The sequence below is a fragment of the Streptomyces sp. NPDC097617 genome (assembly GCF_044761485.1).
In the GTDB taxonomy this organism is placed as follows: Bacteria; Actinomycetota; Actinomycetes; order Streptomycetales; family Streptomycetaceae; genus Streptomyces.
The window spans coordinates 1-114,572 of the sequence record NZ_JBIWCL010000013.1; the positions used below are offsets into that span (position 1 = coordinate 1).

Genomic DNA, 114,572 nt, shown 5'->3' on the forward strand with positions numbered 1-114,572 from the left:
TGTCGCACGCGAGGTCTACCACCACCTCACCAGCGCATTCAGCGGAGCACCCCGGCTGTCTCCCACAGCTTGACGATCTATAGAAGCTTCAGAGCCCGTAATTCCCCACCTCGAACGTCACGGAATGTGCCAGGGGGGCGGCGGCGTCGCGACCGTCGTGGCCAAGGGGACGATGGTCAAGCGTCGAGATCCCCACGCCGCCAGGGGTTCCCGGGCCGCCCGATAGCCAGACCGTCGTTCAGGCGGGTCAGGGCTGTCCAGGTGGCCGTAGGCCGGCGCGGAGCGCCGCCGCAGGCGCCCTTGACCGACCGGACCAGCCTCACACTCAGCCGTCGGGCGGCCCGTCACGGCCCCTGCCCAGGTGGGGAATTGCGAGACCCCTGACACCTTTGGGCGTCAGCCGGTAGGACCAGGGGTGGGCCTCCTCGATGAGGTGGAGGCCCTGAGGTCCGAGTTGTCGCGCCGCGGCGCGGCCGATGCTGTACTTGGCAAGCCCGTCGGGTCCAGCTTCAGCGATCTCTTGGAGACTATCGGCGATCCATTGCGGAAGAGTGGTGGGTTCTGTCCGCCGCTCCTCTTCGTTCGTCCGGGCGGCTGCACGCCCAGCTGAGGTGAGGCGGATCTGTGTTTCCGTGGGGTGTCCGGGGAGCGTGTCGACTCGGATCTCGCGGGTGCGGAGCAGGCCCCGTCGGCAGAGCGCGGCGAGCGTGGCTCCGGCCCCCGTGTCGCGCAGGCCTTGGGTGTCCAGGCGCTGTTGGCAGACGGTGGGACCGGCACCCGGGTGCTTCGTGTTATAGGGGATCCAGCGCCAGGTGTCGGCTGGGTCCCGTTGCAGGCTTCGGTGCCACCGGCTGCGCTGCTCGTGTTCGGCCTCTTGGTCGAGCTTGTAGAAGACCGCGAGGTAGCTCCGCTGGCGGTCGTTGAGTTCTGACCAGTGTTGGTGGGCGGCGGGTGTCGTAGGGGCGCGGCCCGTGCGGGGGGCTTGGGGCGGCAAGGTGTCATCCGTCGTACTCGGTGATGGGTTCGACGAGGTAGTGCGGCAGGATGTGCTCGCTCACGGTGTGTGCGAGGTGAAGCACGGCAGGTAGTGCGAGTGGGTCTGAGAAGTGTGCTGCCTCGTATCGCTGCTGGTGCACGAAGGCGGCCCATGCAGATGGGTCGTCGTCCTGGGCATGGCAAGCAACGAGGAGCTCCAGCATCTGGGGGTTCCAGACGTCCGCGAGCGTGTCGTGCTTCACGCCGTAGACCTTGTTCTTCTCCTCGTCTTTGCCCGTGCAGCCCCAATGGGCTTCGATGCGTGAGCCCTTCGGGGAGCCGTTGCCGGCAGTGGCTGGCTTCTTGGACGTGCTGAAGAAGTGCCGGGGCCGGTGCGGGTCCGCCCAGAAATGAGAGCCGACACCTACATCGCCGTCTTTGCCCCCCTCGGTGAAGCTGAAGTGCTGGCTGGTTTCGTCGCGCACGTTGGTGCGCAGCCGGATGTGGCGCAGCCCCTTGCGGCGGTCGGCGGGGACGGGGCTACCGGCGTCGAAGGCGAGGGAATCCGCTGCCAGCTTGCCGTTGGTGAGGCCGGGGCAGCTGGAGCGCAAGTTCTGCGCGAGAGTCAGCAGGGCGATGGGCGTGCCATCGCAGATCTCCTCGGTCACTTCTTGGAAGAATGCCTGAATCCGTTCGTGGGCGAGCCGCCGCTCGATGTCGAAGTCGGTCAGGGTGAGCAGACCTTGATGGAAGGGCATCCAGGCTTCGGCGTGGGGTAGTCGGATCCGGGCGAAGGGCTCGTCAGGCGTGTGGGAGACAGCCAGGGGCAATAGGGCACGGCTCTCCTTGTTGCGGCGTACTACCCACAGGCCCACGGTCGTCACGTCACCGAGGGGACTGGTCTTCGTGCCGGGTTTTGAGGGATGGGTGAGCAGCCCTGTCTGGCGGACGAGTAGGTCCATGACGGACTTGGCGGCGCGCTGGCGACGGGTGGCCGCGGTTTCCTGGCCGGGAAGGGGGCCTGTCGGCTTGGGCGGTGTGATGTTCTGGGCAAGTACACCGATGGAGGCCGCTGCCGCTTTGACCGCCTGCTTGGGGTCATGTTCCGCGCTGTTGTACGCGTCCGCGTCGGGCATTTCGATCAGAGCGAATCGCTGCCGGTTCGAGGGCTCCGGCAAGCGCAGCCGCTCGATGGTGCGGTCACGGCGAGGGGCGGTGGCCTGGCGGACCCGGTCCGTGCGGTTCTTGATGGTGCTGTCGACCTGGAGTGCAGAGGCGATCTCGCCCACAGGCTGCGTCCCGATGATGACAGGGATGTCGCCTGTCGCCAGGGCGTACTCGTACCGAGAGGGTTTGCCCTGGTCCTGCGGTGGGTGGGGCGCAGGCGTGCCGAACGCCGTGTGCAGTGTGGTGAGCAGCTCGTCTCGCATGACTGTGGTGTCCCACAGCACTTCGATGGCGATGCCGTCAGGTACGGCTCGGGCGAGGGCAGGCTGATCGATACGCAGCAGATGATCTGCCGACGGTCGGGGCCGCACCGGGACGGGAACGCGGCGCAGTGGTTCCTCTGGCTTGGCAATGTCAGTGAGGGCGGTTGTGAGCTGTCGGAAGATTTGCCAGCGGTCGCGGGCTGAGGTGCCCTTGCCGACGGAGTGCTTGGCGTACTTGCCCAGCCCGTCACGGAAGGGCACGCCGGCGAGCGGTGGTTTGCCGTCGGCGGCCTTGAAGAAGGCGTAAGGGTCGGCGGCCAGTTCGGGTGCCGCGGGGAGGTAGCGGCGTGATGTATAGCGCGCCAGTGTGTCGGCGAGCACGTCATCCCATTCCATCTTGCCCTCCTTCTTCCCCCTGGGCCCGGGCTGCCAATTCATTCGCGCCCGTCCGAAGGGACTGGTTGCGTTGGCCCAGGGGGATGGGGTGAACAAGTAGGCGGTGATGGCGCGTTTTCCGTCCCAGACGTTGCTGCGTGCCCACCGCCGAATGCCGACACGGGCGTGCAGCAGGTTGTCCGAGCGCAGATCCAGCGCGTGATTCTGTGCGGTCAGGCGCAGGGTGTATGACCACGGATACGCTGTCTTGTTCTCGCTCTCGTACGTGTACGGGGGCCACGAGATCAGTTCGGCGCCCTCATCGCTCACTACGCGCCGCCACTTCGAAATGCCGTACGTCTTAAGTTCTTTTGGAGCGCCGTTACTGTCCCACTCCCAGCCGGAGTGCTCGACCTGCCAGCCGCTGGCGACGAGCTGGGTGGCCACCAGGTTCGGCAGGATGCGGTACTCCACGTCACGGAGAACGTCGTCCTTCGGGACGTGCAGCTCACGGAGCTCGCTGCGAAGGTCGTTTGCCTTGAAACCGTCCAGGACGGAGGCAAGTTCCGTGAGATCTACCGGTTCTGGGCGGCCGCGCAGGCGGGCTTTTTCATTCTTCGCGAGGGCGGCTACCACCAGCCCGCTGCGTACCAGTTCGACGATCAGGTCCGTATCCGGCTGCGGGCTGCCGTCCTGGTGGTTCCAGGCCAGCCACACTCTGCCCTGCCGTCCTGAGCTGTCGCCGACGAGCACGTGGGGAAGCAGCGCGGTGATACCGGTGGTCACGGCCCACAATGGCAGACCGTGCCATTCCTCCTCTTCGTCGTTGCGCCGGTCACGGCGGAAGACCCGCTTGTGCAGTTCCCGCGCCCAGGGCTGGGGGAACTCGTAGGCGCGATAGGTACCGAGAGGTTGGCTCTCGGTGGGCTTCAGGATGAGGGACATGCGCTGGAGGCGGTCATACATCGCCACGGTATTGCTCCAAGAGGTTGTGCAGGCCGTGCTTGAGCGGGAGGTAGAGGGGGGTGGCGATCTCGGCGTGCGGCCCCGACATCGCCTCCTCCAGGGCCCGGTACATGCCGAGGAGGATGCTGTCGTCGCTGCGTGGAGCGAAGGCGCCGTCGCAGAAGTAGATCCGGGCCCGGGCCGCGCCACGGAGCATGCGGCCGGCGATCTGGTTGAGCGGAGGGATGTTCGTCCAGTCCATCGCACGCCGCTCAAGCGCTCCGGTGAGGGCGTAGCGCACCGGTTCTTCCAGCCGGTCCGCCCACCGGCGGTGGGCGATGCGCTGAAACATCTCTGCACGCTCTCCTAGCGGCGCGTCCGGCAAGCCCGCGGACGGCATCCCATTGCGGATCTCCTCCACACCCCACCGGTTCATGGACTCGATGTGGTAGCCGAGGTCCTCGGGATGCAGATGCGGGCGCACCAGATACAGGGCGGCGCCGAGCGCGGCGACGTGATCGTCGTTGAGGATGTTGTGGCCGCGCTCGATGGCAAGCATGGGCGTGATCAGGATCCAGACGTCCTGATGGCTGGCGAGCGTGGACACCCTGCTGCGGGCGAGCGAGCCGTGGTCCCAGTGATGGGTGCCTCGGTCATCGTCCGGAACCATGTGCATGATCTGGCCCGCCCACTCGGGCCGCAGTTCCACCAGCTTGCGGTGCGCCAGCTTCGCTTCCTGGTAGTTCCCTACCAGGAGCAGCAGCCGGTGACGGCCGGGTTCAAGGTCGTCCCTGATTCGTTCGAGCGTGCTGGGCCGCACTCCGCGCGGGCCGGGCTGGGCCGTGCAGAAGTCGACGAGGATGTCGCAGAGAGCGGCGGTGCGTTTGTCGCCGAGCTTTCCTGAGACCTTGCGCTCGTAGGAGCGGCCGTCGGGCCCCTTGCTGATAGAGGGCAGGTAGAAGCACTCGATGCGCTGATCGACGGGGACGGCTTCGGCGGCGTGGGAGGTAAGAATGCCGGCCACCGGCACCTGGACGTCGTAGCGCGGAGAGGTCCCCGCCCAGCTGGTCGCCGACAGCAGCAGCACCCCAGGGCGGGGCTGCCCGTCAGCCGAGCCGCCGAACAGATGGGGAAGGCTGAGCAGCAGCCATCGGCCGATCCCACTGCAGCGGAAGAAACTGAGCGTGCCCAGCTGGTCGGTAGGCGCGTGCTCATCTTCCCGGTACTGGAAGCCCAGCAAGTTCCCCATGGGGCTCTCGGGCACGAGCGGCAGATACTCGGCCGGCGGGCGGTGCACCAGGCTGGAGGACATGCCTTCCGCGCCAGTCTCGCTCTCCACCTCCCAGCTGTACCGGGTCAGGTGGTCAAGCTGCTTGGCCAACAGGGCGACCGTCATGGCGACCTGGAAACGAATGGCCAGACGACGGCGTGGCTCGCCGTCGGCGACGATGACGTCGCAGTCCTCGCGCAGCCAGTCCATCAACTGCTGCGTGATGTGCCCGGTGTCGTCGTACCCACGAGCAGAGATCTCGCTCAGGGCAGCGACCCTCGGGTCGCTGCCCTGGTAGAGCCCGCCAGGGTCGGTCAGCCACTCACGCAGAACCGACCGCCACCGGCTGAAAAGCTCCTCGTCCACCTTCCAGCGCGGCCGCTCTTCGGCGCTTTCCGATTCCTTCGGCGGCCGCCTGGAGATCTCGACGGCAAGCTGCACACCCAATCGCCACTCGTTGAAGTAGCCCTCGCGCAGCCATTCCCGCACGTGCCCATGCTCGCCCAGCAAGGCTCGCAGGCGGGCCACGAGCATGCCAGCGGAGTTGATCGAGATCGACCACTGACGGACCGTCGAACTGGTCGTGAGATGCTTGCAACGATTGGCCCGGTTATGTTGCTCGAACAGCGGACGGACCTCATCGAGGTACGCATCCTTGCCAGGGCCTGCCAGCGTCTGGGACGGGCTGAAGATCTCGTCCAGCTGGATCTGCACGCGATCCGCCTCGTCGAAGGCGAAGACGTCACTGCGTTCGTAGGCCAGCTCAAGGTACCGCTTCGACTCGTCCGTCAACTGCGCGGGTACACGGCAGTGCAACAGGCTCGGTGCCGTGGCCACCCAGATCGGGGCATCGACCAGCGCGCGTGCCGCCTCGTGCCGCCCGCACCCGTGGAACAGCGGGCACGCACACCGCCCCCGAAGGGCCCTCCCCTTTGACGTCTCCTGGTCATCCTGGACAAGCTCCAGCCGCCCGAAGCACGGCGCGTCCCCCAGGGCCAACGGGGCCGTAAGGTCCGGCAGCGTCCCTTGCATCGGGCAGGCCGTCGACACCCAACGAAGCCGCTCGTCCCGCAGCAGCTCCACTCCGACCGTCGTCGGGTCCGGTGGCCGGTGCAGCTGGCGCAGATGCTGACCGCGCGTCGACGCGCCGAGGATCGGGGCCGCCGAGCCCGGTGCATAGCGGTTCAGGTCGCCCACCATGTTCAGCATTGCGATCACGTCGCCCAGCACCAGCGTCATCGTGTACCGGTGCCCGGCCGCCCACACTGCCAGCACAGTCAGCAAGGTGGTCTTGCCGACCGCCGGCATACCCACCAGGTGCAGTACGTCCTCGATGTGCAGCCGTCGCGCCGGCCGAAGGCCACGAGGCCCGCGAAGATGCAGATGAAGGTCCCGGATCCGTCCGTACCAATTGCAGTGGCGTCCCGCTGCCGCATCCACCGCGTCCATCTTCCTGGCGGTCGCCAGCAGGGAGGCCCAGTTGAACTTCATCCGCCGTCGACGGCGCAGACCAGCGTGGCCTGCGCATGGGGAAGGCACGAGCCACCGGGGAAGACGCACGCGGTACCGGGTGCCATCCGCGCTGAACGTGTACGCGGTCTCCGGCTCTGCCAGCCGTACCGGCTCGCGCCTGTGCTCCGGGGCACAGGCCAGCGCCTCGGCGTACGCCTCGAGCCGGTCCCGTCCATCGGAAAGTTCCCGCTGCACCGGCGGACAACCGGAATCCTTGACGATGAAAAGCCGCAGATGCTCCGGAAACTCCCCATACGCTTCGAGGGCCTCGTACCAGTCCTGATCCTTCTTGAGCTCCCCGATCAGCCAGCGCACCGAACTGTTCATCGCCGGGGCGCCGGCACCGACAGGCCGGAAGTCGAACCCCTTCAGCAGAGCCCACACATCCCGAGCGGCAGCCAGCGGAGCCCAGACCGATAGCGCGTAGAGACCGAACTCCACGGTCAGTGCACGGCGCAGCTCTGCCTCGCTTGCACCGGCCTCCTGCGCGGCCTTCCCCAGCCGCTTCACCAGCTTCCGCCGCCACTCGGAACGATCACGGGCCACAGGTGACCACCCCAGGTGCGCCGAGGTCAGGGCACTGCTGGATCAAGTCCTCGATGGTGATTGCCTGAACGTGCGGTTGGGCATGCAGAGCCGTGCTGTGCTTGCGCAGGATACGCAAGTACTCCTGCCTGCCTCGCGTACGATCCTGCGGAACCGCCACGAACCCCTTGTCGTAGGCGTACGGGTGGCTTCCAGACCACTCCGGAAACTTCTTGATCTTCCGGGCGAGGAGGAAGGGATTCCTCCAGTCCTTCACGTCCACACCGATCGCGAAGCCACCCGGCCAGGTCGCCACGGTGTCCAGCGCGTCGTACCCCGGCGAGACCAGGACCCGCGCCCCACGCGCCGCCAGCCCCTCGGCGAGCCGCACCTCTGCCTGGCCAGGCAGAGCGATATAGCCCACGAGGTCGGCCTGCAGACGGAATGCCCCTTCCGCTTCCCTCATGTTGGGGACGGAACCGTAGCGGTGCCCGGCACAGCGCCAGCTCGGACATACCCACCCTTCACCGCCGACCAGCGACATCCACTGGCGGCACCTCCGGCACACCGCGATCCGGCCATCAACCGTGCCTTCGGAAGGGACTGGCTCGTACGACTCGTCGAGCCACACCGCCCAGGACGGCACGTCAAGAAACCGGTTCCGCTGCCGCATCATCTCTAGGGCCGACAAGACCGCCTTCTCGGTCAGCAGCATGCGCCAGTGCGCGTACAACTCAGGCCGACCCAGCGCCCTGGCCACGTCCTTCACGTGATTGACCAGTGCGCTCTCATGAACATCGGCCACCAAGTCACGGGTCGCACGTACCCACTCCCGGCAGAACTCACTCGGGACACCATCGATCAGCAGGAGCTCGCCGTCGGCCTGGGCATCCGGATCGAACACGAGAGGCCAGTCCCGCATCGGCCTCTGAGCGCACCATGACCAGACCAGATCCGCGACCCCTACCGGCACCTTCAGCCCCTGACGGGCGCAAGCCACCGCGAGCCGATCAAGCCCAAGCTGCAGCCGGTCGTCGTAAGGGCGGCGCCGGTCCACCTGACCCGACCAGGCAGCGATGCTGTTCAACCCGGAAGCGACCAGGCTGAGCAGCACCTCCGACTCCCGCTCGGGGCTGTTGCGGCCCGAGTAACCAGGAAGAGATTCCAAAATTGACACAGCGGCACGTTAGAAGGAGGTCGTGGGCCAGGGTGAATGCAGGACCGATACTCTCCAGCGGGATCCACCCATTTGGCCGCCAGCGGCGAACCTCAAACCCGCACCAGGCGCGCGATCCGCTGACCGCCGTGCCCCATGTCGGCGGATGCCGGCGGCTACCGGCGAGCCCGGGGCCCGCGGCTGGTCGGGCTGTTCGCGGGCATGTACTACGCGAGCCTGCGCCAGGAGGAGGCAATCGCGGTGGCGCTGCCGGACTGCCGTCTGCCGAGGACCGGGTGGGGGCGGTTGATCGTGCACCGCACCCTGCCAGAGGCGGGCGAGCGGTGGACCGACACCTGGCATTATCACGACGAACGCCGACAGTTGGGCAGTAGGTGATCAGGATGACCGTACGGCCCACACCCAGCGCCCGGATGCGGGCACCGAGCCGGTCTGGTCCGAAATAGCAGCCGGCCCCAGGCCGACGGGGCATAGCAGGCGATCTGGGGAAAAGGGCCCGTGTCTCCGCGCCAGTGGATTGAAGTCACGGGCCCCATCTGCTGTTTGGGGAACCGTGCCCAAGGCTATCCCTCGTCCTCGTCCTCGGGTTCGGATTCCCTTACGAACCAGAGGTCGAGGGTGTACTGCTCAGGCGTGGAGCACTGTTTCCAGGCTGCTCCGATCTGTTCCGCGCCCCATTGCTCATCGACAGCGCGCTGGAGGCACGTGTCGTAGTAGGCGGCCGTGGCGTCTCGTCCGCTCCATGCCGCGTGCCCGTCGTAGACGCCGGGTCGGGGCAGATCCATCATGCCCGCCGGCCCGAAGGTGAGCTGGTTGACGACGAGTTGGCCCGTCTCGGATTCCAGGGAGACAGGGACCGTGCCCTCAGCGTCTGCCGGGGGCTTCTGGGGGGTGTCCCAGACCCTGATGGTGACCTGTACTTCGATGTCGGGTTGAAGGCTGTGCAGGTAGAGGTGGTATCCGTTTCCGGCGACTACCTGTGTCCTTGATTGCTGCAATGCCGCGTCGTCGCCGAGGTAGGCGTCAGAGTCGTAGACCTCCACAATCCTGCGGTCCGGTCGGGCCGTGGTGCTGTACTCGGTGATGAGGGACACGGGGGCTCCGTCACTGCTCAGGGAGTGATCTTCACGTAGAACGCGTCTCCGTCGAGAATGCGGTTCAGGGTGAACATTTCGTTGAGCTTTCGGCCGCCTGTCTCATTGTCAGTTCCGTCGATGAGCCTGGCCGAGAACCTGTTTCCCGGGGCGGCAGCGCCTTCTTTGGTGGAAGCGAAGGGGTACTCGTCGCACTGGAGCGTCGTCCCTTTGTAATCACCCCACACATCGTTGCATGTCGCGATGGCCTTCTCCCGGTTCTTTTCCTGCTTGTCCTTGTCTATGAGGCGGTGGAGGGGTTCGGTGGCTCCGGGGACGGTCTTGCCGGCCCAGGAGGGGAAGGTGCGTTCGGGAAGCTGCTGGGCATCGAGGATGTGCCGGGCGCTCTGGTCGACGGCGGGGTCTTTCAGGCTCATCACTAGTTCGACGCGGGCTTCGGTGAAGACGGTGCCCTTGTACTTGCCGGCGGTCGGCCCCGCGTAGTCGAAGCGGACGCTGGAGTAGGCCATGACGGGATCCGTCCAGGGCACCGCGGTGGGTGAGGATACCCGCATGTCCAGGGAGATCATCCCGGAGACGATCTGGGTGTTGACGGGATCGAGCTTCCCGGTGTCGGGCGAGGTGTAGTTGAGCTGCCAGAAGGGTTTGGTGGTCCACTGCGCGATGTTCTCGCTGCGGCTGGTGACGGCCGGTTTGGTCATCTGGGGGTTGGGGCCGCTGGCCGAGGCGTTGATCGTGTGGCTGAAGTTCTGCTCGATCTTCCACGTCGCGGGATTCTCACCGGCGATCGCCTTGGTGCGGATGCTCTCGATACTGCTGGTGTAGTCGGCACGACGGGATCCGTCGTAGGAGAAGCCGAGGATCCACAGGTCGAACCAGAGTTCGCCCCGCAGACGCTTCTCTTTGTCGATGAGTTTGAGGTAAACGGGCTGGTGCACGCACGTCTCGAAGCGGCTCTTGACCCAGCCCTTGCGGGTGTTCGCCTCCGGATGGGTGGCGCACTCGGTGCGCAGGTCCTTCTCCTCCTGGCCGACTGCGGCCGTGGCATTCGGACCGGTCTGCCGAATCGATTCTGCGCTGGCTGACCCGGCTGTTCCGAGGCCGGCTGCGAGCATGAGTGCGGTGGACAGCACGACCGTCGCGGTTAGGCGCCAGCGGGCGCGGCCGGGCAGCAGGGGTGGGCGGCCGTCAGGCACGGAAGGCTCCTCGGCTGTGATCGAGGCGATCACGGTGGTGGTGGTCACGAGTGGCACAGTTGCCCCCAGCAGGCGTCCAGAAGCTGTCCGGTGGCGGCCGAGTAGGTGGCCCGGAAGCCCTGGAAAGTCAGACCACGCTGCTCCAGTCCGTGGTTCGGCGCCGAGGACTCCACGGTCACCACGGCGGTTTCACTGGCGGCCGGCGACTGCAAGCTGAGCCCGAAGGTGCCTGCGGCGCTGGGGGCCCGGGTTTCCGTGGTGACGCGCTGGGTGTTCTGGGCAACTCCGAAGGACGCCGCAGCCCGGGCGCCGATGTCAGCAGCTGCCGCCGGGGCGCCGTCCGCGCGTACGGAGGAGCGGGAGGCGCTCCGGAGCGCGGCGGCGTTGCAGACCTTGGCGGTCTGCACGCATTCGGACAGGCCGGGGACCGAGGTCAGGCAGGTGTCGGGGTCGGTGGCCAGGCACCGCGACAGCGCCTTCTGGTCGACTCCGTTGAGTGTGCCCGTCGACCGGGGAGGCAGCGGGCTCGCCTGCGAGGTGGTGGTACCGGGCTTGCTCACGGTCCACTGGGTGAGCTTCGTGGCGTCCGTCAGCTTCGTGTTGAAGCAGTACGGCGCGGTGTAGACGGCCGTCGGGTCGGAGGGAAGTCCCTTGGACTGTCCGCAGATTCCCAGAGTGGCGACCTGGGCGGTGTCCGCGATCGCGGCCCGGGACCAGGCCTTGTTCTCCGCCATGAACTGCACCCGGTTCGCGATCTCCGGAACCGTGACGTGCTGTGGTCCCATGACCTCCAGGCCGATGTCGATCCGGTTGGAGTTCCCGCGTGGGACCTTGAGCTGGTCGGTGGTGCTGCCGACCCAGTTGAAGTCGTACAGCACGTCCCACTGGTCGCCACCGGCCTGGCGGACCGTCATGTAGGTGTGGTTCATGTTGTCCGCCACCGCCGGGTTGATTCCGGCCGTGATCGCCTTCGTCTTGCCCCCGCTGTTGCCCAGCTCGGTCCATCGCGGCCCGTACGTGCTGGTCGTCGTGCCGGTCTTCTCGGCGTAGAGACCGACCTCGATGGAGTTGGCGAACATCCCCCCTTCGGTGTTGGGGACCATCCGCAGGTAGTTCGACGCCTGCGCGGACCCGGCGTCCCCGCCACTGCCGAAGGTGATGGGCACGTTCCGCCAGGTGCCGAACGCACCGATCACCGGCTCACCGGGCTGGGTGCACGCCACCGCCCAGAAGAAGATGCGGGCCTGATGGGTTTCGTTACAGCTCTGCACCGGTGCGCTGGCGCTGGCAGGCGACGCCGCCGCCAGCGGCAGAACCATGGCCGACGCCACCGCAGACAGAGCTGAGCATCCCCTCGTAGCGTAGAGGCCGTGACTACAGGGGAAGTTGGGAGTCATGGCAGAGAAGAGGCGGAAGTTCGATGCGGAGTTCCGTGAGGGGGCTGTGCGGATCGTGACCGAGACCGGCAAGCCGGTCGCGCAGGTCGCGAGGGAGTTGGGGATCAACGACACCACGCTGGCCAGCTGGGTCTCGCGGGCCCGCCGGTCGGGCACGTCTTCCGGTGGGCGGGGCGAGAGCGCCCAGGAGGAACTGGAGCGGCTGCGCAGGCGCAACGCCGAGCTGACCAGGGAGAACAAGGAGCTGGCCATGGAGCGTGATGTCCTCAAACGCTGCATGGTCCTGTGGGTGAAGTAGCTGTGGCGGACCCGGCGGCCCTCGTCGGGGTGATCAGCGACCAGAGGACCGAGCACGGCATACCGCACTCCGTCTCCTGCCGCGCGCTCAGCATCTCCGAGGCGTGGTACTACAAGTGGCGCCGCAGGCCGGCCGCACCGACGAACCGCGAGGTCAGACGCGCGCGACTGGAGGAGAGGATCAAGCACTTCTTCCACCGCTCGGGCGAGACCTACGGCTCGCCCAGGATCACGCTCGACCTGTGGGCCGAGGGCTGGAAGGTCTCGGTGAACACGGTCGCCGAGATCATGGCCGACCTCGGGCTCCAGGGCCGCAAGCCGCCGCGTCGGCGCCGCTCGCTGACCCGGCAGGGCAAGCGCAAAGCGGCCCGCGACCTGGTCGGCCGACACTTCGACGCGGTCGCTCCCGACGTTCTCTGGGTGGGTGATATGACCGAAATCGAGACCGGGGAGGGAAAGTTGTACCTGGCCACGGTCATCGACCTGTTCTCACGCCGCCTGCTCGGCTACGCGATGGGCGCCCACCATGACGCGGGCCTGGTCGGCGCGTCGCTGAAAATGGCCGCCGCGACCCGGGGAGGTCAGGTGGACGGGGTGATCTTTCACAGCGACCGCGGCAGCGAATACACCAGCGAGGCGTACAACAACCTGTGCGACCGGCTGGGCGTGGTGCAGTCCATGGGTCGCGTCGGATCGGCCCTCGACAACGCCGCCGCGGAGAGCTTCAACTCGCTGATCAAGGTCGAGTACATCCACCGCCGCCGGTTCGCCACCCGCGCCGAGGCCCGCCTGAAGATCGCCACCTGGATCACCGACTTCTACAACACCCGCCGGAGGCACAGCTCGGCCGGCGGACTACCGCCGGCGGAGTTCGAACGGATCATCAACGAAGCACGCGCCAGCCGCCATCAGGAGGACCTGGCCGCATAAGGAAGGCCTCTACGAAACCAGGGGATTGACAGAGCCGCGAGTAGCCTTCCCCGTAAGTGCAAGACTCCCCCTATTGGATCATGATCATTTATATGGCCACGTGAACCTATCGAATCGATGCATGCAGCAACGGTTGGGCCGCCGAATTGACCGGAACCGGAGGAAGGCTGGCTCAACCACCGCCCCGGGAACCCCCGGAGACGTCTGCGGGCAGACAGTGGCTACCGGGCGGGAGCTCAGCCGATGCGCGAAACCTCGCGACGTGCTTCTGGCGTGCGGGCCCGGCGATGGCGTCCCGGAGTGGGTGGGTTACTTGGACGCGGCCGAGCACGCTGACGCTGGCGCGTGACCTCGCCGGACTGTGTCGTGGCTGGTGCCGGTCCGCGAGTATCCGCTTCGAGGGCGCGCTGAAGCTGGTTGGGGGGGGGCGAAGTGAGGGTCAGCAGGCGCCGCGTGCGGGTGACGGCAGGGCGGGTGAAGCGCAGCCCGATGTCGAGTCCAACGGCCGTGAACGGCGGTGCGCAATGGTCCGGTGGGGGCGAAGCCGGTCGCGGTGCCGCTGAGGGTGATGGCGGCCTCACCAGCATGGGGCCGAGCAGGCCCGGGCTGGGCGGGTGCACCCACTGGCCGAGGCGCAAACCGGTGAAGGCGATCATGGCCAGCAGCAGGAGTCCGATGTCCTGGTCGGGGCCGCTCACCACGTTCCACACCTCTGGATCGGTTGTTCCGCGGAAGCGGGGGTGGCTGGGGTGAGGAGCCAGTGCTTCACGAAAGGCGGCTGACCAGTGGAATCGTTGGGAGACAAGCCTGGGCGTGGCCCGGTGAGGCAGAGCGCGGCCCGAAAAGAGCAGCGCCGCAGGCCCTTTCGTATGCCCGGCGCGATGTTCGCAGTCGGCCGCACCCCCCTATGCAGCCCCCTCGATCCAGGGGTGTGGTGCCGGTTGCAGGGGAACTGGATGGATCTCGCAAATGTCGCATATTGGGCCCTGGGTGCAACGACCCACCAGACCGTTGACGTTCGCCGCGCATACGGGCAGGTCGGACGGGATTGCCGCAGCGTGGAACGCAGACGTGCCGTACGCCGGTCTGGGAGAGCTGGTGTGTGGGTCGCGCGCTCGGTGCAAGGGGTCTGACCTGCGTGAATCCCAGAACGAAGGGGCCGGGTCCGGCACTTGCGGCGCCGCAAGTCCTGAAAAGGAGCAACGGTCACAAGACCGCTTACGTTTTGGCATGTACGAGAAAGGGTCTGACCCGCGTTTCCACAGGTCAGACCCTCTTTCCGGATGTGCCCCCGGCAGGATTCGAACCTGCGCACACGGCTCCGGAGGCCGTTGCTCTATCCCCTGAGCTACGGGGGCGCGTCGCTCGTGTTGCTGCGACGGGTGGAACACTACCAGCTCTCACCGGGTGATCAGGAACTCGTTTACCGGGGAGTGGGGAGTGCGTCGCCCGCAGGGGGTGGAAGTGGCAAAAACCCGGACGCGGGGGCCCGGCTCGACCTACTCTCGAGTTGTGCCAGGCGTCTCGGGCCGGGTGCTTGTTGTCGACGACAACAAGGTCATCCGGCAGCTGATCAAGGTCAATCTCGAGCTGGAGGGCTTCGAGGTCGTGACCGCGAACGATGGTGCCGAGTGTCTGGACGTCGTGCATCGTGTGGCTCCCGATGTGATCACCCTTGATGTGGTCATGCCGCGGCTGGACGGGTTCGGGGCCGCCGCGCAGTTGAGGGCCGATCCGCGGACCCGGGACGTGCCCGTCGCCATCGTCAGTGCCTGTACGCAGCAGGAGGTCGAGGCCGGGATCGCGGCCGGGGTCGATGCCTTCCTGGCGAAGCCGTTCGAGCCCACCGAGCTGGTGCGGGTGGTGCGCGGGCTGATCGAGCGCAAGGACCGGCGTGACGGCAGGAAAGGGGCGCCCGCCGGGAGGGGGAGGGGGTAGCTCCCCCTAGCACTGTTCACATGGCGAAACCCTTCGCGGGATGCGGGGGCGTCTCCCCTAGGCTGGGACCCGTGAACCCCGCCGACCTCCCCCGTGCCGTCGTACGCGCCGTGCGCTGCGCCGTCGCCGACGGGGAGCTGGCCGCCGGAGCGGTGGTGCCCGAGCGGGTTGTCGTCGAGCGGACCCGGCCCGGTGGGGTGGGGGACTACGCCACCCCCGTCGCCTTCCAGGTCGCCAAGTCCGCCGGGATCGCGCCCCACGCCGTGGCGCAGGTGCTCGCCCGCCGGCTCGCGCACGAGTCCGGGATCGAGCGTGTGGAGGTCACCGGTCCGGGGTTCCTGTGTTTCGTGCTGCCGGCGCCCTCCGCCCCCGAGGTCACCTCGCGGGTGATCATCGACGACATCGTCATCCGCGATGTGCGCGGAGGGGCTGCCTTCCTCCCTCCCGCCGACGCCACCGATGCCTCCCTCGAGCTGCGGGAGCGGGTCGTGCGCGACTGCGTGCTGCGGCTCCTGCGCACCCAGGGCGGAGGGGACACCGACGGTCTCGTGGTGGTCGCACCCGTCGCCAAGCGGGACGCCGATGTCCTCGCCCGGTACGGGGCCGACGCCGCCCGGTGGGCCATGCTCGCCGTGCCGGCCAAGGAGACGCCCGCGTTCGGCGAGGTGCTGCTCCTCCAGGGGGAGGGCAACGAGTTCTTCCGGGTGCGGTACGCCCATGCCCGCGCGCGGGCCCTCGTACGGAGCGCCGAGCAGCTGGGTTTCCGTCCGGAGGCAGGTGATGTCGACGCCCCCGAACTGCTCCGCGCCCTCGCCGACCACCCCCTCGTCCTCGAGGCCGCCGCCCATCACCGCGCGCCCGAGCGGCTCGTGCGGCAGCTCGTCGAGGTGGCCGACGCCTTGCTCGACTTCCAGTACCGCGTCCTGCCCAAGGGCGACGAGAAACCCTCGGCCGCCCACCGCGCCCGGCTGGCTCTTGCCGAAGCCGCCGGGACGGTGCTGGCCGGCGGCCTCGCCCTGCTCGGCATAGACGCACCGACACGCCTGTGACCCGCGAAGAGAGATACCGATGAGCCGTTCCGCGCACCCCGCCGGGCCCCGCCACGCCGACGTTCTGCCCGAGGGGCACTACTCCCCGCCGCCCGCCGACCTGAACGCGCTCGACGAGAAGGTCTGGGCCCGGACCGTCACGCGCGGCGGCGACGGTGTCGTCACCGTCGGCGGCATCGAAGTCACCAAGCTCGCCGAGGAGTTCGGCACCCCCGCCTACTTCCTCGACGAGGAGGACTTCCGGTCCCGGTGCCGGGCCTGGGCGCACGCCTTCGGCCCCGACGCCGATGTCTTCTACGCCGGCAAGGCGTTCCTCTCCAAGGCCGTCGTGAAGTGGCTGAAGGAGGAGGGGCTGAACGTCGACGTGTGCTCCGGTGGGGAGCTGACCACCGCACTCACCGCCGGGATGCCCGCCGCGCGGATCGCGTTCCACGGCAACAACAAGTCCGAGAGCGAGATCCGCCGGGCCGTTGAGGCCGGCGTGGGACGCATCGTGCTCGACTCCTTCCAGGAGATCGCCCGCGTCGCGCACATCGCCCGCGAGCTGGGCGTGCGCCAGCCCGTCCAGATCCGTGTGACGGTCGGCGTGGAGGCGCACACCCACGAGTTCATCGCGACCGCGCACGAGGACCAGAAGTTCGGTATCGCCGTGGCCGACGGCTCCGCCGCCGAAGCCGTGCGGCGCGCGCTCGGGCACGACTCGCTGGATCTGCTCGGCGTCCACTCCCACATCGGTTCGCAGATCTTCGACATGGCCGGCTTCGAGGTCTCCGCCAAGCGCGTCGTGCGGCTGCTGGCCGCCGTACGGGACGAGCACGGCGTGGAGCTCCCCGAGATCGACCTCGGCGGCGGCCTCGGTATCGCCTACACCTCGAACGACGACCCGCGCGAGCCCCACGAGATCGCCAAGGCCCTGCACGAGATCGTGGCCCGGGAGTGCGAGAGCGCCGGGCTGCGCGCCCCGCGGATCTCGGTCGAGCCCGGCCGCGCCATCGTCGGCCCGACCGCCTTCACCCTCTACGAGGTCGGCACGATCAAGCCGCTGGAGGGGCTGCGCACCTACGTCTCCGTCGACGGCGGGATGTCCGACAACATCCGCACCGCCCTCTACGACGCCGAGTACTCCATCGCGCTCGTCTCCCGCACCTCCGACGCGGAGCCCATGCTCGTGCGCGTCGTCGGCAAGCACTGCGAGAGCGGTGACATCGTCGTGAAGGATGCGTTCCTGCCCGCAGACCTCGCCCCCGGCGACCTCCTGGCCGTCCCGGCCACCGGCGCGTACTGCCGCTCCATGGCCAGCAACTACAACCACGTGCTGCGCCCGCCGGTCGTCGCCGTGCGCGACGGCGCGGCCCGAGTGATCGTCCGCCGTGAGACGGAGGAAGATCTCCTGCGTCTCGACCTCGGATGATGAAATAGGTGTCTCACTCAATGGACCGAGGATGGAAACTGCTGTCCATTGCGTGAGACTGGTTCCACCCGGCGGTCAAACCGCCCGCCGGGTATCGATGGAAGACGAAAGGCGTAGGTCGAATGATGCGTACGCGTCCGCTGAAGGTGGCGCTGCTGGGCTGTGGAGTGGTCGGCTCAGAAGTGGCTCGCATCATGACGACGCACGCCGACGACCTCACGCAGAGGATCGGCGCGCCCGTGGAGCTCGCCGGAGTGGCCGTACGCCGCCCCTCCAAGATCCGTGAGGGCATCGATCCCGCGCTGATCACCACCGATGCGACCGCCCTCCTCAAACGCGGTGACATCGACATCGCCATCGAGGTCATCGGCGGCATCGAGCCCGCCCGTACGCTCATCACCACCGCCTTCGAGCAGGGCATCTCCGTGGTGTCCGCGAACAAGGCGCTGCTCGCCCAGGACGGCGCCGCGCTGCATGCCGCAGCCGAGCAGCACGGTCTGGACCTCTACTACGAGGCCGCCGTCGCCGGCGCCATCCCGCTGGTCCGCCCGATGCGCGAGTCCCTCGCCGGCGACAAGATCAACCGGGTGATGGGCATCGTCAACGGCACGACGAACTTCATCCTCGACAAGATGGACTCCACCGGCGCCGGGTACCAGGAAGCGCTCGACGAGGCCACCGCCCTCGGATACGCCGAGGCCGACCCGACCGCCGACGTCGAGGGCTACGACGCCGCCGCCAAGGCCGCGATCCTGGCCGGCATCGCCTTCCACACCCGCGTCCGCCTGGACGACGTGTACCGCGAGGGCATGACCGAGGTCAGCGCCGCCGACTTCGCCTCCGCCAAGCGGATGGGCTGCACCATCAAGCTCCTCGCCATCCTGGAGCGCGCCGCCGACGGCGAGTCCGTCACCGCACGCGTCCACCCGGCGATGATCCCGCTCAGCCACCCGCTCGCCTCCGTCCGCGAGGCGTACAACGCGGTCTTCGTCGAGGCGGAGGCCGCCGGCCGGCTCATGTTCTACGGGCCCGGCGCGGGCGGCGCGCCGACCGCGTCCGCGGTCCTCGGCGACCTCGTCGCCGTCGCCCGCAACATGCTCGCCGAGGCAACGGGGCCCGGCGAGTCGGCGTACACCCAGCTGCCGGTCAGCCCCATGGGGGACGTCGTCACCCGCTACCACATCAGCCTCGATGTGGCGGACAAGCCGGGTGTGCTCGCCCAGGTGGCCACCACCTTCGCGGAGCACGGTGTGTCCATCGATACCGTACGACAGCAAGGACGTCCGGACGGGGTCGGCAACGAGGCCTCCCTCGTCGTCGTCACCCACCGCGCACCCGACGCCGCCCTCTCCGGGACCGTCGAGGCGCTGCGGAAGCTGGACACCGTCCGCGGTGTCGCCAGCATCATGCGTGTTGAAGGGGAGTAAGGGCCCATGAGCAGCAATCGCACCCACCAGTGGCGCGGCATCATCGAGGAGTACCGGGACCGCCTGCCGGTCACGGCCAAGACTCCCGTGGTGACGCTCCGCGAGGGCGGCACTCCCCTCGTCCCCGCCCAGGTGCTCTCCGAGCGCACCGGCTGCGAGGTGCACCTGAAGGTCGAGGGGGCGAACCCCACCGGGTCCTTCAAGGACCGCGGCATGACCATGGCGATCACCAAGGCCAAGGAAGAGGGTGCGCAGGCGGTCATCTGCGCCTCCACCGGCAACACTTCCGCCTCCGCCGCCGCGTACGCGGTGCGCGCCGGGATGGTCTGCGCGGTGCTCGTGCCCCGCGGCAAGATCGCGCTCGGCAAGATGGGCCAGGCCCTGGTGCACGGCGCCAAGATCCTGCAGGTGGACGGCAACTTCGACGACTGCCTGAACCTGGCCCGCGCGCTCTCCGACAACTACCCGGTCGCGCTGGTCAATTCGGTCAACCCGGTGCGTATCGAGGGCCAGAAGACGGCCGCGTTCGAGATCGTCGACGCGCTCGGCGACGCCCCCGACATCCACGTGCTGCCCGTCGGCAACGCCGGCAACATCACCGCGTACTGGAAGGGCTTCAAGGAGTACAAGGCCGACGGCCTGTCCACCCGTACGCCCCGCGTGTGGGGTTTCCAGGCTTCCGGTTCCGCGCCCATCGTGCGCGGCGAGGTCGTCAAGGAGCCGCACACCATCGCCACCGCGATCCGGATCGGCAACCCGGCCTCCTGGGACTACGCACTGGCCGCGCGCGACGAGTCGGGCGGCTTCATCGATGAGGTGACGGACCGCCAGATCCTCGCCGCCTACCGGCTGTTGGCCGCGCAGGAGGGTGTCTTCGTCGAGCCCGCGTCGGCCGCCTCGGTGGCCGGTCTGCTCAAGGCGGCCGAGCTGGGCCTGGTCGACCCGGGCCAGCAGATCGTGTGCACCGTCACCGGCAACGGCCTGAAGGACCCCGACTGGGCGATCGCCGGCGCTCCGCAGCCGATCACCGTTCCGGTGGACGCCGAAGCCGCTGCCGTGCGCCTCGGCCTGGTCTGACCGCAGGACCGGCGCCACCGCGTCGAAGCAGTACCGAAGTACCGAAGTACCGAAGTACCGAAGTACCGAAGTACAGAAGTGCCGAAGCACCGCGGCACCGCAGCACCGTGTGAAACCGGGTTCCGGAGGCTCCCGAGGGCCTTTCGCGGCCTTCCCGGGAGGCCTCCGGAACCCGGCAACTCGCCTCGTACGGCAACAAAAATGCGCCCGAAGCCGGTCGAAGCCGGTCGAAGTCCGCGACACGCATCGTGCGCCTCCTGTGCGCCCTATGTCGCGAGAGAACCTTCCTTCGATACGCTGTACCTACATCCGCCACCGCGCATATGACTGCGGTGCTGCCCCGAGGGCCTTCGGGTGTCGTACGTTCTCCAGTACATTCGCAGCGAGCCAGCGAAGAGCGAAGATCTCGCACAGTCACAAGGAGTGTCATCGGAAGATGGCCGGTCCAGCGTTCCGCGCCGCCGCCGTACGGGTGCGCGTCCCCGCCAGCAGTGCCAATCTCGGCCCGGGCTTCGACGCCCTGGGCCTGGCCCTGGGGCTCTACGACGACGTGGTCGTCCGGGTGGCCGACTCCGGCCTGAACATCGACATCGCGGGCGAGGGCGCCGACACCCTCCCGCGGGACGAGAGCCACCTGCTCGTACGGTCCATGCGCACCGCCTTCGACCTGCTGGGCGGCCAGCCGCGCGGCCTCGAGGTCGTCTGCGCCAACCGCATCCCGCACGGCCGCGGCCTCGGCTCCTCCTCCGCCGCCATCTGCGCCGGCATCGTCGCCGCCCGCGCCGTGACGATAGGTGGCGAGGCCAGGCTCGACGACGCGGCGCTGCTGGAACTCGCCACCGAGATCGAGGGCCACCCCGACAACGTCGCCGCCTGTCTGCTCGGCGGGTTCACCCTCGCCTGGATGGACGGCGGCAGCGCCAAGGCGATCCGTATGGAGCCCGCCGAATCCATCGTTCCGGTGGTCTTCGTACCGTCCAGGCCGGTCCTGACGGAGACCGCGCGCGGCCTGCTGCCGCGCACGGTCCCGCACGTGGACGCGGCCGCCAACGCCGGCCGCGCGGGCCTGCTCGTGGAAGCCCTGACCAGGCGTCCCGAGCTGCTGCTGCCGGCCACCGAAGACCGGCTCCACCAGGAGTACCGGTCCCCGGCGATGCCCGAGAGCGTGGCACTCGTCAACAGGCTGCGGGCGGACGGGATCCCCGCGGTCATCTCCGGCGCGGGACCCACGGTCCTCGCGCTGGTCGACAACGGTGCGGCCGACAAGGTCGCGCAGCTCGCGGGCGAGGGGTGGGCGGCCAACCGGCTCGCTCTCGACGCCGCGGGCGCGAGCGTACTTCCGCTGGGCACCCAGGGCGGCTGAGGCCGCTCTTTCGGAGTGCGCAGCCGGTCAGGGGCGGGCGGCCTGGGCAGGCCGCCCGCGCGGAAGGGCGCGATTGCCGGTGATTGAGAGGGGGAATATCTATTGGATCCGGTAGTGTTAGTCTCAAGTGCGCATCGGAAGCCGCCATGGCTCGGTGCTCAGAGTCCCCATCCGGGACCACATTTCTTCCGGGAGCCTCCCCGACTGCTTTGATTCGTTCCAGCAGTTTCGAGCACGCTCCGGAATCGGCGTGACATTCCCACGCTTTCAGCTCGGGGGCTTCTCGCCGGAAACCAGCCATGCACGTTTCTCTCCGCCGTATTTCTACCGGCGGACCACCGCCCCGGCACGGTCCACACCTAGGACTGTTGTCGGACAGCACAACCGGTCGCCGAGCCAGACAGGCCGACGTCCGCTCCAGGGAAGGACCCTTCGTGAGCGACACCACCGATCTGATGGGCGCTGCCGACACCTCTGTCGACGCCAGTGCCCCCGCCGCGGGCGCCGCACCCAAGCGTCGACGCACCGGCACCGGCCTTGACGGCATGGTCCTGGCCGAGCTGCAGCAGGTCGCGTCGGGCCTCGGGATCAGGGGCACCGCGCGGATGCGCAAGAGCCAGCTGATCGAGGTCATCAAGGAGGCGCAGGCGGGCGGCAGTGCCCCCAAGGCCACTGCCTCCGCCGCCGCAGACACCGCCGAGGCCAAGCCGAAGCGCCGTGCCACCAGCAAGGCCCGCACGAGTGAGGCCGCCGCGGAGGCGCCCGCCGAGAAGCCCGCCACGCAGGCGCAGATCGAGATCCCGGGTCAGCCGGCAGGGGGCCCCTCCCGCGCGAGCGAAGCCGAGCGCGGGGGAGACGACGCGCCGGCCGGCGAGCGCCGCCGCCGTCGGGCCACTGCCCCCTCCGGCAGCCCGGAGGCCTCGGCCCCCGTCGCCGTGCAGGTCGAGCAGAAGACCGAGACCGAGACCGCCCCCTCCGCCCCGTCCGAGGCCAAGGCAGAAGCCGCCACCGCGGTCTCCGCCGGCCAGGGTCAGGACGGCGAGGGCCGCGGCCGTCGCGAGCGCCGTGACCGCGGCGAGCGCGGTGACCGCGGCGACCGTCAGCGCGACCGCCGTGACCGCGGCGCCAAGGCCGACGACCAGGGCCAGGCCGGCCAGGGTCAGGGCCAGGGCGCGCAGAGCGGCCAGAGCCAGGGCGGCCAGAGCCAGGGCGGCCAGAGCCAGGGTGGCCAGGGCGGCGGCCGTCAGGACCGCGCCGACCGCCAGCAGCAGGGCGGCCGAGGCCAGGGCCAGAGCCAGGGCCAGCAGGGCGGCCGTCAGGACCGGGACCGTCAGGACAACGGCCCGCAGGACGACTTCGACGAGGACGGCCGGCGTGGCCGTCGCGGCCGCTACCGCGACCGCCGTGGCCGCCGTGGCCGCGACGAGTTCGCGCCGGCCGAGCCGCAGGTCGCCGACGACGACGTCCTGATCCCCGTCGCGGGCATCCTCGACATCCTCGACAACTACGCGTTCATCCGGACCTCGGGCTACCTGCCCGGCCCGAACGACGTGTACGTCTCCCTCGCCCAGGTCCGCAAGGCCGGCCTGCGCAAGGGCGACCACACCACCGGTGCGGTCCGCCAGCCCAAGGACGGCGAGCGCCGCGAGAAGTTCAACGCGCTCGTGCGTCTGGACTCCGTCAACGGCATGGCGCCCGAATCCGGCCGCGGCCGCCCGGAGTTCCAGAAGCTGACCCCGCTCTACCCGCAGGACCGGCTCCGTCTGGAGACCGACCCGGGCGTGCTGACCACCCGCATCATCGACCTCGTGTCGCCGATCGGTAAGGGCCAGCGAGGCCTGATCGTGGCCCCGCCGAAGACCGGTAAGACCATGATCATGCAGGCGATCGCCAACGCGATCACCATCAACAACCCCGAGTGCCACCTGATGGTCGTCCTGGTCGACGAGCGTCCGGAAGAGGTCACCGACATGCAGCGGTCGGTCAAGGGAGAGGTCATCTCCTCGACCTTCGACCGCCCGGCCGAGGACCACACCACCGTCGCCGAGCTGGCCATCGAGCGCGCCAAGCGTCTCGTCGAGCTGGGTCACGACGTGGTCGTCCTGCTGGACTCCATCACCCGTCTGGGCCGCGCGTACAACCTCTCGGCGCCCGCCTCCGGCCGCATCCTGTCCGGTGGTGTCGACTCGACCGCGCTGTACCCGCCGAAGCGCTTCTTCGGTGCCGCGCGCAACATCGAGGACGGCGGCTCGCTGACCATCCTGGCCACCGCGCTCGTCGACACCGGCTCGCGCATGGACGAGGTGATCTTCGAGGAGTTCAAGGGCACCGGCAATATGGAGCTCAAGCTCGACCGCAAGCTCGCCGACAAGCGCATCTTCCCGGCCGTCGACGTCGACCCGTCGGGCACCCGCAAGGAGGAGATCCTCCTCAACGCGGAGGAGCTCGCCATCGTCTGGAAGCTGCGCCGGGTGCTGCACGCGCTCGACTCGCAGCAGGCGATCGAGCTGCTGCTCGACAAGATGAAGCAGACGAAGTCGAACGCCGAGTTCCTGATGCAGATCGCGAAGACGACCCCGTCGGGCAAGAACGACGACTGACGTCCGGCACGCGCATCGCGCGACAGCCCCCGCCGCACCCGCGGCGGGGGCTGTCGCGCGTCGTGACGGCTTTACGGGGTAGACGCGCCCTGCGGTGCGGTTCGGCCCGGAATGGAACCCCGCGCGCCGTACACCCGTCTGTGTCAGAGGAACCGCGGGGTGGACGGCGGGCCAAAACGATCAGGGGACCGGACCCAGGACTGAGGAGAGCATGACCGAGGAGAGCAAGGACCACGGCGGGCGCGCCGCGGCCAGGCGCCGACGCAAACCCGCGAAGCGCCGCAGGGCCCTCGCCATCGCCGCTTGGAGCGCCGCCGGGGTGGTCCTGCTCGGGGGTGCGGGCCTCGGCTACTTCTACTTCAAGTTCAACGGCAACCTGAAGACCGTCGACATCGACCAGGCGCTCGGTACCGACCGCCCGCAGAACGTCGACAACGGCTCGATGGACATCCTCGTCCTCGGCTCCGACTCCCGCGGCGGCGCCAACGGCGAGTACGGCCAGGACGACGGCGGCTCGGCCCGCTCCGACACGGCGATGATCATCCACCTGTACGAGGGCCACGAGAAGGCCAGCGTCGTCTCCATACCGCGCGACACCATGATCTCCCGCCCCTCCTGCGCGACGGCCGGCGGGAAGACCGACCCGGGCGGACAGCGCACCCAGTTCAACGAGGCGTTCACCGTCGGCGGGGCGGCCTGCGCGGTCAAGACCGTCGAGAAGATGTCGGGGATCCGCATGGATCACTACATCGAGGTCGACTTCACCGGCTTCAAGAAGATCATCGACAACCTCGGCGGCGTCGAGGTGACCACCAGCAAGCCGATCAAGGACGGCGCCAGCCACCTCGACCTGGCGGCCGGCACCAACAAGCTCAACGGCGAGCAGGCCCTCGGCCTCGTACGCACCCGCAAGAGCGTCGGCGACGGCAGCGACCTCGGCCGAATACAGCTGCAGCAGGCCTTCATCAAGGCGCTCATCAAGCAGGTCAAGGGCATCGGGCTCTTCGACAACCCGAAGAAGCTGCTCGACCTCGCCGACTCCGCCACCAAGGCGATCACCACCGACAAGGCGCTCGGTGATGTGAAATCCCTCATGGGCTTCGCCCAGGGCCTCCAGGGCATCGACGCCCAGGACATGCAGATGATCACGCTGCCGGTCACCACGGACGCCCGCGACGCCAACCGCGTGGCCCCCCTGACCAAGGAGACCAAGCTGGTCTGGGACGCCCTGCTGGCCGACCGGCCGATCCCGGCCGAGGCCACCGTGAACTCCTCCGGCGACAAGGGCACGGCCGGCTCGATCGTCCAGTAGGACCCCGTCCGCGACCCGCCGCCGGCGGGTCCGGAATAGATGGCGACCCCCTCCCGTTGAGGAAGGCGTCCTCAGAATTTTGACAGGCAGCCCGGTCCTGGCAGACTGGTCTGTCGGCCCCGGTTCACGCAGTGCGCAATTCGGCTCCTGCGACCCGGTGCCCTCCCGAAACTAGGAGACACCTTGAAGCGCGAAGTTCACCCCGAGTACGTCGAGACCCAGGTCAGCTGCACCTGTGGTGCGTCGTTCACCACCCGTAGCACCCTGACCGAGGGCTCCATCCGAGCCGAGGTCTGCTCCGAGTGCCACCCGTTCTACACGGGCAAGCAGAAGATCCTCGACACCGGTGGCCGCGTGGCCCGCTTCGAGGCGCGCTTCGGCAAGGGTGCGGCCAAGAAGTAGCGCGACCCAGGCGCCGGTCTCCGGCCGCCCCCTGTCCACTCGGGGGCGGCCGGACCGGCGCCTTTGTCGTCGTTCCGGATCGTCCCCCCTGTAGTCCTTCGCACTTTCACCCCAGGAGTCCCCGATGTTCGAAGCGGTCGAGGAATTGGTCGGCGAACACGCCGATCTTGAGAAGAAGCTCGCCGACCCTTCGGTCCACTCGGATCAGGCCAACGCGCGCAAGCTGAACAAGCGCTACGCGGAGCTGACCCCGATCGTCGCGACCTTCCGTGCCTGGAAGCAGTCCGCCGAGGACATCGAGACGGCCAAGGAGTTCGCGGCCGCCGACCCCGACTTCGCCGCCGAGGCCAAGGAACTGACCGCACAGCGCGAGGAGCTCACCGAGAAGCTCCGCCTGCTGCTCGTTCCGCGCGACCCCAGCGACGACAAGGACGTGCTCCTCGAGGTCAAGGCGGGCGCGGGCGGCGACGAGTCGGCCCTGTTCGCCGGCGACCTGCTGCGCATGTACCTGCGCTACGCCGAGCGCGTGGGCTGGAAGACCGAGATCATCGACGCCACCGAGTCCGAGCTCGGCGGCTACAAGGACGTCCAGGTCTCCGTCCGCACCAAGGGCGGCAACGGCGCCACCGAGCCCGGCCAGGGCGTCTGGGCCCGCCTGAAGTACGAGGGCGGCGTGCACCGCGTCCAGCGGGTTCCGGCCACCGAGTCCCAGGGCCGCATCCACACCTCCGCCGCGGGTGTGCTCGTCACCCCGGAGGCCGAGGAGGTCGAGGTCGAGGTCAACATGAACGACCTCCGCATCGACGTGTACCGCTCGTCCGGTCCCGGCGGCCAGTCCGTCAACACCACCGACTCGGCCGTGCGCATCACGCACCTCCCGACCGGCGTGGTCGCCTCCTGCCAGAACGAGAAGAGCCAGCTCCAGAACAAGGAGCAGGCCATGCGTATCCTGCGCTCGCGGCTGCTGGCCGCCGCCCAGGAGGCCGCCGAGCAGGAGGCCTCGGACGTGCGCCGCAGCCAGGTGCGCTCCGTGGACCGTTCCGAGAAGATCCGTACGTACAACTACCCGGAAAACCGGATCTCGGACCACCGGACCGGTTTCAAGGCGTACAACTTGGACCAGGTGCTCGACGGTGACCTCGACGCGGTCATCCAGGCCTGTGCAGACACGGACTCCGCGGCCAAGCTCGCGGCCGCGCACTGACCCGATCCCCGCACCACCCCCCCGTACGACAGCAGCCCGGAGGACCAGCGTGAACTTGCTGCTTGCCGAGGTGGCCCAGGCCACCCAGCGGCTGGCCGCCGCCGGCGTGCCCTCACCGCGCTTCGACGCGGAGGAGCTCGCCGCCTTCGTGCACGGCGTCAAGCGGGGGGAACTGCACCACGTCAAGGACGCGGACTTCGACGCCCGCTACTGGGAGGCCGTCGCCCGCCGCGAGGCGCGCGAGCCGCTCCAGCACATCACCGGCCGCGCCTTCTTCCGGTACCTGGAGCTCCAGGTCGGGCCGGGGGTCTTCGTGCCGCGGCCGGAGACCGAATCGGTCGTCGACTGGGCCATACACGCCGTCCGTGCGATGGACGTCGTCGAGCCGCTGATCGTGGACCTGTGCACCGGCTCCGGCGCGATCGCGCTGGCCATGGCCCAGGAGGTGCCGCGCTCGCGCGTGCACGCGGTCGAGCTGTCCGAGGACGCCCTGCGGTGGACCCGCAAGAACGCCGAGGGCTCCCGGGTCACCGTCCACCAGGGCGACGCCCTGAGCGCGCTGCCCGAGCTCGACGGCCAGGTCGACCTGGTCATCTCCAACCCGCCGTACATCCCGCTCACCGAGTGGGAGTACGTCGCCCCCGAGGCCCGCGACCACGATCCGGAGATGGCGCTCTTCTCCGGCGAGGACGGCCTCGACACCATCCGAGGTATCGAACGCACCGCCCACCGGCTGCTGCGGCCCGGCGGCATCGTCGTCATCGAGCACGCCGACACCCAGGGCGGCCAGGTGCCGTGGATCTTCGCCGACGAGCGGGGCTGGGCCGACGCGGCCGACCACCCGGACCTCAACAACCGTCCCCGCTTCGCGACCGCCCGCAAGGCCCTGCCGTGACCGGCGCGACGATTTCCGCCACCCACCTGCTGCACGAGGAGGCCCGCTGATGGCCCGGCGATACGACTGCAACGACGCGACGGACCGTAAGACGGGTCTGCGTGAAGCCGCGTCCGCCGTGCGCCGCGGCGAGCTCGTCGTGCTGCCCACCGACACCCTGTACGGGATCGGCGCGGACGCCTTCAGCCCGGAGGCCGTCCACGACCTGCTCGCCGCCAAGGGCCGGGGCCGCGGCATGCCCACCCCGGTGCTCATCGGCTCTCCGAACACGCTCCACGGCCTCGTCACCGACTTCTCCGAGCAGGCCTGGGAACTCGTCGACGCCTTCTGGCCGGGCGCGCTGACCCTGGTCGCCAAGCACCAGCCCTCGCTGGCGTGGGACCTGGGCGACACCGGCGGCACCGTGGCCGTGCGCATGCCGCTGCACCCCGTCGCGATCGAGCTGCTGACCGAGGTCGGCCCGATGGCGGTGTCCTCGGCCAATCTGTCCGGGCACCCCGCGCCCGAGGACTGCGACGCCGCGCGCGAGATGCTCGGCGACTCCGTGTCCGTGTACCTGGACGGCGGCCCGACGCCCGGCATCCAGCCGTCGTCGATCGTCGACGTCACCGGGAAGGTTCCCGTCCTGCTGCGCGAGGGGGCGCTCACCGCAGACCAGCTGCGGGAGGTCGTACCCGACCTCGAGGTCGGCCCGTGAGCCCTGAGGGGCGTGGCATAGCAGGGGGGTACCGCCCGCCGGTAGCCGGGGGAAACACTTTCCGCATACTCCACGTCAGCACCGGGAACGTATGCCGCTCGCCCATCACCGAGCGGCTGACTCGGCATGCCCTCTCGCACCGACTGGGCGGCCCCGTCACCGGCGACCTCATCGTGGAGAGCGCCGGCACCTGGGGCCACGAGGGCGCCCCGATGGAGGCGAACGCGGCCGCCGTGCTGGCGGACTTCGGCGCCGACGCGTCCGGGTTCACCGGGCGGGAGCTGCTGGACGAGCACGTCATACGCGCGGACCTGGTGCTGACCGCCACCCGTGACCACCGGGCCCAGGTCATCTCGATGGGCCACTCCGCCGGTCTGCGCACCTTCACGCTGAAGGAGTTCACCCGCCTGGTGCGGGCGATAGACCCGGCCACCCTGCCGCCGCTGGACGACGGCATGGCGGAGCGGGCGCGGTCACTGGTCCGGGCCGCCGCGGCGCTGCGCGGCTGGCTGCTGGCGCCGTCTCCGGACGCGGACGAGGTGTACGACCCGTACGGGGCGCCGATCACCTTCTTCCGCTCGATCGGCGACGAGATCAACACGGCGCTCGACCCGGTGGTCACGGCCCTGACGGGCGTCACCACCCCGCGCTGACACGTCGAGGAGGGGCCGGCCAGGCGCTGGACCCGGGCGGGACGGCCCTGACGGGCGTGACCGCTCCGCGCTGACAGGGCACGGCGGGGTCCGCGGGCCTACAGTGGCTGGTACCCGGTACCTCTGGAGTCGCGCCATGAGCGTCATCACCCAGCCCACGGACCTGCTGCGCATGCAGGACCCGCAGATGGCCGACGTACTGGCCGGGGAGCGGCAGCGGCAGGCCGACACGTTGCAGATGAGCGCCGCGGAGAACTTCACCTCGAGCGCCGTGCTCGCCGCGCTCGGCTCCGCGCTCGCCAACAAGTACGCCGAGGGCTATCCGGGCGCCCGGCACCACGGCGGCTGCGAGTACGCCGATCTGGCCGAGCAGACCGCCGTGGAGCGGGCCAAGGCGCTGTTCGGCGCCGAGCACGCCAACGTGCAGCCGCACTCCGGCTCCTCCGCCGTCCTCGCCGCGTACGCCGCCCTGCTGCGCCCCGGGGACACCGTGCTGGCGATGGGGCTGCCGTACGGGGGCCACCTCACCCACGGGTCGCCCGCCAATATCTCCGGGCGCTGGTTCGACTTCGTCGGGTACGGGGTCGACGCCGAGACCGGGCTCATCGACTACCGGCAGGTCCAGCGCCTCGCCCACGCGCACCGGCCCAGGGCGATCGTCTGCGGCTCGATCTCCTACCCCCGCCACCTTGAGTACTCGGCCTTCCGCGAGATCGCCGACGAGGTCGGCGCCCTCCTCATCGCGGACGCCGCCCATCCGATCGGGCTGGTGGCAGGCGGGGCCGCGCCCAGCCCCGTTCCGTACGCCGACGTCGTCTGCGCGACCACGCACAAGGTGCTGCGCGGTCCGCGCGGCGGGATGCTGCTGTGCGGAGCCGAGTACGCGGAGCGCATCGACCGGGCGGTGTTCCCCTTCACCCAGGGCGGGGCGCAGATGCACACGATCGCCGCCAAGGCCGTGGCCTTCGGCGAGGCGGCCCGGCCGGCCTTCACCACGTACGCCCACCGGGTCGTCGCCAATGCCCGCGTCCTGGCGGCCGAGCTCCAGGAGCACGGATTCGCCGTCACCACCGGCGGTACCGACACCCACCTGATCGCCGCCGATCCGGCAGCGCTCGGCGTGGACGGCCCGACCGCCCGTGGCCGGCTCGCCGCCGCCGGGATCGTGCTGGACACCTGCGCCCTCCCGTACGGGGACCAGCGCGGCATCCGGCTGGGAACGGCCGCCGTGACCACCCAGGGGATGGGGGAGGCGGAGATGGTCCGGATCGCGGCATTGTTCGCCGCGGCGCTGGACGGGGATGGCGTGAAAACACGTACGGAGGTCGGCGAGCTCACGATCGGATTTCCCCCCTACGGGGCGTAAACGGGGCAAGCAGGGCGTAGTGGAACCGCAATGCCAGCACCTCGCGTCCTCGGAGGAGGTGACATCGCAGCTAATGTGTGGGGCTGAGATGGCCGGCGATACATCTGGGGCAGCCCGTGCGTGAATATCTGCTGACGCTTTGCGTCACGGTCGCGGTGACCTACCTGCTGACCGGGCCCGTGCGGAAGTTCGCGATCGCGGCCGGGGCCATGCCGGAGATCCGTGCCCGCGACGTGCACCGCGAGCCCACACCGAGACTGGGCGGCATCGCCATGTTCGGCGGTCTGTGCGCCGGCCTGCTGGTCGCCGACCACCTGCGGAACCTCAACGGTGTCTTCGAGCTGTCGAACGAACCACGGGCGCTGCTCTCCGGCGCCGCTCTGATCTGGCTGATCGGCGTGCTCGACGACAAGTTCGAGATCGACGCCCTCATCAAGCTCGGCGCGCAGATGATCGCCGCCGGCGTGATGGTCATCCAGGGCCTGACCATCCTGTGGATCCCGGTGCCGTTCATCGGCACGGTCGCGCTCACCCAGTGGCAGGGCAACCTGCTCACCGTGGCGCTCGTCGTGATCACCATCAACGCGGTGAACTTCGTCGACGGCCTCGACGGCCTGGCCGCCGGCATGGTCTGCATCGCCGCGGCCGCGTTCTTCCTCTACTCGTACCGGATCTGGTTCGGCTACGGCATCGAGGCGGCCGCGCCCGCCACCCTCTTCGCCGCGATCCTGATGGGCATGTGCCTCGGCTTCCTGCCGCACAACATGCATCCCGCCCGCATCTTCATGGGCGACTCCGGCTCGATGCTCATCGGCCTGGTGCTCGCCGCCTCCGCGATCTCGATCAGCGGCCAGGTGGACCCGGACGCGCTGGCCCTGTTCGCGGGTGGTGAGCGCAACGCGACGCACGCGATGTTCCCCGTCTTCATCCCGCTGATCCTGCCGCTGACGATCATCGCGATTCCGATGGCGGACCTGGTTCTGGCCATCGTCCGGCGTACGTGGAAGGGCCAGTCGCCCTTCGCGGCAGACCGGGGGCACCTCCACCACCGACTGCTGGAGCTCGGGCATTCGCACAGTCGCGCGGTGCTGATCATGTACTTCTGGTCGGGCCTGATCGCCTTCGGCACGGTGGCCTACTCGGTGCATTCCGCCTCGATGTGGATCGTGCTCGCGATCGCCGCGCTGAGTGCGGTGGGCCTGATCCTGCTGCTCCTGCCGCGCTTCACACCGCGTGCTCCGCGCTGGGCGCAGGGTCTGGTCCCGCCGCGCTACCGGCACGCCGAACGGGCGGCCGAGGCCGCCGCACGGGACGCCTCGGGCACGGAACCGGAGCCCGCGAGGCCCATCGCCGCGGGAGTCTCCGGGGTCAACGGGGCGACCGCGGTGGGTCCCCGTTCGCGCTTCCCCGACCGGCGCAAGGCCGGATCCGCCCGCTGACGGCCAACGGGAAGCACCGGTATCAAGAACATTGGGTGCTGATCCGATCGACCGATGATGTGCCGTGGGCCCCGCGAGACGCGGGGCCCACGCTCGCGTGCGCGGTCAAGCCCGCGAGTCCGGCGCCCACGATCGAGCACGTCCGCGCTGGTGCTCATTACGGACGTCGAATGCCAATACCAGACAAGCTGCCCGCCTGTCGCGCACACACGCGCAGGGTCACTCTCATGTGTGACAGTCGGCACACCGAGCAGGTAAAGCTCTCATCAAATAGTTTGTGATACCGTTCACTAAACCCGGCGACAGAGCCGAAGGACCGTAGTGCGACGGTCCCTTGGCCCGAGGTTCCCTCTCGGACCGGGCTTACGCTCGTCCCGTACGAGTCCAGTGCCCCCACCACCACGCGGAGCAAACCGCCATGCGGTCAGATGATGTCCGACTCCTCCTGCAAGCCGCCGTACCCACGGCTGTCGCCGGCGCTATCGCCGCGCTGATCAGCTGGTTGGTCGTCGGCGGCAAGGGCGCAGTCGGGGCCGTCGTCGCGACGCTGGTCGTGATGTTGTTCATGGGCATCGGATTCGTCGTTCTGCAGCGCACGGCGAAATCACTCCCGCATCTCTTCCAGGCCATGGGGCTCATGCTCTACACGGCCCAGATTCTGCTGCTTTTCGTGTTTGTCGCGGCGTTCAAGAACACCACCCTGTTCAACCCCAAGGCGTTCGCGATCACGCTCGTCGCCACCACCCTGGTGTGGATCGGCGCGCAGACCCGTGCTCATATGAAGGCCAAGATTCTTTACGTCGAACCGGACTCGGTGAAGGGCGACAAGCCCGAGAATCCGGGGCCGAAGTCGTGAAGGGTAGGGCCGGGATAAGTGGGCGTTCGAGATCCTGCTATCGTCCGGTGCCAACTGCGGCACTGCGGGCGCGGGCATCTGAGCTGACGCCTGTTCCATCGCGAGGCTCGATGCCTGACTGCCGCCCCACCATCCGTTACACCAGTCCAGTGCCGAACCGCGGCTGCGCGCCGCGCCGACACAACGAGGTTGCCGTACCTATGCGCCACGCTGAAGGAGCCCTGCGGTGAGTGCTGCTGACATGACGCTCGCCTTCGAGATCAATTGTCATTTCGAAGACGGCACTGGCTGCGGCTTCCCGGGCCCGACCCTGTACTCGTTCCTGTTCAAGCCGATCTTCGGTGACGACAGCGGCCTGTACTTCAACAAGACGATGCTGCTGGCCCTGCTGGGCTCGGTCATCATCGTCGGCTTCTTCTGGGCCGCGTTCCGGAAGCCGAAGGTCGTCCCGGGCAAGCTGCAGATGGTCGCCGAGGCCGGCTACGACTTCGTGCGCCGCGGCATCGTCTACGAGACGCTGGGCAAGAAGGAAGGCGAGAAGTACGTCCCCTTCATGGTCGCGACGTTCTTCTTCGTCTGGATGATGAACCTCTGGTCGATCGTCCCGCTCGCCCAGTTCCCGGTGACCGCGGTCATCGCGTACCCGGCCGGTCTCGCCGCGGTCATCTACGTCATGTGGATGTCGGTGACCTTCAAGCGCCACGGCTTCGTCGGCGGCTTCAAGAACATCACCGGCTACGACAAGTCCCTCGGCGGGATCCTGCCGCTGGTCATGGTGATCGAGTTCTTCTCGAACGTGCTGGTCCGCCCCTTCACCCACGCGGTCCGACTGTTCGCGAACATGTTCGCCGGCCACACCCTGCTGCTGCTGTTCACCATCGCCAGCTGGTACCTGCTGAACGGGATCGGCATCGCCTACGCGGGCGTCTCGTTCGTCATGGTCATCGTGATGACCGCGTTCGAGCTCTTCATCCAGGCCGTCCAGGCCTACGTCTTCGTGCTCCTGGCCTGCAGCTTCCTGCAGGGCGCGGTAGCCGAACACCACTGAGCCAAGCCGCTCCGCAACCCCCCCAGTCGTCCGGTGGCCAACCCCCACCGGTCCGTGAAAGAGAAGGAAGAACTGGCATGTCCCAGACCCTTGCTGCCGTCACCGGTTCCCTCAGCTCCGTGGGCTACGGCCTCGCGGCCATCGGCCCCGGCGTCGGCGTCGGCATCATCTTCGGTAACGGCACCCAGGCGCTCGCCCGTCAGCCCGAAGCTGCCGGTCTGATCCGCGCCAACCAGATCCTCGGCTTCGCCTTCTGTGAGGCGCTCGCCCTCATCGGTCTGGTCATGCCGTTCGTCTACAGCTGACGAACCCCACGACTAGTCCGAATCGACGAAAGGCACTGATGTGAACCTCCTGGTTCTCGCGGCCGAGGAGCCGGGTAACCCCCTCGTCCCGCCGATCCCCGAGCTCGTCATCGGTCTGCTCGCCTTCGTCATCGTCTTCGGTTTCCTCGCGAAGAAGCTCCTCCCGAACATCAACAAGGTTCTGGAAGAGCGCCGCGAGGCCATCGAAGGCGGTATCGAGAAGGCGGAATCCGCCCAGACCGAGGCCCAGAGCGTCCTGGAGCAGTACAAGGCCCAGCTCGCCGAAGCCCGGCACGAGGCCGCGCGCCTGCGCCAGGAAGCGCTGGAGCAGGGCACTGCGCTCAAGGAAGAACTGCGCGCAGAGGGCCAGCGGCAGCGTGAGGAGATCATCGCTGCCGGCCACGCCCAGATCGCGGCGGACCGCAAGGCCGCCTCGCATGCGCTGCGTCAGGACGTGGGCAAGCTCGCCACCGACCTGGCCGGAAAGCTTGTCGGCGAGTCCCTCGAGGACCACGCCCGGCAGAGCCGCACCATCGACCGTTTCCTCAGCGAGCTTGAGGAGAAGGCCGAGGCGGCCCGATGAACGGAGCGAGCCGCGAGGCGCTGGCCTCCGCGCGTGAGCGTCTCGACGCGCTGACGGACAACACGTCCGTCGACGCGGCGAAGCTCGCCGGCGAGCTGGCTGCCGTCACCGCGCTGCTCGACCGTGAGGTCTCGCTGCGTCGGGTCCTCACCGACCCGGCGCAGTCCGGCGAGGCCAAGGCCGAGCTGGCCGGTCGGCTGCTCGGCGCCCAGGTCGGCGGGGAAACCCTCGACCTGGTGTCCGGCATGGTCCGGTCCCGCTGGTCGCAGTCCCGCGACCTGGTGGACGCGCTGGAGGAGCTGGCGGCCACCGCCGACCTCACGGCGGCCCAGCAGGGCGACGCGCTCGACAACGTCGAGGACGAGGTGTTCCGGTTCGGCCGGATCGTCTCCTCGAACACCGAGCTGCGTTCCGCGCTGACCGACCGCGGCGCCACCACCTCGGCCAAGAGCGAGCTGCTGCGCAGCCTGCTCGGCGGCAAGGTGAACGCCGTCACCGAGCGCCTGGTGATCCGTCTTGTCACGCACCCGCGTGGACGTAGCCTGGAAGCGGGACTCGAGTCCCTGTCCAAGCTCGCCGCCGAGCGCCGTGACCGCATGGTCGCCACCGTGACCAGCGCGGTTCCGCTCAGCGACGTGCAGAAGGCGCGTCTCGGTGCGGTGCTGGCCAAGCTGTACGGCCGCCAGATGCACCTGAACCTCGACGTGGACCCCGAGGTCCTCGGCGGGATCACGGTGCGAGTCGGCGACGAGGTCATCGACGGCACCATCGCGGACCGCCTCGCCGAGGCGTCGCGCCGCATGGCCGGCTGACCAGCCACCAAAAGAACAAAAGCATTCCTAGCGGCCCGGTTGGGCCGTGCAGAACTTGCAGAAGATTCCTGGGGGTCGCCCCCAGACCCCTAAGAAGCTTCAGGCCCAACAAGGAGAGCAGGGAACCCAGATGGCGGAGCTCACGATCCGGCCGGAGGAGATCCGGGACGCACTGGAGAACTTTGTCCAGTCGTACCAGCCGGACGCGGCCTCGCGCGAGGAGGTCGGAACGGTCAGCGTTGCCGGCGACGGCATCGCGAAGGTGGAGGGCCTGCCCTCCGCCATGGCGAACGAGCTGCTGAAGTTCGAGGACGGCACCCTCGGTCTCGCCCTCAACCTCGAGGAGCGCGAGATCGGTGCGGTCGTCCTCGGCGAGTTCAGCGGTATCGAGGAGGGCCAGCCGGTGCAGCGCACCGGTGAGGTGCTCTCCGTCGGCGTCGGCGAGGGCTACCTCGGCCGCGTAGTCGACCCGCTCGGCAACCCGATCGACGGCCTCGGCGAGATCGCGACCGAAGGCCGTCGCGCCCTGGAGCTGCAGGCTCCGGGCGTCATGGTCCGTAAGTCGGTCCACGAGCCGATGCAGACCGGCTACAAGGCCATCGACGCCATGGTGCCGGTCGGCCGCGGTCAGCGTCAGCTGATCATCGGTGACCGTCAGACGGGTAAGACCGCGCTGGCCGTCGACACGATCATCAACCAGCGCGACAACTGGCGCTCGGGCGACGTGAACAAGCAGGTTCGCTGCATCTACGTCGCCATCGGCCAGAAGGGCTCGACCATCGCGTCCGTTCGCGGCGCCCTGGAAGACGCCGGCGCGCTCGAGTACACGACGATCGTCGCCGCCCCGGCGTCCGACCCGGCCGGCTTCAAGTACCTGGCGCCGTACACCGGTTCCGCCATCGGCCAGCACTGGATGTACGCCGGCAAGCACGTCCTGATCATCTTCGACGACCTGTCGAAGCAGGCCGACGCCTACCGCGCCGTGTCGCTGCTGCTGCGCCGCCCGCCGGGCCGCGAGGCCTACCCGGGTGACGTCTTCTACCTGCACTCCCGTCTGCTGGAGCGCTGCGCGAAGCTGTCCGACGAGATGGGTGCCGGTTCGATGACCGGTCTGCCGATCGTCGAGACCAAGGCGAACGACGTGTCGGCGTTCATCCCGACCAACGTCATCTCCATCACCGACGGCCAGTGCTTCCTGGAGTCCGACCTGTTCAACGCGGGCCAGCGCCCGGCGCTGAACGTCGGTATCTCGGTCTCCCGCGTCGGTGGCTCCGCCCAGCACAAGGCCATGAAGCAGGTGTCCGGCCGTCTGCGCCTGGACCTCGCCCAGTACCGCGAGCTGGAGGCGTTCGCCGCCTTCGGTTCCGACCTGGACGCCGCTTCGAAGGCTTCGCTGGAGCGCGGCAAGCGCCTGGTCGAGCTGCTGAAGCAGGGCCAGTACCAGCCGATGCCCGTCGAGGAGCAGGTCGTCTCCGTCTGGGCCGGTACCACCGGCAAGATGGACGATGTCCCGGTGAACGACGTCCGTCGCTTCGAGTCGGAGCTGCTGGAGCACCTGCGCCGCGAGCGCAAGGACCTCCTCACCTCCATCGCCGACGGCGGCAAGATGTCGGACGACACCCTGTCCTCCATCGCGGACGCCATCGCTTCCTTCAAGCGCCAGTTCGAGACCTCGGACGGCAAGCTCCTGGGCGAGGACGCACCGGCCGTCAACGTCTCCAAGTGACGACGGAAGGGACCTGACTCATGGGAGCGCAGCTCCGGGTCTACAAGCGTCGCATCCGTGCCATCACGGCGACCAAGAAGATCACCAAGGCGATGGAGATGATCGCCGCCTCGCGCATCGTCAAGGCGCAGCGCAAGGTGGCGGCATCGATGCCGTACGCGACCGAGCTCACCCGTGCGGTGACCGCGGTGGCGACCGGCTCCAACACCAAGCACGCCCTGACGACCGAGGTCGAGGCGCCGACCCGTGCCGCGATCGTGCTCATCACGAGCGACCGCGGTCTGGCCGGCGGCTACTCCTCGAATGCCATCAAGCAGGCGGAGCGGCTCACCGAGCGGCTCCGCGGCGAGGGCAAGGAGGTCGACACCTACATCGTCGGCCGTAAGGGTCTGGCCTACTACGGCTTCCGCGAGCGCAAGGTCGCGGATTCGTGGACCGGCTTCACCGACAGCCCGGCCTACGCCGACGCCAAGCGCGTCGCAGGGCCGCTGATCGAGGCCATCCAGCTGGAAACGGCCGAGGGTGGCGTCGACGAGCTGCACATCGTCTTCACGGAATTCGTGTCGATGATGACGCAGAACCCGGTCGACGGCCGGATGCTGCCGCTCAGCCTCGATCAGGCTCAGGAGGAGACCGGTGCGAAGGGCGAGATCCTTCCGCTGTTCGACTTCGAGCCGTCGGCGGAGGACGTCCTCGACGCCCTGCTGCCGCGCTACGTCGAGAGCCGTATCTACAACGCACTGCTGCAGTCGGCCGCTTCCGAGCACGCCGCCCGCCGCCGCGCGATGAAGGCGGCGACCGACAACGCCGGAGACCTCATCAAGAGCCTCTCCCGGCTTGCCAACGCGGCCCGCCAGGCCGAAATCACCCAGGAAATCAGCGAGATCGTCGGTGGCGCGAGCGCCATGGCTGACGCGACCGCGGGGAGTGACAAGTAATGACGACCACTGCTCAGACGGCCGCCGCCACGGGCCGTGTCGCCCGGGTCATCGGCCCGGTCGTCGACGTGGAGTTCCCCGTCGACGCCATGCCCGAGATCTACAACGCGCTGAAGGTCCAGGTCGCCGACCCGGCCCAGGACGGCGCGCTCAAGACCCTGACCCTCGAGGTCGCGCAGCACCTGGGTGACGGCCTCGTCCGTACCATCTCGATGCAGCCGACCGACGGTCTGGTCCGCCAGGCCGCGGTGACCGACACGGGCGAGGGCATCACCGTCCCCGTCGGTGACTTCACCAAGGGCAAGGTCTTCAACACCCTCGGTGAGGTGCTGAACTACCCGGAGGAGAACGCCAACGTCACCGAGCGCTGGCCGATCCACCGCAAGGCGCCCCGCTTCGACGAGCTCGAGTCGAAGACCGAGATGTTCGAGACCGGCGTCAAGGTCATCGACCTTCTCACCCCGTACGTCAAGGGTGGAAAGATCGGTCTGTTCGGTGGTGCCGGTGTCGGCAAGACCGTTCTGATCCAGGAAATGATCTACCGCGTCGCCAACAACCACGACGGTGTGTCGGTGTTCGCGGGTGTCGGTGAGCGTACCCGTGAGGGCAACGACCTCATCGAGGAGATGGCCGAGTCCGGCGTCATCGACAAGACGGCGCTTGTCTTCGGTCAGATGGACGAGCCCCCGGGCACCCGTCTGCGCGTCGCCCTTGCCGGTCTGACCATGGCGGAGTACTTCCGCGATGTGCAGAAGCAGGACGTGCTCTTCTTCATCGACAACATCTTCCGGTACACCCAGGCGGGTTCCGAGGTGTCGACCCTGCTCGGCCGTATGCCCTCCGCGGTGGGTTACCAGCCGAACCTGGCCGACGAGATGGGTCTCCTCCAGGAGCGCATCACCTCGACCCGTGGTCACTCGATCACCTCGATGCAGGCGATCTACGTCCCCGCGGACGACCTGACCGACCCGGCGCCGGCGACCACCTTCGCCCACCTCGACGCGACGACGGTTCTCTCCCGTCCGATCTCCGAGAAGGGCATCTACCCGGCCGTGGACCCGCTGGACTCGACGTCCCGCATCCTCGACCCGCGGTACATCGCGGCGGACCACTACGCCACGGCGATGCGCGTCAAGGGGATCCTGCAGAAGTACAAGGACCTCCAGGACATCATCGCGATCCTCGGTATCGACGAGCTGGGCGAGGAGGACAAGCTCGTTGTCCACCGTGCCCGTCGTGTCGAGCGCTTCCTGTCGCAGAACACCCACGTCGCCAAGCAGTTCACCGGCGTGGACGGTTCGGACGTTCCGCTCGAGGAGTCGATCATCGCGTTCAACGCGATCTGCGACGGTGACTACGACCACTTCCCCGAGCAGGCGTTCTTCCTGTGCGGTGGTATCGAGGACCTGAAGGCGAACGCCAAGGAGCTGGGCGTCTCCTGATCGGGCGCGCTCCGCGAGGGGCGCATCCGGTTCGCAGGCCGCCAGCGAATGCTGACCGTGTCTGTAGACGGAGAGGGGCGGGTATGTCCCGTCCCTCTCCTCACGCCCATTAGAATTTGACCCAACACCCGGCCGACCCGCCGGGTGGTGACCCGAGGAGCCACCTTGGCTGCTGAGCTGCACGTCGAGCTGGTCGCGGCGGACCGCAATGTCTGGTCCGGCGAGGCCACCCTTGTTGTCGCCCGCACCACGTCCGGCGACATCGGCGTCATGCCCGGTCACCAGCCGCTTCTCGGTGTGCTGGAATCGGGCCCGGTGACCATCCGCACCAGTGACGGCAACACCGTCGTCGCCGCGGTGCACGGCGGTTTCATCTCGTTCGCGGACAACAAGCTGTCCCTGCTGGCCGAGATCGCCGAGCTCGCGGACGAGATTGACGTCCAGCGTGCGGAGCGGGCACTGGAGCGTGCGAAGGCGGAGGCGGATGCCGCCGCCGAGCGTCGCGCTGATGTCCGGCTGCGCGCCGTAACGGGCTGAATGCCCGTCGGAGTTTGATCGTTTGAGTCCCGGGGGGCGACCGCCGGGACTCAGCAGACCTCAGCCGCGGTCCGTGCTGGAATTTTCCAGACCGGGTCGCGGCTGAGGCGATGCGGGTCCGTTTTTTCTCATGCGTATTCGATGAGCGAGGAGGTCGGTGAAGATGCTCCTCGCTCTGCTTGTGAGCGGCCTGGTCGTAACCCTGGTGGTGATCGGGCTGTTTGTCTTCGGACTGCGCCGCAGACTCATCCAGCGGTCCGGCGGCACCTTCGACTGCAGCATGCGCTGGGGTGTCTCGGAGGAGCCCGATATTTCCGGCAAGGGCTGGGTGTACGGGGTCGCGCGCTACAGCGGTGACCGGATCGAGTGGTTCCGGGTGTTCTCGTACTCCCCGCGGCCGCGCCGGCTGCTGGAGCGCTCCTCCATCGAGGTCGTCGCCCGCCGCGCCCCGGAGGGCGAGGAGGAGCTGGCCCTGCTCTCCGACGCCGTCGTGCTCGGCTGTGTCCACCAGGGGACCCGCCTGGAGCTGGCGATGAGCGATGACGCGCTGACCGGCTTCCTGGCCTGGCTGGAGGCGGCGCCTCCCGGCCAGAGGGTGAATGTTGCCTGAATTCTTTTCCCGTTGACCGGGGGAGGGTGAATGTGGCCTGGTCAGGACAACGAGAAGCCGGGGAGACGAGGGCGGACCCGTCTCCCCGGCTTCGGTCTTTACTGGAGCCCGGTGTGGACCGCGTTCGCGAGCTCACCGTTCGTGGTGTCGCCGCTGAACTCCCAGTAGAAGGCTCCCCTGAGGCCCTGCTGCTTGGCCCAGGTCATCTTCCCGGCGATGGTGGCGGGGGTGTCGTAGCTCCACCAGTTGCTGCCGCACTTGGCGTAGGCCGTGCCGGCGACCGTGCCGGTGGCCGGGCAGCTGGTCCTGAGCACCTTGTAGTCCTCGATGCCCTGCTCGTACGTGCCCGGCGCGGGCCCGGTGGCGGTGCCGCCGGGGGCGGCCTGGGTGACTCCGGTCCAGCCGCGGCCGTAGAAGCCGATGCCGAGGTTGAGCTTGGTGCCGGCGACGCCCTTGGCCTTGAGCTTGGCGATGGCGTCGGCGGAGTTGAAGCCGGCCTGCGGGATGCCCGCGTACGAGGTGAGCGGGGAGTGCGGGGCCGTCGGGCCCTGCGCCGCCCAGGCGCCGAAGAAGTCGTACGTCATGACGTTGTAGAAGTCGACGTACTGCGCGGCGCCGCCGTAGTCGGCCGCGTCGATCTTGCCGCCGCTGGAGGCGTCGGCGGTGATGGCGGCGGTGACCAGGTTGTTCGCGCCGAACTTGGCCCGGGTCGCCGACATCAGGTTCTTGAAGGCGGCCGCACCGCTGGTGTCGCAGGACAGGCCGCAGGCGTTGGGGTACTCCCAGTCCAGGTCGATGCCGTCGAAGACGTCCGCCCAGCGCGGGTCCTCGACCAGGTTGTAGCAGGACTGGGCGAAGGCGGTCGGGTTGGCCGCGGCCTGCGGGAACCCGCCGGACCAGGTCCAGCCGCCGAAGGACCACAGGACCTTGATGTTCGGGTAGGCCTTCTTCAGCTTGCGCAGCTGGTTGAAGTTGCCGCGCAGGGGCTGGTCCCAGGTGTCGGCGACGCCGTCGACGCTCTGGTCGGCGGTGTAGGCCTTGTCGTAGTCGGCGTAGGCGTCACCGATGGTGCACTGGCCGTTCTGGACGTTGCCGAAGGCGTAGTTGATGTGGGTGATCTTGCCCGCGGTGCCCGAGGTGACCAGGTTCTTCACGTGGTAGTTGCGCCCGTAGACGCCCCAGTTGGTGAAGTAGCCGAGCTTGACCTTGCCCGCCGGGTCCGGGGGGATGACCCCGCCGGTCGTGGTGACCGCGGCGGAGCCGGACGAGGGGCCCGTCTGGTCGATGGTGTCGCGGGCGGTGACGCTGTAGGTGTACGTCGTGCCCTTGGTCAGGCCGGAGTCCGCGTAGCTGGTCCCGGTGACGGTGGCGATCTTGGCGGAGCCCCGGTAGACGTCGTAGTTCTTGACGCCCTTGTCGTCGGTGGCCGGGGTCCAGGTCAGGGTGAGCGAGGTGTCGGCGACGTTGCTCGCGGCGGGGGTGCCGGGAGCCGTGGGGGGAGTGTCGCCGGGCTGGGTGCCGCCGTCGCAGGAGGCGCCGTTGATCTTGCAGCCGCTGGGGGCGCCGCCGCCCGCGCCGTTGAAGCCGAAGCCGGCCGTCGCGCCGGGGGCGAGGGTGCCGTTCCAGCCGAGATTCTTGGCGGTCCAGTGGGTGCCCGAGCCGGTGACGGTGGCGTCCCAGGCCGAGGTGACCGAGGTGCCCGCCGGATAGTCCCACTCCACGGTCCAGCTGCTGAGGGTGGTGGTGCCGGTGTTCTTCACCACCCACTTGCCCTCGAAGCCGGAGCCCCAGTCGGAGACCTTGGTGTACGTCGCCGTCGCGGAGGCGGCTGCCTGGGCCGGGCCGGCCAGGGCGACGAGTCCGGTGACGGGCAGGGCGAGGGCGGCCACGATCGCCGCGACTCGGCTGAAGAACCGGGTGCGCCTGGTGCGGGGTGGGGATGCTGTGCTCAAGGGTGATCCTCCGTAGGTCCGTCGCAGTCGTGGGGCCGACTGCGACATGGGGGTGGGACCTGCGCCGCCCGTGAGCACGCTTTGTCATGGCACGCTCACCACAGTGTTGCGGCGAGCGTAGAAAGGTCTGGACCAACCGTCAAGAGGTCCAGACCGGTGCGCGCCTTCCCGTCTATATCCCCAACTCCTGTGCGAGCACGGCGGCTTGGAGCCTGCTGCGCAGCTCCAGCTTGCCGAGCAGCCTGCTGACGTGCGTCTTGGCCGTCGCCTCCGCCATTTCCAGGCGCACGGCGATCTCCGCGTTCGACAGCCCCTCGCCCAGCGCGCTCAGCACCTCCCGCTCCCGCGGGGTGAGGGAGGCGATCGCCGCCGCCCGCTCCGGCGCCGGGGCCGGCCGCGCCGGCCGGGGCGCCGCGAACTCGGCGATCAGCCGCCGGGTCACCGCCGGGGCGATCAGGCCCTCCCCGCGCGCCACGGTCCGTACCGCCGCGATCAGCTCCGCCGCGTCCGCGTTCTTCAGCAGGAAGCCGGCCGCCCCCGCCCGCAGCGCACCGAAGACGTACTCGTCGAGGTCGAAGGTGGTCAGCACCAGTACGTCGGCCAGGCCCTCCGAGACCACCTGACGGGTCGCGGACACCCCGTCGAGCCGGGGCATCTGCACGTCCATGAGGACGAGATCCGGCCGCAGCTCGCGCGCCAGGCGCACCGCCTCCTCCCCGTCGCCGGCCTCGCCCACGACCTCGACGTCGCCCGCGCTGCGCAGGATGAGCACCAGCCCCGCCCGTACCGCGCCCTGATCCTCCGCCACCACCACCCGGATGGTCATGCCTCCACCGCCTTCTCCTCCGCGGGCAGTGTCGCCCGTACCTGCCACACCGCACCGGACCGGCCCGCCGTGAACACCCCGCCCAGCAGCTCCGTCCGCTCCCGCATGCCGATCAGACCCGCCCCGGAACCGGGCGCGCGGGGGCCCGGCCGGTCCCCGTAGGGGGAGTCCACCACCACGGTCAGCAGTCCGTCGGCGCGTGCCACGCGGACCGCGACCGTTCCCGGGGCGGCGTGCTTGAGGGCGTTGGTCAGCGACTCCTGGACGATCCGGTACGCGGCCAGCTCGACCGGGGCCGCCGCCGGCTCCCCGGAGCGCCGGTCGTCGTGGAGTACGAAGGTCAGCCCGCTCGCCGAGCCATTGGTCCGGGCCTGCCCGATGAGGGCGTCCAGGCCGTCCAGCGAGGGCACGGCGACCGGCTCCCGGTCGCCCCCGGCATCCCGTAGCAGCCCGATCAGGCGGCGCATTTCGGCCAGTCCCTGCACGCTGTTCTCGCGGATCACCCCGAGCGCGTCGCGACTGGTCGCGGCGGTGTCGATGGAGAGCGCGGCGGTGGAGTGGATGGCGATGGCGGAGAGGTGGTTGGCCACCATGTCGTGCAGCTCGCGAGCCATCCGGGCGCGCTCGGCGGCCACGGCCTGGCTGCGGTCCATCTCGGCCAGCAGCGCGGTCTGCTCCGCCCGCAGCCGGGCCGCCTCGGCGGCCTCGCGGTGGTTGCGCAGGGTGGCGCCGGTCAGCGCCGGGGCGAAGCTCACGATGCCGGTGATCGCGCCGACCAGCAGGGCCTGCGGGGTGCGCAGCCAGGCCAGCGAGGCGATGGTGACCACGACGGTGATCAGGCCGGTGCTGACCGGGAGCCGCCGGGCCATGGCCGGTTTTCCGTACACGACGGCGGCGTACATCAGATCTGTGAAGATCACGACGGTGGCGAGGCAACCGACCGTGAACTGGTCGGCGACCACCCCGATGGTGCCGACGATCAGGGTCACCCGGGGTTTGGTGCGGCGCAGCAGCTCCATCGCGCCGAGGGCCACCAGCGGGACCAGGGCCGCCCAGGCCGGCAGGGAGTCCCGGCCGGGGCTGCTGTAGACGCCGAGCGACCAGAACGCCAGGCCCGCGGCCGTGCTGACGGCCGCAAGGAGGACGTCGTCGCGGTGGGGGCGCAGGTCGCGGATCTTCGTGGTCACGGTCCCATCCAACAGGGTGCGCGGGTCCGGCACCTCGGCGGAGAGGCCGAGGCCGCGGTACATCGAACGATGCAGGCCCACATGGTCAATGGAGACGACGCGAGGGGTCCGGCCGGACGGGAGCCTGGGAAGGAACGGAGAACTCGAGCGGACGGAGAGTCCCATGATCGTCGCGCTGATCATCGCCTGCGAGGTCGGTTTCTGGGTCCTGCTGGCGGCCGGCCTGGCCCTGCGGTACCTCGCGAGGATGCCCAGGCTGGGGGCGGCGGTCCTGCTGTGCGAGCCCCTGATGGAGCTGGTGCTGCTCGTGGTCACCACGCTCGACCTCAAGAACGGCGCCGAGCCGGACTGGAAGCACGGGCTGGCCGCGCTCTACATCGGCTACACCGTCGCCTACGGCCACTACACGATCAAGTGGCTCGACGGGCACGCCGCGTACCGGCTGGCCGGGGGCCCGAAGCCGCCGGGTGCCGGGTACGGGAAGGAGCGGGCCCGGCACGAGTGGAAGCTGTGGGTCCGTACCGTGCTCGCCGCGGCCGTCGCCCTGGCCCTGCTCCAGGTGGCGATCTGGTACGTCGGTGACGCGGGTGACGTCAGCTCGCTCCAGGCCTGGCAGTTCGGCGCCCTGCGGGTGGTCGGCATCCACGCCCTGGTCGCAGCGGCGTACACGATCTGGCCGAGCAGGGCCCCCGCGAAGTTCCCGGAGAAGGCCCCGGCGGACGCCGCCGAGGACCGGTCCCCGCTGACCCGGACGGAGCGCTAGCGCTCAGCGCTCGCCGCCCGGCACCCACAGAACGTCCCCGACCTCCTTGTTGGCCACCCGGGCCAGGATGAACAGGAGGTCGGAGAGGCGGTTGAGGTAGGTGGCGGTCAGCGGGTTCATCACCTCGCCGTGCACCTCCAGCGCCGCCCACGTCGAACGCTCGGCGCGCCGGACCACCGTGCAGGCCTGGTGCAGCAGGGCCGCGCCCGGGGTGCCGCCCGGGAGGATGAAGCTGCGCAGCTTCTCCACCTGCTCCAGGAAGCGGTCGCAGTCCGCCTCCAGCTTGTCCACGTAGAACTGCTCCACGCGCAGCGGCGGGTACTCCGGGTTCTCGACCACCGGGGTGCACAGGTCGGCGCCGACGTCGAAGAGGTCGTTCTGCACGCGGACCAGGACCTTGACCACGTCCGCCGACAGCCCGCCGAGCGCGATCGCCGTCCCGATGGCCGCGTTGGCCTCGTTGGCGTCGGCGTACGCGGAGATCCGCAGGTCGGTCTTGGCGGTGCGGCTCATGTCGCCGAGGGCGGTCGTGCCCTTGTCGCCGGTACGGGTGTAGATGCGCGTGAGGTTCACCATGCGGCCAGGGTAGACGGGCCCGCGGGGGAAATCCGGGCGCGGTCGCCGCTGTCCGCGTACGGTCCGGTGGGGCCGAGGGAGCCCCGGACGGGGAGCGGTGCGATGACCGACGTGTACTACATCTGGCGGTTGGCCGAGGCCGCCCAGCAGATCGACCTCCTGGCGGGCTTCCTCGCCACCCGGCACGCGGACGGCCGGGCCGGCTCCGGTGAACCGGCCGAGTGCGCCCGGGCCGGGCGCGCGGCGGTGGCCGCCGGGCGCCTGAACGAGGCCCTCGACCGCCTCGAGGACCTGCGCGGGCACGCCGCCCGCTGGGCCGGGCACCCGCACCGTCCTGGCGAACCGGCCGCCGCCGAGTACGACGCGAGGGTCTGGGACTACGCCAAGGACATGCTGCGCGAGGAGCTCCCGCCCGCCGAGGCGAAGCTCTCCGCCGCGCGTGAGATCCTCCGGGAGCTCGGCTGGCGGCAGCGGGAGGTCTGCGCGCGCCCGGAGGCGGACGCCGGGGCCCGGGCGGACGCCCACTACCTCGCGGGACGCGGCGCCATGGCCGTCGAGCTCGGCAGCCTCGGCGCCGCGCGCAGGGAGCTGCGGCGGCTGCGCGCACTGGCCGAGCGGTGCGCCGGGACCGACGTCGCATGAACTGGACGGCGGGGCAGGGCTGCTGGGCCGTACCGGTGTGATGTCCGTCATCTGAGACGTGACGCGTGTTACTTCACGGTCACACCGCACCCCCCGGGCGCTAGTCTCCGCCGGAGTGGCTACGTGACTGTGCCGTAGGGAAACGAGGGGTGTGTAGTGGCTGGGAAGCTCGCCGTCATCGGTGCCGGACTCATGGGTTCCGGCATCGCGCAGGTCTCCGCTCAGGCGGGTTGGGACGTCGTACTCCGCGATGTCACCGATGCCGCGCTGACCCGCGGCACGGACGGAATCAAGGCCTCCTACGACAAGTTCGTCTCCAAGGGGAAGCTGACGGCCGAGGACGCCGAGGCGGCGCTCGCGCGCCTCACCACCACCACGGACCTCGACGCGGCCTCCGACGTCGACATCGTGGTGGAGGCGGCCTTCGAGAAGATCGAGATCAAGCACGAGATCTTCCGCGCCCTGGACAAGATCGTCCGTGAGGACACGATCCTCGCCTCCAACACCTCCGCCATCCCGATCACGAAGATCGCGGCCGTGACGGAGCGTCCGGAGCGGGTCGTCGGCGCGCACTTCTTCTCGCCCGTCCCGATGATGCAGCTGTGCGAGCTCGTGCGCGGCTACAAGACGAGCGACGAGACCCTCGCCACCACCCGGGCGTTCGCCGAGTCCGTCGGCAAGACCTGCATCGTCGTCAACCGCGACGTGGCCGGTTTCGTGACGACCCGTCTGATCTCCGCGCTGGTCGTCGAGGCCGCCAAGCTGTACGAGTCGGGCGTGGCCTCCGCCGAGGACATCGACATCGCCTGCAAGCTCGGCTTCGGGCACGCGATGGGGCCGCTGGCCACCGCCGACCTCACCGGCGTCGACATCCTGCTGCACGCCACCAGCAACATCTACACCGAGTCCCAGGACGAGAAGTTCGCCCCGCCGGAGCTCATGCGACGGATGGTGGACGCCGGGGACATCGGCCGCAAGAGCGGCCAGGGCTTCTACAAGCACTGAGGCCTGGACCCGCCACGGAGCATCACCGTTCGAATGCCTTCACCCGCCAGGGTGAATTAGGTATCGGTTCGCTCACGGTCGGCAACTTCCTTGCTCGCGCGACAGTCAGTTGCAGTGAGAGTTGCCGATCACGGACCAGTCGGACCATACGTACGCAGTACTGCCGGGAGTACACATGCACATCAGGGGCGACCACGCCGAACTCGCTGTCGGGGGCCGCCTCGACGTGCGCAGCGCGGCGGACGCCCGTACGGCCCTCCACACCGCCCTCGACGACGGCCAGGGCGACCTCGTGCTCGACCTCACCGGGCTCGACTCCTGGGACGCCACCGGCCTCGGCGTGATCATGGGCGCGCACCGCCGGGCCGGCCGGACCGGCCGGCGCCTGGTCCTGCGCGGCGTGCCGCCGCAGATGCAGCGGCTCCTCGTGGCGACCCGGCTGCACCGGATCCTCGCGATCGAGGGCGGCCTGGAAGCCGAGTCCCTGCCCCGCGTCTGAACGGCAGCCCGCTGACCTTTGCATTTCCTGCGGAAACGTAACGGTCCGGTGGTGATCGCCCCCCTGCGGTTTCCCGCACGACCGGCCACGGTCTAGGGTTCGGGCGGAAACCGGACCAGGAGCGGCAGCGGGCGCGCGAAGGCCGGGCGGTACGACGGCGAGGCGCGCGGCCCGCGATCGGGGGACTGGGTCATGGACCGTACACAGGGGCAGAACGAGCAGCACGAGCAGCCCAAGGGCGGCTCCGCATCCACGGCGCCCGCGGCATCCACGGCGCCCGGAGCGCCCGCAGCATCCAAGGCGCCCGCGAAAACGCCGGGGGCCCCGGCCACCGGCCCCGCCCGGGTCGTGAGCCTGGCCGCGGGCGACTTCACCCTGACCGTGAACCCGGTCGACGGCAGCGAGATCGAACCGCTGCGCCCCGGAACGGAGCCGGGCCGCCCCGGCCGGCGCGACGCGGCCGCCCGCGCGGCCCGGAACGCCGCCGCACGGCCCCCCGTACTGCCGGGCCCCGCCGTCCCCGCCCGCCCGCTGCTGGAGCGCGAGGAGGAGCGGGAGCGGCTCGTCCGCCTGCTGGGCCGCGGTCGCTCCGTACGGCTGACCGGGCCCGCGGGATCCGGCCGCAGCGCGCTCCTCGACGCGGTCGCCGACCGCTGCGAGGGCCTCGCGCCCGACGGTGTCGTACGGCTCTGCGGGTACGGGCACCAGCACCCCGGGGAACTGCTCCACGCGCTCTACGCCGCCGTGTACGAGGCCGAGCGGGCCCGGCCCGGACGGACCGAGCTCCTGGCCCGCGTACGGGAGATAGGCGCCGTCGTCCTCCTGGACGACCTGGAGATGGGCGGCCCCGCCCTCGACGAGCTGCTGCGCGCCACCCCCGAATGCGCCTACCTGCTGGCCGCGACCCCCGACACCCGGGCCCCCTCGGACCACTCGCACGTCGAGGAGGTCTTCCTCGGCGGGCTGGGCAAGGCCGACTGCCTGGAACTGCTGGAGTCAGGCGTCGGCCGGCCGCTGACGGACGAGGAGATCGCCTGGGCGGGCGACCTGCGCTTCGCCTCCGAGGGGCTGCCGCTGCGCTTCGTACAGGCCGCCGCACTGCTGCGTCAGCGCGACGAGCTCAACCACAGCGACGAGGACGACGAGGAGGAGGAGCCCGGCGTCTTCGAAGGGCGCCCGCGCGACTCCGTGCAGGTACCGCTGCCCACTCTCGCCGAGGGCGCGGCCCCGGCCGAGCTGCTCGCCTCGCGGGTCAGCGAGTCGGCGCGCGCGGCCTTGCGGATCGCGTGCGCGCTCGGCGGGGAGCTGCCGCACCACGCGCACCTCCCGGCGCTGGTGGGGGACACCCACGCCGACACGGCCGTGGCGGAGCTGCTCGCCTGCGGGCTGCTGACGCCCGTCGGGACGCGCTACCGGCTGGCCGCGGGCGTCGCGCGCCAGCTGGAGGAGGTCGGCTACGGGGACACCGCGTCGGAGGAGGCCCGTACGGCCGCCCGGCACTACGCCTGGTGGACCGGGCACGCCTCGGTGGTCCCGGAGCGGGTCGCGGCGGAGGCGGACGCGGTCCTCGCGGCGCTGGCCGGTGCGGACGTGGTCGCGGCGGTACTGCTGGCGCGCACGGCGGCCCCCGCGTTCGCGGCCTCGCTGCACTGGGAGGCCTGGGAGCGGGTGCTGCGCTCGGGGGCCGAAGCCGCGCGCAAGGCGGGGGAGGTGGCCGAACAGGCCTACTTCCACCACGAACTCGGTGTGCTGGCCCTGTGCGAGGAGCGCCTGGACCGGGCACGGGCCGAACTGGAGACCTCGATCGGGCTGCGGGGCGCACTGGCCGACAAGCGGGGCACGGTCGCGGGACGCCGGGCACTGGCCCTGGTCGTCGACCGGGAGACCGCCGGGGCGGCCGCGTCGCCGCCGCTGCGGCTGGAGGCGCCGGCTGCCCCCGCGGCTGCCCCGGAGGCGCTGCCCGCCCCGGCCGCCAAGACCGTCGCCCCGGCCGCCTCCGAGGCGCCCAGGCCCCGGGTAACTCCCGCGGCCCCCGGCGCCCGTGTCGCCCCGGTGGTCCCCGTATCCGCCGAGGCGGTGACGCGGATGACTCCCGTCGTCCCGGTGACCGCCCGCTCCGAACCGCCCACGACGCTGTCCGAGGTCTTCGAGGACGCTTTCCCGCTGGCCCCGAAGCCCGCCCCGGCCACCGCACCCCGGCCCGCCGCCCCGGCCCCGGCCCCGGCCCCCGGCCGGCGACGGCGCGTACTGCTGGCCGGTGCGGGCGCGCTGACGGTCGTGGCCCTGGGCACGGTCGTGAGCCTGGCGCTGAGTTCCTCGGACACCTCACCGCCGGCCCAGGGGCCGACGGTGTCGCAGACCCCGACGGTCTCGGCGACCTCGACGGATCCGGTCGTCAGCCGGAACGATCCTGCACCGGAGCCGCCCGTGTCGGCCCCGCCGGCGCAGTCCGCGGCGCCCGGCCAGAGCGTCGCCCCGACCCCGGGCCGCACCCCCGCCCGGACCCCGTCCCGGCGCCCGTCCGCCACGCCGCCCAACTCCCCGCCGGCGACGTCCGTTTCGCCGTCGCCGACCACGGCCGGGCCCTCGCCCTCCCCGACGGAGACCGGCATACCGTCGCCGACGGCCACCGCCCAGACGGGTACCGCCACGGCCACCTCACCGACCACCGGCCGGTGAACGACAACGGCTCCGTCCCTCGGGACGGAGCCGTTGCTCGAGAAGTACCGGAGAACCGGAAGAGGATCAGAACAGGCGGAGCTTGTCGTCCTCGATGCCGCGCATCGCGTTGTAGTCCAGGACCACGCAGTTCATCCCGCGGTCCGTCGCCAGGACCTTCGCCTGCGGCTTGATCTCCTGGGCCGCGAAGATGCCGCGGACCGGGGCCAGGTGCGGGTCACGGTTGAGCAGTTCGAGGTAGCGGGTCAGCTGCTCGACACCGTCGATCTCGCCGCGGCGCTTGATCTCCACGGCCACCGTCGCGCCGCTCGCGTCCCGGCACAGGATGTCCACCGGGCCGATCGCCGTCATGTATTCGCGCCGGATCAGCGTGTAGCCCTCGCCCAGCGTTTCGATGCGGTCCGCCAGGAGTTCCTGGAGGTGCGCCTCCACGCCGTCCTTGATCAGCCCCGGGTCCGTGCCCAGCTCGTGGGAGGAGTCGTGCAGGACTTCTTCCATCGTGATGATGAGCTTCTCGCCCGCCTTGTTGATGACCGTCCACACGTTGGACTCGTCACCGCTCCCCTCCTTGAGGGTGCACGGCGGCGACATCCAGTTGAGCGGTTTGTACGCTCGGTCGTCCGCGTGGATCGAGACACTGCCGTCGGCCTTCACGAGGATCAGACGGGGTGCCGAGGGCAGATGGGCGGTGAGCCGGCCCGCGTAGTCGACGGAGCAGCGGGCAATGACGAGACGCATGGTCGGCAACGCTACTCGACGAGAAGGCCTTCACGCGATTCGCCCCTGAAAGCCCCGTTCGCCGATGGCGCGTTGTATGCGCATTCTCCTGGTGCGTCACCCATGGGACGCCTACCGTGGTGAGCGGGAGGTTGTCGAGCGTGCACTCTGCGTCGCGATCTCCTTCCCTGCCCGTAAGACTCCGGCAACCCAAACAGCCGGGGTCGCGAGAGGAGAACCCATGTCGCTCGACGTCTCACCGGCCCTACTCGAACAGGCCGAGCGAGGCGAGGTCGACGAAGCCGCTTTCGTCGACTGCGTCCGGACCTCCCTGCCCTACGCCTGGGAGATGATCAGCTCGCTGGTGGCACAGCTGAAGGTGGACGGCGGACAGTTCGCCGACAACCAGACGCCGCCGCCGGACGAGCAGGCGCGGGGGCAGCTGCTGCGCGCCCTCGCGAGTGACGCGATACGCGGTGCACTGCAGCGGCACTTCGGAGTGCGCCTGGCATTCCAGAACTGTCACCGGGTGGCGGTGTTCCCGCTGGATCCCTCGGTGGACGACCGGCTCGCCAAGTTCACTTCGATCCGCGGTCAGCTGCTCAACCAGTCGCCGGAGCTGCGGGACTGCTAGGCCGTCCCATTCGGATCACACCCGGCGCCACCGGGGTGATCCGAAGGAAACGGCCCGGGTAGGACCGGCAGGTCTCAGTCGAGACGGGGAAGGACCTCGGCGCCGAGTCGTCGTACGTTCTCCTCCGTCGCGGCGAGATCACCGGAGCCCTCCGTCAGGAGGGCGAAGCGCGTGATGCCCGTCCGTGCCGACGTGGCCGCCAGCCGGTCCGCCGCCACCTGCGCGGTGCCCACCGGGTGCAGGTCGCAGAGCAGTTCCGTGTACGCGACCGGATCCCGCATCGCGCGTACCCGGTCGTCCACGGTCACATGCGCGTCGAGGCCCTGCTTGAGCCAGCCCGGCATCGCCTTCAGCAGGGTCTCGCGCGCGTCCGCCGTCCGGTCGGCGAGCTGGCACACCCCGGCGGAGACGTGTCCCGCCCCGGCCACGACCTCGCGCGAGTGGCCGGCCGCCAGCGCCGTGCTGCGCCACAGTGCGACCATCTCGGCCTTGCTGTCGTCCCCGCAGTGCATCCCGAGCAGCATCGGCAGCCCCCGCTCCGCGGCCATCCGTACCGAGGCCGCAGAGGTGCAGGCCACGATCACCTCGGGTCCGGCCCCGTCCCCGTCCAGGGCCTCCGAGGGCCTCGGTACGACAGCCACCTCGCGAAATCCGTACCGCTCGCCGGCGGCCCCCACCCGCGCCTCGGTCAGCCAGCGCCGCAGCAGGTCCAGAGCCTCCGGGAAGCCGTTCTCGTAACTGTCGAGGCCGCCCCCGAACACCTCCAGGTCCACCCACGGCCCGCCGCGGCCGACCCCGAGGGTGAACCGGCCGCCCGAGGTCACGTGCAGCAGGGCCGCCTGTTCCCCGAGGGCCACCGGGTGCGTGCTCGGCAGCACGCTCACCGCCGTGCCCACCCGCAGCCTCCGGGTCCGGCCCAGCAGCAGGGCCGCCAGAGTCACCGCGGACGGGCAGACCCCGTACGGGACGAAGTGGTGCTCGGCGAGCCAGACCGAGTCGAGCCCGGCCTCCTCGGCCACTTCAGCGGTCCGCACCGCCCGGTGCAGTGCCTCTCCCTGTCCCTGGCCCGGGAACTGGGCAGCCAGTACAAACGCTCCTACGCGCATCGCCTTTAGCCTCCTCGCGGCTGACGCGGCCTCCCCCAGGTGGACCGGTTCTTCCTATGGCAACAACGTCTGACACGTGCCAAAGGCACGGGCTGACAGGAAAGTTATTGGGATTGTCGGGCCATTCCTCTTCGCGGGTCGGCCTTCATCAGCCACCCTGCGGGTACCCGGCCTCGCTGCGCGTAGTCTGGGAGAAAGTCACTGCCGTCCGCCCATCCGTGAGGTATACGTGTCACCGCGCAACAACCGCCCCAGGGGCGGCGAGACCCCGGACGAACGCCCCAGCACCGGCCTCGACCGCTATGGGCTGGAGCGCACGGAGGAGTACCAGGGCGAGGACTGGAAGGTCCGGCACGTCGCCGGCGCGAGCGCGGCGGGCAAGCGCTACCGCTGCCCCGGCTGCGACCAGGAGATCCCCTCCGGCACCCCGCACCTGGTGGCTTGGCCCGAGTACGGCGGCGTGGACGACCGGCGGCACTGGCACAAGGCCTGCTGGAACGCGAAGGACCGTCGCACCACGAAGGTGCAGCGGTCCCGCAACGCGCCGAAGTACTAGGCCGTTCCCTCCGGATCCCGCCGCGTCCAGGCCGTCTAGACGTCCCGGCGGCCGACGACCACGTACGAGCCGGCCACCGCGGCGCCGGTGATCAGCACGATCAGCGTCAGGTGCGAGAGGTTGCTCGGCGTCGGGCCGAGGTCGCCGCCCTCCGGCATGCCGAACAGCTGCATCATCGCCACCGGCACGTTGTGCCGCAGGATGGCCCGGCCGATGACCGCGACGCCCTCCCACATGCTGAGCATGGCCCCGATCACCGGCGGCAGCGTGACCAGGCCCAGCATCACGGCGATCGCCCCGGCCGAGTGCCGCACCAGCGCGCCGATCGCGAGCGCGAGCACGCCGAGCAGGGTGACGTAGCCGCAGCCGAGCGCCGCCCCGAGCCATTCGTCGGCCGCGTGCGGGCCGGACGCGGTGCCGCCGCGCACGACCGCCGCGGTGATCCCGACCACGAAGACCGACAGCGTGGTGGTGACGAAGGCCGCCATGCTGAAGACGAGGTACTTCGCGGTGAGCACCCGGTACCGGTCCGGGGCGGCCGTGAAGGTGGTTCGCACCAGCCCGGTGCCGTGCTCCGAGCTGATGGTCAGCACACCGAGGACGATCACCGCGAGCTGGCCGACCAGCAGGCCGATGAGGGCGGGCGTGGTGAAGTTGATCTGCGCGTAGTCCCCGTCCGCGGTCTGCTCGACGACGGCCAGGCCGATGCCGACCACGGTCAGCACGAGCGCGCCCAGCGTCCACAGGGTCGAGCGGAGCGAGACCAGCTTGGTCCACTCCGAGGCCAGGGCGTGCCCCAGGTGCGGCCGCGGCGTGGCGAGGGGGGAGCGGTAGCTCCCGGGCTGTTCCGCCGTCGTGGTCGTCGCCGTCATCGGGTGTCCTCGGGGGTGTGCGGGGCGGTGTTCCTGGCGGCGCTCGCGAGCTCGCCGGGCTTGCTGGGCATCAGGAAGGGCTGCCCGCCCGCCCCGGGCGGCGGGGGCGCGTAGAAGCCGGTCTGCGGGACCTCGGCGGCCGTCTCGTCCTCCTCCTCCCAGGCCGGGAGGGAGAGCGGCTCCGGCTCCCACAACTCGGCCCGCGGGTCCTCCGTGGAGGTGTACTCGACCGCGGACTGGGTCATCCGCATGTACGCCTCCTCCAGCGAGGCGCGGTGCGGTGACAGTTCCCACAGCCGTACGCCCGCCCCGTGCGCGAGGTCGGAGATCTGCGGCAGCTCCAGGCCGGTCACGCGCAGTGCTCCTCCGGGCTCCTGGAGGACCCGTCCGCCCGCCTTGGCGAGGGCCCTGCCCAGCGTCTCCCGGCCATGTGGATCAGTGTCGGCCGCCTGCACCCGAGCGAATCCGGCCGAGTTGTGCGCGATGAACTCCTGGGTTCCCATGTCGGCCAGCAGCCGGCCCCGGCCGATCACGATCAGGTGGTCGGCGGTCAGCGCCATCTCGCTCATCAGGTGCGAGGAGACGAAGACGGTGCGGCCCTCGGAGGCGAGCCGGCGCATGAGATTGCGGACCCAGAGGATGCCCTCGGGGTCGAGCCCGTTGACCGGCTCGTCGAACAGCAGCACCTGCGGGTCCCCGAGCAGGGCGGTGGCGATGCCGAGCCGCTGCCCCATGCCGAGCGAGAAACCCTTCGTACGCTGCCGGGCGGCGTCCTGGAGGCCGACCACGGCCAGCACCTCGTCCACCCGCTTCTCCGGGATCCCGGAGAGCTGGGCGATGGAGAGCAGGTGGGTCCGGGCCCGGCGGCCGCCGTGGACGGCCTTGGCGTCGAGGAGGGCGCCGACGTGCCGCTGGGCGTTCGGCAGCTCCCGGAAGGGCCGGCCGTTGATCGTGACATGGCCGGAAGTGGGTCGGTCGAGGCCCACGATCATGCGCATGGTGGTGGACTTGCCGGAGCCGTTGGGCCCCAGGAATCCGGTGACGTGACCCGGCTTGACCTGGAAGGACAGCTGGTCGACGGCGGTCTTCGCGCCGAAGCGCTTGGTCAGGCCGACTGCCTCGATCATCTTGCTGCCCCTTACCAGGCCGGGACGACTTTCGCCCGCGTAAGGGTTAAGAGGATAACGAGGTTCCTGCGGTTCCGTCCCGGGCCGGATCCCTGAGCTGCCCCTGAGACCGACCCGGGGATCACCCGTAGTACGCGGGCAGGAGGTCAGGCATCCCTCTTGCGGAGGACGGCGTAGCCCCCGAGTACCGCGGCCAGCGTCCAGAGGACCAAGATCCCGAAGCCGCCCCACGGGCCGTACGGGGTCGCGGGGGCATCGAACGCGTTGGGCACGACCTGCATGATCCGCCCCCCGGCATTGCTCGGCAGGTACTGGCCGACCGTACGGGTCGCGTCGAAACTGACGAGCAGGTTCGAGACGATCAGGAAGAAGGGCACCAGGACGCTGATGGCGGCGACGGAACTGCGCAGCATGGCCGCCACGCCCATGCAGAAGAGGGCCAGCAGTGCCAGGTACAGTCCGGCGCCGGTCACGGCGCGCAGGACGTGCTCCTCGCCGATGCCGATGCCGAGGTCGCCGAGGAGCGCCTGGGTGAGGAAGAAGGACACGAAGCTGGTCGCCAGCCCCACGATCAGGGCCAGCGCCGTCGCCACCACCATCTTGCCGAGCAGGAAGTGATCCCGGCGGGGTACGGCGGCCAGCGAGGTGCGGATCATGCCCGTGCTGTACTCGGTGCTCACGACCAGCACACCGAAGACGATCATGGCCAGCTGTCCGAGCTGCATCGAACCGAGGCTCATCGCGGTGGGGTCGAAAGTGGCTCGCTGGGCGGCCGGCAGGTTGTCCGGGTCGAACGTGGCGCTGAACAGCGCGGCGAACCCGACGGTGACGAGGAAGACGAGGGCGAGGGTCCAGCTGGTGGAGGCGACCGTGCGGATCTTGGTCCACTCGGACTGCAGGACGGCGGTGAAGGCCATGATCACTCACCGGCCTTGCGGGTCGCCTCGTAGCCGGCGCCCCAGGCGGGGACGTCGGCCGGCCGGGCCGGGTTGTCGGCAGCCATGCCCGGTGCGTGGGCGTGGTATTCGACGGAGTCCGCCGTCATGCGCATGAACGCTTCCTCCAGTGACGCCCGTTGCGGGCTGAGTTCGTGCAGCACGATCTGGTGCCGGGCGGCCAGCTCGCCGAGCTGCTCCGCACTCGCGCCGTCGATCTCCAGCGTGCCGGTGGCGGGAACGCTCACGGCGTTGATCCCGGCCTCGTGCAGAAGGTCTTTCAGCCGCTCCTGCTGCGGGGAGCGCAGCCGGACGTAGCTGCGCGAGTTCTGCTGGATGAAATCGGCCATCGGCAGGTCTGCCAGTAGCTTTCCCTGTCCGATCACGACCAGATGATCTGCCGTCAGCGCCATTTCGCTCATCAGGTGGGACGAGACGAAGATCGTCCTTCCCTCCGACGCGAGGCCCTTCATCAGATTGCGGATCCAGAGGATTCCCTCGGGATCCAGGCCGTTGACCGGTTCGTCGAACATCAGGATTTCCGGATCGCCCAGCAATGCGGAGGCGATTCCAAGCCGTTGGCTCATTCCGAGCGAAAATCCTTTGGACTTCTTCTTCGCCACGGCCGTCAGGCCGACCAGATCCAGGACCTCGTCGACCCGCTGGCGCGGGATGCGGTTCGACTGGGCCAGGCAGAGAAGGTTGTTGTACGCACTTCGGCCACCGTGCATGGCCTTCGCGTCCAGCAGTGCCCCGACGTGCTTCAGCGGCTCCGACAGGTCGCGGTAGTGCTTCCCGTAGACCCGGACCGTGCCGCTGGTCGGATTGTCGAGGTCGAGCATCATGCGCATGGTCGTGGACTTGCCCGCCCCGTTCGGGCCGAGGAAGCCCGTCACCACCCCCGGGCGGATCTGGAAGCTGAGGTGGTCCACGGCGGTCGTCGTACCGAATCGTTTCGTAAGGCCCTCAAGCTCGATCATGCGGCCACGCTAGAACGCCCGAGGGCCCTACGCCACCTCAAAAGGGTGACATAGGGCCCTCGATCGGGCGCACGACGGGTGTTGTGTGCTACCCGTCGGTAATCAGCGGCTCTGCTGCGCCGGGACGCCGCGGGTGACGGGCTCGTCGTCCACGATCGGGCTGGCCGCCGCGACGGCCGCACCAGTGAGCGTCGCCAGCATCTCGCGGACGTTGGTCAGCTGCGCGTTGATCGAGTCGCGGCGGTTGGTGAGCGCCGCCAGCTCGCGCTCGGACTCGCTGCGGATGCGGTCGGCCTTGGCGTTGGCGTCGGCCACGATGTCCTCGGCCTGGCGCTGCGCGGTCTCCACCGTCTGGCGGGCCCGGCGCTCAGCGTCCGTACGCAGCTTCTCGGCCTCCAGGCGCAGCTGCTCGGCGCGGTGCTCGATCTCCGCGAGACGCTTCTCGGCCTTGGCCTGACGGGAGGCGAGGTCGCGCTCGGACTGCTCGCGGCGCTTGGCCAGGTTGGTCTCGAAGTCCGCGGCGGCCTGGGCGGCCTTGGCGCGGGTCTCCTCGAACAGGGCGTCGGCCTCCTCGCGCTTGGAGGCCGCGTCCTTCTGGGCCTCGGAGCGCAGGGTCGAAGCGTCGCCCTTGGCCTTCTCGACGATGCGGACGCCCTCGTCCTCCGCCTTCGACTTGCGGTCGGCGGCGAACGACTCGGCGTCGTTGCGCACCTGCTGGGCGGCCGACTCGGCGAGCTCGCGGTGCTGCTCGGCCGCGCGACGGGCCTCCTCGCGCAGGTCCTTCGCCTCCTCCTCGGCCAGCCGCAGGATCTTCTCGACCCGGGCGCCGAGGCCGGCGTACGACGGCTCGGCGTCGTTCACCTGGGCCTGGGCGTTCTGCGTCTCGAGATGCAACTCCTCGATCCGCTTTTCCAGAGAGTTGATACGTCCAAGGGCGCTGTCGCGGTCGGAGACCAGCTTGGTAATGCGGTCGTCCACCTGACCGCGGTCGTAACCACGCCGCACGAGCTCGAAGCCGAAGGGGGAGGAAGTGTCGCTCATGGGGTTCCTGTCGAATGAGACCGATGAGGTGCTACGTGAGGTGTTAGGGGAATCCTAGGCGTCCAGACGGCGTGTCATCGAGTCAATCCGCGTTTGATCTGGACAATGACACCCCTTTTGAGTGGCAGAGCGACAGAACGCCTGTCACCCGTTTGCCTGAACCTTCATCAGGTGCACACATCGCTGGGCATTTGGCTACCCCTCCGACGCCTTGCCACCCGAACGAGTGGAGCCTGCTGTCGCTCCGGCCTTCACGCCCCCCGCGCCCTGGCCACCGACCGCCGGCTTTCCGCCGCCCGAAGGCGCCTCGAATGATTCCAACGCCTCAAGAACGTCCTGGACACGGGAGATCTCCGCCTGAATGTCCTCGCGACGACGCACCAGGACCTCCAGCTCGCGGCGGCCCTCGTCGACGAGCTGCTCGGCCTCCGCCTTGGCCCGCGCGAGCGCGCTCTCGGCCTCCCGGGTCAGCTCCGCCTTCTTCTGCTCGGCCTCCTTGAGCAGCGCCTCCGCCTTGCGGACCGCGGCGATGCGCACCTTGCTCGCCTCGCTGCTCGCGTCCGACACCAGCTCCTTGGCCTTCGCCTCGGCCTCGACGCTCTGCTCGGTCGCCGCGCGCACCAGCTTGTCCACGCGCTCGCCGGCCGACTTCATCTGCTCGGCCGACTCCCGGCGGGCCCGCTCGTGCAGCTCCTCGACCTCGCCCTCGACGCGGCCGCGCAGCTCCTCCGCCCGTTCTCTTATGGCGGCGGCGTCGCTGCGCGCACCGACCAGCAGCTCGTTCGCGTCCGTACGGGCCTTCTCCACCATGGAGTTGCCCTCGACGGTCGCCTCGGAGGTGATCCGCACGGCCTCCTTGCGGGCCGCGTCGACCATCGCGTCGGCCTGCTCCTCGGCCGCCGTGGTGGCGGCGAGGGCCTGCTTCTGCGCGTTGCTCGTCAGCTTCTCGGCTTCCGCCGAGGCCTCCGTGATGAGCCGGTCGACCTGCTCGGCGGCCTCGCTGCGGCGCTTGTTGGACGCCTCGCGTGCCTCGTCCAGCAGCCGCTCGGACTCCGCGCGGGCCTCGCCGCGGGTGCGCTCCGCCTCGGCCGCCGCCCGGGCCTTGACCCGCTCGGCCTCCGACCGGGTGCGGCTCGCGTGCTCCTGCGCCGAGGACAGCGCCTCCGACGCGTCCGCGCGCAGCCGCTCGGCCTCGCCGGCCGCCTCGCCGACCGTGCGCTCGTTGTCCTTGCGGGTCTGCTCGGTGAGCTTCTCCGTCTCGTTGACCGCCTCCGTGACGAGCCGGTCCGCCTGCTCGGCCGCATCGGTGCGCAGCCGGTTGGCCTCGGCGCGCGCCTCGTCCAGCGTCTGCTCGGCGTCGCGCTCGGCGCCCGCCAGGGTCTCGTTCGCCGCGACCGTGACCCGGTCGGCCTCCGCGGTGGCCTCGCCGATGATCCGGCCGCCCTCCGCACGGGCGTCGTCCAGCGCCCGGACCGCCTCGGCGCGCAGCCGGTCGGCCTGCGCCTCGGCCTCGCCGACGGTGGCCTCGTTGGCCACGCGGGTCTCGTCGATGAGCCGGTCGCCCTCGGCGCGCGAGTCGACCATGATCCGCGCGGCGTCGCGCTCGGCGCCCGCCAGGGTCTCGGCCGCCTGCCCCTTGAGCCGGGTCGCCGCGGTGGTGAGCCGCTCGGCCTCCGCCGCCGCCTCGCCGACCGTCGCCGCGTTCGCGGCGCGGGTCTCCTCGGTGAGCCGGTCGGCCTCCGCCGTGGCCTCGGTGATGAGCCGGTCGATCTGCTCAGCGGCCTCGGTACGCAGCCGGTTGGCGTCGGCCCGTGCCTCGTCCAGGATGTTCGCGGCCTCGGTGCGGGTGACCTCGGTGGCCTCGGCCGCCTCGGCGGTGATCCGCGCGGCCTCCGCCTCGGCCTCGGCGATCGCGGCCGCGTTCGCCGCGAGGGTCTCCTCGGTGAGCCGCTCGGCCTGCGCCGTCGCCTCGGCCGTGATCCGGGCGCCCTCGGCGCGGGCGGTCTTCAGGGCCTCCGCGGCCTCGCCGCGGATGCGGTTCGCGTCGTCCCGGGCGTCGGCGCGGGTCCGGGCCGCGTCCCGCTCGGAGGCGGCCAGCGCGTCCGTGGCCTCCGTACGCACCCGCTGCGCGTACTCGGCGGTGTCGCCGCGCAACTGCTCCGCCTCGGCGATCGCCTCGCCGACCGTCCGCTCCGCCAGCGCCTTCGCCGCGTCCGTCTCGGACCGCGCCTCGCTGCGGACCCGGTTGGCGTCCTCGGTGGCCCGCTCCCGCTCCGCGTAGGCGTCGGAACGGACCCGGCCGGCCTCTTCCTCCGCCTCTGTCCTCGTACGCTCCGCCGCGTGCTCGGAGGCGTTGCGCAGTCCGGCGATCTCCTCCTCGGCCTGCTCGTGCAGCCCGGCCACGGAGTCCCGCACCTGCTGCGCGGTGGTCTCGGCCGCCGAAACGACCTCCGACGCGCGCCGCTCGGCCTCCTCCGTCAGCCAGACCGCCTCGGCCTGCGCCTCCTCGGAGCGCTTGCGGGCCTGCGCCAGCAGTTCCTCGCTCTGCTCGCGGGCCTGGGCCCGCTCGCTGTCCGCGTCGGTCCGCGCCGACGCGAGGGTCTCCTCGGACTCCCGGCGGCGCCGGGCGGCCTCCTCCTGGGCGGCGGCCAGCGCCTCCGCGGCCTCCTCGGCGACCCGCTCGGCGGCGGCCTTCGCCTCCGCGCGCAGCCGGTCCGCGGTCTCCTGGGCCTCGGAGCGCACCCGCTCCGCCTCGGCCTCGGCCTCACCGCGCAACCGCACGGCGGACTGCTCGGCCTCGGCACGGACCCGTCCTGCGTCCTGCGCCGCGTCGGTGCGCAGCTGGTCGGCCTCGGCCTCCGACTGCGACTGGAGGGTACGGATCCGCTCCGCCGCCTCGGCGCGCAGCCGGTCGTTCTCCTCCGTGGTCTCGCGGCGGATGTTCTCCGCCGCGCCGCGGGCGTCGCGCAGCGTCTGCTCGGCCGTCGTCAGCCGGCCCTCGGCCTCGGTGTGCAGCCGGACGAGCTCCTCGTCGGCCTCCGCACGCCGGGCGGCCACCGCCTGCTCGGTCTCCTCGCGCCGCGCCAGGGCCGCAGCGTCCGCCTCGGCCCGTACGTTCTCGGCGCCCTCTTCCGCCTCACCGCGCAGCCGCTCGGCCTCGGCGCGGGTCCGCTCCAGCGTCTCCTCGGCCTGCTTGCGCAGGGTGCCGGCCCGCTCCACGGCCTCGGCGCGCACCCGCTCGCTCTCGGCGGTCGCCCCGCCGCGCAGCTCGTCCGCGTCCGCCTTGGCCTTGCCGAGCAGCTCCTCGGCGGTCCGGGCCGCCTCCTCGATCTGCTGGACGGCCTCGCGGCGGGCCTCGCCGCGGATCCGCTCGCCCTCGGCGACGGCCTCGGCGCGCAGCTGCTCGGCCTCGCCGCGCAGCCGCCGGGCCTCCTCCTGGAGTTCGACCGTACGGGCCCGGTACTCCTCGGTGTCGTCCTTCGCGGCGCCCTTGAGCTCGTCGGCCGTGGTCGCCGCCTGCAGGCGCAGCCGGTCGGCCTCGGTCTCGGCCTCGCGGCGGATCCGCTCGGCCTCCTCGGACGCGGCCCGGGTGGTGGCCCGGGCGTCCTCCGAGGCCTTGTTCAGTACGTCCTCGGCCGTGCGGGCGGCCTTCGCCAGCTGGGCCGCCATGTCCTCGGCCGCGGCCGTACGGGCGCTGTCGCCGGCCTCGGAACGCAGCCGCTCGGCCTCCGCGCGGGCGTCGGCCAGGGTCTGCTCGGCCTCCGCCTTGAGGGCCTCGGCCTCCTTGGTGGCCTCGCCGACCAGCCGGGCGACCTGCTCCTTGGCGGTGCGGGTGCGCTGCTCGTTGACCGACTCCGCGGACGCCAGCTGACGGGCAGAGCTCTCCTTGGCCTCGGCGAGGAGCTTCTCCGCCTCGGCGCGGGCCTCGCGCAGCGAGGAATCGGCTTCCTGCACCCGGGTTTCGGCCAGCCGGCCGAGGTCCAGGGTCTGCTGGCGGGTGTGCTCGGCCTCGGCGGAGGTGGTGGAGCGCAGCCGCTCCGCGTGGTCGGTGGCCTCCTGGGCCTGCGAGGAGGCGGCGGTCAGCAGCCGCTCGGCCTCCTTGCGGGCGCGCAGCAGGGTGGACTCGGCCTCCGAACGGGCGGCCTCGGCGTCCGTGGCCATCCGGCGCCGGGTCTCCTCGGCGACCCGGGCGGCTTCGGCGCGGGCGGCGTTCAGCGACTGCTCGGCCTCGGCGCGGGACTCTTCCAAGAGCCGGCGCGCCTGGGACTCCGTACGGGCGCGCAGCTGCTCGGCCCAGGCCACGTTCTCATTGACGTGGGCCTCGACGGTCTGGCGCCGCTCGCCGAGCTCCTGGTCCAGGCGCTGGCGGCGGTTGACGGCCTCGGCGTGCAGCTCGGCCTGCAGGCGCGCCTGGTGCTCGGCGTGCTCCTGGAGGATGCGCTGGGTCTGCGCCCGGGCGTCGCGCAGCTCGCGCTCGGCGTCGGAGCGCATCTGGTCGGCCTGGATCTGGGCATTGCGAAGCAGCTGCTCCGCCTGGTAGCCCATGTCCGCGCCGTCGTAGGCGGGCCGGGACGCCAGTGAGCGTCGTACCTCGTGAAGCTTGGCGCGCAGCACCTCGACCTGGTATCCCAGGTCCTCAGCGTGCTGGACGGCCTTCCCGCGCTCCTTCTTCAGCCGCTCCATCTCGGCTTCGAAGCGCGAGAGATGGTCGACCTCGGCCTGATGGCTCTCCTGGCTTTCGTAGCCCCGCACAGCGCGGTCCCATCCGTCCCCTGGTCGCAAGCTCACTCCCAAATGAGCATCGCTCGCCCGCTGAACGACGCCCCCGGGGGAATGGTGTCAGATACCGGGGCAGGGGTCACAGGCCCCGACCCCGTCTCCGCACCGAACCCCGGCCGAGCCATGGCCACTCTACCGGCCGGGGAATCGGGCCATCAGTGGTCCATCAGTGCTCGGGGTTCGAGGTGACCAGTTCGGTGAGGACGCCGTGGCAGTCCTTGGGGTGCAGGAAGGTGATCGAGGAGCCCATCGAGCCTGTTCGGGGCTGGTCGTAGAGGACGCGGACACCCTTGCCGCGGATGGCTTCGGAGTCTCCCTGGACATCCTCGGTGCCGAAGGCGATGTGGTGGACGCCCTCGCCGTTCTTGGCCAGCCATTTACCCACAGCGGAGTCCTCGCGGGTGGGCTCCAGGAGCTGGAGGTAGGAGGCGCCGCCGTCGGACGTCTCGTTGATCTTCAACATGGCCTCGCGGACACCCTGCTCCTCGTTGACCTCGGAGTGGAACACCTCGAAGCCGTACGTGGCACGGTAGAACTCGACGGTTTTGTCCAGGTCGAAGCAGGCGATCCCGATGTGGTCGATTCTTGTCAGCATGGTGACAGTGCACCGCCGAAGGGGGTGGTCACGCAACGTGCGCGCGATCACACCGGCAGCCCGGTGACCGCTGCGGTACCGCCCAGTACATTCACGTAAACCCTCGTTCACTCCTCATCCAAGGGGCTGTGCCTCATGTCCGGATCGAACAACACCACTTCTGTGATCGTCGCCGGGGCCCGCACGCCCATGGGGCGGCTGCTCGGCTCGCTGAAGTCCTTCTCGGGTGCCGACCTCGGCGGCTTCGCCATCAAGTCCGCGCTGGACCGGGCCGGGATCTCCGGCGACCAGGTGCAGTACGTGATCATGGGCCAGGTGCTGCAGGCCGGCGCGGGCCAGATCCCCGCCCGCCAGGCGGCCGTCAAGGCCGGCATTCCGATGAACGTGCCCGCCCTCACGATCAACAAGGTGTGCCTCTCGGGCCTGGACGCGATCGCGCTGGCCGACCAGCTGATCCGCGCCGGGGAGTTCGACATCGTCGTCGCGGGCGGTCAGGAGTCCATGACCAACGCCCCGCACCTGCTGCCCAAGTCGCGCGAGGGCTTCAAGTACGGCGCCATCGAGATGCTCGACGCGATGGCCTACGACGGCCTCACCGACGCCTTCGAGAACATCGCGATGGGCGAGTCCACCGAGAAGCACAACACCCGCCTGGGCATCGAGCGCGCCCCGCAGGACGCGTTCGCGGCCTCCTCGCACCAGCGGGCCGCGGCCGCCCGGAAGAACGGCGTCTTCGAGGCCGAGATCGTCCCCGTGGAGATCCCGCAGCGCAAGGGCGACCCGGTGATCTTCTCGTTGGACGAGGGCATCCGCCCCGAGACCACCGCGGAGTCCCTCGGCAGGCTGCGTCCGGCCTTCGCCAAGGACGGCACGATCACCGCCGGCACCTCCTCCCAGATCAGCGACGGCGCGGCCGCCGTGGTCGTGATGAGCAAGGCGAAGGCCGAGGAGCTCGGCCTGGAGTGGATCGCCGAGATCGGCGCCCACGGCAACGTGGCCGGTCCCGACAACTCGCTCCAGTCGCAGCCGTCGAACGCCATCCTCCACGCCCTGAAGAAGGAGGGTCTGGAGGTCTCCGACCTGGACCTCATCGAGATCAACGAGGCCTTCGCCGCGGTCGCCGTGCAGTCAATGAAGGACCTCGGCGTGACCCCGGAAAAGGTGAACGTCAACGGTGGCGCCATCGCCCTTGGGCACCCGATCGGCATGTCCGGCGCCCGTGTGGTGCTGCACCTCGCGCTGGAGCTGAAGCGTCGCGGCGGCGGCGTCGGCGCGGCCGCCCTGTGCGGTGGCGGCGGCCAGGGCGACGCGCTGATCGTCCGCGTCGCCAAGTAGGCGGCGCCAGGCCGCCGGGCCCCGTCACGGGAGCCCGGCGGCCCCTTTCCCCGGGCCTGGCGGCCCTCACGAATCCCGTACCGGAACCGAGGAGCGCAGCACGTATGACGGCGGTGGACGTCCCCCAGCTGGTGGCCCAGGCCCGTGAGGGCCGGCCGAGAGCGGTGGCCCGGCTGATCTCGCTGGTCGAGGGGGCGTCCCCGCAGCTGCGCGAGGTGATGGCCGCGCTGGCGCCACTGACGGGCGGCGCGTACGTGGTGGGGCTGACAGGGTCGCCGGGCGTCGGCAAATCGACCTCGACCTCGGCGCTCGTCACCGCCTACCGCAAGGCCGGCAAACGCGTCGGCGTCCTCGCCGTCGACCCCTCCTCGCCCTTCTCGGGCGGGGCGCTGCTCGGCGACCGGGTGCGGATGTCGGACCACGCCTCGGACCCGGGGGTCTACATCCGCTCCATGGCCACCCGGGGCCACCTGGGCGGCCTCGCCTGGTCCGCCCCGCAGGCGATCCGGGTGCTGGACGCGGCCGGCTGCGAGGTGATCCTGGTCGAGACGGTCGGGGTCGGGCAGTCGGAGGTGGAGATCGCCTCGCAGGCGGACACCTCGGTGGTGCTGCTGGCGCCCGGGATGGGCGACGGGATCCAGGCCGCCAAGGCGGGCATCCTGGAGATCGGCGACGTGTACGTGGTCAACAAGGCGGACCGGGACGGCGCGGACGCGACGGCCCGGGAGCTGAACCACATGCTGGGCCTCGGCGAGGCGCGGGGCCGCGACGACTGGCGGCCGCCGATCGTGAAGACGGTCGCGGCCCGCGGCCAGGGCATCGACGAGCTGGTCGAGGCGCTGGAGAAGCACCGGGCGTGGATGGACGAGCGCGGGGTGCTGGCGCAGCGCCGGGCGGCCCGGGCGGCCCGGGAGGTCGAGACGATCGCCGTGACGGCGCTGCGGGCTCGGATGGCGGACCTGCACGGTGACGCGCACCTCGACGCCCTGGCGGCCAGGGTGGCCGTGGGCGAGCTGGACCCGTACGCGGCGGCGGACGCGCTGCTGGCGACGCTGACGGAGGCCTAGGACGGCGCCCGGGCCCGCAATACGGGTCCGGGGCCCCACATACGGGTCCGGGACCCGGCAGGGCGCGTGCGGCGCCCTGCCGGGTCCCGGACCGGGTGCTTCAGGAGTTCTGGTCCGAGTCCGAATCGGAGTCCGAATCCGCGTCGGTCTGTGCGGTGACCTTGCCGGTCGCGGGGTCCACGGAGGCGTTCCACGTCTTGCCGTCGGAGCCCCTGACCTCGACGTGCCAGTACGGGGCCTTGCCGTTGTCGTCGTCGGAGTCCCACTCGACGGTCCACGCCGTGCCCGGATGGGCGGCCACGGCGGCCTTGGCGGCCTGTGCGGCGGTGATCTTGGCCGCGAGCAGGCCCTTGTGCTCGCCGGGGTTCTCGTCCGTGTCCACGTTCTGGCGGGAGACCTTGCCCGTGGCGGCGTCGACCTCCAGCTCGGCGTGGCCCTTGCCGTCCTTGGTGATCACGTCGATGTGCCAGACGTTGCCGTCCCTGTCGAGGGCCTCGACGATGCCCGGGTAGTTCTTGAGAGCGGCGGCGACGGCCTGCTCGGCCGTGACGTCGGCCCGGGCGACGGCCGCGGGAGCGCTTCTCGCCGTGTCGGCGGACACCGCGGCGGCGGTTGCCACGGGTCCCGCGACCAGCAGGGCCACGGACGCGGCTGCGGAGACGAACACGTTGCGCTTCATAGGCTGGACCTCCTCAGGCCGGCCCGACGAGCACGGGGCCGGCAGCGAGCGTTCCCAGCCATTGTCGGGCCGATCGCCGTCCGGGGCGCGACGAGCCCGCGGGGCCCGTGCCGCCCGGACGGCTCCGGCCTCGGACCTGACTCAGACCTTGCCGCGGTTCTCGCGCAGGTGCTCGGCCACCGGGCCCAGCGAGGCCCGCAGCGCGGCCAGGGCCTCCGGCGGCAGCAGGTCGATGAAGTGCTGGCGGACGGACGCCACGTGGTGCGGGGCGACCCGTCGCATCGTCTCCATGCCCTCGTCCGTGAGCACCGCGTACAGGCCGCGACGGTCGGACTCGCAGTTCACCCGGCGAACCAGGCCCGCCGTCTCCATGCGGGTGATCTGGTGCGACAGCCGGCTCTTGGACTGCAGTGTGGCGGTCGCCAGGTCGCTCATCCGCAGCCGGTGGTCCGGCGACTCCGAGAGGTTCACGAGGATCTCGTAGTCGTTGTTGGTGAGTCCGAAGGGCTGGAGATCCTTTTCCAGCTGGTGCATCAGCAGTCGGCTGACGTCCAGGTGGGTGCGCCAGGCGCACTGCTCGGCCTCGGTCAGCCAGCGGGTCCCCCCGGACGGAGTCTGGGGGAGGGCGGCCGTCTCGGTCTCCATGGTCTCCATGAATGAACTCTACCTAAAAAGTTGAATTACGTACAAAAAATTGAGGTCCGGGGGTCAGTCAGAGTCCGAGGCGGCGCTGGAGATCACCCAGCTGCCCCGGCATCCGCGGTACGCCAAGCTGCCCCATCGGGCCCTGGCCGGCCCCCGGCACGCCCTGCGCGTTGCCCGTGGCCGCATTGGCGCCGACCGCGCCGATCGCCTGCTCCGCCATCAGCATCTCCGACGACTGCAGCAGCACCGTGCCCGCACCGACGAACTCGAACTGGTGCTCCTCGCCCGAGCTGCCCCCGATGCCGGTCAGCGAGCGCAGTCCGCCCATCACGCCCGTCATGTAGCCGTGGTCGTAGTGGTGGCACGGCGAGGGGCAGTCCGCCCAGCCGACCAGCGCCTGCGGGTCCACGCGCAGCGGCGGCTCCATGAACACCACCGGTCCGTTGGACGCCGCCACGAACTTCCCGGTTCCGATCAGCGTCAGGAATCCCGGGACGATCGACTGCTTCAGGGCGAGCGAGGGCTGGTACGCGAGCAGATTGCCCGAACGGATCGTCAGATTGCCGTTCTCCAGGTCGTACGAGTTCACGTCGAAGGCCCGGTCGGCCAGCAGCATCCTGCCCGAGCCCTCGGCCACCACCCAGTCACTGGCGTGCAGCGGCGAATGGAAGCTGGTGCGCAGCAGGCGGTCGAAGCGCCCGTTGCCGATGCCGTTGAACTCGATGCGCCCGTAGTACGAGATCATCTTGCCCTTCTGCAGGAACCACTGGCTCCCCTTGAGCTCCACGCAGAAGGTGTACGCGTTCACGTTGTCGTCGGAGGGCAGCGTGTACGGGTCGAAGACCGTCGGGCCGCCCGGGCCGCCGGTCACGGGGCCAAAGTTCACAGCTTCTCCTCGGAGGCCTGTACGTACACCGCGCCCTGGCCGGACAGTTCCAGCTGGAACGCCTCGACCGAGCCGCGCCCCACCATGTCCCGCCAGCCGAGCGCGGTGGACAGCTTGTTGCGCACCTCGCCGTGGTGGGCGACGTACGCCTGCGGGTCCACGTGGATCGGGCGCTGGGGGGTGATCGGGAGCTCGATGACCCCGCCGTGGGCCATCACCGCGACGGAGCCGTGGCCCTTGAGGGTGGTGGTGAAGAGGCCCTGGCCGGTCACCTGGCCGCGGACCATGCCCATGACCCCGCCCTGGGACCCCATGAACATCGTGCCCTGCTGGAGGGTGCCGTCGAAGGCGAGCAGCCGGTCGGCCTCGACGTAGAGGGTCTCGCCGGTCAGGTTGATCACCTGGATGTGGTGGCCGCCGTGGCCGAACATCACGGTGCCGCTGCCCTCGACCGCCATCAGCGGGGTCTGCTCGTTCGCCACCCGGCGCCCGATCATGCCCATGACCCCGCCCTGACCGCCCGTCAGGCTCGGGGTGAAGGAGACCTCGCCGCGGTACGCGAGCATCGCGCCGCGCTGGCTGTACATCTTCTGCCCCGGGACGACCTGGGCCTCGACCATCTTCGAGTTGATCTCGCGGAACGGCATCAGATGTCGCCCCCGACGGTGTTGCGCTCGCTGGGCTGCACGTAGACCAGGCCCTCGCCCTCGAAGCGGATCTGGAACGCCTCGCCGGAGCCCTCGCCGATGAGTGTGCGGAAGTTCACACCGGACTGGAAGGACTGCTGGAGGTTGCCCGTGTGCGCGATGTACGCGCCGGGGTCGACGGAGAGCGGGTACTGGGCGCTCACGCGCAGCACCACCGCCGGGCCGTCCGACATGATCGCGGCCTGGCCCGAACCCTCGACGGTCGTGGTGAACAGGCCGTTGCCCGTCGTCGCGCCGCGCAGGCCGGTGAAGGTGGTGCCGGTGCGCAGGCCGGCGTCGGTGCACAGCAGGTTGCTGGACTCGACGTAGAGCTTCTCGCCCTGCAGATTGACCAGATTGATCTCACTCGCGCGGTCGGCGAAGAAGCAGGTGCCGTGTCCCTGTACCTCCATCACCGTCATCTGTTCGCCGGTCAGCCGGCGGGTCACCATGCCGCGGAGGCCTTCGCCGCCGCCTGTCATCTTCTTGAAGGCCATCTGCCCGTCGTACGCGACCATGGAGCCGTTCTTCGCTTTCACGGCGTCCCCGGTCAGGTCGACGGCCAGCACCTTGCTGCCTTGGAGTCGGAACTGAGCCACGGGAAGACGTTATCGGCAGCGGGCGAACCCGAACAGGGCCCTGTGGCCGATATATGCCACACCCGGGAGATAAGGGGGCGTTGCCGTCGCGGCGCCGAGGCCGCGCGCACGGCGGCGCGGGAGGAGGGGCCGGGTCAAGATCCCGCAAAGCGGCTGAGACACTGGGAAGGACCCTGGCCTCCACCCCGAAGGTTCCACGTGGACATCAAGACCGCCTCCGCACTGCACCGCCTGCGCCTCGTCTCCGTTCCGGAGGCGCTGTCGTTCCCGGCCCTGCTGATCTTCGGCTCGCTGCTGAGCCGGGTCTCGGACATCGACTACCTGATGATGCCGCTCGGCGTGATCCACGGGATCCTGTTCGTCCTGTACGCGGTCTTCCTGCTGGACGTGTGGAACAAGGCGAAGTGGCCCTTCAAGAAGGCCCTCCTCTTCTTCGTGCTCGCGCTGGTGCCGTTCGGCGGTCTGTACGGCGACCGGATCCTCAAGCGCGACGAGGGCGACAGTGTGATCGCGGCCCGTGCGCGCGAGGCGGCCGGCGCATGATCGTCGCGTTCTCGGTGACCCCGCTGGGGGTCGGCGAAGAGGTCGGCGAGTACGTCGCCGACGCGGTCCGGGTGGTCCGCGAGTCCGGGCTGCCGAACCGCACCGACGCCATGTTCACGACCGTGGAAGGCGAGTGGAGCGAAGTCATGGACGTGGTCCGGCGTGCGGTGGCGGCCGTCGAGGAGCGGGCGCCGCGCGTCTCCTTCATCCTGAAGGCCGACATCCGTCCCGGGGTCCACGACGGGATCACCTCGAAGGTCGAGACGGTCGAGCGGCACCTCGCCGGGAGCTGAGGCCCCCTCACCAGCCCCCTTTCCACCGGTATTTCCGAAAAGCGCCCCCGGCCACCCGGCCGGGGGCGCTTTCGCGTGCCCGCGGAGCTCGGGGAAGCGGGGCCGCAGCGGTTTGAGCGATCGCTCAATCTGCCCTAAGGTGCCGTTTGAGCGATCGCTCAACACGGGGAACGGGGGGGTGGAGATGGGCCTGTACGTCGAGACGCTGATCCGGGCCGGGATGGACGAGCTCTGGGAACGCAGCCAGGATCCGGCGCAGCACCAGCGCTGGGACCTGCGGTTCACTTCCATCGGCTACCTGCCGCGCGCCGAGGGCGAACCCCAGCGGTTCCGCTACGCGACCCGCGTGCTGCCGTTCCTCTCCGTCCACGGTACCGGGATCTCCGCCGGGGAACGCCACCGCGCCGACGGGACCCGGGTCTCCGCCCTGCGGTTCGCGTCGAGGCACCCGCTGTCGCTGCTCGCCGAGGGCAGCGGGTACTGGCGCTACGTCCCCGGCCCCGACGGGATCCGCTTCCTCACCGGCTACGACTACCGCCCGCGCTGGGGCCGCTTCGGCGCCCTCGCCGACCGCCTGGTGTTCCGCCCGCTCATGGGCTGGGCCACCGCCTGGTCCTTCGACCGGCTGCGGCTGTGGTGCGAGCGCGGGACCACCCCGGGCCTCGCCCTGGCCCGCGCGATCGGCGAGAGCGCCGTGCGCGCCCTGCTCTGCGCGGCCGCCCTGCTGTACGCGCCGCCGGTGGCCGCCCTGTTCGTCCTGGCCGCCGCCCTGTTGCTGCCGCCGCTGCCCGGCACTCCGGCCGCCCGCCGCTGCCTGCGCACCCCGCCGGGCCGCACCCCCGCCCCTGCGCCCCGCCTGCTCAGCACCCTGGAGCCGTCATGACCTCGATCTTCCGCGCCCACATGGGCGCCGACTTCGACCGTCTGCACCCGCAGCTCCAGCGCCGCTTCTCGGTCGGCCTGGCGAGCGGCGAGGGCTGCGTCGGCCGCGGCACCATGGAGCGGATCTGGCACGGCCCCGGCTATGTGAAGCCCTTCCTGCGGCTCGGCGGCATGCGCAACATCCTGGTGCCGCGCGAGGGCCGCGACGTCCCCTTCACCATCGAGAACCTCCCCTACCTCGACTCCTTCGGGCGCGAGACCGTCACCTTCGTGCGGACCTTCCGGATGCCCGGCGGACCCCACCGCTTCGACGCGACGATGGTCCACAGCCCCGAGCGCGACTGCGTCCTGGACTACCTCGGCACGCACCAGCACCTCGCCAGCGACCTCCACATGAGCGCCGAGCCCGACGGCTCCCTGCTCATCCGCTCCGGCGAGCACCGCTTCCGCGAGGGCCCGCTCGACGTCCGCGTCCCCGACCTCATCGGCGGCGAGGCCGAGGTCCGCGAGTCCTTCGACGAGGCCACCGGCCGGTTCCGGATCCGGGTGCGCGTGGTCAACCGCCGCTTCGGTCCCCTCTTCGGCTACGAGGGCTCCTTCACCGCGGAGTACGTCGACGCCCGCGACCGCTGGGCAGCGGGACTCTGCGGCGACCTGCGGCCCGTCCGCGAGGAAGTCCGGGCATGAGCGCCGCCACCAAGGAGAAGCTCCTCGAAGGAGCCCTGCGCACCTTGGTCGAGCAGGGCATCGCCAAGGCTTCCGCCCGCACCATCGCCGCCACCGCCGGGGTGGGGCAGGGCCTGATCTTCTACCACTTCGGCTCCGTGGACGAGCTGCTCGCCGCCGCCTGCCGGTTCGGCGCCGAGCAGCGGGTGGCCCGCTACCGCGAGCGGCTCGCCGCCCTGAACAGCCTCACCGAACTGCTGGAGTTCGCCCGCTCGATGCACGAGGCGGAACGGGCCGCCGGGAACGTGGCCATGCTCGGGCAGCTGCTGGCCGCCGGGCAGAGCTCGCCGGTCCTCGCCGCCGCCACCGCCGACGGGCTCGGGCTGTGGATCCAGGAGCTGGAGAGCGTCCTGTCCCGGCTGCTGGCCGCGACCCCGCTGGACGGGTACGCCGACCCGGCGGGGCTGGCCCGGGCCACCGCCGCCTCCTTCATCGGCATCGAGCTGTACGAAGGGGTGGACCCGCAGGGCGCCGGCAGCGCGCTCGACGCACTGGAACAACTCGCCGGGCTGGCCGCGGGACTGGAGGGCCTCGGCTCCCTGAGCCAGCGCGTGGTCCGCCGCGGCCTGCGGCGCGGGGCCCGCTGACCCGGCCTGCACACCCCGAGATATGTTGATATGTCAGGCAGTGGGCAGGGCTGTGCGACACCGGGCGGCGGGGACGGGCGGACAAGCACCCCCGGGGCACCCTCGAGGCGCTCCCGGGGTGGTTCAGCCGGTGGGGTCGCCGGTGGTGAGCGCGATCGCCAGCGGGGTGCGCTCGTAGCGGACCTGGTGGCCGTGCCGGGCCGAGATGAGCAGCCCCGCCGCGTGCAGGACCCCCAGGTGGGCCGAGACCGTGGACGGGGCCAGACCGAGCCGGTGGGCCAGCGCGGTGGTGGAGGCCGGTTCCTCCAGCGCGCACAGCACATCGGCCCGGGCCCGGCCCAGCAATCGGGCGAGCGCGACCGGGGTGTCCTGCCCGACCGGGTTCCACAGGGCACCGATACCGCGGGCCGGATAGACGACGGTCGGCTGCCAGGGCGGGTCGAAGCCGCCCGCGATCTGCGGCCAGACGAAGGCGCTCGGCATCAGGAGCAGCCCCTGGCCGCCCAGGACGCGCTCGTGGTGGCTGCGCCGCTCGATGGTCAGGGTGAGGGAGGCGGAGTCCCAGGAGAGATCCGGGTGCAGGCCGTCGAAGAGCGACCGGAGGCCGCCGTCGGCGAGCCGGCGCGAGTGGAAGAGGACGTCCGCCTCCAGCAGGGCCCGCAGCCGGGGCCAGTGCGGCTCGATCAGGACGCTCCAGGCGCGCTCCAGCAGATCGGCCAGCTCGTGCACGGCCCGCGCCGGATCGGCGAGCAGGGCCCGGCCCACATCGCTGTCGAGGGCGCCCGGCGTACAGGCCAGCGACTTGCGCATGTCCTCGCGCGCCGCGGCCGGGTCCGCCGCGCGGATCAGTGCGAGCTCCTCCTCGAAGGAGACCCCCGGTCCGCTCGGCGGCGGGCTGATGAAGTCCGTACTGTGCCCCCGGTTCGGCATCAGCAGCCACAGCGGCCGCAGGTCCAGACCGTCGGCCGCGGCGCGGATCCGCCGCAGCCAGGGCAGGTGGTAGCCCTGCCGGTCCGGGCGGTTCAGGGTGCGGACCGCCTCCTGCGTCTCCCACGCGGGCGACAGCGCGAACCGGCAGCGCAGCAGGTCCTCGTGCCCGAAGTAGTGGTGCAACCCCATCCCGGCCCCTCCCCTCTCCGACGCGTGCGAGCCGACGGCTCCGGGAAGGACTCTGCCTCAACATTCGGCCACGGACGAATCTCTGGGCCGCCCGACCCCCGCCCGCCACGCTGGGTCCATGCCAGCCGACATCCAGGCGCCCGGGCGGTCAGCACCGCCACCGGGCTACCGCTCCGTGTTCCGGGTCCGGGAGTTCCGGTCCGTCTTCGCCGCCCACCTCCTGTCCGTGTTCGGCGTGGTCATCGCCGAGATCTCGCTGTCCGTCCTCGTCTACCGCGCCACCGGCTCCCCCCTGATGAGCGCGCTCACCTTCGCCCTCGGCTTCCTGCCCTACGTCCTCGGCGGCACCCTGCTCGCCGGGATCGCCGACCGCCACCCCGCCCGCCGGGTCCTCGTCGCGTGCGACCTCGTCTGCGCGCTCTGCGCGGCGGCCATGGTGCTGCCGGGCACACCGGTCGCCGTGCTCCTCGCCCTGCGCTGCGCGATGGCCTTCGTCGCCCCGCTGTTCCAGGGCACGCGCAACGCCTCCCTCTCCGACATCCTCGGCGCCGGCGACACCTTCGTACTCGGCCGCTCACTGCTGCGCATGGTCGCCCAGAGCGCCCAGCTCATCGGCTTCGGCCTCGGCGGGCTGCTGCTCACCGTGCTCGCGCCGCGCGGCGCCATCGCCCTCACCGCCGCCGGATTCCTCGGCTCCGCGCTCCTGCTCCGGCTGGGCACCCGCGACCGGCCCGCCCGCACGGGCGCCCGTACCTCGCCGCTCGCCGGACTGCGCGCCGTCCTCGGCCGGCGGCGGCTGCGCGCGCTGATGCTGCTGTTCTGGCTGCCGCCCGTCTTCCTCGTCGTGCCCGAGGCACTGCTCGCCCCGTACGCCGACGGCATCGGCGTGGGCACCGCCGCGCTGGGCCTGATGATGTGCGCCATGCCGGTCGGCACCATCGCCGGGGAACTGTGGGCGGGCTCGGCCCTCACCGCCCGGACGCGGTCGCGGATCGTGGTCCCGCTCGCCGCCGCCGGCCTGCTGCCGCTCCTGCTCTTCGCGGTCCGGCCGGGCGTGAGCGTGGTCCTCGCCGCGCTGCTGCTCGCCGGGCTGGCCCACGCCTACACCCTCGGGCTGGACCAGTGGTACGTAGACGCGGTGCCGGAAGAGCTGCGCGGGCGGGCGATGACCCTGCTCAGCACCGGTCTGATGACCCTCCAGGGGGTCGGCATGGCGCTGGCCGGCCTCGCCGCCGAATTCCTCCCCGTGCACCGGGTCGTCACCGGTTCCGGGGTCCTGGGCACCGGGGTCGTCCTGCTGCTCCTGGCCGAACTCCGGGCCGCGGTCCGGGAGGAGGGCCGACTGAGGGGTGAGACGGCCCACGCCGTGAAGTGACCTCCCGGTAGGGTCGGGCGCGTGCCCAAGCCGCTCAGCCTTCCCTTCGATCCCATCGCCCGCGCCGACGAGCTCTGGCAGCAGCGCTGGGGACCCGTGCCCTCGATGGCCGCGATCACCTCGATCATGCGCGCGCACCAGATCCTGCTCGGCGAGGTCGACGCGGTCGTCAAGCCGTACGGGCTGACCTTCGCCCGGTACGAGGCACTGGTGCTGCTCACCTTCTCCAAGGCCGGCGAACTGCCGATGTCGAAGATCGGCGAGCGTCTGATGGTCCACCCCACGTCGGTGACCAACACCGTGGACCGGCTGGTGCGCTCCGGGCTGGTCGCCAAGCGGCCCAACCCGAACGACGGCCGCGGCACCCTCGCCTCCATCACGGAGAAGGGCCGCGAGGTGGTCGAGGCCGCCACGAAGGACCTGATGGCCGTCGAATTCGGCCTGGGCGCGTACGACTCCGAGGAGTGCGGGGAGATCTTCGCGCTGCTGCGCCCGCTGCGGGTGGCCGCGGCGGACTTCGAGGAGTAGGCGGCGGGACTCCCGGACTCCGGGACCCCGGCCCCGGGGCCGCGTCAAGATCGAGCAAAGCGGACGGCTAGGCTCGTCGGCATGAAACGAAGCGTGCTGACCCGCTACCGCGCCATGGCCTACGTGACCGCGGTCATGCTCCTGATCCTCTGTGCCTGCATGGTGGCGAAGTACGGCTTCAACACCGGCGCCGACCTGACCTTCGTGGTCTCGCAGGCCCACGGTGTGCTCTTCATGATCTATCTGGTCTTCGCCTTCGACCTGAGCTCCAAGGCCAGGTGGCCCTTCGGCAAGATGCTCTGGGTCATGCTCAGCGGAACGATTCCGGTGGCCGCCTTCTTCGTCGAGCGCAAGGTCCGCGCCGAGGTCGAACCGCTGGTCAACGACTCGCTCGCGACCGCCAAGGCCTGATCGCCTCCGCGTACGAGGCGAGCGTCACCCACCCCCGGGGCGACTCTCCGGGGGTTTGCCATCGACATTTACTAGGACGTCCTAGTAAATTCATGGGTATGGACGCTGACGCCATCGAGGAAGGCCGCCGTCGCTGGCAGGCCCGTTATGACAAGGCCCGCAAGCGCGAGGCAGACTTCACCACGCTCTCCGGCGACGAGGTCGAACCGGTCTACGGGCCCCGGCCCGGCGACGCGTACGAGGGCTTCGAGCGCATCGGGTGGCCGGGCGAGTACCCGTACACCCGCGGGCTCCACGCCACCGGGTACCGCGGGCGGACCTGGACCATCCGGCAGTTCGCCGGGTTCGGGAACGCCGAGCAGACCAACGAGCGCTACAAGATGATCCTGGCCGCCGGCGGCGGCGGGCTCTCCGTGGCCTTCGACATGCCGACCCTCATGGGGCGCGACTCCGACGACCCCCGCGCCCTCGGAGAGGTGGGGCACTGCGGGGTCGCCATCGACTCCGCCGCCGACATGGAGGTCCTGTTCAAGGACATCCCGCTCGGTGACGTCACGACCTCGATGACGATCTCGGGCCCGGCCGTGCCCGCCTTCTGCATGTACCTGGTCGCCGCCGAGCGGCAGGGCGTGGACCCCGCCGTCCTCAACGGCACGCTCCAGACGGACATCTTCAAGGAGTACATCGCCCAGAAGGAGTGGCTCTTCGAACCCGAGCCGCACCTGCGCCTCATCGGCGACCTCATGGAGTACTGCACCGAGGGCATCCCGGCCTACAAGCCGCTCTCCGTCTCCGGTTACCACATCCGCGAGGCCGGGGCCACGGCCGCGCAGGAGCTCGCGTACACCCTCGCCGACGGTTTCGGCTACGTGGAGCTGGGGCTCTCGCGCGGGATGGACGTCGACGCCTTCGCGCCCGGCCTCTCCTTCTTCTTCGACGCGCACCTCGACTTCTTCGAGGAGATCGCCAAGTTCCGCGCCGCGCGACGGATCTGGGCCCGCTGGATGAAGGAGGTCTACGGGGCGAAGAGCGAGAAGTCGATGTGGCTGCGCTTCCACACCCAGACCGCCGGTGTCTCGCTGACCGCGCAGCAGCCGTACAACAACGTCGTGCGCACCGCCGTGGAAGCCCTCGCGGCCGTGCTCGGCGGCACGAACTCCCTGCACACCAACGCCCTGGACGAGACCCTCGCCCTGCCGAGCGAGCAGGCGGCCGAGATCGCGCTGCGCACGCAGCAGGTGCTGATGGAGGAGACCGGCGTCGCCAACGTGGCGGACCCGCTGGGCGGTTCCTGGTTCGTGGAGCAGCTCACCGACCGCATCGAGGCCGAGGCCGAGAAGATCTTCGAGCAGATCAAGGAGCGCGGCCTGCGCGCCCACCCGGACGGGCAGCACCCCATCGGGCCGATCACCTCGGGCATCCTGCGCGGAATCGAGGACGGCTGGTTCACCGGGGAGATCGCCGAGTCGGCCTTCCAGTACCAGCGGTCCCTGGAGAAGGGCGACAAGCGCGTCGTCGGCGTCAATGTGCACCACGGGTCGGTCACCGGCGACCTGGAGATCCTCCGGGTCAGCCACGAGGTCGAGACCGTCCAGGTACGGGAGCTCGCGGCCCGCAAGGCCCGGCGCGACGACGCCAAGGTCGACGCGGCGCTGAAGGCGATGCTGGACGCCGCCCGGGACGGGTCGAACATGATCCCGGCCATGCTGGACGCGGTGCGGGCCGAGGCCACGATGGGCGAGATCTGCAACGTCCTGCGCGACGAGTGGGGCACCTACACCGAGCCGCCCGGCTTCTAGCGACACGGTCCGACGGCCGGTCATGGCGCCCCTGCGGGCGGCGCCATGACCGGCCGTCGGCGTTGTGGGGGCGGCGGCGTCAGAGCGCGGCGGCCGGGCCCCGCAGGCCGTGCATCAGCAGGGTCGTGAAGGCGGACACCCAGAGCTCGTCCACGGGCTCGGAGCTCACCAGGGCGCGGTGCACCACCGTGCCCGCGATCACGTCGAAGATCAGGTCCGTGGTGCGGCCCGCGAGGGTCGCGTCCTCCTCGTACGGAAGTTCCCCGCGGGCCTGGGCCCGTTCGCGGCCCAGTACGACGAGACGTTTCTGCCGGTCCACGATCGCCGACCGGATCCGGTCACGCAGGGCCTCGTCCCGGGTGGACTCGGCGACGACCGCCATCAGGGCGGTACGGGCCTCCGGGCGCCGCAGCAGTTCGGCGAACTGCAGGACCACGTACTCGATGTCCGCTTCGAGAGAGCCGCGGTCCGGGAGTTCGAGCGCGTCGAAGAGTTCCGCGACCGCGTCCACGACCAGCTCGTTCTTGCCCGCCCAGCGCCGGTACAGGGTGGTCTTGGCGACCCCCGCGCGGGCGGACACGTCCCCCATCGTCAGCTTCGACCAGCCCAGCTCGACCAGCGCGTCCCGGGTCGCGGCGAGGATCGCGGCGTCCGCGGCGGCACTGCGGGGACGACCGGTGCGGCCGGGGCTGGGGTTGCGCATGGCCGAGACCATACCCGCCGGTAGCCGAAGCGGCCGCTGTGGTTCAGATCACGGGCCGGGAAGGGGAGCGCGCAGCCGCCGGGGGAGTTACGCTACGGCTCGTAGCGTAAGAGCGGCAACCACGCGAAGGGCTACAGGCGTCAGGTGGGGACCGGGCGCCGACCGGGCATCACGATCGCGACAGTACGGCGGCACGGCCAATTCACGCGATCTTTTTCGTCGGCGCGCGCACACGGGGGAGGATGTACGCATGCAGCCCAGAAACATGTCCATGAGCGGCGTCGTCGACCTCGCCGCGGTGAAGGCGGCCGGCGAGGCCAAGGCCAAGGCCGAGCAGGCCCGCGCCGAAGCGGCACGCCAGGCCGGTCAGGCCGGCGGAGCCGGTCCGTCCGCCGGTGCGGTGCCGCCGTCCGCCCTCGTCATCGACGTAGACGAGGCCGGCTTTGAACGCGATGTGCTCCAGCTCTCCGCCGAGGTTCCGGTCGTCCTGGACTTCTGGGCCGAGTGGTGCCAGCCGTGCAAGCAGCTCAGCCCCCTGCTGGAGCGTCTGATCACCGAGGCGAACGGTCGCCTCGTGCTCGCCAAGGTCGACGTCGACGCCAACCAGATGCTCATGCAGCAGTTCCAGATCCAGGGCATCCCGGCCGTCTTCGCCGTGGTCGCCGGTCAGGTGCTGCCGCTGTTCCAGGGCGTGGCACCCGAGGAGCAGATCCGCGACACCCTCGCCCAGCTGGTCCAGGTCGCCGAGGACCGCTTCGGGATCATCGGCATCGAGGTGGACCCGAACGCGGAGGGTGCGGCCGAGGCCGCCCCGGCCGCCGACGAGATCCCGGAGGGCCCGTACGACGCGCTGCTGGAGGCAGCCGTCGTCGCGCTGGACGCCGGTGACCTGGGCGGCGCGGTCCAGGCCTACAAGAACGTACTTGCGGACGACCCGGGCAATATCGAGGCCGAGCTGGGTCTGGCCCAGGCCGAGCTCCTCGCCAGGGTCCAGCACATGGACCCGCAGGCGGTGCGCACCGCGGCCGCCGAGAACCCGCGCGACCCGGCGGCGCAGATCGCCGCGGCCGACCTCGACCTGGTCGGCGGTCACGTGGAGGACGCCTTCGGGCGCCTGGTGGACACCGTCCGGGTCACGTTCGGTGAGGATCGGAACGCCGTGCGGCTTCGGCTGCTTGAGCTGTTCGAGGTCATCGGCGCGGACGATCCGCGGGTGTCGGCGGCGCGTACGGCGCTCGCGCGGGTGCTCTTCTAGACCGGCTCCGGACCGGCTTCCGGGCCGCTCGGGGCATGCCGCGGCGGGTTCGCCGTGCACCGCCGGGCCACCGGCGATTTGTTGACACATAGATGAACAGCGGCCGCACTTTGCCAAAACTTGGGAATCGCGGCCGCTGTTACTCGCAGTAAATCGAACCCCGTGAACTGTCCGGTGTGTTCGGCAATCATCCGTTCTGTCGTGGCCCTGGGTAACACCCTGTGTTGCTGCCCGACGGCGGCGGGTCGTACTCAGGTTATCTGGCCGTTACCCGCCAGTAACGAACCCCCTTGTGCCCCGGCCTGTAATGGACCACGATCGGCGACGCTCGGTCCTTCCCGCAGAGCCGCTCACTCGGAGCCGCGGTGAAGGGTCCCCACCGAGCCGGCCTGTGGCAGTGGCACCGGCCGTGGGACAGGGGGGTCTCTGCCACACCGGCGGGGCCTGTCCTCAGGTTGCGCGAACGCGTGGCCCAGTGGTTGTCGCTCGGGGGTGATCGCCGGTGTATCGGACGTGGCACAGCCGCGGCCCGGCCGCCTGCGCTCCTTCCCGAGGACGTAGCACTTCTCCCATCCCAGGACGGGTACGGCCCGGACCGGAGATGTACGTCCGAGAAGGAGGAACGAAATGAGTTCTCAGGTTCGTGGCGGGACCAGATGGAAGCGCTTCGCGCTCGTCATGGTGCCGAGCATCGCGGCCACGGCCGCGGTCGGTGTGGGTCTGGCGCAGGGTGCCCTCGCGGCGTCGTTCAGCGTCTCCGGCCAGGACTTCAAGGTCTCGGCCGACGAGCTCGACGGTCGGAACCTCATTCAGTACGGCGGTATCGCCGAGGGTCACGACCTCAAGGGCAACGCCCAGCACCACCCGGTCACCATCTCCGGGTTCAGCAACGCCAAGATCACCAACATGTGCCAGTCCCTGGTCACCCCGACTCCGCTGGGCGCCGTGACGCTCCAGCTGAGGACGGGTCACAAGGGCAAGGCGGCCGAGGCGACCAACATCTACCTGGATGTGGCCGAGCTCGACACCGACGCCGAGTTCGAGAACCTCGACATCGGTGTCGCGGTCGGTGACCCGAGCCACAAGACCAAGCCGCAGGCCGGTACGGTCGCCAGTCCCTACGCGTTCTCACAGCGCGCGGACCGGGCCGTGCTCAGGGACGTGAAGCAGAAGGCCTGGGCGACCACGGCGGGCACGTTCAAGCTTCCCAACCTGAAGCTGCGCCTGCTCGGCGGCGACCAGCCGTGCTACCAGGACATCAAGGACTGATCAGTCCCCGTGTCCGACCGGCCGGGCGGGTGGCGGCAGCCGTCGTCCCCCGCCCGTCCGGGCTCCACAGATTTCTCCGTACCACCGTTTCCAGGGAGCTGTTGTCCATGAACCCCCAGGCCCCGGTTTACGTTCGCGCAGAAGACGACGCCTGGCCCACCGCGGTGTACTACCACTTCCATGCATGGAGTGGCCGCCGTCCCTTCTGGGCCGGGTTGTTCACGCTCCTCGGTGGCATTCCGATCGCATACTTCCCCTACGCGGACCTCCGGCTGGGCAACGTCAGTCTCGCGATGGCCACCACCGGTGGCGCCGGTGCACTGATCATCGGTGTACTGCTGATCACGCTGGGCCTGGCCCTCTGGTTCCAGGAGACCATCCGCGTCTTCGCCGGCGTGGCCGCGATCCTGCTGGCCCTGGTCTCGATCCCGGTGTCCAACCTCGGTGGCTTCTTCATCGGCTTCACCCTCTCCATGGTCGGCGGCGCTCTCGCCCTGGCCTGGGCGCCGGGTCAGCCGGCCGAGGAAGGCGAGGGGTCGAGGGACGCGCAGCGACCGGGCGTGGTCGGCCTGAGCAAGGCCGAGGCGACGGCGGACATGGGTCTCCAGGGCATTCCTGGTCCCCGTGGGACGGAAACGGCACACGCGAGCGAGACGACTGCCCACGCCGATGGCGGGAGGAACAGTGCGGGGTGACGAGACGCAGCGGGGCGTGGCCCCTGGCGCAGAGTCCCGTGTAGTGAAGGGGCCGCGCCACGCGGCGCCCAGGAAGTCGCTGCTGAACAAGATCCAGATACCCGTCGGCAAGACGATGGCGCTCGCGGCGATGCCGACGGCCGTGTTCGTCGGGATGGGCATGGCGCCGAAGCTGGCCGTGGCCGACGACAAGGAGATTCCCTTCGCGCCCGGACCGTGTGTGACGCGGTCCGACGAACCTGCGGAGACCGAGTCGAAGTCCCCGTCGCCCACGCCCTCGAAGACGCCGTCGCCGAGTACGTCGCCCAGTGCGACGCCCTCTCCGTCCGCGTCGGCGTCCGCGCAGGCGAAGCCGAGCACCTCCCCGTCGGCGACCAAGCCCCCGGTGACGAACGAGAAGGCCCCTGCCACGACGCCGGCTCCGGACCCGACCAAGTCCACGAACCCGCTGGACCCGCTGGGTGTCGGCGACGCGCTGGGGGACCTGGTCGACGAGCTCGGCAGGCCTCTCAAGGACGCGAAGGAGAAGGCGAACCCGACTCCCACGCCGTCCACGACCCCCAAGGCGACCCCGACTCCCGACCCCGCCGCGGACGCGATCCGCGAAGCGGCGAAGAAGGCCGGCGTCGACGTCAAGGACCTGTCCGACGAGGTCAAGAAGACCGAGAAGGACCCCAAGGACGAGACGGGCGAGGACAAGGCCGACAAGGACAAGGACAAGGCTGAGGACGGCAAGGACAAGGACGGGAAGCAGCCCTTCCCGTGCCCGACCCACGACGCCAAGGCCCTGGCCGACGCCGAGCTGGAGCAGGGTGTCCCGCTCCTGCCCGACGAGCCCTGGTACCTCGACAGCTCCCTGCTGACCCTCTACGGCCTGGACTACCACGGCATCGTCGAGGTGAAGACGGCCGGCGGCAAGACCAAGAAGGTCCTGAAGTTCACCGCGGACTCGCTGGACATCAAGGACCTGTACCAGACGGTCGGAACGTCGGGGAACGTCGCCCACCTGAAGTCGCGTCCGGGCTCCACGTCCAAGATCCGCGGCGGCACGGTGACGATGTACACCGAGAGCCTCAAGGGGAACCTGTTCGGTCTGATCCCGATCGAGTTCACCCCGAACAGCCCGCCGCCCCTGAACGTCCCGTTCGCGTTCTTCACGAACGTCAAGGTCGTCCAGGCCGGCCAGTTCGGCGGCACCCTCACGGTCCCGGGCCTCAAGAACTACATCGGCCCGCCGGAGTAACACCTGCTCCGACGACACCCGGACGGCCCGTCCCCCTGACCGGGGGCGGGCCGTCCGGCTGTACCAGGGCAGGTCCGACGGCACCCTCGCCGCCCGGATGAGGATCGGCACCGGGTGGGGCGACACCGACGGCGACGGGAAGACCGACCTGATCGCCGCCGATACCGCGGGCGCACTGTGGCTGTTCAAGGGCACCGGTAACCCGGCCCCCCTTCGCCGCACGGGTGCACAAGGCGCTGGGCCGCAAGCTCTGGAACAACACCACCGGCAAGGGTTCGGTCAACGCCGACGGCGCCTACGAGATGATGAACCTCAAGCAGCTCGCCGAGGTGAAGAAGGAGTTCAGCAGGGCCGAGATCACCACGGTGCGCGACGGGTACGCCGAGGTCCACCGGCTCCGGCCGTACCGTCCGACCGCCAATCCGTCGGGCAACAAGAGCGCCGGCCCCCGGGCCGACCTGATGGACTGGCTCCTCCAGCACTGGGACGATGTGCCATGAGAACCCGTTTCTACGCGGACGAGCGCGAGCCGCTGAAGGTCCGCTTCGAGATCATCGGAGGTGAGTGCTTCCTCGCTCCGGGCGACTGGATCGACGTCGAATTCGCCGAGTCCGAGACGCCGAGCTCGGTCCACCTCGTGGGCGGCGTCATGATCCTGACCCAGGAGGGCGACGGATTCATGCGGGTCTGGGACTCCACGGGCCGGGAGATCGACCCCGGCGGGGAGTAGCGGCAGCGCAGCGCAATACACCGAGGGCGGCGCCCCGATCCTGAGAAGGACCGGGGCGCCGCCCTCGGGCTCTGTGCGGCAGAGGTGGTGCGTCAGGCGGTGTCGCCGCCCAGGTGGTGGACCCGGACCATGTTGGTGGTGCCCGGGACACCGGGGGGCGAGCCGGCGGTGATGACCATGGTGTCGCCCTGGTTGTAGCGGTTCAGCTTGAGCAGCTCGCCGTCCACCAGGTCGACCATCGCGTCGGTGGTGTCCACGTGCGGGACGATGTAGGAGTCGACGCCCCAGCTGAGCGTGAGCTGGTTGCGGGTGTTGACGTCCGTGGTGAAGGCCAGGATCGGCTGGGTCACGCGGTACCGCGACAGGCGGCGGGCGGTGTCCCCGGACTGGGTGAACGCGATGAGCGCCTGGCCGTCGAGGAAGTCCGCGATCTCGCACGCCGCACGGGCGACGGAGCCGCCCTGGGTGCGCGGCTTCTTGCCCGGGACCAGCGGCTGGAGGCCCTTGGACAGGAGCTCCTCCTCGGCCGCCGTGACGATCTTCGACATCGTCTTGACGGTCTCGATCGGGTAGGCGCCGACCGAGGACTCGGCCGACAGCATGACCGCGTCCGCGCCGTCGAGGATCGCGTTGGCGACGTCGGACGCCTCCGCGCGCGTCGGGCGGGAGTTGGTGATCATCGACTCCATCATCTGGGTCGCGACGATCACCGGCTTGGCGTTGCGGCGGCACATCTCGATGAGCCGCTTCTGGACCATCGGGACCTTCTCGAGCGGGTACTCGACGGCCAGGTCGCCACGGGCCACCATGACCGCGTCGAAGGCGTCGACCACGGCCGCCATGTTCTCGACGGCCTGCGGCTTCTCGACCTTGGCGATGACGGGGACCCGGCGGCCCTCCTCGTCCATCACCTTGTGGACGTCCTTGACGTCGCCCGCGTCACGGACGAAGGACAGGGCGACCATGTCGCAGCCCATCCGCAGGGCGAACCGGAGGTCGTCGACGTCCTTCTCCGACAGGGCGGGGACGTTCACGGCGGCACCCGGCAGGTTGATGCCCTTGTGGTCCGAGATGACACCGCCCTCGATGACGATGGTCCTGACCCGCGGGCCCTCGACCTCGGTCACCCGGAGCTCGACGTTGCCGTCGTTGATCAGGATCTGGTCACCCTTGGCGACGTCGCCCGGGAGGCCCTTGTAGGTGGTGCCGCAGATGGATTTGTCGCCCGGGACGTCCTCGGTGGTGATGGTGAACTCGTCACCGCGCACCAGCTCTACGGGACCCTCGGCGAAGGTCTCCAGACGGATCTTCGGGCCCTGGAGGTCGGCGAGGACGCCGACGGCGCGCCCGGTGTCCTCGGAGACCTGCCGGACGCGGTCGTACCGCTCCTGGTGTTCTGCCTGGGACCCGTGGCTGAAGTTGAATCGGGCCACGTTCATACCTGCCTCGATGAGCGCTTTCAGCTGCTCATACGAGTCGACGGCGGGGCCCAGCGTGCAGACAATTTTGGAACGGCGCATGACTGGATCCTATCGGTTTGTTTCGTAGCGGAATATTCCGTCTGGCGGAAAGTCCAAGTGACTAGTGGGTAACCAGCGCATACGCCTGGGTGGCGATCTCCAGTTCCTCATCCGTCGGGACCACCGCCACCGCCACACGGGAGTACTGCGCCGAGACCAGTCGCGGCTCGCCGGAGCGCACGGCATTGGCTTCCAGGTCCAGCGCCAGGCCCAGCTCGGCCAGGCCGTCCAGCGCGGCTTCGCGCACCTGGTGGGCGTTCTCGCCGACCCCGGCCGTGAAAGTCACCGCGTCCACCCGCCCGAGCACCGCGCAGTAGGCCCCGATGTACTTCTTCAGCCGGTGGATGTACGTGGCGAAGGCGAGGCTCGCCGCCTCGTCGCCCTCGCCCGCCCGCCGGAGCACCTCGCGCATGTCGTTGTCGCCGCACATGCCCAGCAGACCGCTCTTCTTGTTCAGGAGCGAATCGATCTCATCCACCGAGAAGCCGCCCACCCGCGCCAGGTGGAAGACGACCGCCGGATCGACATCGCCCGAACGGGTGCCCATCACCAGCCCCTCCAGTGGGCTCAGGCCCATCGACGTCTCCACGCACACCCCGCCCCGCACGGCCGACGCGGAGGCGCCGTTGCCCAGGTGCAGCACGATCACGTTCACCTCCTCCACCGGCCTGCCGAGCAGCCGGGCCGTCGCCCGGGAGACGTAGGCGTGCGAGGTGCCGTGGAAGCCGTACCGCCGGATGGAGTACGCCTCGGCGGTGGCGGCGTCGATGGCGTACTGCGCCACGTACTCCGGCATCGTCGAGTGGAAGGCCGTGTCGAAGACGGCGACCTGCGGGAGGTCCGCGCGCAGCGAGCGCGCCACCTCGATGCCCGTCACGTTCGCCGGGTTGTGCAGCGGGGCCAGCGGGATCAGCTTGCGGATCTCCGCCAGGACCTCGTCGTCGATCAGTGTCGGCCGGGTGAACCGCGTCCCGCCGTGCACCACCCGGTGGCCCACCGCGGCCAGTTCGGGGGAGTCCAGGCCCATCCCGTCGGCGGCGAGCTCCGCGGCCACTGCCTTCAGCGCCGCCCCGTGGTCCGCGATCGGGCCGAGCTGCTCGCGCCTGCCGCCCGCGGCGCCGGGACCGGTGAGCGGCTCGTGCACCAGCCGGGAGGTCTCCTCGCCGATGCGCTCCACCAGTCCGGACGCGAGCCGGGAGCGGTCCGCCATGTCGAGGAGCTGGTACTTGAGCGACGAGGAGCCGGAGTTGAGGACGAGGATGCGCGATGCGGTCACGGTGGAGGTCTTTCCTTGTCGCGGGCGGTGAGTGGGAGGGGGTCAGGCGGTGGGCGCCGGCGCGCCCTGCGCCTGGATCGCGGTGATGGCCACGGTGGTGACGATGTCCTGCACGAGTGCGCCGCGCGAGAGGTCGTTGACCGGCTTGCGCAGACCCTGGAGCACCGGGCCGACCGCGACGGCGCCCGCCGAACGCTGCACGGCCTTGTACGTGTTGTTGCCCGTGTTGAGGTCGGGGAAGATCAGCACCGTCGCGCGGCCGGCCACCGCGGACCCCGGCAGCTTGGTCGCGGCGACCGAGGGCTCCACGGCCGCGTCGTACTGGATCGGCCCCTCGACGGCCAGGTCCGGGCGCTGCGCGCGGATCAGCTCGGTGGCCTTGCGGACCTTGTCGACGTCCGCGCCGCTGCCGGAGGTCCCGGTCGAGTACGAGAGCATCGCGATCCGCGGCTCGACGCCGAAGGCGGCCGCGGTGGCGGCCGACTGGACGGCGATGTCGGCGAGCTGCTCGGCGTTCGGGTCCGGGTTGACGGCGCAGTCGCCGTAGACGAGGACCCGGTCGGCCAGGCACATGAAGAAGACCGAGGAGACGATGGACGCCTCCGGCTTCGTCTTGATGATCTCGAAGGCCGGGCGGATGGTCGCCGCGGTGGAGTGCACCGAACCGGAGACCATGCCGTCGGCCAGCCCGCGCTGGACCATCAGGGTGCCGAAGTAGTTGACGTCGGTGACCACATCGCCCGCCAGCTCGACGGTCATCCCCTTGTGGGCGCGGACCCGGGCGTAGTACTCGGCGAAGGTCTCCCGCAGCGGGGAGGTCGCCGGGTCGATGAGCTGAGCGCCCGAGATGTCGAGGCCGAGGTCGCCGGCCTTCTTCAGGATCGCCTGTTCCTCGCCCAGCAGGGTCAGGTCGCAGACCCCCCGGCGCAGCACCACGTCCGCGGCCCGCAGGACCCGCTCCTCGGTGCCCTCGGGCAGCACGACGCGGCGGCGCTCCGAGCGGGCCCGCTCCAGCAGCTCGTGCTCGAACATCATCGGGGTGACGCGCTCCGAGCGGGCCACCGACAGCAGGTCGCGCAGCTCGCCGGTGTCCACGTGCCGCTCGAACAGGCCGAGCGCGGTCTCCAGCTTGCGCGGGGTCGCGGAGTTCAACCGGCTCTGCAGCGAGAAGAGTTCGGCGGCGGTCGGGAAGCTGTTGCCGGCCACCGACACCACGGGCGTGCCCGGCGCCAGCTTCGAGGCCAGCGTCAGGATGTCCTGGCCCGGGCGCTCGTTCAGGGTGAGCAGCACACCGGCGATCGGCGGGGTGCCCGAGGTGTGCGCGGCCAGCGCGCCGATGACCAGGTCGGAGCGGTCTCCCGGGGTCACGACCAGGCAGCCCGGGGTCAGGGCGTTCAGGAAGTTCGGCAGCATCGCGCCGCCGAAGACGAAGTCCAGGGCGTCGCGGGCCAGCCCGGCCTCGTCGCCGAGGAGCACCTCACCGCCGAGCGCCCGGGTGATCTGGGCGACCGTCGGGGCGGAGAGCGACTTGTCGTCCGGCAGCACGTAGCAGGGCACGGGCAGCCGGGCGGCCAGCCGCTCGGCTATGAGGTCGCGGTCCTCCGCGGCCACCCGGTTGACGGCCATCGCGACGACGTGGCAGCCCAGGGTCTCGTAGGCGCGGTAGGCGTTGCGGGCCTCTGCGCGCACGGCCTCGGCCGCGTGCCTGGTGCCGCCGACGACCGGGACGACGACCGCGCCCAGCTCGTTGGCGAGGCGGGCGTTGAGCGCCAGCTCGTCGGGGAGGTTGGTGTCCGCGTAGTCGGTGCCGAGGACGAGCATGACCTCGTAGTCGCGGGCCACCCGGTGGTAGAGGTCGACCAGGCGGGAGACCAGCTCGTCGGTGCCCTTCTCGGCCAGGATCGCCGAGGCCTCCTGGTAGGACATCCCGTAGGCCGTCGAGGGGTCCTGCTCGATCCGGTAGCGGGCCTTGAGGAGGTCGAAGAGCCGGTCCGGTGCGTCGTGCAGGAGCGGACGGTAGACGCCCACCCGGCCCGTCTGCCGGGTCAGCAGTTCCATGATCCCCAGCTCGACGACCTGTCGGCCGTCCCCCCGCTCGATCCCGGTCACGTACACGCTGCGCGTCACGCCCGCTCTCCGTCCCCTGCTGTGGATGTCCGTTTGGTATGGCTTGACCTCTTGACAATACCTCTGCCAATGGCTAGGGCGCCCCCCGGAAAAAGGCCTGGCCGGGAGGGCCGAAAGGCCTTCCCGGCGGAGCTGCCGAAAACGCGCGGCACCCCGGGCCCGTGGAACAATCGGACAGGCTTCACCATTACGCCCTTCATATGTACGGCAGGAGACACAGCACGATGCGTATCGGAGTTCTCACCGCAGGCGGCGACTGTCCGGGCCTCAACGCTGTCATCAGGTCGGTCGTACACCGTGCCGTGGTCGGGCACGGAGACGAGGTCATCGGTTTCGAGGACGGCTTCAAGGGCCTCCTCGACGGCAACTTCCGCCCCCTCGACATCAATGCCGTCAGCGGCATCCTCGCCCGCGGCGGAACGATTCTCGGCTCGGCGCGCATGGAGCGCGCCCGACTCCACGAAGCCGCCGAGAACGCGCAGGAGCTGGCGGAGCGCTACGGCCTCGACGCTCTCATCCCGATCGGCGGCGAGGGCACCCTGACCGCCTCCCGGATGCTGTCGGACGCCGGGATGCCCGTCGTCGGCGTACCGAAGACCATCGACAACGACATCTCCTCCACGGACCGCACCTTCGGCTTCGACACCGCCGTCATGGTCGCCACCGAGGCCATCGACCGCCTCAAGACCACCGCCGAATCGCACCAGCGCGTGATGGTCGTCGAGGTCATGGGCCGCCACGCGGGCTGGATCGCGCTGGAGTCCGGTATGGCCGGCGGCGCGCACGGGATCTGCCTCCCGGAACGCCGGTTCGAGGTGGACGCCCTGGTGAAGATGGTGGAGGAGCGATTCGCCCGCGGCAAGAAGTTCGCCGTGATCTGCGTCGCCGAGGGCGCGCACCCGGCCGAGGGCTCCATGCCGTACGAGAAGGGCGCGATCGACCAGTACGGTCACGAGCGCTTCGCCGGCATCGGCAACCGCCTCGCGATCGAACTGGAACACCGCCTCGGCAAGGAGGCCCGCCCGGTCATCCTCGGCCACGTCCAGCGCGGCGGCACCCCCACCGCCTACGACCGCGTGCTCGCGACCCGCTTCGGATGGCACGCCGTGGAGGCCGTCCACCGCGGCGAATTCGGCAATATGACGGCCCTGCGCGGCACCGAGATCGTGATGGCCCCGCTCGCCCATGCGGTCACCGAGCTCAAGACCGTCCCCGAAAACCGCATGTACGAGGCCGAGTCGGTCTTCTAGGCGCGCCCGGACGGGACCTTCGGCCTCGATCCACCGGCCGAACGGCCCCCGCCGCGGCGCGCGACCGGACCTCGCCGGCGGGCCGGCCTGCCTGCTGCACCTCGTCTGCGACGCGTGCGGACGCCCGGCCGCCGACCGCGACGCCCGCTTCTGCGCCCGCTGCGGCGCCGGCCTGCCCGACGGGGCGCGGAGTACTTAGGCCCTACCGCCCGCGAGGTACCAGAACCGGTCCACGATCTCGGCGAGGAACTCGCGGCCGGCGTCCCCGCTTCCGGCCTCGCCCTGGCCGCCGCCCCAGCTCAGGGTCGCCACCATCCGCGACTGGTAGTCCCCGTGCAGCTGCTCCAGTACCCGCTCCAGGTGGTGCTTGGGGATCGGCAGCAGCTTGCCCAGCGGTTTCACATACGCCTGCCAGCGCGTGGTGACCGCGCTGCGCAGCAGTTCCGCCAGCTCCTCGTGCTTGCCGGTCGCCGTCACGAACTGGGCCAGCGTCAGGCTCAGCACCGAGGCGAGTGCGGCGGACTGCCGCTCGTTGCCCTTCCAGCGGCCGGTGTCCTCCATCTTCTGGTACGAGCTCGTCTCCAGGCCGATCCGCCGGGCCAGGTCGTCCGCCGCGAGGCCCCGGGCGACGCGGTGCTCCCGCAGGGTGACCGGTTCGGAGAGGAGCTCCGCGGGGGAACACCACAGGACACCCGCGAGGGCCGTGAGCTCGGCGGAGGAAGGTGATATCTCGCCACGCTCCCAGGCCATCACGGTCTCGGACGCGACGACGAGTCCGTACTGGGCGCGCAGGCCGTAGACGACATGACCGGGAGCCATGCCCAGGGCCGCGCGCAGGCGACGCGCGGCGGGGGCATTGAAAGGCGGGCTGGAGTGCACACCGCACACCGTAGAAGTGGCCAGGCTGTGGCGCCTACAGACCAAACAAACAAGCCCATACCTCGTAGGAACGTCCTATGAAGTTAAGGGCTTTCGTCGGGTTTCTGTGCGACCGTCCGGTAACCGGTGACCCCGTAGATCCTTTCCGTACGTACGGTTTCAGCCAACGCCCGTCGACGCAAGACCCTTCACATCCTCCCCACCAAGTGAACCCGCCATCCTTCCCGTGCGTGATCCGTTCAGGGGCCCTCGCCCACGGGGGTGGCGAGGGCCCTTGCCTTGACGTCGGCGTCAAGGCATACGGTCCTGCCATGCGCATCGGCGAACTGGCGGAGCGGGCCGGGACCAGCACCCGGACGCTGAGGTACTACGAGTCGCGGGGGCTGCTCCCCGTGCGGCGGGCCGACAACGGCTACCGGACCTACGACGAGGACGACCTGCGGCTGCTGAGCCAGATCCGCACGCTCCAGGACTTCGGCTTCGAGCTGGAGGAGACCCGGCCCTTCGTGGACTGCCTGCGGGCCGGCCACCCGGCCGGGGACTCCTGCCCCGCCTCGCTCGCCGTCTACCGGCGCAAGCTCTCCGAGCTGGACGGCCTCATCGGCCAGCTGGCCGATGTACGCGAGCAGCTCGGGCGGCAGTTGGCCGACGCGGAGCGGGCGGCCGGCGAAGCCGCCGTGCCGAAGTGCGAGATGACCGGATGACCGGACGAACGAGAGGGACGGTGACATGAAGGCCCATGGCGTGGCACAGGTGACGGACGCGGACTTCGAGGCCGAGGTACTGGGGGAGCGGGGGCGGCCCGTCCTCGTGGAGTTCACGGCGGACTGGTGCGGCCCCTGCCGCCAGCTCGCCCCCGTGCTCTCCTCGATAGCCGCCGAGGAGGCCGACCGCCTCAAGGTCGTGCAGATCGACGCGGACAGCAACCCCGGGGCCGTCACCCGGTACGGGGTGCTGTCCATGCCCACCCTGCTCGTCTTCCGCGACGGCGAGCCCGTCCAGCAGATGGTCGGGGCCCGGGCCAAGCGCCGGCTGCTCCAGGAACTGGAGGAGCAGCTGGCCACGGCCTGAACCCCGGGCTCAGGCCGTGGCCCCGACCCGGGGCCTCAGCCCTGCGGCCGGAACCAGACCGTCGCCAGCGGCGGGAGGGTCAGGCGCAGGCTCGCCGGGCGGCCCTGCGCCTGCACCGGCTCCGGCCGCAGCGGCTGCGTGTGGTGGATGCCGCTGCCGCCGTACACCTCCAGGTCGGTGTTGAGCACCTCCTGCCACAGCGGCACCTCCTCCGGCACCCCGATCCGGTAGCCGTGCCGGACCACGGGCGAGAAGTTCGACACCGCCAGCAGCGGCGAGCCGTCCTGCGCGTACCGCAGGAACGCGAAGACGTTGTCCTCCGCGGCGTCCGCCTCCACCCAGGCGAAGCCCTCCGCCGCAGTGTCCCGCTCCCAGAGGGCGGGCGCCGCCGCGTACGTACGGTTCAGGTCGCGCACCAGGTCCCGTACGCCGCGGTGGTCGCCGGCCGCCGAGTAGGAGGAGTCCAGCAGCCACCAGTCCGGCCCGTGCGCCTCCGACCACTCCGAGCCCTGCGCGAACTCCTGCCCCATGAAGAGCAGTTGCTTGCCCGGGTGGGCCCACATGAAGCCCAGGTAGGCCCGGTGCGAAGCCCGCCGCTGCCACCAGTCGGCCCCGGGCATCCTCGACACCAGCGAACCCTTGCCGTGCACCACCTCGTCGTGCGAGATCGGCAGCACGTAGTTCTCGCTGAAGGCGTAGATCATCCCGAAGGTCATGTCGTGGTGGTGGTACTTGCGGTGCACCGGCTCCTTCGACATGTAGCGCAGGGTGTCGTGCATCCAGCCCATGTTCCACTTCAGGCCGAAGCCGAGCCCGCCCGAGTCCGTGGGCCGGGTCACGCCCGTCCAGGCCGTGGACTCCTCCGCGATCGTCAGGACCCCCGGGCAGCGCCGGTAGACGGTCGCGTTCATCTCCTGGAGGAAGGCGACCGCGTCCGGGTTCTCCCGGCCACCGTGCTCGTTGGGCGCCCATTCGCCCTCGGCGCGCGAGTAGTCGAGGTAGAGCATCGAGGCCACCGCGTCCACGCGCAGGCCGTCCACGTGGAACTCCTCGCACCAGTACACGGCATTGGCGACGAGGAAGTTGCGGACCTCCTTGCGGCCGTAGTCGAACTCCAGCGTCCCCCAGTCCGGGTGCGCGGCCCGGCGCGGGTCGTGGTGCTCGTACAGCGGCCGCCCGTCGAACTCCGCGAGGGCCCAGTCGTCGCGCGGGAAGTGCGCGGGGACCCAGTCGACGATCACCCCGATCCCGGCCCCGTGCAGCGCGTCCACGAGGAAGCGGAAGTCGTCCGGGGTGCCCATCCGCGAGGTCGGCGCGTAGAAGCCGGTGACCTGGTAGCCCCACGAGCCGCCGAAGGGGTGCTCGGCGACCGGCATCAGCTCCACGTGCGTGAAGCCCAGTTCCTTGACGTACGCGGGAAGCTGCTCGGCGAGCTGCCGGTAGGAGAGCCCCGGCCGCCAGGACGCCAGGTGCACCTCGTACACCGAGAAGGGGGCCTGGTGCGGGGGACGGGCGCCGCGCTCGGCCATCCACGCCGCGTCCTGCCACTCGTACCGGGAGGCGGTGACCACCGAGGCGTTCGCCGGCGGGACCTCCGCGGACCGGGCCATCGGGTCGGCGCGCAGGGTGTGGCTGCCGTCGGGGCGGGTGATGTCGTACTTGTAGAGCGTTCCGGTGCCCACCCCGGGCAGGAACAGCTCCCACACGCCCGTCGACCCGAGCGAGCGCATCGGGTAGGCGACGGCGTCCCAGTACGAGAAGTCCCCGCTGACCCGGACCCCCTGGGCGTTCGGCGCCCACACCGTGAACCGGGTCCCGGCGACGCCCTGGTGCTCCATCGGCTGGGCGCCGAGCGCCGTCCACAGCTGCTCGTGGCGGCCCTCGCCGATCAGGTGCAGGTCCAGCTCGCCGAGGGCGGGCAGGAACCGGTACGGGTCCTGGACCTCGATCTCGTCGCTGTCGTACGTGACCAGCAGCCGGTACTCCGGCACACCGGCCAGCGGCAGCAGCGCCGAGAACAGGCCGTCGCCCTCCTCGAACAGTTCGGCCCGCAGCCCCTTGGCCAGGATGGTGACCGCCTTGGCGTGGGGGCGCAGCACCCGGAAGGCCACCCCGCCCCGCTGGGCGCGGGCCCCCAGCACCGCGTGCGGATCGTGGTGGCGGCCCTCCAGCAGCCGGGCCCGTTCCTCGGCCCCGAGCGCGGGTGCCTGCCGGACGCCGTGCGGAGGGGCGGCGCGCCGGGCCCGGGGAGCGCGGGCCTTCTTCACCGCCGCCGGGGCGGGTTCGGCTTCGTCGCGGACGGTCGGTGACGGCTGTCGTGCGGCGCTCACGCGAGCGGCCTCCTCGGGGGCTTCGGGTGGGGGTGCGGGGAGATGGAGCCGGGGGCGGGCGGGGTCGGCGGTACGCGGTGGGCGGGCCGTACGGGCTCCGAGAGCCGCCGGATCGCGGCCATCGGGACGTGCAGCCAGTCGGGACGGTGCCGGGACTCGTAACGGGCCTCGTACACCGCCTTGTCGGTCTCGTACGCGCGCAGCAGCACGGGGTCCTCGCGGGGATCCCGGCCGGTGGTGCGGGCGTAGCCCTCGCAGAAGGCGGCCCGGCAGTCGTCCGCCCAGGCCGGGGCGAACGGCCGGTGCGAGCGGGCGGCGTAGTCGAAGGAGCGCAGTATCCCGGCGATGTCGCGCACCGCCGGTTCGGGACGGCGCCGGTCGGCCAGCGGCCGGGCCGGCTCACCCTCGAAGTCGATCAACGACCAGCTGCCGTCGAGGGTGCGCAGGGTCTGACCCAGATGGAGGTCCCCGTGGATCCGCTGGGCGGGCACGCCCGCGCCCCGGGAGGCGGCCAGCGCGTCGAAGGCGCCCCGCAGCCCCGCCTCGTAGGGCCGCAGCGCAGCTACTTCCCGGGCGGTGGCGGCCAGCCGCGCCGTCATGCCCGCGGCGAGCCGGGCGGTCTGCTCCGGGCCGAGCGCCACCGTGGGCAGCGCCGACGCCAGCGCGCTGTGCACCTCGGCGGTGGCCCGGCCCAGCGCGTGCGCCTCGGCGGTGAAGTCGGCCCCGGAGCCGAGCCGGCGCAGCGCCAGCTGCCAGCCGTCGTCGGATCCGCGCAGGTACGGCTGGAGCACGCCCAGGGTCAGCGGTTCGCTGCCGGGCGGCACGGCCTCGTACCAGGCCACGGGCGCCGGGACCCGGGCGCAGCCGGCGGCGGCCAGCGCCCTGGGTAGCTCCAGGTCCGGGTTGATCCCGGGCCCGACCCGCCGGAAGACCTTCAGGATGAACGAATCTCCGTAGACGAGCGAGGAGTTCGTCTGCTCCCCGGAGATGGGCCGGGGCGTGAGGCCCGCCGGGATCGGCGTGGCCGGGTCCCGGTCGAAGCGCAGCGGCCCGAGGGACCCGGGGGAGCGCAGCCGCTCCAGCAGCATGGCCGCGAGCCGGGGGTCGCCCAGCGCCTCGTAGACCGCCCGGCCCGCGTACGGGCCGTCCTCGGCGTGGCCGATCAGGGTCGGCGCGAGGGCGGGCGGCAGGGACGGGCGGATGCCCAGGAGCAGTTGGTAGCAGTCCCCGTCGACGTCGAGGAGCAGGTGGAGCAGTCCGGGCGTGGATCCCGGTGGCAGCAGCTCGGCCGCCGAGACGGTCCTGAGCGTGCTGATGGTGCGGCCCTTGCCCGCGAACCAGCGCTGTGCGGGGAGCCAGGCCCTCAGCATCGGCTCCAGCGGAGCGATTCCGGCGGCCCGGTCGGCCGTCAGCCGGCTCCGGGCGGATGCAGCCTCCGACATGGCGTCGCGTCCTTTCCCCGGGCCGTCACGAATGCGCAGAGTGTCCCGGATGCGCGGCAGTTGCTTATCCGGCATGTGCGAGTGTCGGGTCAGGATGGTCCGTACAGGGGCGGGCGATTGACCCATTCGAGCTGCCCGCCCCGTTCTCGGCCTGCTACTCGGCGCGTTTGTCGACGCGCTGTTCGGCCCGCAGCCGGAACCAGTAGAAGCCGTGGCCCGCCAGGGTCAGCAGGTACGGCCACTCGCCGATCGGCGGGAAGCGCACGTCACCCGTGAGCTCCACCGGGACCCGCCCGTTGAACGACCGCAGATCGAGCTCGGTGGGCTGCGCGAAGCGCGAGAAGTTGTGCACGCACAGCACCAGGTCATCCCCGTACTCACGCAGGAACGCGAGCACCGCCGGGTTCGACGAGGGCAGTTCGGTGTACGAGCCGAGTCCGAAGGCCGGGTTCGCCTTGCGGATCTCGATCAGTCGCCGGGTCCAGTGCAGCAGTGAGGAGGGCGACGCCATGGCCGCCTCGACATTGGTGACCTGGTACCCGTGGACCGGGTCCATGATGACCGGCAGGTTCAGCCTGCCCGGATCGCACGAGGAGAAACCGGCGTTGCGGTCCGGGGTCCACTGCATCGGCGTGCGGACGCCGTCGCGGTCGCCCAGCCAGATGTTGTCGCCCATGCCGATCTCGTCGCCGTAGTAGAGCACCGGCGAGCCGGGCAGCGACAGCAGCAGGGCCGTGAACAGCTCCATCTGGTTGCGGTCGTTGTCCAGGAGGGGGGCGAGCCGGCGCCGGATGCCGATGTTGGCCCGCATCCGCGGGTCCTTGGCGTACTCGGCGTACATGTAGTCGCGCTCTTCGTCCGTGACCATTTCGAGGGTGAGCTCGTCGTGGTTGCGCAGGAAGATGCCCCACTGGCAGCGGTCCGGGATCGCCGGAGTCTTGGCCAGGATTTCGGAGACCGGGTAGCGGGACTCTCTTCGTACGGCCATGAAGATGCGCGGCATGACGGGGAAGTGGAACGCCATGTGGCACTCGTCCCCGCCCTTCTCGTAGTCGCCGAAGTAGTCGACGACGTCCTCGGGCCACTGGTTGGCCTCGGCGAGCAGCACGGTGTCCGGGTAGTGCGTGTCGATCTCCGCCCGGACCCGCTTGAGGAGCTGGTGGGTTCTGGGCAGGTTCTCGCAGTTGGTGCCCTCCTCGGCGTACAGGTAGGGCACGGCGTCGAGGCGGAAGCCGTCGATGCCGAGGTCGAGCCAGAAGCGCAGGGCCGAGACGATCTCCTCCACCACGGCCGGGTTCTCGTAGTTGAGGTCCGGCTGGTGGGAGAAGAAGCGGTGCCAGTAGTACTGCTTGCGTACGGGGTCGTACGTCCAGTTGGAGGTCTCGGTGTCGACGAAGATGATGCGGGCGTCCTGGTACTGCTTGTCGTTGTCGGCCCACATGTAGTAGTCGCCGTACGGACCCTCCGGGTCCTTGCGCGACTGCTGGAACCACTCGTGCTGATCGCTCGTGTGGTTCATGACGAAGTCGATGATCACCCGCATGCCGCGGGTGTGCGCGGCGTCCACGAACTCCACGAAGTCGGCGAGGTCGCCGAACTCGGGGAGCACGGAGGTGTAGTCGGCGACGTCGTATCCCCCGTCGCGCAGGGGGGAGGCGAAGAACGGCGGCAGCCAGAGGCAGTCGACACCGAGCCACTGGAGGTAGTCCAGTTTGCTGGTGAGCCCCTTGAGGTCGCCGACGCCGTCGCCGTTGCTGTCGTGGAAGGAGCGGACGAGGACCTCGTAGAAGACCGCCCGCTTGAACCAGTCGGGATCGCGGTCCTTGGCGGGGGTGTCCTCGAAGGTGTCGTGGACGGGATCGTTGATCATCATGTGGTGGGTGACCCTCCGGTGGGCGGGGACGGTCGCAGAGCGGCCAGTACGTGCGCGGGCGTACGGCCCGGCTCTAGGCGCACGTAGTTCGCCCTGCCCCAGTGATAGGTCTCGCCGGTGAGCTCGTCGCGCACCGCGAGGGACCCGTGCCAGTCGAGGCCGAGTACCGGCATGTCCAACGAGACCGTCGCCTCCTGGGTGTGGTGCGGATCGAGGTTGACGACCACCAGTACGGAATTGGCTCCGGCGCGCTTCGAATAGGCGATCACCTGTTCGTTGTCGGTCGAGTGGAAGTGAATGTCCCGCAACTGCTGGAGCGCCGGGTTGCGACGGCGCAGCCGGTTGAGCGAGGTGATCAGCGGAGCGATGGTGGTGCCGGTGCGGTCGGCGGCGGCCCAGTCGCGTGGCCGGAACTCGTACTTCTCGGAGTTCAGGTACTCCTCGCTGCCCTCCCGCACCGGGGTGTTCTCGCAGAGCTCGTAGCCGGCGTAGACCCCCCAGGCGGGGGACAGGGTGGCCGCGAGGACGGCCCGGACCTCGAAGGCGGGACGGCCGCCGTGCTGCAGGTACTCGTGCAGGATGTCCGGGGTGTTGACGAAGAAGTTCGGCCGCATGACCGAGGCGGAGTGGGTGGCGGCCAGCTCGGTCAGGTACTCGGTCAGCTCGGCCTTGGTGTTGCGCCAGGTGAAGTACGTGTACGACTGCTGGAAGCCGATGGCGGCCAGCGCCCGCATCATCGCGGGCCGGGTGAAGGCCTCCGCCAGGAAGATCACGTCCGGATCGGACTTGTTGATGTCCGCGATCACCTTCTGCCAGAAAACGACCGGCTTGGTGTGCGGATTGTCGACCCGGAAGATCCGGACGCCGTGGTCCATCCAGTGCCGCAGGACCCGGCAGGTCTCCTCGACGATCCCGGCCATGTCGGTGTCGAAGTGGATCGGATAGATGTCCTGGTACTTCTTCGGCGGGTTCTCGGCGTACGCGATCGTCCCGTCGGCGCGGTGGCGGAACCACTCCGGGTGCTTCTCCACCCAGGGGTGGTCGGGTGAGCACTGCAGGGCGAAGTCCAGCGCGATCTCCATGCCCAGCTCGCGGGCGCGCCCGACGAAGGCGTCGAAGTCCTCGATGGTGCCGAGCTCCGGGTGGACCGCATCGTGCCCGCCCTCCGTGGAGCCGATGGCCCACGGCACGCCGGGGTCCCAACTTCCAGCAGAAAGAGTGTTGTTCGGACCCTTGCGGAAAGTGGACCCGATCGGGTGGATGGGCGGCAGGTACACCACGTCGAAGCCCATCGCGGCGATCGCCGGCAGCCGCTCGGCGGCGGTCCGGAAGGTCCCGCTGACGGGGGCCTCGTCGGGCTCGAGCACCGCCCCCTCCGAGCGCGGGAACATCTCGTACCAGGATCCGAAGAGGGCCCGCTTGCGCTCCACCAGCAGCGGCAGCGGCTTGGAGGCCGTGACCAGCTCCCGGTACGGGCGCCTGGTGAACGCGGCGTCCACGCCGGGGTCGAGGGCGGCCTCGTACCGCTCGGCGGCGGGCCTGTCCTCGTCGCGCATGGCCGCGGCGGCGGCCAGGACGGCCTCACGCCCGTCGCGCTTGGGGATCCGGGCCCCGGCCCGCTCGTAGAGCTCGGCGCCCTCCAGCAGCATGAGCCCGGTATCGATCCCCGCGGGGATCTTGATCGCGGCATGGGCCCGCCAGGTGGCCACCGGATCGCTCCACGCCTCGACGGTGTACGTCCACCTCCCCTCGACCTCTACGGAGACCTTGGCCCCCCACCGGTCGGTGCCGGGGGCGAGCTCGCTCAGCGGCACGGGAACCCGCAGCTTCCCGCCCGGATCACGCAGGACGAGGTGGGCGGCTACGGCGTCGTGTCCTTCGCGGAACACGGTGGCGGAGATCTCGAAGACCTCGTCGACGACCGCCTTTGCGGGTCTGGCGCCGCAGTCGACGGCGGGGCGGACGTCCAGCACGGGAATGCGACCGATCATGATGGGATCACCTGGGGGCAGTTCGCAGGGCTCGGTGACAACAGGCCAGCCGGAATCACGGCTGGTAGTGCACGCTCTGTTCGCTCTGTTTCTAGCCGCTCCGTGGACGGCTGGGCTGCGGGCATGGCCGCTCCTGTCCGCGTTCACTCGGGTGGCGGGGAGAGGGTTTGTGGGCGGGTGCGCCGTGCGTGTACGCCGTGTGAGTACGCGTGTACCCGGGGAGCCCTTCCCACTATCACCCCACCCAACCCGGGTGTTCGGTTAACTACTCGTACGTAGTGGCACGGGGACGGCCCAGGGCCTGGGCGACATCCGGCCGGGCTGCGCCAAGTCGGCCGGGACCGGCTGACGTACGGGCGCGGGCGGCGCCGGCAGGGGGCACGGCCGGGGCTCGAACCACCCGTCCCACCGGCCCCGCGGACCCCGCCCTGAGGGTCGGCGGAGCGGCATCGGGAGACAGCGGCCCGACCCGGCCAGGGCGGCGAGTGACCAGCGATCCCCGGGTATTGAGGGATCTGTTCGAAGGCGTCGGCGGCGTCCGCGTGCTTGCGGCGCGCGCCTGGGCTCCGATCGGCCGGCCGGGACGCCGGCGCACGCGGAGGGTCCCGGGCGGGACGGCAGGAAAGGGCGATCCCCGGCCAGTTTCCGCGCGGCCCGGCACCGCACCGCGTCGTCCGCACACGTCCCACGCGAACAGAACACCGGGTGCCGGCCGGGCTCCGCTCCGCAGACCCCACGCGGCACGGACTGCCCACCCGTCCCGTCCGTCCCGTACGCGCCGTCGCTGCCCGGGTCGCCGCCCGAACGCAGGGCCGTGCCGTCCGCGATGCGTCCGGCAGCGGTACCGGGGGGCGTTGCGCGACCTTTCGGGATCCCGGGCCGATGCGGCCCGGGGCCACCGGCGGGCCGGGACACCGGAGAGGCGCCATGGCCGGAAGACCCGGGCGTCGCTAGCCTTCCGGGGGTGATGCGCGGGTGCACAGCGTGGTGCGGCCGCTCCTATCCGTAATCCCCTGCGAAGGTGGAACACGTGAAGGCTATCCGTCGATTCACCGTGCGCCCCGTCCTCCCGGAACCCCTGCTGCCGCTCACCGACCTCGCGCGCAACCTGCGCTGGTCGTGGCATGCCGAAACCCGTGAACTCTTCCAATCCGTCGACCCCGAGGGCTGGCAGGCCGCCGGCGGCGATCCCGTCCGGCTGCTCGGCGCCGTCTCCGCGGCCCGGCTCGCGGAACTGTCCGCCGACCGCCGGTTCCTGCAGCGGCTCGCCGTCGCGGCCGCCGACCTCGATGACTACGTGAACGGCGGGAGGTGGTACCAGAGCCAGGAGAACGGCGCGGAACTGCCTGCCGCCATCGCCTATTTCTCCCCCGAATTCGGGATCACCGCCGCCCTGCCCCAGTACTCCGGCGGCCTCGGCATCCTCGCCGGGGACCACCTGAAGGCCGCCAGCGACCTCGGCGTCCCGCTCATCGGGGTGGGCCTGCTCTACCGCCACGGCTACTTCCGCCAGTCGCTCTCGCGCGACGGCTGGCAGCAGGAGCACTATCCCGTCCTCGACCCCAACGAACTCCCGCTCGGCCTGCTCCGCCAGGACGACGGCACCCCCGCCCGGGTCTCGCTGACCCTGCCCGGCGGACGCACCCTGCACGCCCACATCTGGCAGGCCCGCGTCGGCCGGGTGCCGCTGCTGCTCCTGGACTCCGACGTCGAGGACAACGACGCCCCGGCCCGCGAGGTGACCGACCGGCTCTACGGCGGCGGCAGCGACCACCGGCTGCTCCAGGAGATGCTGCTGGGCATCGGCGGCGTGCGCGCGGTGCGCGCGTACTGCCGGATCACCGGGCACCCCGATCCCGAGGTCTTCCACACCAACGAGGGCCACGCCGGATTCCTCGGGCTCGAACGCATAAGGGAACTGGAGCGGGAGCAGGGCCTCGGTTTCGAAGCCGCCGTCGAGGCGGTGCGCGCCGGAACCGTGTTCACCACGCACACCCCCGTCCCGGCCGGGATCGACCGCTTCGAGCGGGCCCTGGTCGCCCGGCACTTCGGGGAGGGCGGCGAACTACCCGGTGTACCCGTCGACCGGATCCTGGAACTGGGTGCCGAGACCTACCCCGGCGGCGACCCCGGGGTCTTCAACATGGCCGTCATGGGCCTGCGCCTGGCCCAGCGGGCCAACGGGGTGTCCACCCTGCACGGTGCGGTCAGCCGGGAGATGTTCGCCGGGCTGTGGCCCGGCTTCGACCCGGCGGACGTCCCCATCACCTCCGTGACCAACGGGGTGCACGCCCCGACCTGGGTGGCCCCCGAGGTGGTCCGGCTCGGCGCCCGGCAGATCGGCGCGGGCCGCACCGAGGACGCCCTGTCGGTCGGCGGCTCCCCCCGCTGGGACGCGGTCGCCGACATCCCCGACCAGGACGTGTGGGACCTGCGCCGGGTGCTGCGCGAGCAGCTGGTGCAGGAGGTACGGGACCGGCTGCGGGCCTCGTGGCGCCAGCGCGGGGCGGCCGCGGCCGAACTGGGCTGGGTGGATTGCGTTCTCGACCCCGACGTGCTGACCATCGGCTTCGCCCGGCGCGTGCCCTCGTACAAGAGGCTCACGCTGATGCTGCGCGACCCGGAGCGGCTGCGCAGGCTGCTGCTGGACCCGGAGCGGCCGGTGCAGATCGTCGTCGCGGGCAAGGCGCATCCGGCCGACGACGGCGGGAAGCGGCTCGTACAGGAACTGGTGCGGTTCGCGGACGACCCGCGGGTGCGCCACCGGATCGTCTTCCTGCCCGACTACGGCATGGCCATGGCGCAGAAGCTCTACCCGGGCTGCGACGTCTGGCTGAACAACCCGCTGCGGCCGCTGGAGGCCTGCGGCACGAGCGGGATGAAGGCCGCGCTGAACGGCTGCCTCAACCTGTCCGTGCTGGACGGCTGGTGGGACGAGTGGTTCGAGCCGGACTTCGGCTGGGCCATCCCGACCGCCGACGGGCTCGGCGCGGACGAGGACCGGCGCGACCACCTGGAGGCGAGTGCCCTCTACGAGCTGATCGAGAACCGGGTCGCGCCCCGGTTCTACGACCGGGCCGGGCGCACCGGGCTGCCGGTGCGGTGGATCGAGATGGTCCGGCGCACGCTGGTCTCGCTGGGGCCGCGGGTGCTCGCCGGGCGGATGGTCCGGGAGTACGTGGAACGGCTGTACACGCCGGCCGCGCTCGCCCACCGGGCCCTCGACGCCGAGGCGGCGCGGGACCTCGCCTGGTGGAAGGGGCGGGTCCGGGCGTCCTGGCCGCGGATCTCCGTCGAGCACGTGGAGACGCTGGCCGAGGCGCCGGTCAACGGCACCGCCGAGCTGGGTGCCACCCTCACGCTGCGCGTGCAGGTGGCGCTGGACGCGCTCGCGCCCGAGGACGTCGAGGTGCACGCGTTCGCCGGCCGGGTGGATCCGCAGGACGTGATCCGCGACGGGCGGAGCTTCCCGCTCAAGCCGGCCGCGGGACCCGACATGGAGGGTCGCTGGGTGTACGAGGGCCCGCTCGCGCTCGACCGGACGGGACCCTTCGGCTACACGGTGCGCATTCTGCCCGCGCACCCGCTGCTGGCGACCCCGGCCGAATTGGGACTGGTCGCGGCTCCGGTGGATACGGACGCGGGGGGCGGCGTACTCCTGCGCTGACCCGGTGGGGCCGGGCGGCGCAGCGCGGGTGCGCGCCGCCCGGCCTCATGGGTGAACCACGCTCGCGCGGGGTCTGCTGAAACGTTTTGTCGGGGTGGCCCGCTCCTACGCTGCCCGAGGATGCCACCGGACCGGTATCCGCGGAACCCGAGGAACGGACACCCCCATGCGTCTTCGCTCGACCGCCGCCGTGATCGTCGGCGCTCTCGCGCTCGCCCTGCCCACCGCCGGCCCGTCGCTCGCCGACGACCACGGCGAACGCGCCCTCGGCACGCTGCACTACACGTACCTCGACGCGGGCGGCGCCCAGCGCAACGGGCAGATCCGGCCCGCCGACAACGACACCTGCTACCTGCTCACGCGCACCTCCCGTGACGAGCCGGCCATCGAGGTGCGCAACGACACTGAGTCGCTGGCCGTCCTCTTCGACAACCGCAGCTGCGAGGGCGAGGCGGAGGCGGTGCTGAAGCCGGGGGGCAAGGCGAAGCGGGTGGAGGTCGTCTCGGTCTACTTCAAGCCGGTGGTCGCGGACGCGGGTAACGGCGGCAACGGCGGCAACGGCACCTGGCCGGGCCGGGGCGACCAGGGCCGCGACGACGAGAGCGAGGAGACCCCGATCGACGGCGGCCAGGGCGGCGACGGCGGCAACGGCACGTGGCCGGGCCGCGGCGACCAGGGCAGCGGGGACGAGAGCGGCCAGACCGAACAGCCCGCCCAGATCGAGCAGCCCGGCCAGACCGAGCAGCCCGACCAGACCGAACTGCCCGACCCGAGCGACGAGAGCCAGAACGAGGACCAGAACAGCGACGACGAGGAAGAGGAGGACTTCGTCACCCGCGTCCTGCGCGCCCTCGGCTGACCCGGCCCCCGGGCCGCCCCCGGGCCCATGGGACAGGGCCGCCCGGGGAGGTTTCCTCCCGGGCGGCCCCGTGATCTATCTGCTCAGCCGGTGTTCACCCTGACCCGGTGGGTCAGAAGGTGAGCTTCCAGCTGTTGATGTAACCGGTGTCCAGGCTGGCGGCGTCCCTGACACGGAGCTTCCAGGTGCCGTTCGCGACCTCGGAGGAGGCGTTCACGGTGAACTGCTGGACGATGTTGTCCGCGCTGCCGCCGGTGCGGTTGCGCAGGTTGTAGACGCTGCCGTCGGGGGCGATCAGGTCGACCACCAGGTCACCGACGTAGGTGTGGACGATGTTCACGTCCACCTTGAGGGCGCTCGGGGCGTTGCCCGTGCGCGTCACGTTGATCGGGGACTCGACGGTCGCGTTGTCCGCGATCTGGTAGTCCGTGGTGTTCTCGAAGACGTTCGGCTGCGTGGTGCCGACCGTCCAGGTGAACGCCGCGGTACCGGTCTGGTTCTGCGAGTCCCGCACCGTGACGGTCACGTTGGACGTGCCCGCGGTGGTGGCGGTGCCCGAGATCAGGCCGTTGGAGGCGTTGATCGACAGCCCGGCCGGCAGGCCGGTCGCCGAGTAGGTCAGCGCACCCGGGTTCGTGCTGGTGGCCTGGACCTGCAGGCTCACGGCACCGCCCGTGACGGTGCTCTGGTTGGCGATCGGGGTGACCGTGACGCCGTTGGAGATGCGGGATCCGACGGCGATGCCGGCCCACGCGTTGGCGACGTTGTTGTAGACGGTCGAGCCCTGGCCATAGAGGTCGGCCGCGGCCTTCAGGGTCTGGACGCGGGCGTCGGCGTAGTTGGTGTTCGACTTGAAGTAGCCGACCGTCAGCGCACGGAACCAGATCTTCGAGGCGGCGTCACGGCCGATCGCGGTGACGGGCAGGTTGTCGGCGGTCGGCGAGTTGTAGCTCACGCCGTTGATGACCTTGGCGCCCGAGCCCTCGGAGGCCAGGTAGTACCAGTGGTTGGCCGGGCCCGAGGAGTAGTGGACGTCGATGCCGCCGAGGCCCGAGTACCAGCTGTCCTTGGACGAGCCGTCCTTGCTCGGCTTGTCCATGTAGCGCAGCGGGCTGCCGTCGCCGTTGATGTCGATCTTCTCGCCGACCAGGTAGTCGCCGATGTCCTGCGGGTTGTTGGCGTAGAACTCGACGGCCGCCGCCATGATGTCGGAGGTCGCCTCGTTCAGACCGCCGGGCTCACCGCTGTAGGTCATGTTGCCGGTGACCGAGGTCAGACCGTGGGTCATCTCGTGCGCGGCCACGTCGGTGGAGGTGAGCGGCTTGTTGTTGCCCTCACCGTCGCCGTAGGTCATGCAGAAGCAGGAGTCGCTCCAGAACGCGTTGACGTAGGCGTTGCCGTAGTGGACCCGGGTGTACGGGGCCACACCGTCGTTGCGCAGGCCGTTGCGGCCGTGCACGTTCTTGTAGTAGTCCCACGTGGCTGCCGCGCCGTAGTGCGCGTCCGCGGCGGCGGTCTCCAGGTTGGCGGCGGTGCCGTTGCCCCAGACGTCGTCCGGGCCGGAGAACAGGGTGCCGGTGCCGGAGCCGGAGCCGCGGTTGAGGTTGTACGTCTTGTGGTTGCCTCGCGCGGCGTCGGTCAGGTTCCAGGTGCTGCCCGACTGGGTGGTCCCGAGAGTGACCTGGCCGCTGTACATGGTGTTGCCGGTGCCGGTCTCGATGGCCTGCCACTCGGTGATCTTGGCGCCGGTCTTGGCGTTGGTCACCACGTGGAGCTCGTTCGGCGTGCCGTCGTGCTGGAAGCCGCCGACGACGGTCTCGAACGCGAGGACCGGCGCGCCCTCGGCCGCCCAGATCACCTTGCGGGCGCCCTTGGAGGCCTTGGCCTCCTTGGAGCCCTCGGCGCCTGCGGCGGCGACGGCCTGGCTCTCGGCGGCCGCCGGGGTCACGGTGGCGCTGGTGTCCGCCACCTTGATCTCGTGGTTGGTGGCCTTGGTGACGCTCTTGGTGACGCCGTCCTTGGCGTGGACGGTGAGGTCACCACCGAGGACCGGGAGTCCGTCGTAGGTGCGCTCGTAGGTCGTGTGCGTGGTGCCGTCCGCATCCTGGACCACGTCGCGGACGACGAGCTTCTCGCCACCGCCGAGGCCGAGGGCCTTGGCGGCCTGCACGGTGGTGGAGTTGGCATCGGCCAGGAGCGTCGCACGCTCCGAGGCGCTGAGTGAGCGGTTGGCGGCGCCCGGGTTCGCCTGGGCGGCCTTGGGTGCCTGCGACGCGGTGGCGTCGGCGGTCGCGGTGCCGGTCTGTATACCTACGGCGAGCAGGGCTGCCGCGGCAACGAGCGCGCCGGCTGCGGTGGCACGCCTCTGGGGGGTGGACCTCAACGCAGACTCCTTCTGCAAGGGGGGTTCCGGATGGCTGGGTGGGCCTCCGGGCAGAACAGGGCTGGTGCGATGAACGGTCGAAGATTGCCACTCGCAGCCGCAGATGTCAGGGCCGCGTCAAAAGGTTGGCCGGAAACGGTCCGTTGTTCGAAGATGCGTCTCCGGTATCCGGACCATTCACCTTCGTATGCGTCTTGCACCGTCCGGCATGCGGAATGCCTGGTACCGGTTGCTAACACTTGCGCAACAAGAGGCTGCGTTGACCCAAACGGCATTTACCGTACGGGTGTTTGTCGTACTGTTTCCCGGTGCGGCAGATGTTCGGTGCCAGGGGAGGCCATGGACACCTGCCACTGTCATAGACCACGTGCCAGGGGGGCCCATGAGGCATGTCCATTTTCCTGCGCAAAGAGTGGCCAGAGCGGCTCGGGAGTCCCTTGCGCCCGTACGGCGCCTCGGAGACAAAGCCCGTTGGTACCGCCCTGCCGCAGTCGCCGCCGATTTCCTCGGCGCCGCGATCCCCGTAGGACTCGTCTTCGATGCCGCGCAGCAGGTCCGGCCGGTCTACTGCGCCCTGGCCGCCGCCGTGGCGTGGACCGGAGTACAGGCGCTGCGCCGACGCTACGCGGCCCGGGCGCTCGGCGAGTCCCGCGGTGTACTGCCCGTCGTCCATGACTGGCTGATTCTGATCGGCGTGCTGGCCGTGGCGCGCGTGGTGACCGAAGAGGCCACCCCCCGGCTGTCCGCCCTCGGGGCCCTGCTGCCCGCTCTGCTCATCACCGTCGCCGTCCACAAGCTGACCTACCGTCACCTCTCGGCCGCCCGCCGCGAGGCCCAGGCCGTGAGCCGCGTCCTGGTCGTCGGCGAGCCCGACGCCGCCGAGGACGTCATCGCGCACCTCGCCGCCCGCACCGACCACCCGTACGTCGTCGTCGGCGTGGTCCCGGTCGGTGCCGGGCCCCTCACCAGCGGCGTACCCGTGGCGGCGCGGCTCGACGGCAGCACCTGCGAGAGCCCGAACGGCGACTCGGCGGCCGTGCTCGGCGCCGTCGCCAGCCACCACGCCGACCTGGTGCTCGTGGCCCCCGGCGTGCGGATCACGGGGGAGCGGCTGCGCCGGATCGCCTGGGCCCTGCACGACGCGGGCCTGGAACTCGCCGTCTTCCCCGGTCTGGTGGAGGTATCCGTCAAGCGGCTGGAGACCCTGTCCGCGGGCGGGCTCGCCGTGCTGCGCGTCGCGCCGCCCGTCAGCCGCGGCGTGCAGACCCTGCTCAAGTCGGCCCTGGACCGGGTGGGAGCCGCGGTCGGACTGCTGCTGCTCTCCCCGTTCTTCCTGGGGATCGTCATGGCCATACGGTTCGGCTCGCGCGGCCCGGCCTTCTACAGCCAGCGGCGGATCGGCCGCGACGGGGTCCCGTTCGTCATGTGGAAGTTCCGCACGATGGTCGTGGACGCCGACGCCCTGAAGGCCGAGCTGTCCCAGTCCAACGAGAACGACGGCCTGATGTTCAAGATGCGCCGCGACCCCCGGGTCACCCGGGTGGGCCGGCTGCTGCGCCGCACCTCACTGGACGAGCTCCCGCAGCTCGTCAACGTACTGACCGGCAACATGTCGCTGGTCGGCCCGCGCCCGCCGCTTCCGGAGGAGGTGGCGAAGTACGACGAGGTCGAGCTGCGCCGGCTCACCGTACGGCCCGGGATGACGGGACTGTGGCAGATCAGCGGACGGTCCGACCTGTCCTGGGACGAGACCATCCAGCTCGACCTGCAGTACGTCGACAACTGGTCCTTCACCAGTGATGTCGACGTCATGGGCCGCACGCTCCGCGCCGTCGTCGACGGTCGCGGAGCGTACTGAGGAAGCTGGGCCGCCTGTGCGATCAGCTCTGCTCGCGCCACCACCGGTAGGTGGCGGCGATACCGTCCCGCAGCGGGACGGCGGGCTTCCAGCCGAGCGAGGTCAGGCGGCTCACGTCCAGCAGCTTGCGCGGGGTCCCGTCCGGCTTGGACGTGTCCCAGGCGAGCGTGCCGCGGAAGCCGGTCACCTCGGCGACCGTCTCGGCCAGCTCCTTGATGGTCAGGTCCTCGCCGCAGCCGATGTTGACGGGCTCGTCGCCGTCGTAGCTGTTCAGCAGGACGGCGCAGGCCGCGGCCAGGTCGTCCACGTGCAGGAACTCCCGGCGCGGGGTGCCCGAGCCCCACAGCGTGACCTCGTCGCGGCCCGCGGCGGCGGCCTCGTGGAAGCGCCGCACCAGGGCCGGCAGGACGTGCGAGGTCTCCAGGTCGAAGTTGTCGCCCGGGCCGTAGAGGTTCGTCGGCATGGCCGAGATGTACGAGGCCCCGTACTGCTTGCGGTAGGACTGGACCTGGACGATGCCGGCGATCTTCGCGAGGGCGTAGGCCTCGTTGGTCGGCTCCAGCGGGCCGGTCAGCAGCGCGTCCTCGCGGATGGGCTGCGGGGCAAGCTTCGGGTAGATGCAGGACGATCCGAGGAACAGCAGCCGGCCCACGCCGGCGGCGTGCGCTCCGCCGATCACGCTGAGCTGGATCTGCAGGTTCTCCTCGAGGAACTGCACCGGGTACGTGCTGTTGGCCATGATCCCGCCGACCTTGGCGGCGGCCAGCACCACGGCGTCCGGGCGGACGTCCTTCAGGTAGGCCGCGGTCGCGGCGGCGTCGCGCAGGTCGAGGTCGGCCCGGCCCCGGGTGAGCACCTCGTGGCCGTCGGCGGTGAGCCGCCGGGCGACCGCGGAGCCCACGAGGCCGCGGTGGCCCGCGACGAAGACGCGGGCGTTCGGGGGCAGGAGCGGCAGCGAACTTGTCATACCGCCGATGATGCCAGTCCGCTGCCGCGCGGGTGGCAGGGGTCCACGGGCGCGGACTCCGGCCCCCGGGCCGCAGCCCGCCCCGGGTGGACCGCTCGGGCCCGGACGTCGTTCCCGCCCCGGCCCGGCGGCCGGGGCGGCGCCGGGGCCGGCCGACGCCCCGGCCGACGCCCCGGCCGACGGGCCGGCGACCGGAACCAGGGACGGCCCGGCCCGCGTCCGCTCCGGGCAGGGGCGTCCGCCCCGCCGGGAGGGCCCGGGAGGGGCCGTGTACGGTATCGCAATCCGGCCCCCGGGCCGCGGCCGGGCCGTTCGGTGCGACGCCCGAAGGCCCGCTCCGCACCCACCCCGAGGCGCAGCCTCACCACGACCGACAGCAACCACCTTCAAGGGGACCCCATGGGCAAGACCGCACTGATCACCGGAGTCACCGGACAGGACGGCTCGTACCTCGCCGAGCTCCTGCTCTCCAAGGGCTACACGGTGCACGGTCTCGTGCGGCGGTCCTCCAGCTTCAACACGGAGCGGGTCGACCACATCTACCAGGACCCGCAGACCGCCAACCGGTCCTTCGTCCTGCACCACGCCGACCTCTCCGACGGCGTCGCCCTCGTGAACCTGCTCCGCGACATACGCCCCGACGAGGTCTACAACCTCGGCGCGCAGTCCCACGTCCGCGTCTCCTTCGACGCCCCGCTCTACACGGGCGACGTGACCGGCCTCGGCGCGCTGCGGCTGCTGGAGGCCATCCGGGCCAGCGGTGTCGACACCCGCATCTACCAGGCCTCCTCCTCCGAGATGTTCGGCGCCACCCCGCCGCCGCAGAACGAGGCCACCCCGTTCCACCCGCGCAGCCCGTACGGCGCCGCGAAGGTGTTCGCGTACTGGACCACGGTGAACTACCGCGAGGCGTACGACATGTTCGCCGTCAACGGGATCCTCTTCAACCACGAGTCCCCGCGCCGCGGCGAGACCTTCGTGACCCGCAAGATCACCCGCGCGGTGGCCCGTATCAAGGCCGGTCTCCAGGAGCACCTGTACCTCGGCAACCTCGACGCGGTGCGCGACTGGGGCTACGCGCCCGAGTACGTGGACGCGATGTGGCGGATGCTCCAGCAGGACGAGCCCACCGACTACGTCGTCGCCACCGGGGTGGCCGCGACCGTCCGCGAGTTCGTCGAGTCCTCCTTCTCGCACGCCGGCCTCGACTGGGCCGAGCACGTTCGCTACGACCCCAAGTACGAGCGCCCGAGCGAGGTCGACGCCCTCATCGGCGACGCCTCCAAGGCTCATGACCTGCTTGGCTGGAAGCCGACGGTCCTGGTGGCGGAGCTGGCGCGGATCATGGTCGACGCCGACATCCGCCAGGTCGAGGACCAACTGGCGGGCGTGACGGTCCGGATCGATCGCTGAGGCCTTATATTTCCCCTACGGTTTGCCGTGTTCCGGTCATGCGTCGCAGCTCTGCGAGGGTATGGCCGGGGTAAACCTGCCGTATGTCCCTTGTGCACCCTCCATGCTGAACCTGTTGATTCCAAGTTGGTATGCAATGGGTCAAGAGAGGTGACCGGGCCTTCATGTGAGCCCTAGTCTGCGCCAGTACATATGGCTGTTCGGATAGTTTCAGCCATCAAACCGGGCGATTGCCCTGGGGGGCTCATGCGTAGATCCAGAGGGCTGACTGCTGCCCTCGTTCTGTCACTGGCCGGTGCGGGTACCGGCATAGGCCTGGTGTTGATGCCTCAGGCGTCCGCCATCACGCCGCCTGTGGCATTCACCGCCGACGAGCTGCCCACCTGGCAGCCCAACGGCATCGTCTGGGCCATGGCCCAGGCCAACGGCACCGTCTTCGCCGGCGGTACCTTCTCGGCCGTCCGCCCGCCCGAGGGCGCGGCAGGAGCCGAGCAGGACGCCGTGAACTTCGTCGCGCTCGACGCCGCGACCGGTAACCCCACCTCCTGCAAGCTGGCCTTCACCATCGGCGACGGCACCGCGACGGTGCGCACGCTGGTCGTCTCGAAGGACAAGAAGACCCTCTACGCGGGCGGCTCCTTCGGCGCGGTCAACGGGACCCCGGTCTCCAGCCTCGCGGCCATCGACATCGCGAGCTGCACCCCCAAGGCATCGTTCCACCCGAGCTTCCCCGCCACCGTGCGCGCGCTCGCGATCACCGACGACACCCTGTACGCGGGTGGCGACTTCAACACCGTCGAGGGCCAGACCCGCGAGCGGTTCGCCGCCGTGGACGCCTCCTCCGGTGCGCTCAAGCCCTTCGTCGCCAACGTCGACGAGCCGGGCCGCGCGGTCGAGGTCACCCCCGACGGCAAGAACGTCCTCCTCGGCGGAGACTTCTTCACCGTCAACAACTCCAACAGCCACGCCCTGGCCGTGGTCAACGCCACGACGGGTGCGGTCACCAAGACGTACAGCAACATCCCGTCGAACTCGGTCATCAAGGACATCTCCACCGATGACACGGGCTTCTACACGGGCCACGAGGGCTCCGGCGGCGGCGTCTTCGACGGCCGCATCGGCCTGCGCCTGAGCGACTTCACCGAGAAGTGGCGCGACCGCTGCCTCGGCGCCACCCAGTACGTCCTGCCGTACGAGGGCGTGCTCTACAGCTCCTCGCACGGGCACGACTGCTCCACCGAGCTGGAGTTCCCCGACGGCAAGCGGAACTTCCTGCTGGCCCAGCCGACCAACCACGAAGGCGCCGCCCCCGCGCCCGTGGACGGGTTCGTGCGCGGCCCCGGCAAGCTCGGCTGGCACCCCACGGCCAACGACGGCATCGGCGAGGGCATCGGCCCGCGCGTCATGTCCGTGGCCGAGAAGAACGACGTCAAGTACATGTGGGTCGGCGGTGAGTTCACCCTCATCAACGGCAAGGCCCAGCAGGGTCTGACCCGCTTCGCCTCCACCGGCGACGTCGGCGCCCCGACCACCCCGGTGGCCAGCGCCGGCAGCGTCAAGCCCGGCGAGGTCCAGGTTCGCTGGCGCACCAGCTACGACGCGGACGACAGCAAGCTGACGTACCGCATCTACCGCAACGGTTCGTCCACCCCGGCCGCCACGGTCACCGCCAGCTCGCTGGAGTGGTCGCGTCCCCAGGCCTCCTGGAACGACACCACGGTCAAGGCCGGCCAGGCCTACACCTACCGGGTGACCGCGACCGACGCGGCGGGCAACACCAGCGCGCTGTCGGCCGTCGCCTCGGTGACGGTCCCGACCTCGGTCCAGACCTACCCGAACCAGGTGCGCACCGACGGCGCCCAGCTGTACTGGCGCTTCGACGACACGGTCCGCCCGTACGTCGCGGACTCCTCCAACGGTGGCAACACCAGCGGCATCCAGCTCAACGCCCCGGCCCTGCGCCAGACGCCCGGCGCGGTCTCCGGCAGCAGCACGGCGATGGGCTTCAACGGGACCAGCCAGCAGGTGTACAGCGACCACCGTCAGACGGTCGGCAGCACGTTCACCGTCGAGACCTGGTTCAAGACGAACACCACGCGCGGCGGCAAGCTGATCGGCTTCGGCAACAACACCGACCGCAACAGCGGCTCGTTCGACCGCCAGATCTACATGACCAACACCGGTCGTCTGGTCTTCGGTGTCCACAACGGCTCGATGCGGACCGTCTCCACGGGCCTCTTCGAGACGTACAACGACAACAAGTGGCACCACGTGGTCGGCACCCAGGGCCCCGGCGGCATCACGCTGTACGTCGACGGCCAGAACAAGGGCTCGCTGAACGCCGGCAGCACCGCCGCCTACGCGGGCTTCTGGCACGTCGGCGGTGACAACCTCTCCGGTTGGCCGACCCGCCCGACGAGCAACTTCTTCGCCGGTCAGATCGACGAGACGGCCGTCTACCCCTCGGCGCTCACCCAGGCCCAGGTCAAGAGCCACTTCGACCTGGCCAAGGCTCCCACCGACTCGGTCTCCGCGGTCAAGACGACCGAGGACACCTACATCAACCAGGGCGCCCCGAGCACCGCCTACGGCACGTCCACCTCGCTCGCCGTGCGCGGCAGCGGCTCGCTGTACGAGTCGTACCTGCGCTTCAACCTGCCGGCCGCCCCGGCCGGGCAGGTCCTGAAGTCCGCCTCGCTGCAGTTCAAGACCAGCACCCAGACGGGCGCCGGCACCGCCGACACCGTCAAGGTCGTCCCGGTCACCGGCACCTGGAGCGGCGCGGGCACCACCTTCAACACCAAGCCCACCCTCGGCACCACCCCGCTCGGCAGCATCGCGGGCGTGCCGGACGGCTCCGCCGTGCACAGCGTGGAGCTGGACACCACCGCGCTCTCCGCGGTGCTGGGCAGCAGCTACAGCCTGGGCCTGACGAGCACGGGCACCGACCCGCTGTGGATCTGGTCCTCCGAGGCCACGGCGGCGGAGGGTACTCCGCAGCTGGTCCTCACCTTCGGCGCGAAGTAAGCGACGAAGACCGGAACAACCGCCTTACGGCGTGCGGGGCCCGGCTCTCATGGCCGGGCCCCGCTTGTACACCCCCTTGAGTACGGGAGCCATCCGATGTACCGACGCTCCGCAGCGGCTGCTGTCCTGCTGACCGCCGCCCTGACGCTCACCGCCTGCAGTTCGGGCGGGGACAAGGCCGACTCCGGCGCCAAGCCGAAGCCCCCGGCCTCGTCGGCGGCCCCCGACCCCGCGGACACCCCGCAGCCGTCGGGCTCCGCGGCCGACGCGAAGCCGACGGGTCCCGTCCTCCCCGACGCG

Annotated in this window: 98 protein-coding genes and 1 tRNA gene (1 of these 99 running past the window's edge); 61 read left to right on the top strand and 38 right to left on the bottom strand. The window is 70.4% G+C overall.

Going from position 1 to position 114,572, the window contains the following annotated elements; genetic code table 11:
* Positions 1-998: 998 nt before the first annotated feature.
* The 3 genes from ACIQZO_RS21160 to ACIQZO_RS21170 are packed head-to-tail and all read right to left on the bottom strand — an operon-like array spanning position 999 to position 8,146.
* On the bottom strand, positions 999-3,725 hold the full coding sequence (locus tag ACIQZO_RS21160; RefSeq protein WP_403628190.1) for an RNaseH domain-containing protein: 2,727 nt from the start codon (positions 3,723-3,725) through the stop codon (positions 999-1,001).
* A gap of 13 nt (positions 3,726-3,738) precedes the next feature.
* Positions 3,739-7,053, bottom strand: coding sequence for a hypothetical protein (locus ACIQZO_RS21165; protein WP_403628192.1), 3,315 nt, complete (start codon positions 7,051-7,053; stop codon positions 3,739-3,741).
* On the bottom strand, positions 7,043-8,146 hold the full coding sequence (locus ACIQZO_RS21170) for a hypothetical protein (protein ID WP_403628194.1): 1,104 nt from the start codon (positions 8,144-8,146) through the stop codon (positions 7,043-7,045). The genes ACIQZO_RS21165 and ACIQZO_RS21170 overlap by 11 nt, the downstream gene beginning before the upstream one ends.
* A gap of 198 nt (positions 8,147-8,344) precedes the next feature.
* Between ACIQZO_RS21170 and ACIQZO_RS21175 the strand changes: the two genes are divergently transcribed.
* Positions 8,345-8,587 (top strand): hypothetical protein, encoded by a 243-nt coding sequence (locus ACIQZO_RS21175; protein ID WP_403628196.1) that lies wholly within the window; start codon positions 8,345-8,347, stop codon positions 8,585-8,587.
* 185 nt (positions 8,588-8,772) lie between these two features.
* Here the strand turns inward: ACIQZO_RS21175 and ACIQZO_RS21180 are convergent, their stop codons facing one another.
* Genes ACIQZO_RS21180 through ACIQZO_RS21190 form a run of 3 tightly spaced genes read right to left on the bottom strand, consistent with a single transcriptional unit; the run spans position 8,773 to position 11,818 of the window.
* Positions 8,773-9,303 carry a hypothetical protein gene (locus tag ACIQZO_RS21180; RefSeq protein ID WP_403628198.1) on the bottom strand — a complete coding sequence of 177 codons (531 nt, stop codon included), beginning with the start codon at positions 9,301-9,303 and terminating at the stop codon, positions 8,773-8,775.
* 17 nt (positions 9,304-9,320) lie between these two features.
* Positions 9,321-10,547, bottom strand: a complete 1,227-nt coding sequence (locus tag ACIQZO_RS21185) for a NucA/NucB deoxyribonuclease domain-containing protein (RefSeq protein WP_403628200.1) — start codon at positions 10,545-10,547, stop codon at positions 9,321-9,323.
* Positions 10,544-11,818 carry a hypothetical protein gene (locus ACIQZO_RS21190; protein WP_403628202.1) on the bottom strand — a complete coding sequence of 425 codons (1,275 nt, stop codon included), beginning with the start codon at positions 11,816-11,818 and terminating at the stop codon, positions 10,544-10,546. The genes ACIQZO_RS21185 and ACIQZO_RS21190 overlap by 4 nt, the downstream gene beginning before the upstream one ends.
* A 76-nt stretch (positions 11,819-11,894) precedes the next feature.
* Here ACIQZO_RS21190 and ACIQZO_RS21195 point away from each other — a divergent pair, with 76 nt between their 5' ends.
* Positions 11,895-12,194 (top strand): transposase, encoded by a 300-nt coding sequence (locus tag ACIQZO_RS21195; protein ID WP_403628204.1) that lies wholly within the window; start codon positions 11,895-11,897, stop codon positions 12,192-12,194.
* Positions 12,182-13,123: an IS3 family transposase gene (locus tag ACIQZO_RS21200; protein WP_403628206.1), complete on the top strand. Its 942-nt coding sequence runs from the start codon at positions 12,182-12,184 to the stop codon at positions 13,121-13,123. The genes ACIQZO_RS21195 and ACIQZO_RS21200 overlap by 13 nt, the downstream gene beginning before the upstream one ends.
* A gap of 236 nt (positions 13,124-13,359) precedes the next feature.
* Here ACIQZO_RS21200 and ACIQZO_RS21205 read toward each other — a convergent pair whose 3' ends face one another.
* The gene (locus ACIQZO_RS21205; protein ID WP_403628208.1) at positions 13,360-13,833 is read right to left on the bottom strand and encodes an AbrB family transcriptional regulator; all 474 of its coding nucleotides are present in this window, start codon (positions 13,831-13,833) and stop codon (positions 13,360-13,362) included.
* 576 nt (positions 13,834-14,409) lie between these two features.
* A tRNA-Arg gene (locus ACIQZO_RS21210) sits at positions 14,410-14,481 on the bottom strand.
* 82 nt (positions 14,482-14,563) lie between these two features.
* Between ACIQZO_RS21210 and ACIQZO_RS21215 the strand changes: the two genes are divergently transcribed.
* From ACIQZO_RS21215 to ACIQZO_RS21335, 25 genes are all read left to right on the top strand, one after another.
* Positions 14,564-15,061: a response regulator gene (locus ACIQZO_RS21215; RefSeq protein WP_403628210.1), complete on the top strand. Its 498-nt coding sequence runs from the start codon at positions 14,564-14,566 to the stop codon at positions 15,059-15,061.
* A 71-nt stretch (positions 15,062-15,132) separates the two neighbouring features.
* A complete protein-coding gene (gene nrtL, locus ACIQZO_RS21220; RefSeq protein WP_403628212.1) occupies positions 15,133-16,110 on the top strand; it encodes an ArgS-related anticodon-binding protein NrtL in 978 nt (325 codons plus the stop codon).
* A 19-nt stretch (positions 16,111-16,129) separates the two neighbouring features.
* The gene (lysA, locus tag ACIQZO_RS21225) at positions 16,130-17,521 is read left to right on the top strand and encodes a diaminopimelate decarboxylase (RefSeq protein WP_403628214.1); all 1,392 of its coding nucleotides are present in this window, start codon (positions 16,130-16,132) and stop codon (positions 17,519-17,521) included.
* A gap of 122 nt (positions 17,522-17,643) precedes the next feature.
* Positions 17,644-18,948, top strand: coding sequence for a homoserine dehydrogenase (locus ACIQZO_RS21230; RefSeq protein ID WP_403628216.1), 1,305 nt, complete (start codon positions 17,644-17,646; stop codon positions 18,946-18,948).
* A 6-nt stretch (positions 18,949-18,954) separates the two neighbouring features.
* On the top strand, positions 18,955-20,025 hold the full coding sequence (gene thrC / locus ACIQZO_RS21235; RefSeq protein ID WP_403628218.1) for a threonine synthase: 1,071 nt from the start codon (positions 18,955-18,957) through the stop codon (positions 20,023-20,025).
* Positions 20,026-20,461: 436 nt separating this feature from the next.
* Positions 20,462-21,388: a homoserine kinase gene (gene thrB, locus ACIQZO_RS21240; protein ID WP_403628220.1), complete on the top strand. Its 927-nt coding sequence runs from the start codon at positions 20,462-20,464 to the stop codon at positions 21,386-21,388.
* A gap of 434 nt (positions 21,389-21,822) precedes the next feature.
* Positions 21,823-23,988 (top strand): transcription termination factor Rho, encoded by a 2,166-nt coding sequence (rho, locus tag ACIQZO_RS21245; RefSeq protein WP_403628222.1) that lies wholly within the window; start codon positions 21,823-21,825, stop codon positions 23,986-23,988.
* A gap of 211 nt (positions 23,989-24,199) precedes the next feature.
* Entirely contained in the window at positions 24,200-25,300 is a 1,101-nt protein-coding gene (locus ACIQZO_RS21250) for an LCP family protein (protein WP_403628224.1), read from the top strand.
* A gap of 183 nt (positions 25,301-25,483) precedes the next feature.
* Positions 25,484-25,702, top strand: a complete 219-nt coding sequence (gene rpmE / locus ACIQZO_RS21255; protein ID WP_351293181.1) for a 50S ribosomal protein L31 — start codon at positions 25,484-25,486, stop codon at positions 25,700-25,702.
* A 124-nt stretch (positions 25,703-25,826) separates the two neighbouring features.
* On the top strand, positions 25,827-26,906 hold the full coding sequence (gene prfA, locus ACIQZO_RS21260; protein WP_403628226.1) for a peptide chain release factor 1: 1,080 nt from the start codon (positions 25,827-25,829) through the stop codon (positions 26,904-26,906).
* A gap of 49 nt (positions 26,907-26,955) precedes the next feature.
* Entirely contained in the window at positions 26,956-27,801 is an 846-nt protein-coding gene (gene prmC / locus ACIQZO_RS21265; RefSeq protein WP_327285488.1) for a peptide chain release factor N(5)-glutamine methyltransferase, read from the top strand.
* A 49-nt stretch (positions 27,802-27,850) separates the two neighbouring features.
* Positions 27,851-28,498 carry an L-threonylcarbamoyladenylate synthase gene (locus tag ACIQZO_RS21270; protein ID WP_403628228.1) on the top strand — a complete coding sequence of 216 codons (648 nt, stop codon included), beginning with the start codon at positions 27,851-27,853 and terminating at the stop codon, positions 28,496-28,498.
* Positions 28,495-29,151, top strand: a complete 657-nt coding sequence (locus ACIQZO_RS21275; RefSeq protein WP_403628230.1) for a protein-tyrosine-phosphatase — start codon at positions 28,495-28,497, stop codon at positions 29,149-29,151. The genes ACIQZO_RS21270 and ACIQZO_RS21275 overlap by 4 nt, the downstream gene beginning before the upstream one ends.
* A gap of 136 nt (positions 29,152-29,287) precedes the next feature.
* The gene (gene glyA, locus ACIQZO_RS21280; protein WP_403628232.1) at positions 29,288-30,517 is read left to right on the top strand and encodes a serine hydroxymethyltransferase; all 1,230 of its coding nucleotides are present in this window, start codon (positions 29,288-29,290) and stop codon (positions 30,515-30,517) included.
* Between the two features lie 104 nt (positions 30,518-30,621).
* Positions 30,622-31,956: an MraY family glycosyltransferase gene (locus ACIQZO_RS21285; protein WP_403628498.1), complete on the top strand. Its 1,335-nt coding sequence runs from the start codon at positions 30,622-30,624 to the stop codon at positions 31,954-31,956.
* 418 nt (positions 31,957-32,374) lie between these two features.
* Positions 32,375-32,812 (top strand): hypothetical protein, encoded by a 438-nt coding sequence (locus tag ACIQZO_RS21290; protein WP_403628234.1) that lies wholly within the window; start codon positions 32,375-32,377, stop codon positions 32,810-32,812.
* 241 nt (positions 32,813-33,053) lie between these two features.
* Entirely contained in the window at positions 33,054-33,860 is an 807-nt protein-coding gene (gene atpB / locus ACIQZO_RS21295) for a F0F1 ATP synthase subunit A (protein WP_403628500.1), read from the top strand.
* Between the two features lie 77 nt (positions 33,861-33,937).
* Entirely contained in the window at positions 33,938-34,165 is a 228-nt protein-coding gene (gene atpE, locus ACIQZO_RS21300; protein WP_030386954.1) for an ATP synthase F0 subunit C, read from the top strand.
* Between the two features lie 40 nt (positions 34,166-34,205).
* Positions 34,206-34,748: a F0F1 ATP synthase subunit B gene (locus ACIQZO_RS21305; protein WP_403628237.1), complete on the top strand. Its 543-nt coding sequence runs from the start codon at positions 34,206-34,208 to the stop codon at positions 34,746-34,748.
* Positions 34,745-35,560 carry a F0F1 ATP synthase subunit delta gene (locus ACIQZO_RS21310; RefSeq protein ID WP_403628239.1) on the top strand — a complete coding sequence of 272 codons (816 nt, stop codon included), beginning with the start codon at positions 34,745-34,747 and terminating at the stop codon, positions 35,558-35,560. Before ACIQZO_RS21305 ends, ACIQZO_RS21310 begins: the two co-directional genes overlap by 4 nt.
* Before the next feature lie 130 nt (positions 35,561-35,690).
* Positions 35,691-37,286, top strand: a complete 1,596-nt coding sequence (gene atpA, locus ACIQZO_RS21315) for a F0F1 ATP synthase subunit alpha (protein WP_403628241.1) — start codon at positions 35,691-35,693, stop codon at positions 37,284-37,286.
* Between the two features lie 20 nt (positions 37,287-37,306).
* Entirely contained in the window at positions 37,307-38,224 is a 918-nt protein-coding gene (locus ACIQZO_RS21320; protein WP_403628243.1) for a F0F1 ATP synthase subunit gamma, read from the top strand.
* The gene (atpD, locus tag ACIQZO_RS21325) at positions 38,224-39,666 is read left to right on the top strand and encodes a F0F1 ATP synthase subunit beta (RefSeq protein WP_403628245.1); all 1,443 of its coding nucleotides are present in this window, start codon (positions 38,224-38,226) and stop codon (positions 39,664-39,666) included. The genes ACIQZO_RS21320 and atpD overlap by 1 nt, the downstream gene beginning before the upstream one ends.
* A gap of 165 nt (positions 39,667-39,831) precedes the next feature.
* Complete coding sequence (locus tag ACIQZO_RS21330; RefSeq protein WP_030008701.1) at positions 39,832-40,203, top strand: F0F1 ATP synthase subunit epsilon; 372 nt, start codon at positions 39,832-39,834, stop codon at positions 40,201-40,203.
* Between the two features lie 163 nt (positions 40,204-40,366).
* Positions 40,367-40,813 carry a DUF2550 domain-containing protein gene (locus tag ACIQZO_RS21335; RefSeq protein ID WP_403628247.1) on the top strand — a complete coding sequence of 149 codons (447 nt, stop codon included), beginning with the start codon at positions 40,367-40,369 and terminating at the stop codon, positions 40,811-40,813.
* A 98-nt stretch (positions 40,814-40,911) separates the two neighbouring features.
* On the opposite strand, the gene ACIQZO_RS21340 is transcribed toward ACIQZO_RS21335, so the two are convergent.
* The 3 genes from ACIQZO_RS21340 to ACIQZO_RS21350 form a co-directional block, all read right to left on the bottom strand.
* Positions 40,912-42,813, bottom strand: coding sequence for a glycosyl hydrolase family 18 protein (locus tag ACIQZO_RS21340; RefSeq protein WP_403628249.1), 1,902 nt, complete (start codon positions 42,811-42,813; stop codon positions 40,912-40,914).
* Between the two features lie 124 nt (positions 42,814-42,937).
* Positions 42,938-43,591, bottom strand: a complete 654-nt coding sequence (locus ACIQZO_RS21345; RefSeq protein ID WP_403628251.1) for a response regulator — start codon at positions 43,589-43,591, stop codon at positions 42,938-42,940.
* A complete protein-coding gene (locus ACIQZO_RS21350; protein WP_403628502.1) occupies positions 43,588-44,841 on the bottom strand; it encodes a sensor histidine kinase in 1,254 nt (417 codons plus the stop codon). Before ACIQZO_RS21350 ends, ACIQZO_RS21345 begins: the two co-directional genes overlap by 4 nt.
* Positions 44,842-44,941: 100 nt before the next feature.
* Here ACIQZO_RS21350 and ACIQZO_RS21355 point away from each other — a divergent pair, with 100 nt between their 5' ends.
* Positions 44,942-45,541 (top strand): hypothetical protein, encoded by a 600-nt coding sequence (locus tag ACIQZO_RS21355; protein WP_403628253.1) that lies wholly within the window; start codon positions 44,942-44,944, stop codon positions 45,539-45,541.
* Between the two features lie 3 nt (positions 45,542-45,544).
* Here ACIQZO_RS21355 and ACIQZO_RS21360 read toward each other — a convergent pair whose 3' ends face one another.
* Positions 45,545-46,117, bottom strand: coding sequence for a cob(I)yrinic acid a,c-diamide adenosyltransferase (locus ACIQZO_RS21360; RefSeq protein ID WP_150259391.1), 573 nt, complete (start codon positions 46,115-46,117; stop codon positions 45,545-45,547).
* A 102-nt stretch (positions 46,118-46,219) separates the two neighbouring features.
* Here ACIQZO_RS21360 and ACIQZO_RS21365 point away from each other — a divergent pair, with 102 nt between their 5' ends.
* The 4 genes from ACIQZO_RS21365 to ACIQZO_RS21380 all read left to right on the top strand — a co-directional run bounded on the left by ACIQZO_RS21365 (position 46,220) and on the right by ACIQZO_RS21380 (position 50,942).
* Positions 46,220-46,759, top strand: a complete 540-nt coding sequence (locus ACIQZO_RS21365) for a hypothetical protein (RefSeq protein WP_403628255.1) — start codon at positions 46,220-46,222, stop codon at positions 46,757-46,759.
* 156 nt (positions 46,760-46,915) lie between these two features.
* Entirely contained in the window at positions 46,916-47,764 is an 849-nt protein-coding gene (locus ACIQZO_RS21370) for a 3-hydroxyacyl-CoA dehydrogenase family protein (RefSeq protein ID WP_403628257.1), read from the top strand.
* Between the two features lie 175 nt (positions 47,765-47,939).
* On the top strand, positions 47,940-48,263 hold the full coding sequence (locus tag ACIQZO_RS21375) for an STAS domain-containing protein (protein ID WP_030386930.1): 324 nt from the start codon (positions 47,940-47,942) through the stop codon (positions 48,261-48,263).
* Between the two features lie 192 nt (positions 48,264-48,455).
* Positions 48,456-50,942 (top strand): ATP-binding protein, encoded by a 2,487-nt coding sequence (locus ACIQZO_RS21380; RefSeq protein ID WP_403628259.1) that lies wholly within the window; start codon positions 48,456-48,458, stop codon positions 50,940-50,942.
* A 66-nt stretch (positions 50,943-51,008) separates the two neighbouring features.
* Here the strand turns inward: ACIQZO_RS21380 and nucS are convergent, their stop codons facing one another.
* Complete coding sequence (gene nucS, locus ACIQZO_RS21385) at positions 51,009-51,680, bottom strand: endonuclease NucS (RefSeq protein WP_403628261.1); 672 nt, start codon at positions 51,678-51,680, stop codon at positions 51,009-51,011.
* Positions 51,681-51,900: 220 nt separating this feature from the next.
* On the opposite strand from nucS, the gene ACIQZO_RS21390 reads away from it, so the two are divergent.
* Entirely contained in the window at positions 51,901-52,293 is a 393-nt protein-coding gene (locus tag ACIQZO_RS21390; protein ID WP_030660337.1) for an SCO5389 family protein, read from the top strand.
* 74 nt (positions 52,294-52,367) lie between these two features.
* Here ACIQZO_RS21390 and ACIQZO_RS21395 read toward each other — a convergent pair whose 3' ends face one another.
* Positions 52,368-53,399 carry an LLM class flavin-dependent oxidoreductase gene (locus ACIQZO_RS21395; RefSeq protein ID WP_403628263.1) on the bottom strand — a complete coding sequence of 344 codons (1,032 nt, stop codon included), beginning with the start codon at positions 53,397-53,399 and terminating at the stop codon, positions 52,368-52,370.
* A 229-nt stretch (positions 53,400-53,628) separates the two neighbouring features.
* Between ACIQZO_RS21395 and ACIQZO_RS21400 the strand changes: the two genes are divergently transcribed.
* A complete protein-coding gene (locus ACIQZO_RS21400) occupies positions 53,629-53,955 on the top strand; it encodes a hypothetical protein (RefSeq protein WP_030386925.1) in 327 nt (108 codons plus the stop codon).
* A gap of 35 nt (positions 53,956-53,990) precedes the next feature.
* Here ACIQZO_RS21400 and ACIQZO_RS21405 read toward each other — a convergent pair whose 3' ends face one another.
* The 7 genes from ACIQZO_RS21405 to mce all read right to left on the bottom strand — a co-directional run bounded on the left by ACIQZO_RS21405 (position 53,991) and on the right by mce (position 64,284).
* Positions 53,991-54,827 carry an ABC transporter permease gene (locus ACIQZO_RS21405; RefSeq protein ID WP_403628265.1) on the bottom strand — a complete coding sequence of 279 codons (837 nt, stop codon included), beginning with the start codon at positions 54,825-54,827 and terminating at the stop codon, positions 53,991-53,993.
* On the bottom strand, positions 54,824-55,954 hold the full coding sequence (locus ACIQZO_RS21410; protein ID WP_403628267.1) for an ABC transporter ATP-binding protein: 1,131 nt from the start codon (positions 55,952-55,954) through the stop codon (positions 54,824-54,826). Before ACIQZO_RS21410 ends, ACIQZO_RS21405 begins: the two co-directional genes overlap by 4 nt.
* Before the next feature lie 146 nt (positions 55,955-56,100).
* Complete coding sequence (locus ACIQZO_RS21415; protein ID WP_403628269.1) at positions 56,101-56,871, bottom strand: ABC transporter permease; 771 nt, start codon at positions 56,869-56,871, stop codon at positions 56,101-56,103.
* Between the two features lie 2 nt (positions 56,872-56,873).
* Positions 56,874-57,869 (bottom strand): ABC transporter ATP-binding protein, encoded by a 996-nt coding sequence (locus ACIQZO_RS21420; protein ID WP_403628271.1) that lies wholly within the window; start codon positions 57,867-57,869, stop codon positions 56,874-56,876.
* Between the two features lie 102 nt (positions 57,870-57,971).
* A complete protein-coding gene (locus ACIQZO_RS21425; protein ID WP_385156934.1) occupies positions 57,972-58,910 on the bottom strand; it encodes a cellulose-binding protein in 939 nt (312 codons plus the stop codon).
* 195 nt (positions 58,911-59,105) lie between these two features.
* Positions 59,106-63,662 (bottom strand): polarized growth protein Scy, encoded by a 4,557-nt coding sequence (scy, locus tag ACIQZO_RS21430; protein ID WP_403628273.1) that lies wholly within the window; start codon positions 63,660-63,662, stop codon positions 59,106-59,108.
* A 193-nt stretch (positions 63,663-63,855) separates the two neighbouring features.
* Positions 63,856-64,284: a methylmalonyl-CoA epimerase gene (gene mce, locus ACIQZO_RS21435; protein WP_008738238.1), complete on the bottom strand. Its 429-nt coding sequence runs from the start codon at positions 64,282-64,284 to the stop codon at positions 63,856-63,858.
* A gap of 135 nt (positions 64,285-64,419) precedes the next feature.
* Between mce and ACIQZO_RS21440 the strand changes: the two genes are divergently transcribed.
* Both ACIQZO_RS21440 and meaB read left to right on the top strand, forming a co-directional pair.
* The gene (locus ACIQZO_RS21440) at positions 64,420-65,619 is read left to right on the top strand and encodes an acetyl-CoA C-acetyltransferase (RefSeq protein WP_403628275.1); all 1,200 of its coding nucleotides are present in this window, start codon (positions 64,420-64,422) and stop codon (positions 65,617-65,619) included.
* A 104-nt stretch (positions 65,620-65,723) separates the two neighbouring features.
* The gene (gene meaB, locus ACIQZO_RS21445) at positions 65,724-66,686 is read left to right on the top strand and encodes a methylmalonyl Co-A mutase-associated GTPase MeaB (RefSeq protein ID WP_403628277.1); all 963 of its coding nucleotides are present in this window, start codon (positions 65,724-65,726) and stop codon (positions 66,684-66,686) included.
* Between the two features lie 100 nt (positions 66,687-66,786).
* On the opposite strand, the gene ACIQZO_RS21450 is transcribed toward meaB, so the two are convergent.
* The 5 genes from ACIQZO_RS21450 to ACIQZO_RS21470 form a co-directional block, all read right to left on the bottom strand.
* Positions 66,787-67,365 carry a PepSY domain-containing protein gene (locus ACIQZO_RS21450; RefSeq protein ID WP_403628279.1) on the bottom strand — a complete coding sequence of 193 codons (579 nt, stop codon included), beginning with the start codon at positions 67,363-67,365 and terminating at the stop codon, positions 66,787-66,789.
* Positions 67,366-67,506: 141 nt separating this feature from the next.
* Positions 67,507-68,010, bottom strand: a complete 504-nt coding sequence (locus tag ACIQZO_RS21455; protein WP_403628504.1) for a MarR family winged helix-turn-helix transcriptional regulator — start codon at positions 68,008-68,010, stop codon at positions 67,507-67,509.
* Between the two features lie 67 nt (positions 68,011-68,077).
* Positions 68,078-68,881 carry an AIM24 family protein gene (locus ACIQZO_RS21460; RefSeq protein ID WP_403628506.1) on the bottom strand — a complete coding sequence of 268 codons (804 nt, stop codon included), beginning with the start codon at positions 68,879-68,881 and terminating at the stop codon, positions 68,078-68,080.
* Positions 68,882-68,892: 11 nt separating this feature from the next.
* A complete protein-coding gene (locus ACIQZO_RS21465; protein WP_403628281.1) occupies positions 68,893-69,543 on the bottom strand; it encodes an AIM24 family protein in 651 nt (216 codons plus the stop codon).
* Positions 69,543-70,181: an AIM24 family protein gene (locus tag ACIQZO_RS21470; RefSeq protein WP_403628283.1), complete on the bottom strand. Its 639-nt coding sequence runs from the start codon at positions 70,179-70,181 to the stop codon at positions 69,543-69,545. Before ACIQZO_RS21470 ends, ACIQZO_RS21465 begins: the two co-directional genes overlap by 1 nt.
* Positions 70,182-70,379: 198 nt before the next feature.
* Here ACIQZO_RS21470 and ACIQZO_RS21475 point away from each other — a divergent pair, with 198 nt between their 5' ends.
* From ACIQZO_RS21475 to ACIQZO_RS21495, 5 genes are all read left to right on the top strand, one after another.
* Positions 70,380-70,724 (top strand): DUF3817 domain-containing protein, encoded by a 345-nt coding sequence (locus tag ACIQZO_RS21475; RefSeq protein WP_403628285.1) that lies wholly within the window; start codon positions 70,380-70,382, stop codon positions 70,722-70,724.
* A complete protein-coding gene (locus tag ACIQZO_RS21480) occupies positions 70,721-71,017 on the top strand; it encodes an MTH1187 family thiamine-binding protein (RefSeq protein WP_403628287.1) in 297 nt (98 codons plus the stop codon). The genes ACIQZO_RS21475 and ACIQZO_RS21480 overlap by 4 nt, the downstream gene beginning before the upstream one ends.
* Before the next feature lie 184 nt (positions 71,018-71,201).
* Positions 71,202-71,900, top strand: a complete 699-nt coding sequence (locus ACIQZO_RS21485) for a hypothetical protein (RefSeq protein WP_403628508.1) — start codon at positions 71,202-71,204, stop codon at positions 71,898-71,900.
* A complete protein-coding gene (locus ACIQZO_RS21490; protein ID WP_403628289.1) occupies positions 71,897-72,586 on the top strand; it encodes a DUF4166 domain-containing protein in 690 nt (229 codons plus the stop codon). The genes ACIQZO_RS21485 and ACIQZO_RS21490 overlap by 4 nt, the downstream gene beginning before the upstream one ends.
* The gene (locus ACIQZO_RS21495; RefSeq protein WP_403628291.1) at positions 72,583-73,212 is read left to right on the top strand and encodes a TetR/AcrR family transcriptional regulator; all 630 of its coding nucleotides are present in this window, start codon (positions 72,583-72,585) and stop codon (positions 73,210-73,212) included. The genes ACIQZO_RS21490 and ACIQZO_RS21495 overlap by 4 nt, the downstream gene beginning before the upstream one ends.
* Positions 73,213-73,335: 123 nt before the next feature.
* Here ACIQZO_RS21495 and ACIQZO_RS21500 read toward each other — a convergent pair whose 3' ends face one another.
* On the bottom strand, positions 73,336-74,331 hold the full coding sequence (locus tag ACIQZO_RS21500) for a DUF5937 family protein (RefSeq protein WP_403628293.1): 996 nt from the start codon (positions 74,329-74,331) through the stop codon (positions 73,336-73,338).
* Between the two features lie 118 nt (positions 74,332-74,449).
* Here ACIQZO_RS21500 and ACIQZO_RS21505 point away from each other — a divergent pair, with 118 nt between their 5' ends.
* The 4 genes from ACIQZO_RS21505 (at position 74,450) to ACIQZO_RS21520 (ending at position 78,444) form a co-directional block, all read left to right on the top strand.
* Positions 74,450-75,706, top strand: coding sequence for an MFS transporter (locus tag ACIQZO_RS21505; protein WP_403628295.1), 1,257 nt, complete (start codon positions 74,450-74,452; stop codon positions 75,704-75,706).
* 21 nt (positions 75,707-75,727) lie between these two features.
* Positions 75,728-76,234: a MarR family winged helix-turn-helix transcriptional regulator gene (locus ACIQZO_RS21510; protein WP_403628297.1), complete on the top strand. Its 507-nt coding sequence runs from the start codon at positions 75,728-75,730 to the stop codon at positions 76,232-76,234.
* Positions 76,235-76,315: 81 nt separating this feature from the next.
* Entirely contained in the window at positions 76,316-76,645 is a 330-nt protein-coding gene (locus tag ACIQZO_RS21515; RefSeq protein WP_403628299.1) for a DUF3817 domain-containing protein, read from the top strand.
* Between the two features lie 98 nt (positions 76,646-76,743).
* Complete coding sequence (locus ACIQZO_RS21520) at positions 76,744-78,444, top strand: methylmalonyl-CoA mutase (protein WP_403628301.1); 1,701 nt, start codon at positions 76,744-76,746, stop codon at positions 78,442-78,444.
* A 79-nt stretch (positions 78,445-78,523) separates the two neighbouring features.
* Here the strand turns inward: ACIQZO_RS21520 and ACIQZO_RS21525 are convergent, their stop codons facing one another.
* A complete protein-coding gene (locus ACIQZO_RS21525) occupies positions 78,524-79,147 on the bottom strand; it encodes a TetR/AcrR family transcriptional regulator (RefSeq protein ID WP_403628303.1) in 624 nt (207 codons plus the stop codon).
* 250 nt (positions 79,148-79,397) lie between these two features.
* On the opposite strand from ACIQZO_RS21525, the gene ACIQZO_RS21530 reads away from it, so the two are divergent.
* The 6 genes from ACIQZO_RS21530 to ACIQZO_RS21555 all read left to right on the top strand — a co-directional run bounded on the left by ACIQZO_RS21530 (position 79,398) and on the right by ACIQZO_RS21555 (position 84,339).
* Positions 79,398-80,402 (top strand): tetratricopeptide repeat protein, encoded by a 1,005-nt coding sequence (locus ACIQZO_RS21530; RefSeq protein ID WP_403628305.1) that lies wholly within the window; start codon positions 79,398-79,400, stop codon positions 80,400-80,402.
* A 627-nt stretch (positions 80,403-81,029) separates the two neighbouring features.
* Positions 81,030-81,671: a DUF6230 family protein gene (locus ACIQZO_RS21535; RefSeq protein ID WP_403628307.1), complete on the top strand. Its 642-nt coding sequence runs from the start codon at positions 81,030-81,032 to the stop codon at positions 81,669-81,671.
* A 107-nt stretch (positions 81,672-81,778) separates the two neighbouring features.
* Positions 81,779-82,366, top strand: a complete 588-nt coding sequence (locus ACIQZO_RS21540) for a DUF6114 domain-containing protein (protein ID WP_403628309.1) — start codon at positions 81,779-81,781, stop codon at positions 82,364-82,366.
* Positions 82,356-83,609 (top strand): hypothetical protein, encoded by a 1,254-nt coding sequence (locus tag ACIQZO_RS21545; protein WP_403628311.1) that lies wholly within the window; start codon positions 82,356-82,358, stop codon positions 83,607-83,609. The genes ACIQZO_RS21540 and ACIQZO_RS21545 overlap by 11 nt, the downstream gene beginning before the upstream one ends.
* Before the next feature lie 224 nt (positions 83,610-83,833).
* Entirely contained in the window at positions 83,834-84,109 is a 276-nt protein-coding gene (locus tag ACIQZO_RS21550; protein WP_403628313.1) for a hypothetical protein, read from the top strand.
* Positions 84,106-84,339 (top strand): hypothetical protein, encoded by a 234-nt coding sequence (locus ACIQZO_RS21555; RefSeq protein ID WP_403628315.1) that lies wholly within the window; start codon positions 84,106-84,108, stop codon positions 84,337-84,339. Before ACIQZO_RS21550 ends, ACIQZO_RS21555 begins: the two co-directional genes overlap by 4 nt.
* Positions 84,340-84,431: 92 nt before the next feature.
* Here the strand turns inward: ACIQZO_RS21555 and pyk are convergent, their stop codons facing one another.
* From pyk to pta, 3 genes are all read right to left on the bottom strand, one after another.
* The gene (gene pyk / locus ACIQZO_RS21560) at positions 84,432-85,859 is read right to left on the bottom strand and encodes a pyruvate kinase (RefSeq protein ID WP_403628317.1); all 1,428 of its coding nucleotides are present in this window, start codon (positions 85,857-85,859) and stop codon (positions 84,432-84,434) included.
* 61 nt (positions 85,860-85,920) lie between these two features.
* Complete coding sequence (locus ACIQZO_RS21565; protein ID WP_403628319.1) at positions 85,921-87,135, bottom strand: acetate kinase; 1,215 nt, start codon at positions 87,133-87,135, stop codon at positions 85,921-85,923.
* 42 nt (positions 87,136-87,177) lie between these two features.
* Positions 87,178-89,262, bottom strand: a complete 2,085-nt coding sequence (gene pta, locus ACIQZO_RS21570) for a phosphate acetyltransferase (RefSeq protein ID WP_403628321.1) — start codon at positions 89,260-89,262, stop codon at positions 87,178-87,180.
* A gap of 224 nt (positions 89,263-89,486) precedes the next feature.
* On the opposite strand from pta, the gene ACIQZO_RS21575 reads away from it, so the two are divergent.
* A complete protein-coding gene (locus tag ACIQZO_RS21575; protein ID WP_403628323.1) occupies positions 89,487-90,512 on the top strand; it encodes an ATP-dependent 6-phosphofructokinase in 1,026 nt (341 codons plus the stop codon).
* Positions 90,513-90,707: 195 nt separating this feature from the next.
* Here the strand turns inward: ACIQZO_RS21575 and ACIQZO_RS21580 are convergent, their stop codons facing one another.
* Positions 90,708-91,331: an XRE family transcriptional regulator gene (locus tag ACIQZO_RS21580; protein WP_403628510.1), complete on the bottom strand. Its 624-nt coding sequence runs from the start codon at positions 91,329-91,331 to the stop codon at positions 90,708-90,710.
* A 371-nt stretch (positions 91,332-91,702) separates the two neighbouring features.
* Between ACIQZO_RS21580 and ACIQZO_RS21585 the strand changes: the two genes are divergently transcribed.
* Positions 91,703-92,095 carry a MerR family transcriptional regulator gene (locus tag ACIQZO_RS21585; RefSeq protein WP_403628325.1) on the top strand — a complete coding sequence of 131 codons (393 nt, stop codon included), beginning with the start codon at positions 91,703-91,705 and terminating at the stop codon, positions 92,093-92,095.
* Positions 92,096-92,120: 25 nt separating this feature from the next.
* Positions 92,121-92,462, top strand: coding sequence for a co-chaperone YbbN (locus ACIQZO_RS21590; RefSeq protein WP_272934836.1), 342 nt, complete (start codon positions 92,121-92,123; stop codon positions 92,460-92,462).
* A 35-nt stretch (positions 92,463-92,497) separates the two neighbouring features.
* Here ACIQZO_RS21590 and glgB read toward each other — a convergent pair whose 3' ends face one another.
* The 4 genes from glgB to ACIQZO_RS21610 all read right to left on the bottom strand — a co-directional run bounded on the left by glgB (position 92,498) and on the right by ACIQZO_RS21610 (position 100,098).
* The gene (glgB, locus tag ACIQZO_RS21595) at positions 92,498-94,792 is read right to left on the bottom strand and encodes a 1,4-alpha-glucan branching enzyme (RefSeq protein WP_403628327.1); all 2,295 of its coding nucleotides are present in this window, start codon (positions 94,790-94,792) and stop codon (positions 92,498-92,500) included.
* The gene (locus ACIQZO_RS21600; RefSeq protein ID WP_403628329.1) at positions 94,789-96,234 is read right to left on the bottom strand and encodes a phosphotransferase; all 1,446 of its coding nucleotides are present in this window, start codon (positions 96,232-96,234) and stop codon (positions 94,789-94,791) included. The genes glgB and ACIQZO_RS21600 overlap by 4 nt, the downstream gene beginning before the upstream one ends.
* Positions 96,235-96,388: 154 nt before the next feature.
* On the bottom strand, positions 96,389-98,107 hold the full coding sequence (treS, locus tag ACIQZO_RS21605) for a maltose alpha-D-glucosyltransferase (protein WP_403628331.1): 1,719 nt from the start codon (positions 98,105-98,107) through the stop codon (positions 96,389-96,391).
* Positions 98,104-100,098, bottom strand: a complete 1,995-nt coding sequence (locus tag ACIQZO_RS21610) for an alpha-1,4-glucan--maltose-1-phosphate maltosyltransferase (protein ID WP_403628333.1) — start codon at positions 100,096-100,098, stop codon at positions 98,104-98,106. Before ACIQZO_RS21610 ends, treS begins: the two co-directional genes overlap by 4 nt.
* Before the next feature lie 1,030 nt (positions 100,099-101,128).
* Between ACIQZO_RS21610 and glgP the strand changes: the two genes are divergently transcribed.
* A complete protein-coding gene (glgP, locus tag ACIQZO_RS21615; protein WP_403628335.1) occupies positions 101,129-103,765 on the top strand; it encodes an alpha-glucan family phosphorylase in 2,637 nt (878 codons plus the stop codon).
* Between the two features lie 166 nt (positions 103,766-103,931).
* Positions 103,932-104,624: a hypothetical protein gene (locus ACIQZO_RS21620; RefSeq protein ID WP_403628337.1), complete on the top strand. Its 693-nt coding sequence runs from the start codon at positions 103,932-103,934 to the stop codon at positions 104,622-104,624.
* Between the two features lie 112 nt (positions 104,625-104,736).
* On the opposite strand, the gene ACIQZO_RS21625 is transcribed toward ACIQZO_RS21620, so the two are convergent.
* Positions 104,737-107,007, bottom strand: a complete 2,271-nt coding sequence (locus ACIQZO_RS21625; RefSeq protein WP_403628339.1) for a M4 family metallopeptidase — start codon at positions 107,005-107,007, stop codon at positions 104,737-104,739.
* A 382-nt stretch (positions 107,008-107,389) separates the two neighbouring features.
* Between ACIQZO_RS21625 and ACIQZO_RS21630 the strand changes: the two genes are divergently transcribed.
* Positions 107,390-108,865: a sugar transferase gene (locus ACIQZO_RS21630; protein WP_403628341.1), complete on the top strand. Its 1,476-nt coding sequence runs from the start codon at positions 107,390-107,392 to the stop codon at positions 108,863-108,865.
* A gap of 22 nt (positions 108,866-108,887) precedes the next feature.
* Here the strand turns inward: ACIQZO_RS21630 and ACIQZO_RS21635 are convergent, their stop codons facing one another.
* Complete coding sequence (locus ACIQZO_RS21635) at positions 108,888-109,832, bottom strand: GDP-L-fucose synthase family protein (protein WP_403628343.1); 945 nt, start codon at positions 109,830-109,832, stop codon at positions 108,888-108,890.
* Positions 109,833-110,231: 399 nt separating this feature from the next.
* Between ACIQZO_RS21635 and gmd the strand changes: the two genes are divergently transcribed.
* The 3 genes from gmd to ACIQZO_RS21650 all read left to right on the top strand — a co-directional run.
* Complete coding sequence (gene gmd, locus ACIQZO_RS21640; RefSeq protein WP_403628345.1) at positions 110,232-111,245, top strand: GDP-mannose 4,6-dehydratase; 1,014 nt, start codon at positions 110,232-110,234, stop codon at positions 111,243-111,245.
* Between the two features lie 246 nt (positions 111,246-111,491).
* Entirely contained in the window at positions 111,492-114,272 is a 2,781-nt protein-coding gene (locus tag ACIQZO_RS21645) for a DNRLRE domain-containing protein (RefSeq protein WP_403628347.1), read from the top strand.
* A gap of 96 nt (positions 114,273-114,368) precedes the next feature.
* Positions 114,369-114,572: the start of a hypothetical protein gene (locus ACIQZO_RS21650; RefSeq protein ID WP_403628349.1), read on the top strand. The gene runs 471 nt beyond the window's last position; 204 of the gene's 675 nt are visible here — the first part of the coding sequence; its start codon is at positions 114,369-114,371; the stop codon falls past the right edge of the window.

What these genes read in the sequence shown, in the direction of transcription:
- ACIQZO_RS21250 (WP_403628224.1), top strand. Translation starts at nt 24,200, where the DNA reads ATGACCGAGGAGAGCAAGGACCACGGCGGGCGCGCCGCGGCCAGGCGC.
- ACIQZO_RS21380 (WP_403628259.1), top strand. Translation starts at nt 48,456, where the DNA reads ATGGACCGTACACAGGGGCAGAACGAGCAGCACGAGCAGCCCAAGGGC.
- ACIQZO_RS21585 (WP_403628325.1), top strand. Translation starts at nt 91,703, where the DNA reads ATGCGCATCGGCGAACTGGCGGAGCGGGCCGGGACCAGCACCCGGACG.
- ACIQZO_RS21455 (WP_403628504.1), bottom strand. Translation starts at nt 68,010, where the DNA reads ATGGAGACCGAGACGGCCGCCCTCCCCCAGACTCCGTCCGGGGGGACC.
- ACIQZO_RS21480 (WP_403628287.1), top strand. Translation starts at nt 70,721, where the DNA reads ATGATCGTCGCGTTCTCGGTGACCCCGCTGGGGGTCGGCGAAGAGGTC.
- prfA (WP_403628226.1), top strand. Translation starts at nt 25,827, where the DNA reads ATGTTCGAAGCGGTCGAGGAATTGGTCGGCGAACACGCCGATCTTGAG.
- ACIQZO_RS21340 (WP_403628249.1), bottom strand. Translation starts at nt 42,813, where the DNA reads ATGTCGCAGTCGGCCCCACGACTGCGACGGACCTACGGAGGATCACCC.
- ACIQZO_RS21395 (WP_403628263.1), bottom strand. Translation starts at nt 53,399, where the DNA reads ATGCGCGTAGGAGCGTTTGTACTGGCTGCCCAGTTCCCGGGCCAGGGA.
- ACIQZO_RS21420 (WP_403628271.1), bottom strand. Translation starts at nt 57,869, where the DNA reads ATGATCGAGCTTGAGGGCCTTACGAAACGATTCGGTACGACGACCGCC.
- ACIQZO_RS21290 (WP_403628234.1), top strand. Translation starts at nt 32,375, where the DNA reads ATGCGGTCAGATGATGTCCGACTCCTCCTGCAAGCCGCCGTACCCACG.
- ACIQZO_RS21620 (WP_403628337.1), top strand. Translation starts at nt 103,932, where the DNA reads ATGCGTCTTCGCTCGACCGCCGCCGTGATCGTCGGCGCTCTCGCGCTC.
- ACIQZO_RS21490 (WP_403628289.1), top strand. Translation starts at nt 71,897, where the DNA reads ATGACCTCGATCTTCCGCGCCCACATGGGCGCCGACTTCGACCGTCTG.
- ACIQZO_RS21505 (WP_403628295.1), top strand. Translation starts at nt 74,450, where the DNA reads ATGCCAGCCGACATCCAGGCGCCCGGGCGGTCAGCACCGCCACCGGGC.
- ACIQZO_RS21600 (WP_403628329.1), bottom strand. Translation starts at nt 96,234, where the DNA reads ATGTCGGAGGCTGCATCCGCCCGGAGCCGGCTGACGGCCGACCGGGCC.
- ACIQZO_RS21580 (WP_403628510.1), bottom strand. Translation starts at nt 91,331, where the DNA reads ATGGCTCCCGGTCATGTCGTCTACGGCCTGCGCGCCCAGTACGGACTC.
- ACIQZO_RS21440 (WP_403628275.1), top strand. Translation starts at nt 64,420, where the DNA reads ATGTCCGGATCGAACAACACCACTTCTGTGATCGTCGCCGGGGCCCGC.
- ACIQZO_RS21540 (WP_403628309.1), top strand. Translation starts at nt 81,779, where the DNA reads ATGAACCCCCAGGCCCCGGTTTACGTTCGCGCAGAAGACGACGCCTGG.
- lysA (WP_403628214.1), top strand. Translation starts at nt 16,130, where the DNA reads ATGAGCCGTTCCGCGCACCCCGCCGGGCCCCGCCACGCCGACGTTCTG.
- ACIQZO_RS21410 (WP_403628267.1), bottom strand. Translation starts at nt 55,954, where the DNA reads ATGATCGAGGCAGTCGGCCTGACCAAGCGCTTCGGCGCGAAGACCGCC.
- atpD (WP_403628245.1), top strand. Translation starts at nt 38,224, where the DNA reads ATGACGACCACTGCTCAGACGGCCGCCGCCACGGGCCGTGTCGCCCGG.
- ACIQZO_RS21310 (WP_403628239.1), top strand. Translation starts at nt 34,745, where the DNA reads ATGAACGGAGCGAGCCGCGAGGCGCTGGCCTCCGCGCGTGAGCGTCTC.
- ACIQZO_RS21160 (WP_403628190.1), bottom strand. Translation starts at nt 3,725, where the DNA reads ATGTCCCTCATCCTGAAGCCCACCGAGAGCCAACCTCTCGGTACCTAT.
- ACIQZO_RS21520 (WP_403628301.1), top strand. Translation starts at nt 76,744, where the DNA reads ATGGACGCTGACGCCATCGAGGAAGGCCGCCGTCGCTGGCAGGCCCGT.
- ACIQZO_RS21530 (WP_403628305.1), top strand. Translation starts at nt 79,398, where the DNA reads ATGCAGCCCAGAAACATGTCCATGAGCGGCGTCGTCGACCTCGCCGCG.
- ACIQZO_RS21405 (WP_403628265.1), bottom strand. Translation starts at nt 54,827, where the DNA reads ATGACGGCGACGACCACGACGGCGGAACAGCCCGGGAGCTACCGCTCC.
- thrB (WP_403628220.1), top strand. Translation starts at nt 20,462, where the DNA reads ATGGCCGGTCCAGCGTTCCGCGCCGCCGCCGTACGGGTGCGCGTCCCC.
- gmd (WP_403628345.1), top strand. Translation starts at nt 110,232, where the DNA reads ATGGGCAAGACCGCACTGATCACCGGAGTCACCGGACAGGACGGCTCG.
- ACIQZO_RS21485 (WP_403628508.1), top strand. Translation starts at nt 71,202, where the DNA reads ATGGGCCTGTACGTCGAGACGCTGATCCGGGCCGGGATGGACGAGCTC.
- ACIQZO_RS21535 (WP_403628307.1), top strand. Translation starts at nt 81,030, where the DNA reads ATGAGTTCTCAGGTTCGTGGCGGGACCAGATGGAAGCGCTTCGCGCTC.
- ACIQZO_RS21590 (WP_272934836.1), top strand. Translation starts at nt 92,121, where the DNA reads ATGAAGGCCCATGGCGTGGCACAGGTGACGGACGCGGACTTCGAGGCC.
- ACIQZO_RS21350 (WP_403628502.1), bottom strand. Translation starts at nt 44,841, where the DNA reads ATGTACCGCGGCCTCGGCCTCTCCGCCGAGGTGCCGGACCCGCGCACC.
- ACIQZO_RS21465 (WP_403628281.1), bottom strand. Translation starts at nt 69,543, where the DNA reads ATGCCGTTCCGCGAGATCAACTCGAAGATGGTCGAGGCCCAGGTCGTC.
- ACIQZO_RS21645 (WP_403628347.1), top strand. Translation starts at nt 111,492, where the DNA reads ATGCGTAGATCCAGAGGGCTGACTGCTGCCCTCGTTCTGTCACTGGCC.
- ACIQZO_RS21360 (WP_150259391.1), bottom strand. Translation starts at nt 46,117, where the DNA reads ATGGTGAACCTCACGCGCATCTACACCCGTACCGGCGACAAGGGCACG.
- ACIQZO_RS21345 (WP_403628251.1), bottom strand. Translation starts at nt 43,591, where the DNA reads ATGACCATCCGGGTGGTGGTGGCGGAGGATCAGGGCGCGGTACGGGCG.
- mce (WP_008738238.1), bottom strand. Translation starts at nt 64,284, where the DNA reads ATGCTGACAAGAATCGACCACATCGGGATCGCCTGCTTCGACCTGGAC.
- meaB (WP_403628277.1), top strand. Translation starts at nt 65,724, where the DNA reads ATGACGGCGGTGGACGTCCCCCAGCTGGTGGCCCAGGCCCGTGAGGGC.
- ACIQZO_RS21425 (WP_385156934.1), bottom strand. Translation starts at nt 58,910, where the DNA reads ATGAGCGACACTTCCTCCCCCTTCGGCTTCGAGCTCGTGCGGCGTGGT.
- atpE (WP_030386954.1), top strand. Translation starts at nt 33,938, where the DNA reads ATGTCCCAGACCCTTGCTGCCGTCACCGGTTCCCTCAGCTCCGTGGGC.
- ACIQZO_RS21555 (WP_403628315.1), top strand. Translation starts at nt 84,106, where the DNA reads ATGAGAACCCGTTTCTACGCGGACGAGCGCGAGCCGCTGAAGGTCCGC.
- ACIQZO_RS21630 (WP_403628341.1), top strand. Translation starts at nt 107,390, where the DNA reads ATGAGGCATGTCCATTTTCCTGCGCAAAGAGTGGCCAGAGCGGCTCGG.
- treS (WP_403628331.1), bottom strand. Translation starts at nt 98,107, where the DNA reads ATGATGATCAACGATCCCGTCCACGACACCTTCGAGGACACCCCCGCC.
- glyA (WP_403628232.1), top strand. Translation starts at nt 29,288, where the DNA reads ATGAGCGTCATCACCCAGCCCACGGACCTGCTGCGCATGCAGGACCCG.
- ACIQZO_RS21175 (WP_403628196.1), top strand. Translation starts at nt 8,345, where the DNA reads ATGTCGGCGGATGCCGGCGGCTACCGGCGAGCCCGGGGCCCGCGGCTG.
- ACIQZO_RS21320 (WP_403628243.1), top strand. Translation starts at nt 37,307, where the DNA reads ATGGGAGCGCAGCTCCGGGTCTACAAGCGTCGCATCCGTGCCATCACG.
- ACIQZO_RS21575 (WP_403628323.1), top strand. Translation starts at nt 89,487, where the DNA reads ATGCGTATCGGAGTTCTCACCGCAGGCGGCGACTGTCCGGGCCTCAAC.
- ACIQZO_RS21415 (WP_403628269.1), bottom strand. Translation starts at nt 56,871, where the DNA reads ATGGCCTTCACCGCCGTCCTGCAGTCCGAGTGGACCAAGATCCGCACG.
- ACIQZO_RS21375 (WP_030386930.1), top strand. Translation starts at nt 47,940, where the DNA reads ATGCACATCAGGGGCGACCACGCCGAACTCGCTGTCGGGGGCCGCCTC.
- ACIQZO_RS21270 (WP_403628228.1), top strand. Translation starts at nt 27,851, where the DNA reads ATGGCCCGGCGATACGACTGCAACGACGCGACGGACCGTAAGACGGGT.
- ACIQZO_RS21355 (WP_403628253.1), top strand. Translation starts at nt 44,942, where the DNA reads ATGATCGTCGCGCTGATCATCGCCTGCGAGGTCGGTTTCTGGGTCCTG.
- ACIQZO_RS21610 (WP_403628333.1), bottom strand. Translation starts at nt 100,098, where the DNA reads ATGATCGGTCGCATTCCCGTGCTGGACGTCCGCCCCGCCGTCGACTGC.
- ACIQZO_RS21230 (WP_403628216.1), top strand. Translation starts at nt 17,644, where the DNA reads ATGATGCGTACGCGTCCGCTGAAGGTGGCGCTGCTGGGCTGTGGAGTG.
- ACIQZO_RS21635 (WP_403628343.1), bottom strand. Translation starts at nt 109,832, where the DNA reads ATGACAAGTTCGCTGCCGCTCCTGCCCCCGAACGCCCGCGTCTTCGTC.
- ACIQZO_RS21525 (WP_403628303.1), bottom strand. Translation starts at nt 79,147, where the DNA reads ATGCGCAACCCCAGCCCCGGCCGCACCGGTCGTCCCCGCAGTGCCGCC.
- ACIQZO_RS21190 (WP_403628202.1), bottom strand. Translation starts at nt 11,818, where the DNA reads ATGGTTCTGCCGCTGGCGGCGGCGTCGCCTGCCAGCGCCAGCGCACCG.
- ACIQZO_RS21390 (WP_030660337.1), top strand. Translation starts at nt 51,901, where the DNA reads ATGTCGCTCGACGTCTCACCGGCCCTACTCGAACAGGCCGAGCGAGGC.
- pyk (WP_403628317.1), bottom strand. Translation starts at nt 85,859, where the DNA reads ATGCGCCGTTCCAAAATTGTCTGCACGCTGGGCCCCGCCGTCGACTCG.
- ACIQZO_RS21515 (WP_403628299.1), top strand. Translation starts at nt 76,316, where the DNA reads ATGAAACGAAGCGTGCTGACCCGCTACCGCGCCATGGCCTACGTGACC.
- ACIQZO_RS21195 (WP_403628204.1), top strand. Translation starts at nt 11,895, where the DNA reads ATGGCAGAGAAGAGGCGGAAGTTCGATGCGGAGTTCCGTGAGGGGGCT.
- thrC (WP_403628218.1), top strand. Translation starts at nt 18,955, where the DNA reads ATGAGCAGCAATCGCACCCACCAGTGGCGCGGCATCATCGAGGAGTAC.
- nucS (WP_403628261.1), bottom strand. Translation starts at nt 51,680, where the DNA reads ATGCGTCTCGTCATTGCCCGCTGCTCCGTCGACTACGCGGGCCGGCTC.
- ACIQZO_RS21450 (WP_403628279.1), bottom strand. Translation starts at nt 67,365, where the DNA reads ATGAAGCGCAACGTGTTCGTCTCCGCAGCCGCGTCCGTGGCCCTGCTG.
- ACIQZO_RS21365 (WP_403628255.1), top strand. Translation starts at nt 46,220, where the DNA reads ATGACCGACGTGTACTACATCTGGCGGTTGGCCGAGGCCGCCCAGCAG.
- atpB (WP_403628500.1), top strand. Translation starts at nt 33,054, where the DNA reads ATGACGCTCGCCTTCGAGATCAATTGTCATTTCGAAGACGGCACTGGC.
- ACIQZO_RS21335 (WP_403628247.1), top strand. Translation starts at nt 40,367, where the DNA reads ATGCTCCTCGCTCTGCTTGTGAGCGGCCTGGTCGTAACCCTGGTGGTG.
- ACIQZO_RS21495 (WP_403628291.1), top strand. Translation starts at nt 72,583, where the DNA reads ATGAGCGCCGCCACCAAGGAGAAGCTCCTCGAAGGAGCCCTGCGCACC.
- ACIQZO_RS21500 (WP_403628293.1), bottom strand. Translation starts at nt 74,331, where the DNA reads ATGGGGTTGCACCACTACTTCGGGCACGAGGACCTGCTGCGCTGCCGG.
- atpA (WP_403628241.1), top strand. Translation starts at nt 35,691, where the DNA reads ATGGCGGAGCTCACGATCCGGCCGGAGGAGATCCGGGACGCACTGGAG.